Source organism: Mesorhizobium sp. B2-4-14, assembly GCF_006442155.1.
Lineage (GTDB): Bacteria > Pseudomonadota > Alphaproteobacteria > Rhizobiales > Rhizobiaceae > Mesorhizobium.
In genome coordinates this window covers 56,810-156,674 of the sequence record NZ_VFVA01000012.1, presented here as the reverse complement: position 1 = coordinate 156,674, position 99,865 = coordinate 56,810, and the positions used below count along the sequence as shown (strand labels likewise).

Annotated in this window: 112 protein-coding genes, 5 tRNA genes and 2 pseudogenes (1 of these 119 only partly in view); 46 read left to right on the top strand and 73 right to left on the bottom strand. The window is 61.8% G+C overall.

Going from position 1 to position 99,865, the window contains the following annotated elements:
- Positions 1 to 194: 194 nt before the first annotated feature.
- From FJ938_RS13625 to FJ938_RS13615, 3 genes are all read left to right on the top strand, one after another.
- A tRNA-Leu gene (locus tag FJ938_RS13625) sits at positions 195 to 280 on the top strand.
- A gap of 116 nt (positions 281 to 396) precedes the next feature.
- Entirely contained in the window at positions 397 to 744 is a 348-nt protein-coding gene (locus FJ938_RS13620; RefSeq protein WP_140607507.1) for a hypothetical protein, read from the top strand.
- 70 nt (positions 745 to 814) lie between these two features.
- Positions 815 to 1,012, top strand: coding sequence for a hypothetical protein (locus tag FJ938_RS13615; RefSeq protein WP_140694420.1), 198 nt, complete (start codon positions 815 to 817; stop codon positions 1,010 to 1,012).
- A gap of 273 nt (positions 1,013 to 1,285) precedes the next feature.
- Here FJ938_RS13615 and FJ938_RS13610 read toward each other — a convergent pair whose 3' ends face one another.
- Positions 1,286 to 1,525, bottom strand: a complete 240-nt coding sequence (locus tag FJ938_RS13610; RefSeq protein ID WP_140694418.1) for a hypothetical protein — start codon at positions 1,523 to 1,525, stop codon at positions 1,286 to 1,288.
- A gap of 75 nt (positions 1,526 to 1,600) precedes the next feature.
- Between FJ938_RS13610 and FJ938_RS30270 the strand changes: the two genes are divergently transcribed.
- Entirely contained in the window at positions 1,601 to 1,732 is a 132-nt protein-coding gene (locus tag FJ938_RS30270; protein ID WP_281406639.1) for a hypothetical protein, read from the top strand.
- Positions 1,733 to 1,794: 62 nt separating this feature from the next.
- Here the strand turns inward: FJ938_RS30270 and FJ938_RS13605 are convergent, their stop codons facing one another.
- Complete coding sequence (locus FJ938_RS13605) at positions 1,795 to 2,064, bottom strand: hypothetical protein (protein ID WP_140607510.1); 270 nt, start codon at positions 2,062 to 2,064, stop codon at positions 1,795 to 1,797.
- A gap of 243 nt (positions 2,065 to 2,307) precedes the next feature.
- Positions 2,308 to 2,874, bottom strand: a complete 567-nt coding sequence (locus tag FJ938_RS13600) for a hypothetical protein (RefSeq protein WP_140607513.1) — start codon at positions 2,872 to 2,874, stop codon at positions 2,308 to 2,310.
- Between FJ938_RS13600 and FJ938_RS29470 the strand changes: the two genes are divergently transcribed.
- Positions 2,875 to 3,012 (top strand): hypothetical protein, encoded by a 138-nt coding sequence (locus tag FJ938_RS29470; RefSeq protein ID WP_181165518.1) that lies wholly within the window; start codon positions 2,875 to 2,877, stop codon positions 3,010 to 3,012. It begins immediately after the preceding gene.
- Between the two features lie 44 nt (positions 3,013 to 3,056).
- Here FJ938_RS29470 and FJ938_RS13595 read toward each other — a convergent pair whose 3' ends face one another.
- The 4 genes and pseudogenes from FJ938_RS13595 to FJ938_RS13580 form a co-directional block, all read right to left on the bottom strand.
- Positions 3,057 to 3,293, bottom strand: coding sequence for a hypothetical protein (locus tag FJ938_RS13595; protein WP_140607514.1), 237 nt, complete (start codon positions 3,291 to 3,293; stop codon positions 3,057 to 3,059).
- Between the two features lie 97 nt (positions 3,294 to 3,390).
- Positions 3,391 to 3,771, bottom strand: a pseudogene (locus tag FJ938_RS13590) (IS1595 family transposase); the annotation flags it as partial.
- Positions 3,772 to 3,829: 58 nt separating this feature from the next.
- Complete coding sequence (locus FJ938_RS29465) at positions 3,830 to 4,141, bottom strand: hypothetical protein (protein ID WP_181169082.1); 312 nt, start codon at positions 4,139 to 4,141, stop codon at positions 3,830 to 3,832.
- Between the two features lie 510 nt (positions 4,142 to 4,651).
- Positions 4,652 to 5,230, bottom strand: coding sequence for an NUDIX domain-containing protein (locus FJ938_RS13580; protein ID WP_140694416.1), 579 nt, complete (start codon positions 5,228 to 5,230; stop codon positions 4,652 to 4,654).
- 158 nt (positions 5,231 to 5,388) lie between these two features.
- Here FJ938_RS13580 and FJ938_RS13575 point away from each other — a divergent pair, with 158 nt between their 5' ends.
- The 3 genes from FJ938_RS13575 to FJ938_RS13565 all read left to right on the top strand — a co-directional run bounded on the left by FJ938_RS13575 (position 5,389) and on the right by FJ938_RS13565 (position 7,185).
- Entirely contained in the window at positions 5,389 to 6,492 is a 1,104-nt protein-coding gene (locus FJ938_RS13575) for an NADH:flavin oxidoreductase/NADH oxidase (protein WP_140694414.1), read from the top strand.
- 144 nt (positions 6,493 to 6,636) lie between these two features.
- Positions 6,637 to 6,915 carry a DUF982 domain-containing protein gene (locus FJ938_RS13570; RefSeq protein ID WP_095770306.1) on the top strand — a complete coding sequence of 93 codons (279 nt, stop codon included), beginning with the start codon at positions 6,637 to 6,639 and terminating at the stop codon, positions 6,913 to 6,915.
- A gap of 30 nt (positions 6,916 to 6,945) precedes the next feature.
- On the top strand, positions 6,946 to 7,185 hold the full coding sequence (locus FJ938_RS13565) for a DUF2188 domain-containing protein (protein ID WP_140607517.1): 240 nt from the start codon (positions 6,946 to 6,948) through the stop codon (positions 7,183 to 7,185).
- A gap of 98 nt (positions 7,186 to 7,283) precedes the next feature.
- On the opposite strand, the gene FJ938_RS13560 is transcribed toward FJ938_RS13565, so the two are convergent.
- Complete coding sequence (locus tag FJ938_RS13560; RefSeq protein ID WP_140607518.1) at positions 7,284 to 7,568, bottom strand: hypothetical protein; 285 nt, start codon at positions 7,566 to 7,568, stop codon at positions 7,284 to 7,286.
- 322 nt (positions 7,569 to 7,890) lie between these two features.
- Between FJ938_RS13560 and FJ938_RS13550 the strand changes: the two genes are divergently transcribed.
- From FJ938_RS13550 to FJ938_RS13525, 6 genes are all read left to right on the top strand, one after another.
- Entirely contained in the window at positions 7,891 to 8,634 is a 744-nt protein-coding gene (locus tag FJ938_RS13550; RefSeq protein ID WP_140694411.1) for a competence/damage-inducible protein A, read from the top strand.
- 81 nt (positions 8,635 to 8,715) lie between these two features.
- Entirely contained in the window at positions 8,716 to 9,549 is an 834-nt protein-coding gene (locus FJ938_RS13545) for a universal stress protein (RefSeq protein WP_140607520.1), read from the top strand.
- Positions 9,550 to 9,665: 116 nt separating this feature from the next.
- Positions 9,666 to 10,166 (top strand): xanthine phosphoribosyltransferase, encoded by a 501-nt coding sequence (gpt, locus tag FJ938_RS13540; RefSeq protein WP_140607521.1) that lies wholly within the window; start codon positions 9,666 to 9,668, stop codon positions 10,164 to 10,166.
- Between the two features lie 210 nt (positions 10,167 to 10,376).
- Positions 10,377 to 10,865, top strand: a complete 489-nt coding sequence (locus FJ938_RS13535) for an NUDIX hydrolase (RefSeq protein WP_140607522.1) — start codon at positions 10,377 to 10,379, stop codon at positions 10,863 to 10,865.
- A 115-nt stretch (positions 10,866 to 10,980) separates the two neighbouring features.
- The gene (locus FJ938_RS13530; protein ID WP_140694409.1) at positions 10,981 to 11,289 is read left to right on the top strand and encodes a PilZ domain-containing protein; all 309 of its coding nucleotides are present in this window, start codon (positions 10,981 to 10,983) and stop codon (positions 11,287 to 11,289) included.
- Between the two features lie 629 nt (positions 11,290 to 11,918).
- The gene (locus FJ938_RS13525) at positions 11,919 to 15,704 is read left to right on the top strand and encodes a vitamin B12-dependent ribonucleotide reductase (protein WP_140694407.1); all 3,786 of its coding nucleotides are present in this window, start codon (positions 11,919 to 11,921) and stop codon (positions 15,702 to 15,704) included.
- Between the two features lie 411 nt (positions 15,705 to 16,115).
- On the opposite strand, the pseudogene FJ938_RS13515 reads toward FJ938_RS13525, so the two are convergent.
- Positions 16,116 to 16,258 (bottom strand): annotated as a pseudogene (locus tag FJ938_RS13515) (transposase); the annotation flags it as partial.
- A 360-nt stretch (positions 16,259 to 16,618) separates the two neighbouring features.
- On the opposite strand from FJ938_RS13515, the gene FJ938_RS13510 reads away from it, so the two are divergent.
- Positions 16,619 to 17,164, top strand: coding sequence for a J domain-containing protein (locus tag FJ938_RS13510; RefSeq protein WP_140607525.1), 546 nt, complete (start codon positions 16,619 to 16,621; stop codon positions 17,162 to 17,164).
- A gap of 459 nt (positions 17,165 to 17,623) precedes the next feature.
- On the opposite strand, the gene FJ938_RS13500 is transcribed toward FJ938_RS13510, so the two are convergent.
- The 8 genes from FJ938_RS13500 to FJ938_RS13465 all read right to left on the bottom strand — a co-directional run bounded on the left by FJ938_RS13500 (position 17,624) and on the right by FJ938_RS13465 (position 22,535).
- Positions 17,624 to 18,019 (bottom strand): TadE/TadG family type IV pilus assembly protein, encoded by a 396-nt coding sequence (locus FJ938_RS13500; RefSeq protein ID WP_140607527.1) that lies wholly within the window; start codon positions 18,017 to 18,019, stop codon positions 17,624 to 17,626.
- Between the two features lie 202 nt (positions 18,020 to 18,221).
- The gene (locus FJ938_RS13495) at positions 18,222 to 18,662 is read right to left on the bottom strand and encodes a TadE/TadG family type IV pilus assembly protein (RefSeq protein WP_181165519.1); all 441 of its coding nucleotides are present in this window, start codon (positions 18,660 to 18,662) and stop codon (positions 18,222 to 18,224) included.
- 6 nt (positions 18,663 to 18,668) lie between these two features.
- Positions 18,669 to 19,895, bottom strand: coding sequence for a pilus assembly protein TadG-related protein (locus tag FJ938_RS13490; RefSeq protein ID WP_181165520.1), 1,227 nt, complete (start codon positions 19,893 to 19,895; stop codon positions 18,669 to 18,671).
- 273 nt (positions 19,896 to 20,168) lie between these two features.
- A complete protein-coding gene (locus FJ938_RS13485; RefSeq protein WP_281409096.1) occupies positions 20,169 to 20,774 on the bottom strand; it encodes an autotransporter domain-containing protein in 606 nt (201 codons plus the stop codon).
- A gap of 201 nt (positions 20,775 to 20,975) precedes the next feature.
- Positions 20,976 to 21,290 carry a DUF6074 family protein gene (locus FJ938_RS13480; RefSeq protein WP_246673298.1) on the bottom strand — a complete coding sequence of 105 codons (315 nt, stop codon included), beginning with the start codon at positions 21,288 to 21,290 and terminating at the stop codon, positions 20,976 to 20,978.
- Positions 21,291 to 21,406: 116 nt separating this feature from the next.
- On the bottom strand, positions 21,407 to 21,703 hold the full coding sequence (locus tag FJ938_RS13475) for a DUF982 domain-containing protein (protein ID WP_140694400.1): 297 nt from the start codon (positions 21,701 to 21,703) through the stop codon (positions 21,407 to 21,409).
- Between the two features lie 184 nt (positions 21,704 to 21,887).
- Positions 21,888 to 22,094 carry a hypothetical protein gene (locus FJ938_RS13470; protein WP_246673296.1) on the bottom strand — a complete coding sequence of 69 codons (207 nt, stop codon included), beginning with the start codon at positions 22,092 to 22,094 and terminating at the stop codon, positions 21,888 to 21,890.
- A 147-nt stretch (positions 22,095 to 22,241) separates the two neighbouring features.
- Entirely contained in the window at positions 22,242 to 22,535 is a 294-nt protein-coding gene (locus FJ938_RS13465) for a hypothetical protein (protein WP_140694398.1), read from the bottom strand.
- 321 nt (positions 22,536 to 22,856) lie between these two features.
- On the opposite strand from FJ938_RS13465, the gene map reads away from it, so the two are divergent.
- From map to FJ938_RS13420, 10 genes are all read left to right on the top strand, one after another.
- Positions 22,857 to 23,684 (top strand): type I methionyl aminopeptidase, encoded by an 828-nt coding sequence (gene map / locus FJ938_RS13460; RefSeq protein ID WP_140694396.1) that lies wholly within the window; start codon positions 22,857 to 22,859, stop codon positions 23,682 to 23,684.
- A gap of 55 nt (positions 23,685 to 23,739) precedes the next feature.
- A complete protein-coding gene (gene radC / locus FJ938_RS13455) occupies positions 23,740 to 24,501 on the top strand; it encodes a DNA repair protein RadC (RefSeq protein WP_140694394.1) in 762 nt (253 codons plus the stop codon).
- A gap of 318 nt (positions 24,502 to 24,819) precedes the next feature.
- The gene (locus tag FJ938_RS13450; RefSeq protein WP_140694392.1) at positions 24,820 to 25,590 is read left to right on the top strand and encodes a hypothetical protein; all 771 of its coding nucleotides are present in this window, start codon (positions 24,820 to 24,822) and stop codon (positions 25,588 to 25,590) included.
- 287 nt (positions 25,591 to 25,877) lie between these two features.
- Entirely contained in the window at positions 25,878 to 26,039 is a 162-nt protein-coding gene (locus FJ938_RS29460; protein WP_181169081.1) for a hypothetical protein, read from the top strand.
- Positions 26,040 to 26,132: 93 nt separating this feature from the next.
- Positions 26,133 to 27,014 (top strand): cytochrome c oxidase subunit II, encoded by an 882-nt coding sequence (locus FJ938_RS13445; protein ID WP_140694391.1) that lies wholly within the window; start codon positions 26,133 to 26,135, stop codon positions 27,012 to 27,014.
- A 20-nt stretch (positions 27,015 to 27,034) separates the two neighbouring features.
- Positions 27,035 to 28,804: a cytochrome c oxidase subunit I gene (gene ctaD, locus FJ938_RS13440; protein ID WP_140694388.1), complete on the top strand. Its 1,770-nt coding sequence runs from the start codon at positions 27,035 to 27,037 to the stop codon at positions 28,802 to 28,804.
- Positions 28,801 to 29,505 (top strand): cytochrome c oxidase subunit 3, encoded by a 705-nt coding sequence (locus FJ938_RS13435; RefSeq protein WP_140694386.1) that lies wholly within the window; start codon positions 28,801 to 28,803, stop codon positions 29,503 to 29,505. Before ctaD ends, FJ938_RS13435 begins: the two co-directional genes overlap by 4 nt.
- 13 nt (positions 29,506 to 29,518) lie before the next feature.
- A complete protein-coding gene (locus FJ938_RS13430; RefSeq protein ID WP_140694384.1) occupies positions 29,519 to 30,238 on the top strand; it encodes a heme-copper oxidase subunit III family protein in 720 nt (239 codons plus the stop codon).
- A gap of 9 nt (positions 30,239 to 30,247) precedes the next feature.
- A complete protein-coding gene (locus FJ938_RS13425) occupies positions 30,248 to 30,646 on the top strand; it encodes a cytochrome C oxidase subunit IV family protein (protein WP_140694382.1) in 399 nt (132 codons plus the stop codon).
- A 105-nt stretch (positions 30,647 to 30,751) separates the two neighbouring features.
- Positions 30,752 to 31,225 (top strand): aminoacyl-tRNA deacylase, encoded by a 474-nt coding sequence (locus tag FJ938_RS13420; RefSeq protein WP_140694380.1) that lies wholly within the window; start codon positions 30,752 to 30,754, stop codon positions 31,223 to 31,225.
- Positions 31,226 to 31,278: 53 nt separating this feature from the next.
- On the opposite strand, the gene FJ938_RS13415 is transcribed toward FJ938_RS13420, so the two are convergent.
- The 5 genes from FJ938_RS13415 to tig all read right to left on the bottom strand — a co-directional run bounded on the left by FJ938_RS13415 (position 31,279) and on the right by tig (position 36,260).
- Positions 31,279 to 32,091, bottom strand: a complete 813-nt coding sequence (locus FJ938_RS13415) for a DUF2189 domain-containing protein (RefSeq protein WP_140607542.1) — start codon at positions 32,089 to 32,091, stop codon at positions 31,279 to 31,281.
- A gap of 377 nt (positions 32,092 to 32,468) precedes the next feature.
- A complete protein-coding gene (locus tag FJ938_RS13410; RefSeq protein ID WP_140694378.1) occupies positions 32,469 to 33,404 on the bottom strand; it encodes a heme o synthase in 936 nt (311 codons plus the stop codon).
- Positions 33,405 to 33,554: 150 nt separating this feature from the next.
- Positions 33,555 to 33,935 carry a cytochrome c family protein gene (locus tag FJ938_RS13405; RefSeq protein ID WP_140694429.1) on the bottom strand — a complete coding sequence of 127 codons (381 nt, stop codon included), beginning with the start codon at positions 33,933 to 33,935 and terminating at the stop codon, positions 33,555 to 33,557.
- A 153-nt stretch (positions 33,936 to 34,088) separates the two neighbouring features.
- Positions 34,089 to 34,613 carry a hypothetical protein gene (locus FJ938_RS13400; RefSeq protein WP_140694376.1) on the bottom strand — a complete coding sequence of 175 codons (525 nt, stop codon included), beginning with the start codon at positions 34,611 to 34,613 and terminating at the stop codon, positions 34,089 to 34,091.
- 165 nt (positions 34,614 to 34,778) lie between these two features.
- On the bottom strand, positions 34,779 to 36,260 hold the full coding sequence (gene tig / locus FJ938_RS13395; RefSeq protein WP_140694373.1) for a trigger factor: 1,482 nt from the start codon (positions 36,258 to 36,260) through the stop codon (positions 34,779 to 34,781).
- Positions 36,261 to 36,602: 342 nt separating this feature from the next.
- Between tig and FJ938_RS13390 the strand changes: the two genes are divergently transcribed.
- Positions 36,603 to 36,687, top strand: a tRNA-Leu gene (locus FJ938_RS13390).
- A gap of 18 nt (positions 36,688 to 36,705) precedes the next feature.
- On the opposite strand, the gene FJ938_RS13385 is transcribed toward FJ938_RS13390, so the two are convergent.
- Positions 36,706 to 37,290, bottom strand: coding sequence for a GDYXXLXY domain-containing protein (locus FJ938_RS13385; RefSeq protein ID WP_140694371.1), 585 nt, complete (start codon positions 37,288 to 37,290; stop codon positions 36,706 to 36,708).
- The gene (locus FJ938_RS13380; protein ID WP_140694369.1) at positions 37,287 to 38,405 is read right to left on the bottom strand and encodes a DUF2157 domain-containing protein; all 1,119 of its coding nucleotides are present in this window, start codon (positions 38,403 to 38,405) and stop codon (positions 37,287 to 37,289) included. The genes FJ938_RS13385 and FJ938_RS13380 overlap by 4 nt, the downstream gene beginning before the upstream one ends.
- A gap of 237 nt (positions 38,406 to 38,642) precedes the next feature.
- Between FJ938_RS13380 and FJ938_RS13375 the strand changes: the two genes are divergently transcribed.
- From FJ938_RS13375 to FJ938_RS13355, 5 genes are all read left to right on the top strand, one after another.
- The gene (locus FJ938_RS13375) at positions 38,643 to 38,783 is read left to right on the top strand and encodes a DUF1127 domain-containing protein (RefSeq protein WP_013531315.1); all 141 of its coding nucleotides are present in this window, start codon (positions 38,643 to 38,645) and stop codon (positions 38,781 to 38,783) included.
- Between the two features lie 49 nt (positions 38,784 to 38,832).
- Positions 38,833 to 38,973, top strand: a complete 141-nt coding sequence (locus FJ938_RS13370; protein WP_065005581.1) for a DUF1127 domain-containing protein — start codon at positions 38,833 to 38,835, stop codon at positions 38,971 to 38,973.
- Positions 38,974 to 39,365: 392 nt separating this feature from the next.
- Positions 39,366 to 40,775: a methylenetetrahydrofolate--tRNA-(uracil(54)-C(5))-methyltransferase (FADH(2)-oxidizing) TrmFO gene (gene trmFO, locus FJ938_RS13365; protein WP_140694367.1), complete on the top strand. Its 1,410-nt coding sequence runs from the start codon at positions 39,366 to 39,368 to the stop codon at positions 40,773 to 40,775.
- A 69-nt stretch (positions 40,776 to 40,844) separates the two neighbouring features.
- Positions 40,845 to 41,135 carry a type II toxin-antitoxin system ParD family antitoxin gene (locus tag FJ938_RS13360; RefSeq protein ID WP_140694365.1) on the top strand — a complete coding sequence of 97 codons (291 nt, stop codon included), beginning with the start codon at positions 40,845 to 40,847 and terminating at the stop codon, positions 41,133 to 41,135.
- A gap of 29 nt (positions 41,136 to 41,164) precedes the next feature.
- Positions 41,165 to 41,647, top strand: coding sequence for a hypothetical protein (locus FJ938_RS13355; protein ID WP_140694363.1), 483 nt, complete (start codon positions 41,165 to 41,167; stop codon positions 41,645 to 41,647).
- 7 nt (positions 41,648 to 41,654) lie between these two features.
- Here FJ938_RS13355 and FJ938_RS13350 read toward each other — a convergent pair whose 3' ends face one another.
- The 6 genes from FJ938_RS13350 to yajC form a co-directional block, all read right to left on the bottom strand.
- On the bottom strand, positions 41,655 to 42,605 hold the full coding sequence (locus FJ938_RS13350) for a sterol desaturase family protein (RefSeq protein ID WP_181169080.1): 951 nt from the start codon (positions 42,603 to 42,605) through the stop codon (positions 41,655 to 41,657).
- A complete protein-coding gene (locus tag FJ938_RS13345) occupies positions 42,605 to 43,039 on the bottom strand; it encodes a hypothetical protein (protein WP_140694358.1) in 435 nt (144 codons plus the stop codon). The genes FJ938_RS13350 and FJ938_RS13345 overlap by 1 nt, the downstream gene beginning before the upstream one ends.
- Positions 43,040 to 43,118: 79 nt before the next feature.
- Positions 43,119 to 43,967: a phytoene/squalene synthase family protein gene (locus FJ938_RS13340; RefSeq protein ID WP_181169079.1), complete on the bottom strand. Its 849-nt coding sequence runs from the start codon at positions 43,965 to 43,967 to the stop codon at positions 43,119 to 43,121.
- 1 nt (position 43,968) lies between these two features.
- Positions 43,969 to 44,364, bottom strand: a complete 396-nt coding sequence (locus FJ938_RS13335; protein ID WP_181165523.1) for an Mth938-like domain-containing protein — start codon at positions 44,362 to 44,364, stop codon at positions 43,969 to 43,971.
- Positions 44,365 to 44,389: 25 nt separating this feature from the next.
- Positions 44,390 to 46,939: a protein translocase subunit SecDF gene (gene secDF, locus FJ938_RS13330; protein ID WP_140694354.1), complete on the bottom strand. Its 2,550-nt coding sequence runs from the start codon at positions 46,937 to 46,939 to the stop codon at positions 44,390 to 44,392.
- 51 nt (positions 46,940 to 46,990) lie between these two features.
- Entirely contained in the window at positions 46,991 to 47,332 is a 342-nt protein-coding gene (gene yajC / locus FJ938_RS13325) for a preprotein translocase subunit YajC (protein WP_010909882.1), read from the bottom strand.
- Positions 47,333 to 47,628: 296 nt separating this feature from the next.
- On the opposite strand from yajC, the gene FJ938_RS13320 reads away from it, so the two are divergent.
- Entirely contained in the window at positions 47,629 to 48,504 is an 876-nt protein-coding gene (locus FJ938_RS13320; RefSeq protein WP_140607553.1) for an ATP-binding protein, read from the top strand.
- A 157-nt stretch (positions 48,505 to 48,661) separates the two neighbouring features.
- Here the strand turns inward: FJ938_RS13320 and FJ938_RS13315 are convergent, their stop codons facing one another.
- The 13 genes from FJ938_RS13315 to FJ938_RS13255 all read right to left on the bottom strand — a co-directional run bounded on the left by FJ938_RS13315 (position 48,662) and on the right by FJ938_RS13255 (position 64,774).
- The gene (locus FJ938_RS13315; protein WP_140694352.1) at positions 48,662 to 50,185 is read right to left on the bottom strand and encodes a peptidoglycan DD-metalloendopeptidase family protein; all 1,524 of its coding nucleotides are present in this window, start codon (positions 50,183 to 50,185) and stop codon (positions 48,662 to 48,664) included.
- A gap of 165 nt (positions 50,186 to 50,350) precedes the next feature.
- On the bottom strand, positions 50,351 to 51,004 hold the full coding sequence (locus FJ938_RS13310; RefSeq protein ID WP_140694350.1) for a protein-L-isoaspartate(D-aspartate) O-methyltransferase: 654 nt from the start codon (positions 51,002 to 51,004) through the stop codon (positions 50,351 to 50,353).
- Positions 51,001 to 51,759: a 5'/3'-nucleotidase SurE gene (surE, locus tag FJ938_RS13305; RefSeq protein WP_127281111.1), complete on the bottom strand. Its 759-nt coding sequence runs from the start codon at positions 51,757 to 51,759 to the stop codon at positions 51,001 to 51,003. The genes FJ938_RS13310 and surE overlap by 4 nt, the downstream gene beginning before the upstream one ends.
- A complete protein-coding gene (gene serS, locus FJ938_RS13300; RefSeq protein WP_140694347.1) occupies positions 51,759 to 53,063 on the bottom strand; it encodes a serine--tRNA ligase in 1,305 nt (434 codons plus the stop codon). Before serS ends, surE begins: the two co-directional genes overlap by 1 nt.
- A gap of 202 nt (positions 53,064 to 53,265) precedes the next feature.
- Complete coding sequence (gene tatC / locus FJ938_RS13295; RefSeq protein ID WP_140607557.1) at positions 53,266 to 54,141, bottom strand: twin-arginine translocase subunit TatC; 876 nt, start codon at positions 54,139 to 54,141, stop codon at positions 53,266 to 53,268.
- Positions 54,138 to 54,926 carry a Sec-independent protein translocase protein TatB gene (tatB, locus tag FJ938_RS13290; protein ID WP_140694345.1) on the bottom strand — a complete coding sequence of 263 codons (789 nt, stop codon included), beginning with the start codon at positions 54,924 to 54,926 and terminating at the stop codon, positions 54,138 to 54,140. The genes tatC and tatB overlap by 4 nt, the downstream gene beginning before the upstream one ends.
- 85 nt (positions 54,927 to 55,011) lie before the next feature.
- On the bottom strand, positions 55,012 to 55,233 hold the full coding sequence (locus FJ938_RS13285; protein ID WP_140607559.1) for a twin-arginine translocase TatA/TatE family subunit: 222 nt from the start codon (positions 55,231 to 55,233) through the stop codon (positions 55,012 to 55,014).
- A gap of 179 nt (positions 55,234 to 55,412) precedes the next feature.
- Positions 55,413 to 56,180 (bottom strand): SMC-Scp complex subunit ScpB, encoded by a 768-nt coding sequence (scpB, locus tag FJ938_RS13280; protein WP_140694343.1) that lies wholly within the window; start codon positions 56,178 to 56,180, stop codon positions 55,413 to 55,415.
- The gene (locus tag FJ938_RS13275; RefSeq protein WP_140607637.1) at positions 56,177 to 56,980 is read right to left on the bottom strand and encodes a ScpA family protein; all 804 of its coding nucleotides are present in this window, start codon (positions 56,978 to 56,980) and stop codon (positions 56,177 to 56,179) included. Before FJ938_RS13275 ends, scpB begins: the two co-directional genes overlap by 4 nt.
- A gap of 63 nt (positions 56,981 to 57,043) precedes the next feature.
- On the bottom strand, positions 57,044 to 58,063 hold the full coding sequence (gene nagZ / locus FJ938_RS13270; RefSeq protein WP_140694341.1) for a beta-N-acetylhexosaminidase: 1,020 nt from the start codon (positions 58,061 to 58,063) through the stop codon (positions 57,044 to 57,046).
- Between the two features lie 174 nt (positions 58,064 to 58,237).
- A complete protein-coding gene (locus FJ938_RS13265; RefSeq protein WP_140694339.1) occupies positions 58,238 to 61,636 on the bottom strand; it encodes an SPOR domain-containing protein in 3,399 nt (1,132 codons plus the stop codon).
- 103 nt (positions 61,637 to 61,739) lie between these two features.
- Entirely contained in the window at positions 61,740 to 63,497 is a 1,758-nt protein-coding gene (argS, locus tag FJ938_RS13260; protein ID WP_140694337.1) for an arginine--tRNA ligase, read from the bottom strand.
- A gap of 62 nt (positions 63,498 to 63,559) precedes the next feature.
- Positions 63,560 to 64,774, bottom strand: a complete 1,215-nt coding sequence (locus FJ938_RS13255) for a deoxyguanosinetriphosphate triphosphohydrolase (RefSeq protein ID WP_140694336.1) — start codon at positions 64,772 to 64,774, stop codon at positions 63,560 to 63,562.
- Between the two features lie 104 nt (positions 64,775 to 64,878).
- Here FJ938_RS13255 and erpA point away from each other — a divergent pair, with 104 nt between their 5' ends.
- From erpA to FJ938_RS13235, 4 genes are all read left to right on the top strand, one after another.
- Positions 64,879 to 65,226: an iron-sulfur cluster insertion protein ErpA gene (gene erpA / locus FJ938_RS13250; protein WP_140694333.1), complete on the top strand. Its 348-nt coding sequence runs from the start codon at positions 64,879 to 64,881 to the stop codon at positions 65,224 to 65,226.
- Positions 65,227 to 65,230: 4 nt separating this feature from the next.
- Positions 65,231 to 65,620, top strand: coding sequence for a VOC family protein (locus tag FJ938_RS13245; RefSeq protein WP_140694331.1), 390 nt, complete (start codon positions 65,231 to 65,233; stop codon positions 65,618 to 65,620).
- Positions 65,621 to 65,630: 10 nt separating this feature from the next.
- On the top strand, positions 65,631 to 66,425 hold the full coding sequence (gene xth / locus FJ938_RS13240) for an exodeoxyribonuclease III (RefSeq protein ID WP_140694329.1): 795 nt from the start codon (positions 65,631 to 65,633) through the stop codon (positions 66,423 to 66,425).
- 73 nt (positions 66,426 to 66,498) lie between these two features.
- Positions 66,499 to 66,816: a hypothetical protein gene (locus tag FJ938_RS13235; RefSeq protein ID WP_181169078.1), complete on the top strand. Its 318-nt coding sequence runs from the start codon at positions 66,499 to 66,501 to the stop codon at positions 66,814 to 66,816.
- Between the two features lie 61 nt (positions 66,817 to 66,877).
- On the opposite strand, the gene FJ938_RS13230 is transcribed toward FJ938_RS13235, so the two are convergent.
- The 9 genes from FJ938_RS13230 to FJ938_RS13190 all read right to left on the bottom strand — a co-directional run bounded on the left by FJ938_RS13230 (position 66,878) and on the right by FJ938_RS13190 (position 78,575).
- Entirely contained in the window at positions 66,878 to 67,705 is an 828-nt protein-coding gene (locus tag FJ938_RS13230) for a tetratricopeptide repeat protein (RefSeq protein ID WP_140694325.1), read from the bottom strand.
- Positions 67,692 to 69,416, bottom strand: coding sequence for a dihydroxy-acid dehydratase (gene ilvD, locus FJ938_RS13225; protein ID WP_140694323.1), 1,725 nt, complete (start codon positions 69,414 to 69,416; stop codon positions 67,692 to 67,694). The genes FJ938_RS13230 and ilvD overlap by 14 nt, the downstream gene beginning before the upstream one ends.
- A 376-nt stretch (positions 69,417 to 69,792) precedes the next feature.
- A complete protein-coding gene (locus FJ938_RS13220; protein WP_140694321.1) occupies positions 69,793 to 70,959 on the bottom strand; it encodes an outer membrane protein transport protein in 1,167 nt (388 codons plus the stop codon).
- A gap of 359 nt (positions 70,960 to 71,318) precedes the next feature.
- Positions 71,319 to 74,102: a valine--tRNA ligase gene (locus FJ938_RS13215; RefSeq protein WP_140694319.1), complete on the bottom strand. Its 2,784-nt coding sequence runs from the start codon at positions 74,100 to 74,102 to the stop codon at positions 71,319 to 71,321.
- 270 nt (positions 74,103 to 74,372) lie between these two features.
- Positions 74,373 to 75,206 carry a PopZ family protein gene (locus FJ938_RS13210; protein WP_140694316.1) on the bottom strand — a complete coding sequence of 278 codons (834 nt, stop codon included), beginning with the start codon at positions 75,204 to 75,206 and terminating at the stop codon, positions 74,373 to 74,375.
- A gap of 214 nt (positions 75,207 to 75,420) precedes the next feature.
- A complete protein-coding gene (locus tag FJ938_RS13205; RefSeq protein WP_140607573.1) occupies positions 75,421 to 76,797 on the bottom strand; it encodes a TolC family outer membrane protein in 1,377 nt (458 codons plus the stop codon).
- Between the two features lie 180 nt (positions 76,798 to 76,977).
- Positions 76,978 to 77,646 carry a protein-L-isoaspartate O-methyltransferase gene (locus FJ938_RS13200; protein WP_140607574.1) on the bottom strand — a complete coding sequence of 223 codons (669 nt, stop codon included), beginning with the start codon at positions 77,644 to 77,646 and terminating at the stop codon, positions 76,978 to 76,980.
- A 90-nt stretch (positions 77,647 to 77,736) separates the two neighbouring features.
- Positions 77,737 to 77,810: transfer RNA gene (locus FJ938_RS13195), tRNA-Cys, on the bottom strand.
- A gap of 504 nt (positions 77,811 to 78,314) precedes the next feature.
- Entirely contained in the window at positions 78,315 to 78,575 is a 261-nt protein-coding gene (locus tag FJ938_RS13190; protein ID WP_140607575.1) for a hypothetical protein, read from the bottom strand.
- Positions 78,576 to 78,794: 219 nt separating this feature from the next.
- Between FJ938_RS13190 and FJ938_RS13185 the strand changes: the two genes are divergently transcribed.
- A tRNA-Asn gene (locus FJ938_RS13185) sits at positions 78,795 to 78,869 on the top strand.
- 152 nt (positions 78,870 to 79,021) lie between these two features.
- Here the strand turns inward: FJ938_RS13185 and FJ938_RS29455 are convergent.
- The 17 genes from FJ938_RS29455 to FJ938_RS13115 form a co-directional block, all read right to left on the bottom strand.
- Positions 79,022 to 79,198 carry a hypothetical protein gene (locus FJ938_RS29455; protein ID WP_181169077.1) on the bottom strand — a complete coding sequence of 59 codons (177 nt, stop codon included), beginning with the start codon at positions 79,196 to 79,198 and terminating at the stop codon, positions 79,022 to 79,024.
- A gap of 32 nt (positions 79,199 to 79,230) precedes the next feature.
- Positions 79,231 to 79,536, bottom strand: coding sequence for a hypothetical protein (locus tag FJ938_RS13180; protein WP_140694315.1), 306 nt, complete (start codon positions 79,534 to 79,536; stop codon positions 79,231 to 79,233).
- Positions 79,529 to 79,699, bottom strand: coding sequence for a hypothetical protein (locus FJ938_RS29450; protein ID WP_181169076.1), 171 nt, complete (start codon positions 79,697 to 79,699; stop codon positions 79,529 to 79,531). The genes FJ938_RS13180 and FJ938_RS29450 overlap by 8 nt, the downstream gene beginning before the upstream one ends.
- A 169-nt stretch (positions 79,700 to 79,868) precedes the next feature.
- Entirely contained in the window at positions 79,869 to 80,408 is a 540-nt protein-coding gene (locus FJ938_RS13175) for a hypothetical protein (RefSeq protein ID WP_140694313.1), read from the bottom strand.
- Between the two features lie 5 nt (positions 80,409 to 80,413).
- Complete coding sequence (locus FJ938_RS13170) at positions 80,414 to 81,133, bottom strand: hypothetical protein (protein WP_140694311.1); 720 nt, start codon at positions 81,131 to 81,133, stop codon at positions 80,414 to 80,416.
- Entirely contained in the window at positions 81,130 to 81,375 is a 246-nt protein-coding gene (locus tag FJ938_RS13165) for a hypothetical protein (protein ID WP_140694309.1), read from the bottom strand. The genes FJ938_RS13170 and FJ938_RS13165 overlap by 4 nt, the downstream gene beginning before the upstream one ends.
- A gap of 1 nt (position 81,376) precedes the next feature.
- Complete coding sequence (locus tag FJ938_RS29690) at positions 81,377 to 82,096, bottom strand: hypothetical protein (RefSeq protein WP_140694307.1); 720 nt, start codon at positions 82,094 to 82,096, stop codon at positions 81,377 to 81,379.
- Positions 82,090 to 82,836 (bottom strand): terminase family protein, encoded by a 747-nt coding sequence (locus FJ938_RS13155; RefSeq protein WP_140694305.1) that lies wholly within the window; start codon positions 82,834 to 82,836, stop codon positions 82,090 to 82,092. Before FJ938_RS13155 ends, FJ938_RS29690 begins: the two co-directional genes overlap by 7 nt.
- On the bottom strand, positions 82,833 to 83,264 hold the full coding sequence (locus FJ938_RS13150; protein WP_140694303.1) for a hypothetical protein: 432 nt from the start codon (positions 83,262 to 83,264) through the stop codon (positions 82,833 to 82,835). The genes FJ938_RS13155 and FJ938_RS13150 overlap by 4 nt, the downstream gene beginning before the upstream one ends.
- A 333-nt stretch (positions 83,265 to 83,597) precedes the next feature.
- Entirely contained in the window at positions 83,598 to 84,740 is a 1,143-nt protein-coding gene (locus FJ938_RS13145; protein WP_140694301.1) for a DUF3631 domain-containing protein, read from the bottom strand.
- The gene (locus FJ938_RS13140) at positions 84,737 to 85,102 is read right to left on the bottom strand and encodes a VRR-NUC domain-containing protein (protein WP_140694298.1); all 366 of its coding nucleotides are present in this window, start codon (positions 85,100 to 85,102) and stop codon (positions 84,737 to 84,739) included. Before FJ938_RS13140 ends, FJ938_RS13145 begins: the two co-directional genes overlap by 4 nt.
- Complete coding sequence (locus tag FJ938_RS29440) at positions 85,099 to 85,239, bottom strand: hypothetical protein (RefSeq protein WP_181169073.1); 141 nt, start codon at positions 85,237 to 85,239, stop codon at positions 85,099 to 85,101. Before FJ938_RS29440 ends, FJ938_RS13140 begins: the two co-directional genes overlap by 4 nt.
- Positions 85,240 to 85,271: 32 nt before the next feature.
- Positions 85,272 to 85,562, bottom strand: a complete 291-nt coding sequence (locus FJ938_RS13135) for a hypothetical protein (RefSeq protein ID WP_140694296.1) — start codon at positions 85,560 to 85,562, stop codon at positions 85,272 to 85,274.
- An 11-nt stretch (positions 85,563 to 85,573) separates the two neighbouring features.
- The gene (locus tag FJ938_RS13130; RefSeq protein WP_140694294.1) at positions 85,574 to 85,759 is read right to left on the bottom strand and encodes a hypothetical protein; all 186 of its coding nucleotides are present in this window, start codon (positions 85,757 to 85,759) and stop codon (positions 85,574 to 85,576) included.
- A 36-nt stretch (positions 85,760 to 85,795) separates the two neighbouring features.
- Entirely contained in the window at positions 85,796 to 85,993 is a 198-nt protein-coding gene (locus tag FJ938_RS13125) for an AlpA family phage regulatory protein (RefSeq protein WP_210243415.1), read from the bottom strand.
- A gap of 80 nt (positions 85,994 to 86,073) precedes the next feature.
- Entirely contained in the window at positions 86,074 to 86,466 is a 393-nt protein-coding gene (locus FJ938_RS13120; protein WP_140694290.1) for a hypothetical protein, read from the bottom strand.
- Positions 86,467 to 86,469: 3 nt separating this feature from the next.
- A complete protein-coding gene (locus FJ938_RS13115; RefSeq protein WP_181169072.1) occupies positions 86,470 to 87,789 on the bottom strand; it encodes a site-specific integrase in 1,320 nt (439 codons plus the stop codon).
- Between the two features lie 142 nt (positions 87,790 to 87,931).
- Here FJ938_RS13115 and FJ938_RS29435 point away from each other — a divergent pair.
- The 7 genes from FJ938_RS29435 to FJ938_RS13085 all read left to right on the top strand — a co-directional run bounded on the left by FJ938_RS29435 (position 87,932) and on the right by FJ938_RS13085 (position 92,624).
- Positions 87,932 to 88,000: transfer RNA gene (locus FJ938_RS29435), tRNA-Ser, on the top strand.
- Between the two features lie 156 nt (positions 88,001 to 88,156).
- Entirely contained in the window at positions 88,157 to 88,450 is a 294-nt protein-coding gene (locus FJ938_RS13110) for a hypothetical protein (RefSeq protein ID WP_140607576.1), read from the top strand.
- A gap of 279 nt (positions 88,451 to 88,729) precedes the next feature.
- Positions 88,730 to 88,984: a hypothetical protein gene (locus tag FJ938_RS13105; RefSeq protein WP_181165525.1), complete on the top strand. Its 255-nt coding sequence runs from the start codon at positions 88,730 to 88,732 to the stop codon at positions 88,982 to 88,984.
- Between the two features lie 1,233 nt (positions 88,985 to 90,217).
- Positions 90,218 to 90,649 carry a cupin domain-containing protein gene (locus FJ938_RS13100; RefSeq protein ID WP_140694426.1) on the top strand — a complete coding sequence of 144 codons (432 nt, stop codon included), beginning with the start codon at positions 90,218 to 90,220 and terminating at the stop codon, positions 90,647 to 90,649.
- A gap of 178 nt (positions 90,650 to 90,827) precedes the next feature.
- Complete coding sequence (locus FJ938_RS13095; protein WP_140694286.1) at positions 90,828 to 91,586, top strand: copper homeostasis protein CutC; 759 nt, start codon at positions 90,828 to 90,830, stop codon at positions 91,584 to 91,586.
- Complete coding sequence (locus tag FJ938_RS13090) at positions 91,583 to 92,071, top strand: GNAT family N-acetyltransferase (protein ID WP_140694284.1); 489 nt, start codon at positions 91,583 to 91,585, stop codon at positions 92,069 to 92,071. The genes FJ938_RS13095 and FJ938_RS13090 overlap by 4 nt, the downstream gene beginning before the upstream one ends.
- A gap of 64 nt (positions 92,072 to 92,135) precedes the next feature.
- Positions 92,136 to 92,624: an SRPBCC family protein gene (locus tag FJ938_RS13085; protein ID WP_140694282.1), complete on the top strand. Its 489-nt coding sequence runs from the start codon at positions 92,136 to 92,138 to the stop codon at positions 92,622 to 92,624.
- Positions 92,625 to 92,699: 75 nt separating this feature from the next.
- Here the strand turns inward: FJ938_RS13085 and FJ938_RS13080 are convergent, their stop codons facing one another.
- The 4 genes from FJ938_RS13080 to FJ938_RS13065 form a co-directional block, all read right to left on the bottom strand.
- Positions 92,700 to 93,722: an acyltransferase gene (locus tag FJ938_RS13080; RefSeq protein ID WP_140607580.1), complete on the bottom strand. Its 1,023-nt coding sequence runs from the start codon at positions 93,720 to 93,722 to the stop codon at positions 92,700 to 92,702.
- A gap of 377 nt (positions 93,723 to 94,099) precedes the next feature.
- On the bottom strand, positions 94,100 to 94,897 hold the full coding sequence (locus FJ938_RS13075) for a xanthine dehydrogenase family protein subunit M (protein ID WP_140694280.1): 798 nt from the start codon (positions 94,895 to 94,897) through the stop codon (positions 94,100 to 94,102).
- 12 nt (positions 94,898 to 94,909) lie between these two features.
- Positions 94,910 to 97,261, bottom strand: a complete 2,352-nt coding sequence (locus FJ938_RS13070; RefSeq protein ID WP_140694278.1) for a xanthine dehydrogenase family protein molybdopterin-binding subunit — start codon at positions 97,259 to 97,261, stop codon at positions 94,910 to 94,912.
- A 116-nt stretch (positions 97,262 to 97,377) separates the two neighbouring features.
- A complete protein-coding gene (locus FJ938_RS13065) occupies positions 97,378 to 97,881 on the bottom strand; it encodes a (2Fe-2S)-binding protein (RefSeq protein ID WP_140694275.1) in 504 nt (167 codons plus the stop codon).
- Positions 97,882 to 98,155: 274 nt separating this feature from the next.
- Here FJ938_RS13065 and FJ938_RS13060 point away from each other — a divergent pair, with 274 nt between their 5' ends.
- Together FJ938_RS13060 and FJ938_RS13055 are read left to right on the top strand one after the other, a co-directional pair.
- Entirely contained in the window at positions 98,156 to 99,325 is a 1,170-nt protein-coding gene (locus FJ938_RS13060) for an FIST signal transduction protein (RefSeq protein WP_246673302.1), read from the top strand.
- A gap of 14 nt (positions 99,326 to 99,339) precedes the next feature.
- On the top strand, positions 99,340 to 99,865 hold the 5' portion of the coding sequence (locus tag FJ938_RS13055; RefSeq protein ID WP_140694270.1) for a hybrid sensor histidine kinase/response regulator. Its footprint extends 815 nt past the window's final position; the window shows 526 of its 1,341 coding nt (coding positions 1–526); the start codon lies at positions 99,340 to 99,342; the stop codon falls past the right edge of the window.

The window sequence follows — 99,865 nt, the reverse complement described above, 5'->3', positions numbered from 1 at the left end:
GGGAATGGGGTGGGCCTGAGAGGCGCCGGCCTTGGCGGATCAAATCCACCGCGAGGATGTTTAGCAATGCCTGCGCCGTTGATAATTCCGCGATCGCGCCAGTATCGCCGCGCGCCCCTCCTCTGGGTTGCGCGTTCGAGAACGCGAGAACACGACTTGACGGCCTGTGTCTGGCATCTGAAAAGGGCTGGCCTGCGGACGTGGCGGAATTGGTAGACGCAAGGGACTTAAAATCCCTCGATCTCTGATCGTACGGGTTCGATTCCCGTCGTCCGCACCACTTTGAAATTGCTTACTTATTTGAAATCTACCATTGCCGTAGGCTACCCTGAAAAAACGTGACGTGGGTAGCCGCCAAGGTAGCCGAGACAGTCAACTAGGAGGGAGAACACTTGCATGACGCCAGCAAAAGCTAAGGGCCATCGAGGATCGTGGTTCGCCAATGTCGACGGAGAGAGCCTCCCATGCGTCCACAAGTATTGGGTCAAAGGTCTCGTCCACCACGACCGCTTTCAGAGGCAAGGCTACGCTAACTCTTCGCAAATTTTGGAATTGGTCCAAGCAGTTCAACAAACCGAGCGGGTGATCCTCACCGACGACAAACCGATCGTTGATGCTGCTGGAAACCTAATTGGCTTCGAACGCAAGGGCTACATCGCGATCTACGCGGTGGATGATGTCACATACAGCCCGGAGGAAGGCCTAAAGTTCCGGTTGGTGCAGAGGATTCGAAGCCTGCAATAATTTTGCTTACGGGGTCGATTAAAAAGACACAGCCCGGCCATTAAGCGGTTGGGCCAAAAAGGGGATGGTAATGGCCGTCTATCAGGTTTGGGCCTCGAACAGCGAAGACGAGTGGACCTATTGCTTTTTGGAAACTGAGGACCGCGAGGAAGCAAAAAACAAAGCTCAAGAGATTTTTGAGTCGCGCCGCTTCCTGTTCTTGGCGATCGACAAGGATGGCAAGACCATCTGGTCGAACGATCCTGACACACCAGCGGAGTTCGACTGAGCAGTAAAAAGGCCCGGAAGCCGAAGCCGCCGGGCAATCAGCGGAGGTGCTGGGGAGCATCTTAATGAATCGTTGACCGCGCTGTCCTATTTTGGAACAGCGCGGTCAAACCCCAACCGGACTGCGCAGGCGGCTCCGGCAACCCAGCCCCCGCCGCACTGTCGGAGCCGCCACCATACATGGAATAATACCAGCAATGGTTGAATCAACTGTTACTAAGTGTCCTTTCCAGTTCGCTTTCCCGGTCGTTAGACTTTGATAAAACTGGGGATTTCAGATCCCCTGCCCGCCCTCGATAAAGCTGGGAAAATCGCACTCGGCATGGTCCATTTCGCGGTCGGTGCATACCTCCCGTTCATGGTCGCCACGCGCGCCGTCCGCCCAATGCGTTTGATTGTGGTGACGGTTCGGTGCGCCTAGCGTCGGCTCCTCGGTGCCGTCGTCCTCATCGTCGCTGTTGTCCAGTTCGCGATCGTCGTATGGGATGCCCCTGCCGTCGTCAAAGCCGCTCACAGTCTGCGGGCCGAGCGCACACCAGCCAAGCCACACCTTAACGTTTGTTCAATGCGCCCAATTTAGAATTGGAGCATGCGCTTCTCCATTGTGCTTTTTGGCTGGGCGGCAATTTTCGGCTGGGACTTCGCCGCCAATCAAGGCGAATTCACCATTCGCCTCGGTATGAGAGTTGCCCACCTGATCCAAACGTCGGGGCTTGTTTGAAACGACGTAGATAGATAGGGCTTCGACGCGTCCGCAAGGCTTCGCGATCGGCCTGGGCATCGCTATAGGCCACGCTGTAGCGGGTTGATCTCATAAGGGTCACTCGGCCGCACCGGCCCCGTGGTATTCCACTGGATGAACTCGACCTCCTTTCCCGTCACTTCCCGCACGGCCTTCAACAGCGCCTCATGAAGGTCTTGCATTGAGCGGTAATGATTGCACTGCGGCGATATAAATGGCTTCACGATGCTCAAGTGAAGCGCCTCGGCCGCCGCTAGGAAGCGCTCGATTTCCGCCTCGGAAAGCTGTTTGGATGGTTTGCTCCTGGCCATTTGGCGATCTCCGTTCTTGAAGGGGTCGCCGCTACGGAAGGATTACATTCCTAATTATATACATGACAAAAGCGACCAAATCACATAAGCCGGAAGGCGACAGGCCGGCACTAGGCGGAAACCCGCCAACAGATCAAGAAATCATAACCGCGTTTGCGAACGAAATACGCGAGGCGGTTGGGCTTGGCGTTGGTGCTAACGATTCTCAGTCGCGTTTCGAGCTGATTGCTGCGCAGCTGCTCGCTAACCCAATCTTGGCAGGAACGCGCTCACGATCCTGAACTGAAGTTCAAATATGGTTTTCGATAAATGCTCGAACATCTCGGCTGCCTTGTCGAGTTCGGCTTTGTCGAAAAGGAATTTTCCTAGCAAAGCCTTCCGCTCTTGTTCCGTTGTGTAGCTAGGACCGAAAATCTGCTCGACAGAGAAGGTGCGGAGCAGTTCAGTATGCTGGTATTCTTCGCCAATAAAGTGATGCGTTTCATTCCATCGCCCATGAATTATACGGTTCCTGACCGTCGCCTTCTTCCCGATTTTTTCGGTTGTGCGTTCTACGTCTTTCAGAAGATCGGGGTGTTTGCGAAGGTGAGACCGCGCAGCTGCTTCTATGACGCGCAACTGCGCTTGAATCCCGATGATTGACAGGAGGATCGAGCCAGACTTGTTAAGATCGGTGGGAGTGCTGACGGAATTGAACAGAAACATCATTTGCCATTCGACCTTCGACCAAGCGTCGACGGCAGCAGCAAATGCGATGTAGGTTTCGTCGCGCGTTGGGCGGAAAACTAGCTCTTTTGGGAATTCCGGCATATGGCTGAGACCGACAAAGACCTGGATGAAACGAGGCGCATCATGGAGCGCTTGGTGAAGACGCCGCCTGACCCCAACAAGGCCAGCGCAAAGCCCGGTAAGAAGCCGGTCAAAAAGGAAGAAAAGCCCGCTGATTGAGCGGGCTTTTTCCTAAGAAAGGAACGCCCCAATGGTAGAGTCGGTCATCCCTGACCTTGGTCGCCTTTTTTCGGAAATGCGGGAAGAAGATCGTCAATTAGCTTCTCAGCGTGACGCCGCCCATTGGGCGAAGATAAGAAATTATTTGCTTCTCTTTTCGCTCGTCCTCTGTCTAGCCGTTGCGTGTCTGGCAATTGCGATATGATGCCGGCAAGAGCCGCGATTTGCCCGGATATTTGATCTAAGGCTGTTTCGATCCGGCGTTCGCTGTCAGTAGGCATAATGTTTGGTCCCCCCTTTTAACTTTGACCAAACAACGCTTACGCTTTCTTTCTCATTCTGTGGAGTCGGCGCGCCTTCTGGCGCAAGGTCTTTGCTCTAGTGAGCGCTTCGATAGGTCAGTCGCTTGCCTTCGATGCCTTCCATGATGGCGTCAACGCGCATCTGGTCGGTGAAGCCAAGCTTGGCGTGGCGATTGTAGCGGAAATCGAACTCGGCAAGGTAGCGGTGCAAGTGCGCCTCGCCGCAATGCTGATAGACCCCAACCATGCCGCGCTTGAAGACTGAAAACACGTTCTCAATTGTGTTGGTGTGGACGATGCGGCCGGCTTCGTAGCGAACGTATTCGCCGCCAGTGTGCTTGACCGTGGCGTGGTCGGCAAACTCCTGTCCAGTGAAGGTGTAGAAGTTCGACTCGTCGGTCATGAGCGTCGATTTGCGGTCGGCGTTGCGGACCAGCACATCGCGCGCAGATGCTTCGTGGCGCGCTCGACATAGAAGGAACGCACGGAGCCGCCACGGCGTTCGTCCCCGTTTGTTAGATGCGCGTGGTGCCATTCTCTTGGCCACCAAAATGTCGTACCGGTGGCCGCTGATCGGTGCTTCGCCCGTGGTCTGGCCCACCGCCCATCTCAATGATTCCGACCAGCGCGCGAACAAACTCAACCATATCGTTTGCGGTGAGGGCTGCCTTGTCGGGACTCTGTCCAATGTGCTCGGCGGCCGCGCAACATGACAGGCGGATGAGATCGTAGTGCGAATCCCTTTCATCCTCCGGCAACGCCGCTAATCTCATGGCTCGGCGATGAATCAACCGCAGCAATTGTTCGAGAGCTGCTCCGACACTCATGCGTTTGCTCCGCATAGCGTTTCCGGCGCTCCAGGACGCGTTGGAACGTCGACGAGAACGTGTTCCCTCCCTGTGTCAAAGCTGCATCTCAGTCATTAATATATCGTTTATTGCTAATATTACAGGCTTGCAGGAGCCAGGTGCGCGCGCGTCGGACGACGCCCGCTGCTCCTCAGAAATCGTTCGTGTCAGCGTCATCTCGGTAGGGTTGGCATAAAAGGCCCGCCACGGTCGGGCGCGGACCGTCCGGGCAGCGATGAAATATCGCAATCGTTCTGAGCAATCCCAATGTTATCCCGCATTTGGCGGATCGAGCTTCGTCAGGCGCTGTTTGGCCTCGATCACGCCGCTGCGCGGACCTGATCCGGCTGCAAACCGCGATATAATCCCGACATCACAGTCCTCGTCCAACGTTTCTACCGCGCGTTGCAGAGCGAGTTCCGCTCGGTTGATGCACTGTCTGGCCCCAGATTTGCCAAGCCAGGAGCCTGGAGGGCACCAGAACACGATTCAAGCCGCGATCGGGTTCAGCTTCAGATGCTGGATCAGGATGATGGTCTTGGCATCGACGATGCGTCCGTCGGTTATGCCGGCGAGCGCTTCGTCGAGCGGCATTTCCAGAACTTCGATGTCCTCACCTTCTTCCGGGGCGCCGCCGCCGGCGGAGATGCGGTCGGCGGGCGAATAGCGGGCGACGAAGAACCAGAGCCGCTCGGTGACGCTGCCCGGGCTCATGTAAGGCGAAAACAGCCGCTCGACATCCTTCAGGCGGTAGCCGAGTTCTTCCTCGGCTTCCTTGCGGATGGCGGTCTCCGGATCGTTTTCATCCAGCAGTCCGGCACAGGCTTCGATCAGCGGTTCGCGATGGCCGGTCACGTAGGCGGGATAGCGGAACTGGCGCACCAGAAGCACGGTCGAACGCAAAGGGTCATATGGCAGGATCACCGCCCCATCGCCACGATCATAGGTCTGGCGGATTTGCGTTTCCCACTGGCCGTCACGCCGGCGATAGTCGAGCACGGTCTTCTTCAGGACCGCCCAATCGTCGGAAAGAACCTCTTCCGAGCGGATGCGAACGCGGTCTTCCATCGGACACCTCTGATCTGCTGGCGCAGGCAGCCCTAGCGGCGAACCGGCTGCGGCGCAATCGGGCCAGCGATTGGTCCAGCAGGCGTTTCACTCCCTCGTGTGTGGCACGGAGGAGATCCGTTGCCTAAATAGCAGGTTCCCTCCCCGGAGTTTCTTCCATGACGACATCGCTTTTCCAGCCCATCACGCTCGACGGGCTCAGCTTTCCCAACCGCATTGCCGTGGCGCCGATGTGCCAGTATTCCGCCGAGGACGGCTCGGCCAGCGACTGGCATCTTTACCACTGGATGAACCTGGCTATGTCCGGCGCCGGCATGGTCACTGTCGAGATGACCGATGTCGAACGGCGTGGGCGTATCACCCATGGCTGCCTCGGCCTCTATTCCGAAGACAATGAAGCCGCCACGCGGCGGGCGCTGGACGCGGCCAGACGCGTTGCCGCCCCGGGCACCAAGTTCGGCACGCAGCTTGCCCATGCCGGCCGCAAGGCCTCGAACCGCAAGCCTTGGGAAGGCGGCGGGCCGTTGCAGCCAAACGAAGATCCCTGGCAGACCGTTTCAGCCTCGGCCATAGCCTACGACACCGGCTGGAACGTGCCGCGTGCGCTGGAAGACGACGAGATCCTCCAGCTCATCGAGCGGTTCGCGGAGGCCGCAAGGCGGGCCGAACGCGCCGGCTTCGACTTCATCGAACTGCATGCCGCGCATGGCTACCTGATCTTCCAGTTCCTGTCGCCGCTCTCCAACCAGCGCACGGACCGCTGGGGCGGCTCGCTGGAAAACCGGATGCGTCTCGCGGTCGAGATCGCCAGGGCGGTGAAGAAAGCAGCACCAAGCCTGATGCTCGGCGCGCGGCTGTCGGTGAAGGACTGGGTCGATGGCGGCTTTGACGTCGATGACGCGATCGAGGTGGCCAAAGCGCTCAAGGCCGAGGGCGTCGCCTATCTCTGCTGCTCCAGCGGCGGCAACTCGCCGTTGCAGAAATTGCCTACCGGCCCCGGCTATCAGGTGCACCTGGCGGAAGCCGTGCGCAAGGGCGCCGGGATCCCGACCCGTGCGGTCGGCCTGATCGACGATCCGAAGCAGGCCGAGGCTGTCATCGCCGAGGGCCGCGCCGACATGGTGGCGCTGGCGCGCGCCTTCCTGGCCGACCCACGCTGGGGTTGGCGTGCGGCCGCCACGTTCAGCGAAAAGATCCATCCGGCGCCGCAGCTCGCCCGCTCGGTGACGACGATGGAACACTGGATGAAGGCGGCGGGCTGAGCGATCCCACCTCCCAATGCCGGCGCGGTCCTGCCCAGCGACATGCATCGAACAAACTTAAGTCGCGTTGCAAACTCGACGCGACTTTTGGGCGCAGTCTGAAGGCCATTTTTGAAACCAAATTGGCTGCTTTGCGTTGCGGCCATGATGGACAGCAAACCCTTTGAAACGCCCGTGGTGGTCGAGCTTGGCCATGTCGGCAAATATCGCCATATCCGCAGCACCCAGGAAGCGGCGGAGTGCCTGATGACGGTTTGGCCGCTCAATCGCGGCCCGCGTCACCGTGATGCTCTCGACACTTGCCTCAAAGTGCTGGAAGGTTATCGTTCGACAGCGGATGCACGACGGGCACTGATCGAGGCCGCCAGGGAATCGGAAGTGCTTGTGCCCGACGACAGGCTATCCGACGACCGGCTGCATTGAGCAGGCGGAGCTTTCAACCGGAGGTTTTTAATGGCGAAGCTGACTTACAAGATCGTCGAACATGACGGTGGCTGGGCCTACAAGGTCGGCTCGACCTTCTCGGAGACGTTTCCCACCCACCAGGACGCGTTGCGCGCCGCCGAAATCGCTTCGGCCGAGCAGCAAGTCGCGGGCGCCACGGACGGCATCCAGTATGAGGACGCCGAGGGCAAATGGCACGAGGAATTGGCCGATGGCCGCGACCGGCCACAGACCGAGGTTTCCGACTAAACTGCCAGCAGAAAAAAACTTGCCCGCACAAAGACAGGGTGCCGACCGCGGACGTCAGGAGAGACGACGTCCTGCGGTCAGCAGCCGCCCCGGCGGAATTATTTGCCGCAGTACTGATCGTTGACGTTCAGCCCGGCATTGGCATCGGGACCAGGGGTGCTGGACGCACAAGGCCCGACCGGACCAGGGTTGCCAAGGCTGTTCAGCCCACTGCCATCCGCATTGATGCTTCCGGTGGTGCTCTGGTCGACGCCTTGGGAATCCTCATTGCCGAACAGCCACCAGTTGTGATGGCTGGAATACGTGCCGTCCGACGGCTGGGCCATCGCCGATGTTGCGAGCCCGATTGTCAGAACCGACGCCGCGAGAAGTTTCGTATACATTGAATCACTCCGTATCTTGGCCGCCTTGGGTGCGACACGGGGTAAACCCGGCGATCAGCGGGATGGTTCATTGAAATTGTTGTGAGGCCGCGGTGATGGAATGCACGGGCTGCAATCCGCTCTATGAAATCAACGACCCGCTTCGGTTCGACGAACTGCGGCATGTGGCCGGCACCGTCGACACGTTCACATTGAATTGCGAATGCAGATGCCGCCGGCCGGTCGAAACACAGCGCCGGCCGCGTGGCATTGCAGCAGGCCGCGCGCCGCGCTATCTCAGGCGACATCGCCTTCCCAGACGACCCGTCTTGCCGGAGCCTTCATGCCCGAAATCGTTACCGCCGCCATGCTTGTCATCGGTGATGAGATTCTGTCCGGCCGCACCAAGGACAAGAACATCGGCCATCTCGCCGACATCATGACGGCGATCGGCATCGACCTGAAGGAGGTGCGCATCGTCCCCGACGAGGAAGACGAGATCGTCGCGGCTGTGAATGCCGTGCGCGCACGCTACACCTATGTATTCACCACCGGCGGCATCGGTCCCACCCATGACGACATCACCGCCGATTCGATCGCCAAGGCGTTCGGCGTGCCCTGCGAATACGATGCCAAGGCCTACGCGATGCTGGAGGCGAGCTATGCCGCGCGTGGCATCGAATATACAGAGGCGCGCAAACGCATGGCGCGGATGCCGCGCGGCGCCGACCATATCGACAACCCGGTGTCGGTGGCGCCCGGCTTCCGCATCGGCAATGTCCATGTAATGGCCGGTGTGCCCGCTATCTTCCAGGCCATGCTCGACAATGTCGTGCCGACGCTGAAGACCGGCACGAAGATGCTGTCGGCGGCGGTGCACTGCCCCTTCGGTGAAGGCCTTGTCGGCGGGCCGTTGGGCGAGATCCAGAAAGCGCATCCGGACACGATCATCGGCTCCTATCCGAAATATGGCGATGGCAAGTTCTGGACTGAACTGGTCGTTCGTGCCCGTAGCCAGGAGGCGCTCGACGCCGCGCGCGCCGATGTCGAGGCTATGGTGGCGGGATTCGCCGTCAAGGCGGGCTGATCGGCTCGAGGCCGGAACCAAGCACGGCGCGGCCACGTTTCTTTCCGACTGGTTCGGCGCTCGCAAGATTGAGGGATCATCATGCGCTTCAAGACGATGGTTGCCATTCTGCAGAACGAGCAGGATGCCGAGCGCGTGCTCGACTGTGCCATTCCGCTTGCCAGCCGCTTCGAGAGTCATCTGATCGGCATCCATGCCGAGGCGCTTCCTGTACCCTACACATCGGCAACCGGATTCCCGGACACCGAGTTCTTGCAGGTCTCGGCCGACATGAACCGCGAGCGGGCCAACAAACTCCAGGCCGTGTTTCTCAGGCGTATCGAGGATTCCGGCCTCTCCTTCGAGTGGCGCAGCCTGGAGAGCTTTTCCGGCGACAGCGCGCTGACGGGCATTTCAAGCGTGCGCGCCGCCGATCTCATCATAGCCGCCCAACGCGAGACCGGCGGCGACCCCAGTGCCGACGTCGATACGCTGGTCTATGACGCCGGCCGGCCGGTCCTGGTGGTGCCCCACGCCGGCCCGCTGGTCACCACCTTCAAACGCGTGCTGCTCGCCTGGAACGGCAGCAAGGAAGCCGCCCGCGCCGCCTTTGACGCGTTGCCCTTCATCATCGAGGCCGAGAAAACCGACATACTGGTCATCGATCCGCCCGATACGCTCGACGAAAGCCCGGAAGCCGCCGGTGCCGAAATCGCCTCCGCCCTTTCACGCCACGGCGCCACCGTCAGCGTCTCGGTGCTGAAATCGGGCGGCACGTCTGTCGATGACATGATCCAGAACAGGGTCGCCGAAAGCGGTGCCGATCTCCTGGTTCTTGGCGCCTACAGCCACTCCTGGCTGCGTCAGCTTCTGTTCGGCGGGGTGACGCGCACGGTCCTGCGCACCGCGCAGGTTGCGGCCTTCCTGTCGCGATAAGTCCACAACGATCACTGGTGGCCACCCTTGCCAAACCCAAGGGTTTCCAGTTAATTCCGCGCGCATTCCCCTGTTTTCTTGCACGCGGTCCTCGCGTGCTGCGGAGTGCGCGAGACATGTCCCTTCCCGAAAAAGCCTTCCCGGTCTCCTGGGACCAGTTCCATCGTGACGCCCGCGCGCTCGCCTGGCGGCTTGCCGGCACCAACAAGGGGCAATGGAAGGCGATCGTCTGCATCACGCGCGGCGGATTGGTTCCAGCGGCGATCATCTCGCGCGAGTTGGGCATCCGCATCATCGAGACGGTCTGTGTGGCCTCCTATCACGACTATACCAGCCAGGGGCAGTTGCAGGTGCTGAAGGAAGTCACGCCGGCGCTGCTTGCCGATGATGGCGCCGGGGTGCTGATCATCGACGACCTGACCGACACGGGCAAAACCGCCGGTATCGTACGGGCGATGATGCCCAAGGCCCATTTCGCCACCGTCTACGCCAAGCCCAAGGGCAGGCCCCTGGTCGATACTTTCGTCACTGAGGTCAGCCAGGACACCTGGATCTATTTTCCCTGGGATATGGGCTTCACCTATCAGAAGCCGATCGCTGACGATCACGCCGGCTGATTCGGAACGGGCGCTTTTTCCAGTTTAAGCCGTCACCAGCGACAATATTTGCCTGCGCGGCCAAGCCCGCGAAGGCAGAATGTCCTGTGAAATCAACCTTTGTTGAGGGAACCGGCCAGCCTGATCAAAGTTTTTACTTTTATTGGTCACGATTAGTCGTAGAATCCGTGAGGCGGCAAACGATTCTGGAGGCTGGGGCTAGCTTCTCCGATGTTGATAAGGCCAACGACGCACAACCATCTGGCTGAACGGGTCCAACGGCTCTTCGGTATGGCTCCATGCCGCCTGCAGGTTGCCGCCCTGCCCTGGCGCAATGTGGGGAACGGTGTCGAGATCATGCTGATCACCAGCCGTGACACCGGCCGCTGGGTGCTTCCCAAAGGCTGGCCTGAGGCCAGGGAGCCGCTCTGCGAGGCGGCCGCACGCGAGGCTGGCGAGGAAGCCGGATTGCGCGGTAGCGTCTCTCATCTCGAAGCCGGTCGCTACTTCTATGCCAAGGTGCTGGCCTCCGGCGAAGAAGTACCCTGCGAGGTGCTGGTGTTTCCGCTGCATGTCGACAAGATCGCCGACCGCTGGAAAGAAAAACACGCCCGCACCCGCAAATGGGTCAATTCCAGCGAAGCGGTGCGCATGGTCCATGAACCCGACCTGTGCCAGATCATCGCCTATTTCTGCGCCGACCCGCACAAATTTTCCTAGACCGCCGCCGGCCTGTGCCGCGTGCGCCACGGCGGATTCACACGCCTGTGATGTGCCGCATGAATGGTTTGCTAATTTTTCTTCGCTAGGAAGCGGCCAATCTGGCGTTTGATCGATGGCGAAACCTGTAGACCCACTTCAGCAAGACCCGGGCAAGCCCAAGCGCGAGCGCCGCCCTCGCGTGCTCAAGGGTGCAAGCATCATCACCGGGTCCCATTCGGAAGTCGCCGTTTTGCTGCGCAACCAGCATGCGGGCGGCGCCGAACTGAAAATACCGCTCGAGGCCCGGATTCCCGATCGCTTCCTTCTTTACGTGCCGCTCGACAGCGTCGGCTATCGCTGCGAGGTCCGCTGGCGCCGCAAAGACAGGATTGGCGTGCAGTTCACCGGCACCGAGCCGAAACCGAGGTTGCATTACGGCTGAACCACGATTTGCCCGGCGCCTCCCAACGTCGGCAATTCGCAAACCGGCGACCCAGACGACCATCGCGGCGGCGCATTTCTATCCCCGTTATCCACATGTGTGACACACAAGATGTTGGGGTCACAAAAGCTACGCAAACGAATCCTTGACGGCGCAAAACGAGTCGCCTTTTATAGGCCATGCGCTCCTGTTGAGAGCGCGACCGGAAAGTTCTGAGCCCGGTCTTTTTCCCGGATTATGTGTGTTTTTTTCCCGCATTTCCGCCTGTTACGAGGCCGGCGGAAGCGTTGGGATTGTGGGGCATGGGGCGACGAAAGGGAGAATTGTCGGACTGGAATAAATTGTCTGTTAATACTATATTTAGTGTTTGCAGGTAGGTTCGGCGCTAGATAGTGTGAATTTCCCTCGATCGAGGGAATCGAAAAATTCAGTTTCGAAGGACCCGCAAGGTCGGTTGGCAGCCTCGGCAAGCGCCTGGCAAGGCGTCTTGTTGCGCGCGCGGCAGCAGCTTGCGAAGAGGAGATGCCGGCATTGTTCGCGATGCCTGCAAACGGCGGACTGTGCTTTTCGCATTTGGGGCAGAAATCCCCTGACGAAAGCGCTATATATAGACAAAAGGGACAGGACCAATGCGCATCGAGCGTCGTTTCACCAAGCCGGGGCAATCTGCTTATGCGGAGATTGAATTCCGCAAGGCGCTTTCCGAGATCAAGAATCCGGATGGCTCGGTGGTGTTCCGCTTGGACAATATCGATGTGCCGGCGCAGTTCTCCCAGGTGGCGGCCGACATCCTGGCGCAGAAATATTTTCGCAAGGCTGGTGTCCCCGCGCGGCTGAAGAAGGTCGAGGAGAACGACGTCCCCTCCTTCCTGTGGCGCTCGGTCGCCGATGAGGCCGAACTTGCCAAGCTGCCGGAAGTCGAGCGCTATGGTTCCGAGATCGACGCCCGCCAGGTCTTCGACCGTCTGTCCGGCACCTGGACCTATTGGGGGTGGAAAGGCGGCTACTTCAAGTCGGAAGACGACGCGCGCGCTTTCCGCGACGAACTCGCCTACATGCTGGCCACCCAGCGCGTGGCGCCGAACTCGCCGCAATGGTTCAACACCGGCCTGCACTGGGCCTATGGCATCGACGGTCCGAGCCAGGGTCATTTCTATGTCGACCCCTTCACCGGCAAGCTGACCAAGTCGAAATCATCCTACGAGCATCCGCAGCCGCATGCCTGCTTCATCCAGGGCGTGCAGGACGATCTCGTCAACGAGGGCGGCATCATGGACCTTTGGGTGCGTGAGGCGCGCCTGTTCAAATATGGCTCCGGCACCGGCTCCAACTTCTCGCTGCTGCGCGGCGAAGGTGAAAAACTGTCGGGCGGCGGCCGTTCTTCCGGCCTGATGAGCTTCCTCAAGATCGGCGACCGCGCTGCGGGCGCCATCAAGTCGGGCGGCACGACGCGCCGCGCCGCAAAAATGGTCATCGTCGATGCCGATCACCCCGATATCGAGGAATTCATCGACTGGAAGGTCAATGAAGAGCAGAAGGTCGCCTCGCTGGTGACCGGCTCCAAAATTGTCAAGAAGCATCTCGAAGCCATCATGAAGGCCTGCGTCAACTGCGAAGGTCAGGATGACGATTGCTTCGACCCGTCGATCAACACCGCGCTGAAGCGCGAGATCAAAGCGGCCAAGAAGTCGGCCGTGCCGGAGAACTACATCTACCGCGTCATCCAGTTCGCCAAGCAGGGCTATACCTCGATGTCGTTCAAGACCTACGACACCGACTGGGATTCGGACGCCTACCTCACAGTTTCGGGCCAGAACTCCAATAATTCGGTGTCGCTGAAGGACAATTTCCTGCGCGCCGTCGAGCAGGATGGCGACTGGCAGCTGACCGCCCGCAAGGACGGCAAGGTGCTGAAGACGCTAAAGGCCAGGGATCTCTGGGAAAAGATCGGCTACGCCGCCTGGGCTTCGGCCGATCCCGGCCTGCATTTCAACACGACGATGAACGACTGGCACACCTGCGCTTCGGCTGGTGCGATCCGGGCCTCCAACCCGTGTTCTGAATACATGTTCCTTGACGATACGGCCTGCAATCTCGCTTCGATCAATCTGCTCCCTTACCGCAATGCCGACGGCACGATCGATATCGCCGCCTACGAGCATACGGTCAGGCTGTGGACCGTCGTTCTCGAAATCTCCGTCATGATGGCGCAGTTCCCGTCGAAGGAGATCGCCAAGCTCTCCTACGACTACCGCACGCTCGGCCTGGGCTATGCCAATATCGGCGGCCTCTTGATGACCTCGGGCATTCCTTACGATTCCGACGAGGGCCGCGCCATCTGCGCCGCGCTGACCGCGATCATGACCGGCGTCGCCTACGCCACCTCGGCGGAAATGGCCTCCGAGCTCGGCGCCTTCCCGGATTATGACCGCAACGCCCAGAACATGCTGCGCGTCATGCGCAACCATCGCCGCGCCGCCTATGGCGACAGGGACGGCTACGAGAAGCTGGCTGTCAATCCGGTGCCGCTGGTCGCCGCCGATCTCAAGCAGCAGGCGCTTGCCGAGCATGCGAAAGCCGCCTGGGACCGCGCCATCGAGCTTGGCGAGGAGCATGGCTACCGCAATGCGCAGGCGACCGTGATCGCGCCGACCGGCACGATCGGCCTGGTCATGGATTGCGACACCACTGGCATCGAGCCCGACTTCGCTCTTGTGAAGTTCAAGAAGCTCGCCGGCGGCGGCTATTTCAAGATCATCAACCGCGCCGTGCCGGAAGCGCTGCGCACGCTCGGCTATTCCGAGAGCCAGATCGCCGAGATCGAGGCCTATGCGGTCGGCCACGGCAACCTCAACCAGGCACCCGGTATCAATCCCGGCTCGCTCAAGGCCAAGGGCTTTACCGACGAGAAGATCAGCGCGCTCAACGCGGCGCTGAAGTCGGCGTTCGACATCAAGTTCGTCTTCAACCAGTGGACGCTCGGTGCCGACTGGGTGAAGGAGACCTTTGGCTTCACCGACGAGCAGCTCAACGACTTCTCGTTCGAGATGCTGCCGGCAATGGGCTTCTCCAGGAAAGACATCGAGGCAGCCAACATCCATGTCTGCGGTGCCATGACGCTGGAAGGCGCGCCCTTCCTCAAGGCCGAACACCTTGCCGTGTTCGACTGCGCCAGCCCCTGCGGCAAGATCGGCAAGCGCTCGCTGTCGATCAACAGCCACATCCAGATGATGGCCGCCGCACAGCCCTTCATCTCCGGCGCCATCTCCAAGACCATCAACATGCCCAACGATGCGACGGTGGAGGACGCCAAGAACGCCTACATGCTGTCGTGGAAGCTGGCGCTGAAGGCCAACGCGCTCTATCGCGACGGCTCGAAACTGTCGCAGCCGCTCAATGCCTCGCTGCTCGCCGATGGCGAGGATGACGAGGACGAAGCGGTCGAGCAGCTGATCGCGGCGCCGCAGGCGGCGCGGGCGGCGCAGATCACCGAGCGTATCGTCGAGCGCATCATCGAGCGCGTGTCGCGCGAGCAGGAGAAGCTGCCCGGTCGCCGCAAGGGTTATACCCAGAAGGCCAAGATCGGCGGCAACACCATCTTCCTGCGCACTGGCGAATATGATGACGGCCGCCTCGGCGAGATCTTCATCGACATGAACAAGGAAGGCGCGACGCTGCGTGGCCTTCTCAACAACTTCGCCATCGCGATTTCGCTCGGTCTGCAATACGGCGTGCCGCTCGACGAATATGTGCATGCCTTCACTTTCACCAAGTTCGAGCCGGCCGGCATGGTGATCGGCAACGACGCCATCAAGAGCGCGACGTCGATCCTCGACTACGTGTTCCGCGAACTTGCGATCTCCTATCTCGGCCGCAACGACCTCGCCCATGTCGACCAGTCGGACTTCTCCAACACCGCACTTGGCCGTGGCATCAGCGAAGGCAAGACCGACGCCGTTTCCAAGGGCCTGACGCGCGGTTCACCGGTGAAGCTGGTTTCCCGGGTAAGCGGCAGTGAGCCGAAGGGTTTTGCCGGCTCCGCCTCCGGCACCCCTGCCCGCTCGGCGCCGTCGGCCTTCTCCGGCTCCAACGTGCTGGCGTTGAAACCGGCCAGCGACGAGGCGATCGCCTACAAGCGCGACTATGAGGAGCGGGCCAAGGAATTGGCCGAGGACATGGCCTTCGAGGAAGCCGCCGACGCGGCCTCCGAGGCCTCCGGCGCCGCGGCCCTGTTCACCGACGCGGCCGCCAATGAAGCAGCCGAGGCGAAGAAACTCGCCGCCGACCGCCGCGCCAAGTCACTGCTTCAGGGCTACACCGGCAATTCCTGCTCCGAGTGCCAGAATTTCACCATGGTGCGGAACGGGACGTGTGAGAAGTGCGATACTTGTGGGGCGACCAGCGGGTGCAGCTGAAACCCTTTGCCTTATGGTCCTCCTCCTGACGCGTCACTGAATCTCGCTCAACGTCAAGGTAGATCGCTCATTCGACACACGATGTCTGCTCACCTCTGGCGGTAAGCCGAAAAACACAATCTCCGGGCGCTTTCCGCGCCCGGGAATGCCCTATACCTAACCACGTTTCTCCCAGCGACCTCGACCTCCGCTTTGGCGCCGGCAACGCCGACTGCTGGTATCTCGATGACGATAGCCTGGCGCGCGCAGGACATGTCATGCGGCAATTCCCGCATCTGGCCGCACGATTTCGGCAAACCCCTCTCGCCACGAGGCATGGCGCGGGCTCCAGCCGAGCTCTGACTTGGCCCTGACGTTGGATCCCGCGCGCGATTCCGTCATCATGACGACGAGATGGCCGCCGGCCGCGAGCTCCGGCGTGCGTTCGCTCTTTGAAGCCCGCAGCGCCTCGTCCATCTCGGCCTCGAGCACCTCCTGCATCACCGCGCGGATCACTTCGTGCGGCCATCCGGGTTCGATAGCAGAATGTTTTTGACGGCAGCGCTGGCAGTCAGTCTTGGTCATGGTGGCGTTCCTTCGCGGGAATCAGGTGACGTTGAACATCACCAGTCTGCCATGACCGCCTCTCTCGGCGAATTTGCTGAACTCTCAGCACATTATCCTGACTTACCGATCTGTGCAGGGGCGCGAATCTGGTGTCTACTTGGCAAGCGCTTACCCTGAAGCCTCTCGCCCAACAGGCGCCTGACATCTGTCCGTGGCAGTGATTGAGACCATCCATTGCCACCGGACCAAGGTCTTGGTTTTTGTAAAGCAAAGGTCTGACATTTCCATCCAGACTTTGTCCTTGGCCGTCAGATATTCCGTACTCTGGCAAATCGGCATATAAAGCGCGCCACGGGGGACACAACTCTATGTTCATTGACTATTATGAAATTCTCGAAATTAGCCCGAATGCCAACTCGGAAACGTTAGAGCGGGTATTTCGTTACTTTGCCATGCGCTACCATCCCGACAATCAAGACACCGGCGATGAAGCACGCTTTAGCGAAATCGTGGAAGCCCATAACATCCTGAAAGACCCGGTCAAACGCGCTCAGTACGACATCAAGTACAAAGACCACTTGAAGCTTCGCCGCGAGCTGATTGAGGAAACCGGCAATAATAAAGGTATAGAGCGTGACGTCGTAATTCAGGCAAAACTTCTCTCGCTTCTTTACGTCAAACGCCGACAAGACGTCAATGATCCTGGCATTGGCGATACAGAACTTGAACGCCTGTCAGGCTGCCCCCGTGAGCATCTCGAGTTTCATCTCTGGTATCTGAAAGCAAAAGGCTGGATAGGTAGGGTCGAAAACGGCACCTTCGCGATTACCGTGGAGGGCATCGATCGCGCCAATGCCGAACACCGTCGTGAGCCCGCCATCCGACTATTGGACCGCGACGTCCGTGGCGCATGAACCCTTTGCTGCTGCAAAGGATCCGCCGTTCCATTGACGGCAACGGCGGTCCGTCCTGGGATAGTGGGTAGTCGGCGCGCCCGCGCGAGAACAGCGCGACCTGGAGGGAACCAGTGGAAGTGCCGCGCGTTCTCGCCGCATGCTCAAAAAGATCGCCTTTGCTGCCGTTCTGATCCAGGTCGCCGCCTTTTCGGCTCTCATAACCCAGACGGTTCTTTTCGCGTCATCCACCACCACCCACGCGGCGAACGTAGCGCCTGGCGAAGCTGTTGCGGCCGTAGACAGAGAATGCACCCAGGCAATGTGGCCCAATATTCCGGATCATTGTCTAAGGCGGATTGAGGCAACGAGGCCGATTGCGACAACAATCCTGCGGACGGCCGCGCAATAGCGACCCGGCAGGGCAAGGCAGGCCGTGCGTCACTTGACCACCAAGGCCCATGCCCGGCAGACCGTGGCCTACGCGCCGACCAGCGGCACGGTAACGGTCGTCGCGTAGTTGATCGGGAAAGCGCTGAAATAGGGAAAGTCGATGACGAAGGCATAGCTGGCAGTCAGATGTGCCATGCGGAAGCCGCCACTCGCCGGATCCATGACGATCGTGACGACGACATCCTTCAAACCCAGGGCCTGAAGTTTCTGTGTAGCGATAGCCTGGATGTCGGCCTGGGTCAGCGTGTTCTGAAGCTGCAGCGAGCGTGCGGACATCTCCAGCGTATAGCGAACGCTGGATACGGAGTTCATCGACCAGCCGAAGGCGAAGATGCCAAACAAAAGCATGATGAGAAACGGGGCGATCAGTGCGAATTCCAACCCGGCACCGCCCGATCGATCCCGCCTGAACGCGGCTGCCATGACGCAATTCCAGGAAAAGTGCGAAGCGGTTTTCCGTCCGGAATTGCGCAGAAACAAAGAGTTAGAGCGGGTCAACGATTCCATCAAACGCTGAACCGCTCTGACGCAATTCCAGGAAAAGTGCGAAGCGGTTTTCCGTCCGGAATTGTGTCCAAGCAAGCACATAGTGCGGGCCTGCGTTTCCGCGAAACGAAGAACGGCTCTAGCGGACACGGATCACCTCCAGGTGGCCGATGACGCTGGACGTGGAAAAGACGCCGAAGGTGAAGGGCGGCACCCAGGTGGCCGACGCCTGGATCTGGACATAGACCGATGGCGCCTTGGGCCCACTGCACAGGGTGGCGGCGTCGACCACGGTCGCCCCGCACATGTAAATCCGGCTTAGCGTGACCTGGCCATCCGCCGGCCGCTTCTCCCAACTCGAAATGGCAACGGCCTGGGTCGCCGTATCGTTGGTCGATCCTGCCATGACCAGGTTCGCGGCAGTCTTGACGCCGGCGCGCATCGACAGTGAACTCGTCACGTAGGACCAGCCGTCGAGGATGCCGAGCAGCGCAACGCACAGAAAGGGCAGAACCATTGCGAACTCGACGGCCGCAGTGCCCGCCTCATCTTTAAGATACGAGATCGATCGACGCTCCACGGCAGGCTACTCGACCAGCGCCACGGACTGCGTGGCCGGAATATCGTGCAGGCCAAGGCTCGTGCAATCCTGATTGACGGTTGAGTTTCCGGACCATTGGATCGTGTTGGCAACGACCTGGGTGCAGCCGCTGTTGCCCGAGAAATTGCCGAGATAGCTGACCTGCTGTTTTGGAAAGTAGATGGCCCCAGTCAGTAGCGAGTCGGCCGTGCCGTTGAAGGTGCTGGATGCGCTGTTACCTGTCCTGTCGCCATAGAACAGAACGCCTGAATAGGTGCCCGAAGTCGGCGCACTGAGCTGCACAGAGGCATTGCCATTTATGCTGACCGTCGAACTGCCCGACATGAAGATGGTCACCCCGGTGCCAGTGATGGCCGCGTTGGCGTTTATTTTGAGATTGCCCTGAACGACATAGACGCCGGGCTGGAGTGCGACGCTGCCGCTGAGACTGAGCCCATTACAGTACGTACCCGGCGCCAGCGTCGCTTTGTTGCTGTTCTGGCAGGGGTTGGTGGCCGCAGGAGCCGGCAGGCCGGCGAATGGATCGGCGGCAGGCAACGCCTGGGTGATCGGGGCTGCGCAAACTGTCGTGACGGGATTATTGAGAGAGACGCCGCCCGCCGTTATCAGGCAATCGGCCTGGAGGCCTGCCGAACCCTGGAGCTTGATGGCATCCGAGGCGATCGAATTGGACATCACCGAGCAACCGGTGAACTTCACGCTGGTGTTGCCTGAAAACAGCGCAGCCTGCGATGCGGATGGATCGAGCGCTAGCACGCAGGCCTTCGAGGCATTGGTGATGAGCGCCACCGCCCTCGCCTGTTCGGGAACCTGGCCCCGCGTAAAGATCGAGGTGAACATCCGATCGAGGTTCTGGCTTACGATGACCTCGACCGCTTTCTTCGCCGTGTTCGGTCCGGACGCTGGCGGCGTGTTGACGACGATCGTGCCGGAACCCAGCCCATTGGAGGCGGCCGACTGGGTCGCGGCTGCGGTGATCGTCGGCTTGTCGGACCCTGAGATTTGTTCGAGCGCGCCCGCATAGGCCGCGGCGTCGGCCGTCGCCTGAAGTTTGAGGCTGTTGTAATACCAGTAGGACGTCTCGATACCGAAACCCGCGGCGCCGACGACGATCGGTAAGGTCAGGGCGAAGATGGTGGCAACATTCGCGCTCGTACCCCGGCGTATACCGTCCGCTATAAGCCGAATTCGGGTGAAGCGTTTGAAAGTCATGAGAAATTAGAAGACATGCACATATGAACGAACGGCTAAAAAGTTCGGTTCATTTTTTGATCGATGGCTTATTGGCCTCAAAAAGAAAGAATTTTCGTCGGCCGATCGGCGCACGATAGGACTTATGTCCAGCAAACTTGGGACCAAGGTCCGGCAGACGACATCATGGCATGGTCCATGCTTTTCGAGCGGGACAGCCGCCACGAAGGCAAGATGCGGGCAGTGAAGGCGAGTCTCAGAGCTGCCAGCCTGGTTCGTAGCGACGCCGTGCCCCTACCAGTTCACCCTGAACCCGACATTGCCGCCATAGGTCTGCACCCGGTCGGCGAACTTGCCATCGAAGGTGGCGAAAACGGAGGTGTTGGGTTCCACCGAGCGGTCCGGCTTGAACTCATGCTGCCATGCCGCGCGGCCCCAGGCCTGCAGCGTCGTCGTTCCGCCGACGGCGACCGTCGTGTCGAGCTGCAGGCCGAGCGAGACCGGCAGCGAGATAACCGTGCGACTGTCGAAGTCGAGGCCGAGCGCTCCGTCGCTGGCCGACTTTTCTGAAAAAGCCTGCATCGACAGCGCCTGGAATTGCAGCCCGGCGAACGGCGTGATGGCGCCGGCACCGATCGGCTGCCGCCAGCCGGCCTCGAGACTGGTGCCGAAGCCGGCGCTCATGAAATCACCGGTCGAGTGCTCCCTCGTGATCGCCGGCACGGGATTGAGCGGACCGGACGCGCCCGGAACCGAGGTGAAGCGGTCGGTCGTGTTGCTGTAGAGATCCATCGCCAGCGAGCCGTTGATGTAGAACTGGCCCCATTTGTGCGCACCATAGGCGCCGGCATGGCCGCCGATGATGTTGCCCGAAGTCTCGCGTCCGGCACCGAGAAGGATCCCGCGACGCCGCCAAGCGCGAAGCCCATCAGCGTGTCGGGATCGCCCTGCGAGTCGAGGCCGACGGCGAAATTGCCGGACCTGTAGCCAAGCGCGGCGCTGCCGACCACCGGATCGCCGGAAACCGCGCCGGAATTGCCGCCCGCGGTTTCGTGCGCTATCGTTGCAAATAGCGTGAAGTTATCGGCGATTGGATTTACTTCAGGCTGAAAGAACTGGTGTCGCTTCGGCGATCGTGCCAGCCGAAAGTTCTCTCTGTACGGCAAGGAAAAACCTGCGTACTTCGTCACTGGCTGCCGCCCTGTCCCTGCCGGATCCAACGACGAGATCAACCAACTCGACCGCTTTTGCCCTCCAGAAGGAGGTGGCGGTCTCGCCGTGCAGATTGCCGAGATTGGCTGCAACTTCTTTAACCAAGAATAGCTGACGGTCGATCGGGAATGCACGGACTTTTTCTGGGGACATCTTCCGAACCATGAGACTGACGCAACGAATCAACCATTGCTGAACAAGCAATGGCCTAGCCGCGAAGATGGAAACGGAAGCTTAACGCCGCCATCGAGGCGATCCGGTCGCGGATCGTCATGTGTAATCAAGTCAAGCTGGTTTGATCGGGATAGACGGAGCGGACCTCAGGCCTGCAGCACCCTGGCCTCACTGCCACGCTTGCGTGGCGCCATCATGTCGCTGGCCATCAGTCCGGTGACACGGCAGAACGCCATGAATGCCCGGCAGGCATCCTCGGTCTTGACTACATCCACCGTGGCGCCGAAGCAGGCATTGAAAGCCTTTTGATAAACCGGTCCCTGCCGGCGTGCCGGCCAGTCCTGGAGAAAATCGAGCGCCTGCTCGACGCTGTAGATCTCCTCGACGGGCAAGCCGGATCCTGGCGCGATCCGCACCGGCACCTCGAATTGCAATCTGTCCATCTGACATCTCCCGAACTGGCGTCGCCCCAAGCAACGCCGTCCGTCGCCAAAAGTTGCTTTGTCTGACGTGCCACGCAAATGTGTCGTCACTGCGGAAGCGGCCGTTTTTGCCGCAACGGGCCGACGAAAAACCTACCGGCGCCGAGCGGCCCGGCAGGTCTCCCCATACATCCCGGCAGCGTGATCATTGGTTGGCCGGGTCGGTCTCCGCGTCGAAGGCCATGCGCACCACGGTCAGCAGAACATACGCCGACAGCAATGCGAATAGCACGCCAAGGACAAGCGCTCCGGCTCCGGACAAATAGAGCGTCTCGGCGATCGCCCAATAAACGGTTCCGATGCAGATGAGCGCCTGGACGGAGAGGAACGAGGCGGCCGAAGCCGCCCGCAACAGGCTTTTGGCAACAGGCTTTTTAAAGTCTTGATCCGTTGCATTGAATTGATCCGGAAATGACGCGCCGCGCCACCAATGCGCGGCTGACGGCCGCCGCCACGAATGGCATGGGAAATGATGGTGAAACCTGCGGTCCTGGACCGCTCAGGCCCGCGTGGACGGCGGCGCGCGCGGCTGGTTGCTGCTTACGCTGGGCGCGCCGATCGCCCCATGGTCGGCAATAAATACGGCGGGTAATGTCGGATCGAACCGAAGGAAGGCAGCTTGCGGCGCCGGCAGGGCCGGATGGCCGCTGGCGAATTTGGCCAGCACCGGCCGGGCACCGCGAACCTCCAGCGCCTGTGCCTTGCTGGTGACACGCAGCAGCGCCGCCACCTCGCCCGACCGTTCCAGACCAACGCTGGCGCCGCCCTGTACAGGGTCCGCAAAGATGGGCACATCAGGCCGGCCTAGGCACAGCATCGCCAGCAGCACCAGGCCCCTCAGACATGAGCAGGCTGCCGTCAACGGTGCTTCAAGCGATCTGGCGCGCTTGCGTGAAGGAGGCGATCTCCAAAACGTAACCCGCCCTAACGCAGATGGGCGGAAAGGAAAGCAAACCGTGCAAAACCGAGCAGAGATCACCCCGACCAGACGAATATCCTGCCCACTCGGGCGGCATCAGGCAGTTCTTCCTTGAACCTTTTGCCCCCAAGTGCCAAATCTGGGAGGATTTTCACGCCAGCACTCCTGCAGCGCCCCACCTTCTACACGGACAAAATGGTCACCTATCTCGACGCCGCCACGGCACCGCTCAGAAATACCGGCCAGATCCGCCTTTATGGCGAGGAAGGGTTTGCCGGCATGCGCAAGGCATGCGACCTCACCGCGCGCTGCCTGGACGAATTGGTGCCTATGGTCGCTCCCGGCGTCACGACCGAGACCATCGACCGTTTCGTCTTCGAATTCGGCATGGACCATGGCGCGCTGCCGGCGACGCTCAACTATCGCGGCTACACGAAATCGTCCTGCACCTCGATCAACCATGTCGTCTGCCATGGCATTCCAGACAACAAGCCGTTGAAGGATGGCGACATCGTCAACATCGACGTCACCTACATCCTCGATGGCTGGCACGGCGACTCCTCGCGCATGTATCCCGTCGGCACCATCAAGCGCGCCGCGGAACGCCTGCTCGAGGTCACCCATGAATGCCTGATGCGCGGCATTGCCGCGGTCAGGCCGGGTGCCCGCACCGGCGCCATCGGCGCCGCTATTCAGACCTATGCCGAGGCGGAACGCTGCTCGGTGGTGCGCGACTTCTGCGGCCATGGCGTCGGCCAGCTGTTCCATGATGCGCCCAACATCCTGCACTATGGCAACGCCAGTGAAGGCGTGGAAATGCGGCCCGGCATGATCTTCACCATCGAGCCGATGATCAACCTCGGCCGGCCGCATGTGAAGGTCCTGTCGGACGGCTGGACGGCGGTGACGCGCGATCGCTCGCTGTCGGCGCAGTATGAGCACACGATCGGCGTGACCGACGCGGGCTGCGAGATTTTCACGCTCTCGCCCGCAAAACTCGACCGCCCCGGCCTGCCGGCCTGATATTTTGACATGTCGGGCGACTGTTTGCCCAATTGATTGCCGGATGCGGGGGCGCATGGGGAAAGTCAGCGACGACGACGAGCGGAGTTTCTTCTCCGAGGTGCCGGTACCACCCGCGGCGAAAGCCAGGCCGGTGCCCGAGGAGAAACCACACTATCTCGGCCATCGCGACCGCCTGCGCGAGCGCTTTGCCTCCGCGGGTCCGGATGCCCTGCCCGACTATGAACTCCTGGAACTCCTGCTCTTCCGCCTGATCCCGCGCGCCGACACCAAGCCGACCGCCAAGGCGCTGCTGGCGCGCTTCGGCACTTTGGCCGAGGTGCTTGGCGCGCCCGTCAACCTGTTGCAGGAGGTCAAGGGTGTCGGCCCGGCGGTGGCGTTCGACCTGAAGGTCGTCGCGGCGACAGCGCAGCGCATGGCGCGCGGCGAAGTCCATGGCCGCGAAGTCCTGTCCTCCTGGACGCAGCTTCTCGCCTACTGTCGCTCGGCCATGGCGTTCGAGGCACGCGAGCAGTTCCGCATCCTCTTCCTCGACAAGAAGAACGCGCTGATCGCCGACGAAGTGCAGCAGACCGGCACTGTCGACCACACACCCGTCTATCCCAGAGAAGTGGTCAAGCGGGCGCTCGAATTGTCGGCGACCGCGATCATCCTAGTCCACAACCATCCCTCCGGCGACCCGACGCCATCACGCGCCGATATCGAGATGACAAAGGAGATCGTCGACGCGGCCAAGCGGCTGGGCATCGCCGTGCACGACCACATCATCATCGGGCGCAAAGGCCATTCCAGCATGAAGGGTCTGCTTCTGATCTAGCGCATGTGGCTGGCATGGCGCATCGGGCTGTGGCCAGGCTTTCAACAATTCAGCGCGCTTCCATAGACCAGTCCACAACTTCTGCCTTACCGCTGGGGTTGATGGCTAGGACCATCGTCCGGCCAGCATGGGACTTCAGTACAGCAGCAGTTTTACTGCACCGATTTCGAAGCAATCTCAGGAGGTTACGGCGTCTTCTGGATCCGGCCAACGGATTGGAAACACATTTAGCCAAAGTTTATTCTGTACTTTTAGCAATTTCTCACACGAGGCTGTTTTAGCGGTTGGGCGGAGTGGCGATTCCCGAGGAGAGACACCATGACAAACCGAAAAACTCTGTTCGCGGTACTTGCCGCATTGGCGCTTCTTGCGTCCCCGGCGCTCGCCGGCAACGGGCACGGCAATGGCGGTGGCAATGCCGGCGGCAACGGCGGCGGCCAAGGCAACGGCGGCGGCAAGGGTAATGGCAATGGCAACAGTGGCGCTTCGCATGGCAAGTCTGCGTCGGCTCCAGGGCATGCGGCCAGGACGGAAACGGACACAACGACCGACACCACGGTCGATACGACTGAGGTCGCGTCCGTGCCCAACGACAAGAACATCCATGCCAAGCTCGGCCGGCTGAACTCGCTGCAGCGCAATATCAACGCTTACATGAATTCCAAGAGCAAGAAGTTCGCTGCCATTCAGGCGTATGTGACACAGTCCGCGAAAGCCAAGGTCGCTCAGGCCGCGGCTGACGCGGCGGCCGCGACAGCGGCCACCGCCCAGACCCAGCTGGATACTCTGAACGCGCAGCTGACCGCGCTGCAGGCGGACCCGTCAGCCACGACTGCCCAGATCCAGGCTATGAAAGACCAGATCACCGCACAGCAGGCCATCGTCGACGCCGACAATGCGGCGGCGGCCCAGGCCGAGGCGGCAGCCACCGCGGCGGCCGTCGGCACCGATCAGACATCGCTTGACGCAGCACTGGCGGGTATGGCCAACAAGCCCGTCGATGCCCAGGTCAGTGCCTGGGCCCAGGGCGCCCTTGCCGGCAAGATCGATCAGGCGGTCGCCACGATCCAAGCGGGGACGACGCCGTAGCGCATCACGCCCGAAGCGGCGATAGCCCGCCAAGAACACATGCCGCCGGGCCTCCCCCGGCGGCATTGCCGTTTCTGGCCCTTGGGAAGAAAACTGGCCAAAAAAACCCGGTCTGCCGCTGTCCCGCGCACCTGTCCCGCCGGATATCCTCCCACGAAATCGGAGATACTTTTCCGCCAGCGCAAGCGCGAAAACCGTCGCCAACCCTGATGGTTGAAGATCCTCCCGTCCTTCGACCCGGTTGATGCACAACCCGGCGCCCGACGCCGTCGTGTGCCGATACCGAGATGACCAAGGAGATTGTCGATCCGGCCAGGCGGCAAGGCATCACCGCATGGCCACATCATCGTTGGGCGGAGAAACGCCATTCCGTGATAAAGGGCCTGGTGCCGACCTGGGGAATGGCCCGCCTCGAAGCGCAAAAACTGCATTTTTTCCCGTCAAGATAGTCGGCTCTGGAATTGCGACCCAAAATCGAGCTATGATGCGGCTGGTATTTTTCGGGACGGCTTCGCGCCCCTGGAATGCCGGAGGGACGGGACATGGCCGTAGCGCTTGTACTCGTTTTGATTGTAGTGGGCTCAGTGTCGTTTCACCTCCTGAGCCCATGGTGGTGGACGCCGATTGCCTCGAACTGGGATTATATCGACAACACCATCATCATCACCTTCTGGATCACCGGCGTCGTCTTCGCCGCCGTGGTTCTATTTATGGCCTATTGCGTCTTCCGCTTCCGTCATCGGGAAGGCAACCGGGCTGCCTACGAACCGGAAAACAAGCGGCTCGAATCGTGGCTAACGATCGTCACCGCAGTTGGGGTCACGACGTTACTGGTTCCCGGCCTGTTCGTCTGGAGCCGGTTTGTTACCGTTCCAAGCGACGCGACCGAGGTCGAGGTCATTGGCCAGCAATGGCAATGGAGTTTCCGCCTGCCCGGCAAGGATGGCAAGCTCGGCACGTCGGAGACCCGCGACGTCAGTGCCGATAATCCGCTGGGGATCATCCCCGGCGATCCCAATGGTCAGGACGATGTCGTGGTCGAAGCCGCTGATCTGCATTTGCAGGTCGGCAAACCGGTCAAGATGCTGCTTCGCTCCATTGATGTGCTGCACGATTTCTTCGTGCCGGAATTCCGCGCCAAGATGGACATGGTCCCGGGCTCGGTCACCTATTTCTGGTTCACCCCGACCAAGACCGGAACCTTTCAGGTCCTTTGCGCCGAACTTTGCGGCCAAGGGCATCCTTTGATGCATGGTGTGGTCGTCGTCGACACGCAACAAGACTACCTGGCCTGGCTTGGTCAGCAGCAGACTTTCGCGCAGCTGTCGGCACCCCAGAAAACGGGCTCGGCGGACCAGGCATCGGGCACGATGGCGTCAGGTTTGAACGTTGCAGCAAAGCTCGAAACGGTCGGGTCTCGCTGAAAAGAACACGGAGTGTTCCCATGGTCGACATCACGCCAGCAGATGGAATCCCACCGGCCGAAGTCGCCGAAGTGGAACTTTACCATCCTCATAGCTGGTGGACCAAATACGTCTTCTCGCAAGACGCAAAGGTCATAGCCGTCCAGTATTCGGCGACAGCAACGGGAATCGGCCTGGTCGCCCTGGTGCTATCCTGGCTTATGCGGCTGCAACTCGGCTTCCCCGGTACGTTCAACTTCATCACCCCGGAAGCCTATTACCAGTTCATCACCATGCATGGCATGATCATGGTGATCTACCTGCTCACCGCCCTCTTCCTTGGCGGCTTCGGCAACTATCTGATCCCACTGATGGTCGGCGCGCGCGACATGGTCTTTCCCTATGTCAACATGCTGAGCTACTGGGTCTATCTGCTCGCCGTGCTGGTCCTGGTGTCGAGCTTCTTTGCGCCCGGCGGACCGACTGGGGCCGGCTGGACGCTCTACCCGCCGCAGGCCATTATGAGCGGCACGCCAGGCGGCCAGGACTGGGGCATCATCCTGATGCTCTCCTCGCTGATCCTGTTCATCATCGGCTTCACGATGGGCGGCCTGAACTATGTGGTGACCGTGCTGCAGGGCCGCACGCGCGGCATGACAATGATGCGCCTGCCGCTGACCGTCTGGGGCATCTTCACTGCGACCGTCATGGCGCTGCTAGCCTTTCCGGCGCTGTTCGTTGCCAGCGTGATGATGCTGCTTGATCGCGTCCTGGGCACCAGCTTCTTCATGCCGGCAATCTCCGAGCTGGGCCAGCAACTGCAGCACAATGGCGGCAGTCCGATCCTGTTCCAGCACCTATTCTGGTTCTTCGGCCATCCCGAGGTCTATATCGTGGCGCTGCCGGCCTTCGGCATCGTGTCCGACCTGATCAGCACCCATGCCCGCAAGAACATCTTCGGCTACCGGATGATGGTCTGGGCCATCGTCGGCATCGGTGCGCTGAGCTTCGTGGTCTGGGCGCACCACATGTATGTCAGCGGCATGCACCCCTATTTTGGCTTCTTCTTTGCCACCACGACGCTGATCATCGCCATTCCGACAGCCATCAAGGTCTACAATTGGGTGTTGACCCTGTGGCGCGGCGACATCCATCTCACCATACCTATGCTCTTTGCCCTGGCCTTCATCGTCACCTTTGTCAACGGCGGGCTGACCGGGTTGTTTCTCGGCAATGTCGTCGTCGATGTTCCACTGTCCGACACGATGTTCGTCGTCGCCCATTTCCACATGGTCATGGGTGTCGCCCCGATCCTCGTGGTTTTTGGCGCGATCTACCATTGGTACCCGAAGGTCACAGGCCGGATGCTCGACGAGACGTTGGGCCGGTTCCATTTCTGGGTCACGTTCCTCGGCGCCTACCTGATTTTCTTCCCCATGCACTATCTCGGCCTGATGGGCGTGCCGCGGCGCTACGCTGAACTGACCGACATGACGATCATGACCGAGTCGGCCCGCCACCTGAACTCGTTCATCAGCATCATGGCGTTCATCGTCGGCTTTGCTCAAATGGTATTCCTGTTCAACCTGATCTGGAGCATCCGGCACGGCCGCGAGGCCGGCGGCAATCCGTGGCGGGCTACGACCCTCGAATGGCAGACGCCGCAAACACCGCCGGCCCACGGCAATTTCGGCAAGAACCTGCCTATCGTCTATCGCTGGGCCTACGATTACAGCGTGCCGGGCGCCAAAGAGGATTTCATCCCGCAGAACATGCCGGGCTCCTTCGGCCCATCGAGGGAGCCGGCATGAGCGTCATCATAGTCTTCCTGTTCGTCGTCGCCGGCTTTGCCGGATGGTGGCTTTCACATCAGGGGCTGATGTCGAAGCCATGGCTCGAGCAAGGTCTGGCCGGGGATGTTGTCGCCCTCAACCGGTCAACGCTGCCAACCGCCAAGATCGGCCTCGGCGTCTTCCTCGCCGTCGTCGGCTGCCTTTTCGCGCTCTTTACCAGCGCCTATTTCATGCGGATGGCGGTGCCAGACTGGCAGCCGCTGCCGCTGCCGCGGCTGCTCTGGTTCAACACCGGCGTGCTGGTCCTGAGCAGCATAGCCCTGCAATGCACCTCGGTCGCGGCGCGCAGGGGCCAGATCGACACGGTCAGGCTCGGCCTTGCCACGGCCGGGCTGACTGCGCTCGCCTTCCTGATCGGACAGCTCATGGCATGGCGGCAGCTGACCGCCGACGGCTATTTTCTGGCCTCCAATCCGGCCAACAGTTTCTTCTACCTGATAACCGGCATGCATGGCCTGCACATATTGGGAGGGCTGGTGGGTCTGGGCAGAACCACCACCAGCGCCTGGACTGGAGCGCGGCCGGAGCGGCTTCGCCTCGGCGTCGAGCTATGTGCCATGTACTGGCATTTCCTGCTTTTCGTCTGGCTTGCCATCTTCGCCCTGCTGGCCGGCTGGGCCGCGACGTTCGTCGACATTTGCCGGCTGTTGCTGACCTAAGGGGATCAAGCGCATGGCACAGACACTGACACATATCGGCCAGACGGAGCCACCGCCAGCAGGCTGGCGAGGCATTGCCGCCGACTGGTCCTCGGATCAGCGCGCGTTCAAGAACGTGTCCTGGGGCAAGGCCATGATGTGGATCTTCCTGCTCAGCGACACCTTCGTATTCGGCTGCTTCCTGCTCTCCTACATGACCGCGCGCATTTCCACACGCGTGCCGTGGCCCAATCCGAGCGAGGTCTTTGCGCTCCGTATCGGCGGCTCGGATATCCCGCTGATCCTTATTGCCATCATGACCTTCGTGCTGATCTCGAGCAGCGGAACAATGGCGATGGCAGTCAATTTCGGCTATCGCCGCGACCGCCGCAAGACGGCAATTCTCATGCTTCTGACTGCCGCACTCGGTGCGACCTTTGTCGGCATGCAAGCCTTCGAATGGACCAAGTTGATCACCGAAGGGGTGCGGCCTTGGGGCAATCCCTGGGGTGCCGCGCAATTCGGCTCATGCTTCTTCATGATTACCGGCTTCCACGGCACGCATGTGACCATCGGTGTGATCTTCCTGATCGTCGTGGCGCGCAAGGTCTGGCGCGGAGACTACGACATCGGACGGCGCGGCTTCTTCACCAGCCGCACGGGTCGCTACGAGAACGTCGAGATCATGGGGCTGTACTGGCACTTCGTCGATCTGGTCTGGGTGTTCATCTTCGCATTCTTCTATCTTTGGTGAGAGGCAGACATGGCTGAAGTAACCGCAAACGGCCTCGGGCAAGACGCACTTCACGCCGCGCACGAAACGCCGGCGACTCGCATCGCCTATACGGAGGTTCACCAGGAGCACCCGATCAAACTCTATCTGGTGGTGTGGGCGTGGCTGTTCATCCTCAGCACCTGCTCCTACCTGGTCGACTATTTCGGCCTCCACGGCTATCTCAGATGGTCGCTGATCCTGATTTTCATGATCCTCAAGGCAGGATTGATCGTCGCCGTCTTCATGCACATGGCTTGGGAACGATTGGCTTTGGCGTATGCCATCATCTTGCCGCCAATATTGGTCCTGGTGTTTGTGACAATGATGGTCTTCGAAGCGGATTACACGCTTTTCACGCGGCTGGCGTTTTTCGGAGCCGGGCCCTGACGCGAACCATCAGCAGCTGGTCCATTTTTTGTATCCGAAACGAATTGGGAGAATAATTTCCCTCGTTTCCCACGCGTCATGAACTCCGGCAAAAGGGAGGCCAAGATGACGATCGCAGCCAGACTGAAGAACTTTATCGACCAGAAGGGAATCTCATACGACACTGTCGCCCACCATCGCACATCCACCAGCAGACAGGCCGCCATTGCCGCGCATATACCCGGCAGCATAATGGCCAAATCGGTGGTTGTTCACCACGAGCTCGGCTATGCGCTGGCCGTGGTTCCCAGCACGCACAGGATCGAACTCGGCACATTGCAAGACGTCATGGACAAGCGTCTCGGGCTCGCCTCCGAAGACGAGGTGATTTCGCTCTTCGGCGATTGCGACACCGGTGCCATCCCGCCGATCGGCGCAGCCTACGACGTGCCGGTGATTGTCGATGAGAGCCTTGGCGATGCCGCCGACATCTACTTCGAAGGCGGCGACCACAGAACGCTGGTGCATGTCAGCGGCAAGGATTTCCGCAACCTGACCATGGGCGCGCACCAAGCCCGCTTCAGTCACCGGGCTTACTGACGGCTCGATCAAAACTCGCCCCGGCACCCTGGCCGGAGCGATGCGAAACTTCCTCAACTCGCCGGTCTGGCGGGCGGCTCCACAACCTTGCGGTAGACATGCCAGGTGGCGTGACCGAGGATCGGCAGCACGACGGCGAGCCCGACGAATACTGGCAGCGAGCCGATGATCAGGCCGACGGCCACGATCAGCCCCCAGACGGCCATCACGATCGGGTTCGCCAGGACCACGCGCACCGAGGTGTGGATCGCTTCATAGGCGCCGACATCGCGATCAAGCAACAATGGGAAAGCGATGACCGTCGTGCACAACACCACCACAGCGAAGATGAAGCCGATGGCATGTCCCAGGATAATCAGCGTCCAGCCACGTCCGGTGGCGAATATTGCGTTGATGAAGCTGGATATCGATTCCGGCGGAGCCGGGCCGAAAAGGTATTGGTAGAACATCTGCGCCGTCAAAAGCCAGGTGATGAAAATCGCAAACAGCATGATCCCGACCGCCGCGATGGCCGGCAGCGCCGGAGAATTCCTGACCTCGAATGCATGCCGCCAGGAGGTGTCGAGTCCGGCCTCCCGTCTACGGCTGATTTCATAGAGGCCGATCGCCGCGAATGGGCCAATCAGCGCAAAACCAGAAACCAGCGGAAACAACAACGGCAAAGCATTGGCGCCTGAAGTCCAAGCGGCGAGCACGACGCCCACGAGCGGATAGATCAGGCAGAGAAAGACGATATGCGATGGTTTGACCATGAAATCATCGACGCCCCGTTTGAGCGCGTCGAAAAGGTCGGAAACACCGATTTTCCGAATTTTGGTATGTTCCAGCGTCTCGCTGGCGCCTGCTATCACATGAAAGCTTGCCATGACCGTTCCTCCAGACCGGGTCCGGAAGGTCGCGGTTTTGGCGGTGCTGTCGTCTGCGTGACTGGCCACACAAGACCGCGACCTACACCGCCATCAACATACTCTCTTGCGCGGGGCTTGTCGCCCGTTGTTGGCAAGGATAGGAGGACCGAGCGGCTCGGCTGCCTCTGGCGGCCCTTCTTCGATATGCTTATGCAGCGCCGCGCACCCTTTTTTACGCACGCAAAGACGCTGTACCACTTGGATTGGCGCATGATCCTTTCCCAACCGCAGGTCGGCGAAGCAAAATCGATCCGATCGCGACAGCTCTATAAGCGTCTTTAGCACGGCACGTGCCGACCGGCCGCCGGAGACGGTTCGCGAGCGGCGATCTGCGCTCAAACTCCGGCTGAGATCAAAGTGCGCGTGACAATGGTGTCGGCAAGCAGTGCGGCGAAGATCACGAAAAGATAGAAGATCGAATAGGCAAACAGCGTCTTGGCGGGTTTCAGTTCCTCTTCGGGAGCGGCCAAAAGCTTCCAGGCGTGCCAGATGAAAGCGGCGCCCAATGCGGCCGAGGCAATTCCGTAGTAGCCACTGGCGAATCCGAAGAGCCAGGGCAGCACGCCGACCGGCGCCAAAAGCAGCGCATAGGCAAGGATCTGCCTTCGTGTTGAAGCAGGGCCTGCCACATTCGGCATCATCGGAATGCCGGCAGCGGCGTAGTCGCCAACCTTGAACAGCGCCAGCGCCCAGAAATGCGGCGGCGTCCACAGAAAGATGATCAGAAACAGGATAAGGCTTTCAATGCCGATGGCGCCAGTTGCGGCGGCCCATCCAATCATCGGAGGAAGGGCGCCAGCCGCGCCGCCGATGACGATGTTCTGCGGCGTCGAGCGCTTCAGCCACATCGTGTAGATGACGACGTAGAAGAAGATGGTGAAGGCAAGCAGCGATGCGGCAAGCCAGCCCACCAGTACGCCGAGCGTCATGACCGAAAGCCCGGAAAGCACAAGGCCGAAGCCGAGAGCTTCGCCCGGCGTGACGCGGCCCGACGGAACCGGCCGCCTTGATGTGCGCGACATCAACGCGTCGATGTCCGCGTCGTACCACATGTTGAGGGCCCCCGCCGCTCCCGCTCCGATCGCAATCGCGCCGATTGCAATCACGGCAATGGCCGGATTCATCCCGCTAGGCGCCACCATCAGACCGACGAAAGCGGTGAATACGGCAAGCGCCATGACCCGCGGCTTCATAAGCGCGAAGAAATCACCCGCCGTCGCTTCCGAGGGGCGGATGACGGTATCGTCGAGGCGGCTTTCCCCAGTCGACATCTCAGACCACCGATCAAAGCGGGCAAGCTGGGCCATGATCCCGAACTGAACGCCCGCGCAAGCGAGAACTGGTACCCTGCTTTTGCTTACGCTGTCCTTCGGTTCGGATAAAATCGCGGTAGAACAAGGACGGATGGCGGAGAAGCCAGGTCACTTGGAAAACGTTTTCAGATAAGCAATGACATTGGCCACGTCCGCATCGTTCTTGAGGCCTGGAAACGCCATCTTGGTCCCCTTGACCATAGCCTTGGGGTCGTGAAGGTAGGTCGTCAGTGTTGGTTCGTCCCATTTGACGCCGGATTTGCCGGCCGCGATCATGGCATCAGAATATTTAAAATCCGGATGCGTCCCGGCGGTGCGGCCGATGACGCCGTGCAGCGATGGCCCGATCTTGTTCTTGTCTTCATTTGCGATGTGGCAGACTTGGCATTTAGTGAAGACCTTCTCACCAGCCGCGGCATCCTGTGCCTGCGACGGATGCGCGATGAAGATCGTAACGGACACCGCGGCGAAAAACGCTATAGTGCGCATGGCATTTCCTCTCTGATCGTCATTTGTGTCTTGGACGATCGCGTCTGGGCCGAATATCCGCCCCCCAGTGGAATTGCGGTACCAATGTACCATGGAATCCAGGCGGCGGGTAGAAAAAGCCAAGCATCGCTGAGGTTTAGAACCCGGGCGCGCTCAAGGCGGGTCGATGTTGCAACTCCCGGCAATCTGCGCGACCGCGTCGTTTAAGCCCGCAAGGTCGAAATCCGCCTGGCCGCGCCCCGACAGCAACCCGAACCGCCAGGAGAGCAGCAGCCGGCTTGCGGGAACAAGACGCTTGATGCCATCGGCGCCGTCGCGCATCAGCAATCGGCCGCGCGATCCGACCGACCAGCTCTCGTTGAACTTGCCGCCACCATCGACGGTAACCGACATTGTGATCTTGCCGCCGGCCGAAACCGCGTCGTTCAATTGCAGCCATTCGGTCCAGCGCGGTTCGCCGGCTGCCCGGCAGGCAATGGTCAGGACCGGGCTGTAGCTCAAGGCGCCACCCCCGGTGATCAGTTTGTTGGTGGCATGGAGCGAAGCCGTGGCAAGCCCATCCGCACCGGTGGCGAAGCGCCAGCTGCCGCCAATCGCGTCGGCGTAGGCGACATCACAGGCGAAGGCCAGAACGAGCACCAGGGCGACAGTACGTCCCGTTTCAAAGACTAAGCTCAACGCCCCCTCCACGACCAATGCGGTTTGCATCACAAGCGCAGATAATGATCAATGCTTGGTATCGCCAAGGGCCACCTCCCGCGAAGCGAATCGGCTGTTGCAGTTTCGCAACGAAAAAGGCCGCCTCGAGGGCGGCCTTCGTCGATTCCATCAAGCGCCGGAGCCTTATTCGGCGTCCTTGGCGGCCTTCTTCTTCGGCGCGGCCTTTTTCTTTGGCTCTGCCTCGTCGCCGGCCTCGCTCGCCTTGGCTTCAGTCTTCTTGGCCGCCGCCTTCTTCGCCGGCTTGGCCTTGGCCGCGGTTTCCGCTTCCTCGTCGTCGGCCATCAGCTCTTCCTTGCTGACCTTGACGTCGGTGACCGAGATCTGCCCGAGCAGGTGGTCGACCACCTTCTCCTCGAACATCGGTGCCCGCAGCGCGTTCAGCGCCTCGGGGTTGCTGCGGTAGAATTCGAAGGCTTCCTGCTGCTGGTTGGCCGGGAAGCGGCGAACCTGCTCGAACAGGCCGCGCTGCAACTCCTCATCCGAAACGGTGACACCGGCCTTTTCGCCGATCTCGGCCAGCACCAGGCCGAGACGCACGCGGCGCTCAGCAAGGCGCATATATTCGGCGCGGGCTTCTTCTTCGGTCGTCTCTTCGTCGGCGAAAGTGCGGCCGGCGGCTTCCAGGTCGCGGTTGACCTGCGCCCAGATGTTGTTGAACTCGGCCTCGACGAGCTTCGACGGTGCCTCGAACGAGTAGGCCGCGTCAAGCTGGTCGAGCAGCTGGCGCTTGACCTTCTGGCGCGTCATCGAGCCGAACTGGTTCTCGATCTGGCCGCGCACGATGTCACGCAGGCGCTCGAGTGACTCCAGGCCAAGGTTCTTGGCGGTCTCGTCGTTGATTTCCAGTTCGCCAGGCTTCGATACTTCCTTGACGGTGACATCGAAGGTGGCTTCCTTGCCGGCCAGATGCGCTGCCTGGTAGTTTTCAGGGAAGGTGACGGTGACCTGCTTCTCGTCACCGGCCTTGGTGCCGATGAGCTGATCCTCGAAGCCCGGAATGAACTCCTTGGAGCCGAGCACCAGCGGCTGGTCGTTGCCGGCGCCGCCTGCAAAGGCCTCGCCGTCGATCTTGCCGACATAGTCGATCGAGACGCGGTCGCCTTCGGCGGCCTTGCCGGTCTTCGGCTCGTAGCTGCGCGCCGATTCGGCAACGCGCTTGACCTGCTCGTCGATCTCGAAATCCGGCACGTCGAATACCTGACGCGTCACCTTGATGTCGGAGAAATCCTTGATCTCGATGGCCGGGATGACCTCGTAGTTGAGGCGGAACTCGAAATCGGCGCCGCCGGCCAGGATCTTCTCGGCTTCCTTCTCGTCCTCGGTCATGATGACCTCGGGCTGCATGGCGGCCTTTTCGCCGCGCCCGGTGATGATGGAACGGGTCGAGTCATTGAGGATTTCGTTGACCACTTCGGCCATGAACGACTTGCCGTAGACCTTGCGCAGGTGTTGCACCGGCACCTTGCCCGGGCGGAAGCCGTTGATGCGGACCTTGTTCCTGGCGTCGGTGAGTCGCGCCATCAGCTTGGCTTCCATGTCACCGGCCGGCACGGTGATCTTGATCTCGCGCTTGAGACCGGAGTTGAGTGTTTCGGTGACCTGCATCCTAAAACCTTTGTTTTCACCAATGAGGCTGCCAAACGGCTCTCTGCCGTTCACAGCCTGCCGGTATAGTCTTGCCGGAAATGGCTTTTGGTACGGAACCTGGCGATTTGACCGAAATTACGGCTCAAACTCTTCCAAACTGCGTTCCAAGATGTGAATAAGTTCTTGTTTTTCCTACTTCTTATCACATTCTGCAGAAGCGGATCGTCGCGTCCCGTCACATTCGACACGCCTTTTGTCACAGGCGAGGCTAATTTTCAACCATCTTCGCGTTTAGGCGAATTACCAACATTTCGGCTCCGACATTGACAGAATGATGGCTACATGGGATTGCCGGAACATGCGGATGTGGCGGAACTGGTAGACGCCCTGGATTTAGGTTCCAGTGCCGAAAGGCGTGGGGGTTCGAGTCCCTTCATCCGCACCAGTTCGACAACCTGACCACCTAATACAATGGCTCCTCGAACAGCGTCTTGTCGCCATCCACCAGCGCCTTGATCTGCGCCGTGCCATCGGCGGCCAGCGCCAGGCGTATCCCGAACGGGCGCACCCGCATGTCGTTCTGGATCGCCAGTCCCTCGCCTTCCGGCAGATAGAACCGTTCGATGCCGTAGTCGGGCGCGATCGTCGCTCCCTCGCTCCGCAGATCCCAGCCTTCGGTGACATGACCCGATATATCAGCCTCGTCGACAGCGGCCGGCGTCGGCGCCTTGCCCAACCAGGCGATGGTCGGCGTCCAGTAGCCGTCAACGCCCTTCTTCAGGCGCACCACGATCGCCGTGTCGTCGCTGGAGAATTTGTCGGGCGGAATGTTGGCGATCATTTTCACCGGTATGCGCGAAATATCGTAGCCGAGGATGATGTAGTCGCCGCGCAGCAGGTCGCGCGGGTCGACTGGCTCGATCTTCAAGAGCACTTCCTTGCCGTTGCGCAGGATCTCCGCCCGGCCAGCGATGATCCAGCTCAGGAAGCCGATCTGGACAAGCGCAAGCACCAGCGCCGAGATGACAAGTCTCCTTCCGGTCATCATGCCACGGCTCCCCTGGCCACCGGGGCCTTCATGCGTTTCTCGACGCGGATGATAATGAGTGCGACGATGCCGAGCAGCACTGCTGCCGAGAGGAAGAAACCGGCGGTGTCGAGCATCGATTGCAGGGTTACGACATAGATGATCGCGAGTTCGAAGGCGAAGCCGAGATAGGCAAGCCAGCGCAGGCCACGGCTCTCACGCCCCGCCAGCACGATTGCCGCCACGATGCCGGCGAGCGCCACGACCGAGGCAATGGCGAAACCGCTGTTGTAGGTGCTTTCATCGGCCAGTTCGAACTGGATGATCGCCAGGCCGGTGAGGAAGCCGAGCAGCGCGTGCAGGGGCAAACGCCCGCCGAGCTGCACGGTCCTGTCGACCGGTTCCGGCGCAAAGACGGCGGTAGCGAACAGCACCACGGACACAATGACCAATGGGATCGCCACCGGCAGCGTCGCGTGGTCCATGGCCAGCAGCACGAGATAGAAGAGCAATGATAGGAGGATCAGATGGCGCGCCGCCTGGCTGCGGGTCCAGAAGGAGACTGCGAACAGCACGGCCGCCATTGCAACGAAGGCATGCGGAAACGCGCTGCGATTGAAATAGTCGAACCCTTTCAGAAACAGCCAGGCGTCGGCGATAGCGACCGCAGCGACGGTCAGCGGGTTCGACCGCAAGGCGACCGCCGCCAGTGCCGTGCCGGCGCCCCAGGTGATCAGCGCGGAAGCCTCGTCGCCGGACAAATGATACATCTGCCCGATCAGCGCGATCGAGCCCCCGAACGCGGCGGCCGCCACGATCCACAAGGCTTCGCAGACCGCCGCATGGCCACGCGTCTTCAGCACCGCGCCGCCGACATAGCCGCCCAAGATAACGGCAAAGAGTGCAACCACCCGCGCCAGTCGCGGGATCGCGTCCCAGTTGGAGGCGACGAAGATCAGGATAGCCGCGCCGAACAGCAAGGCTGCCATCATCGCCAGGATCGAGCCGAAGCTGAGCGAATTGCGCGTGTTGGCCTCGACGTCGCGCGCCAAGATATCGGCCGTCGAGGCATCGATTAGCCCGGCCTGTTGCCATCGTGCGATGTCCGACCTGACCCGTGTCGAGTAGCCCGCCATATCCTCCCCCCACTGCTTGGCCGGTTTTTTCAGCCGAAGCTGCCAAACCGTTGACGTTACGGCACTTTCTGATTCTTGGCTTCTTTGTGTCAGGTCCGTGAAGGCGCGTTAATGTTGCATTGCACAATTTGCATTGCTGCCATGCAGCCATAGCGCTTTTAAATCGATATGAGCCCGCCTATTTATGGTTCGTACACAAACGGAATGATCCGCAAGAAAGACGAAACGAGAACTACCATGAACCTGATCCGCAACTACCGCAACTGGCGCCGCTACCGGGACACCGTTTCCGAGCTGAGCCGCCTGAGCAACCGCGAACTGACCGACCTCGGCATCAGCCGCAGCGACATCCCTTACGTCGCTCGCAAGGCGGTCTAATTCTTCGGACCGCAAATGGTCCGAACCAGATCTGTAGAAGAGAACGACAATGAACCTGATCCGCAACTATCGTAACTGGCGCGTTTATCGCGAGACGGTTACCGAGCTGGGTCGCCTTTCGAACCGCCAGCTGCATGATCTCGGCATCGTCCGCGACGAAATCAAGATCATCGCCCGCAAGGCGATCTAATCGAAGGAATTTCGTCCGGGTCGACCTCCTCCCCGACCCTGACGAATACGGTCAGCCCTTATCCTCCTCCCAAGGGTTGACCACCAAAACGGCGCCCGCCGCACCTCCTCCCGCGGCGGGCGTTGTTTCCCCGGAGTAAAACGAATTTGTTCCAAAGGTTTCGCTCCTTTTCAAACCGCGAAAGAGATTTCGTCAAAGCCGACCTCCTCCCCGGCGATGGCGAATACGGTCGGCCTTCACCTCCTCCCGAGGGTCGACCCCCAAAACGACACCCGCCGGACCTCCTCCCCCGGCGGGTGTTGTTGTTTTTACGGTTGGTTTTTCCCGTCGACCCTTGACCACCCCATTCGCGGCAATTGCAATCGCAGCCGCAAGCGAATATTCCGGCGCTCATGAGCAAAGACCCCATCCATATCATCGGCGGCGGCCTCGCAGGTTCCGAAGCCGCCTGGCAAGCAGCGCAGGCCGGCGTTCCCGTCATGCTGCACGAGATGCGCCCGGTTCGCGGCACCGACGCGCACAAGACCGATGGGCTGGCCGAGCTCGTCTGTTCCAATTCCTTCCGCTCCGATGACGCCGAGAACAACGCGGTCGGCCTGCTGCACGCTGAAATGCGACTGGCCGGATCCCTGATCATGAGCGCCGGCGACGCCAATCAAGTGCCGGCCGGCGGCGCATTGGCCGTCGACCGCGACGGGTTCTCCGATGCCGTGACGAAAAAGCTCGAGGCGCACCCGCTGATCACCATCCAGCGCGAGGAAGTGCCTGGCCTGCCGCCAGCGGACTGGGACCAGGCGATCATCGCCACCGGGCCGCTGACCGCGCCGTCGCTTGCCCAGTCGATCGCGGAAGCGACCGGGGCCGATGCACTCGCCTTCTTCGATGCCATCGCGCCGATCATCCACTTCGACACGATCGACATGGAGACCTGCTGGTTCCAGTCGCGCTACGACAAGGTCGGGCCAGGCGGCACCGGCAAGGACTACATCAATTGCCCAATGGACAAGGACCAATACCTCGCCTTCGTGCAGGCACTGGTCGACGGCCAGAAGACCGAATTCAAGCAGTGGGAAGGCACGCCCTATTTCGACGGCTGCCTGCCGATCGAGATCATGGCCGAACGTGGCGTCGAGACGCTGCGCTACGGGCCGATGAAGCCGATGGGCCTGACCAACGCGCACAATCCGACGGTGAAGGCCTATGCGGTCGTCCAGTTGCGGCAAGACAATGCGCTGGGCACGCTCTACAATATGGTCGGTTTCCAGACCAAGCTGAAGCACGCCGAACAGGTGCGCATCTTCCGCACCATTCCGGGCCTAGAAAACGCCGATTTCGCACGCCTGGGCGGCCTGCACCGCAACACCTACATCAATTCGCCGACCTTGCTCGACGGCTCGCTGCAGCTGAAGTCGCGGCCCGGCCTGCGCTTCGCCGGCCAGATCACCGGCTGCGAAGGCTATGTCGAAAGTGCCGCCATCGGCCTGCTCGCCGGCCGCTTCGCCGCCGCCGAGCGGCTCGGACAGACGCCCGCCCTGCCGCCGCCGACCACCGCCTTCGGCGCGCTGCTCAATCACATCACCGGCGGCCACATCGTCTCCGATGACGAGCCGGGCAAACGCTCCTTCCAGCCGATGAACGTCAATTTCGGCCTGTTCCCGCCGGTCGAAGCACCCACGACCGAAGGCAAGCGCCTGCGCGGCAAGGACAAGACGGTCGCCAAACGCCATGCGATAACCTCGCGCGCGCTGGCTGATTGCCGGGAATGGCTTCGGTTGCCGGACCAGGCGCAGGCCGCGGAATGAAGCCCTAGGGTTGGACACTCGGCATAGAGTAGGATATCATCCTACCCTATATTGACATGGAGCAATCCAGTGCAATCCGCCGAGAAACTGTCCATCACCGTCACGCCAGCCATGGCGCGCATGATCCGCGAGAAGGTCGAGGATGGCTCCTTCGGCTCCGCGAGTGAAGTCATCCGCGCAGCGTTGCGGGCCTTCCAACGTGAGGAAGAAGAGCATGCCGAACGCATGGCTTCGATCAGGGCGCGCGTGAAGGCATCGCTCGAGGACAAGAGGCCGACTCTCTCAGGAGAAGAGGTTCGTGCCCACCTTCAAGGGCTGTTTGCCGAGAATACGAGCCCCGACCATGATTCAGCGACATGAGATTGACTACCGCCAAAGCGCGAGGTCCCATGAGCGGCATCTGGCGAGACATAGCTTTCCAATTTGAACCCGACGTCGCGCTGGCGACGGCGAAAGCGTGGTCGTGGCTTTTGCCAGAGCCTTGGACCCCTCTCGTCTGCTCAATGGTGGGAGGCATGTTTGTCATGCGGCCGAACAACGAGGTTCATTGGCTGGACACCGGGACGGGCTTGGTCGAACGGGTGGCTCGGAGCGCGACGGATTTTGAGGAGATTATCAGGACTGCTCCTGATCTGGCTGACGAGTGGTTCCTTCCGCCGCTTGTCGAACGCCTTCACGCCGCGGGCAAGAAGCCCAAGGCGGGAGAATCCTACGGCTTCACCATCTTGCCTGTCTCCGCTGAGGGAAAATTCGACGTAGACAACATGTTCGTGACTCCGGTCAGCGAGCAATTCGTCGGCATGGCGAACGTTCACCGCCAGTTGAACGAATTGCCCGATAGTTCGAGGGTGCGGATCAAGGTCGTCGACTAGGTTTGTCCTACTCCGCCGGCTCGGCGGCCGCACTTGGCAACCCCGGCTTGCCCGCCTCTTTCGGATTCCTCCGCACATAGGCCGCCTTCAGCGTCTCCGAGGTGTCGCGCGAGCCGTCATGGCTCCAGCCCGGCGGCTTGATCAGATAGTTGAGGCGGTCGCTCAGTGTTAGCCCGGGCGAAAACGCATCCTTGAACATGCCGATCCACTCGTGAAAAGCCACCTTCAGCGGGTTGAAGGTGCCGATGTTCTTGACGATGCCGTAGCGCGGCCGGTCCTCTTCCAACTCCTCGACAAAGGTGCCGAACATGCGGTCCCAGATGATCAGCGTGCCGGCATAGTTGGCGTCGAGATAGCGCGGATTGGTGGCGTGGTGGACGCGGTGGTGTGACGGCGTGTTGAAGATGAATTCGAACCAGCCCCACATCTTGCCGATTGCCTCGGTGTGGATCCAGAACTGCCAGACAAGGTTGAAGCCGAAGGTGAAGGCAATCACCGCCGGATGGAAACCGAGCAGCACTAGCGGCGCCTGCAACACGAACATGAAGGTGAACAGGCCGGTCCAGCTTTGCCGCAGCGCCGTCGACAGATTGTAGTGCTGGCTCGAGTGATGGTTGACATGCTCAGCCCACACCCAGCGGACCCGGTGCGCAATGCGATGATAGACGTAGTAGCGCAGATCATCGAGCAGGAAGGCTGCCAGGAACACCCAGACAGCCAGGCCGAGATTGAAGACGCGGAACTGCCATAGCCACAGCAGCGCCCAGTAGGAGACAACGCCGAGCAGCAGGCCGGCGACGACATTGCCGGTGCCCATCATCAGGCTGGTCAGCGTGTCGCGCGTTTCGAACGAGCCTCTGGCGCGGCCGGTGCGCACGAGCCAGAGCTCGATCAGGATCGCGGCGACGAAGAACGGAATGGCCAGTTGGGTGACCTGCGGAAAATTGTAACTCTCCATCACGCGGCCTCGCTGGTGGAATTTGAATGGTGCGGGTCAAGGACATTAAGCAAGGCCAGGGCATCGGCGGCGCCGGCAAAACGGAAGCGCCCGCCCTTCCAGGTGAAGTCTGCCAGCCGGAGCAGAATTGTATTCGCCTCGTCGGCGCCCGACATTTTCACATCCAGAGGCGTGACGACGCGCGTCAAAAAGTGGTCACCGATGCCGTGAACAATGCCTATGCGTCCTCGCCCAAGGTCCAGAAATGCGGTCTTGGCGTCAGCCGTGAGCCGGACGGTAGTGGCCGCCTCGTCGGGAAAATCCTCGGCGAAGCGGCTCAGCGCCTGATCCGCGCCGGCCAGCGTTGCCGTCTTGCTGCCGCCGGTGAAATGCACGGCGGCAACCGACAGCGCAATGCCCAGGATGACGATCGCGGTCAGCACAGGCAAACTCATGGATTTCCTCCGGGCCGGCCTGCTATCTTCGGCGACAGTTCTCGGCTGGGCCGACTCCTTAACACGATTGACGTTTACGTCAAAGTGCCGGCCAGCCCCTGCTCGCGCGCCGCAACAGCAACCAATGCCGGCGCAACGCAGACAGCCGTACGACGCCATCAAGCGGTGAACGGCGCGAGCCCTCCATCTTGTCGAGATAGGCACGCGACAGGACCAGGGGCAGAAAGGCCGGGCGCAACGACACCGGCAGCGCCGCGGCGCCCTGTTCGAAGGCGGAAAGGTGTTCGCGCGCCAGCGCTCTCATCGCCGCTACGGCGCGCTGTGCACCCGGCCCGCCATCGCCGGCAACAAATTCCTCTGGCGACGACCCCGCCGCCGCCAGGATGTCGACCGGGATGAAACACTGCCCGCGCTTGCGGTGCAGCGGCAACAGAAGCAGCAGGCCGGTCACTGCCTGCGCACAGCCCGCCCGGCCCGCCAGTTCGGCAAACCGGGGCGCCTCGGCGGGATCGAGCACCATCGCCGCAAGCTGGATCAATGCCGCGGCCGTCTCGCCGCAATAGCCTTCGAGATCGGTGCGCGACGGCATCGGATCGTCGTAGAGGTCAAAGATACGGGCTTCGAGCATGTTCTCGAAGGCGAGTTTCGGTAGATGGAACACGGCAATGGTGGCGTTCAAGGCTTCGGCAACCGGGTGACCGGCGCCAGCCTCGCTGCCGGCGGCTATGACATCGCGCCACCATTGCAGCCGCACCTCACCGGGCAACGGCTCGTGGATGCGGTCGCGTATGCTGGCGATCTCGGCATTGAAAGCATAAAGCGAAAACAGCGCGTCGCGCTTGTCGGCCGGCGCATAGAGCGCGCTGAGATAGCGGTCGCGGTCGGTGGCGCGCACCGCGCTCATGACGATCTCAACGTTTTGCGGCATGTCAGTCGACGGCGATGAGCGCAGCGGCCACGGCGCGGTCCTCGGCCAGAAGCACGTTGTAGGTCCGCACCGCCGCCCCCGTCGACATCGGATCGGACGCGATACCTGCCTCTTTCAGCGTAGCACGCAGCGGCGCCGGCAATGGCCGGAGATCTCTGCCCATGCCGATCAGCAGGATCTCGATCTTGTCCGCTTCAGCCAGAAGCTTATCGAAATCCGCCACCGTCAGCGCCAGGGGATCCGCCGGCTCCCAGCCGTGGATGCCGGATGGCAGGCACAGCAGCGAGCCGCGATGCGACATGTCGGCAAAGCGAAACCCGCCATTGCCATAGGCCTCGATCGGGGCACGGCCGGGGAAATGCGCCTCGCGGATGACGATGCCTTTGCCGGTCACCATTCTGTCACCCCTTCGGGGCCGCGCGTCAGGTCGCGACCGCCTTGCCGCCGCTGACCGGCTTCTCCTCGTCGGCCGAAGCCTGCGGCCGCAGCTTGAACAGGATCAGCAGTGGCGCGGCGATGAAGATCGACGAATAGGTGCCGAAGACAACGCCGAACAGCATCGCCAAGGTGAACGAGCGGATCACCTCGCCGCCGAACAGCACCAGCGCGAGCAGCGCCAAGCTGGTCGTCACAGAGGTCAACGTCGTTCTCGACAGCGTCTCGTTGATGGCGTTGTTCAATAGCTGCGGCAACGGCATCTTCTTGTATTTTCGCAGATCTTCTCGAACGCGGTCGTAGACCACGATCGTGTCGTTCAACGAATAGCCGATGATGGTCAGGATCGCCGCCAGCGATGATTGATTGAACTCCAGCCCGGAGATGACGAAGAAGCCGATCGTCATGACCACGTCGTGCACGGTCGCGACGATAGCGCCGACCGCGAACTGCCATTCGAACCGGAACCAGACATAGACCAGGATGCCGACAAGCGCGACCAGCATGGCGATCGTGCCTTGCTTTGCGAGTTCGCCCGATACGGTCGGCCCGACGACCTCGACGCGACGGAAGTCGTAGTTGTCTTGCAGTTCGCCGCGAACCTTGTCGATCACCGTCTGCTCGGCGTTTTCGCCGCCACCCTGGGTGCCGACGCGGATCAGGACGTCGTTGGGAGCGCCGAACTGCTGCACCTGCACTTCGCCGATATTGAGCTCCGACAGTCTGCTGCGAATATCGCCGAGATTGGCGTCACCGCTCTTGGACTGCACCTCGATCAGCGAGCCGCCCTTGAAGTCGATGCCGTAATTGATGTCGACGGTAAAGAACAGCACGACCGACAGAATCGACAGCACACTCGACAATGCGAACGTCCACCGTCGGATGCCCATGAAAGGGATCTTCGTGCCGGGCGGAATGAAGGTCACCGGCGCCCGAGGCAGTTCCTTCGGCCGGGCGCGGCGCAGCCAGATCGACACCAGCATTCGGGTGAAGGTGAACGCGGTGAAAACCGTGGTCAGGATGCCGATGGCATAGGTGATGGCAAAGCCCTTGACGGGCCCGGTGCCGAGATAAAACAGCACCACCGTTGCGATCAGCGAGGTGACATTGGAATCGACGATCGTCGCCAGCGCCTTGGAGAACCCGGTATCGATCGCCTGGATCACCGAGCGGCCGTTGCGTCGCTCCTCTCGGATACGTTCGTAGATCAGCACGTTGGAATCGACCGCCATGCCGATGGTGAGCACGATACCGGCGATACCGGGCAAGGTCAGCGTCGCGCCGAGCAGCGACAGCAGTCCGACAATCATCGCCACGTGCACCGCCAGCGCGATGTTGGCGAGGAAGCCGAGGAACCCGTAGGCGACGAACATGAAGGCAACGACGAGGATCGAACCGATGACGCCCGCGACCTTGCCGGCATGAATCGAATCCTGGCCGAGGCCCGGACCCACCGTGCGTTCTTCGATGACCGTCAACGTCGCCGGCAGCGCACCGGCGCGCAGAAGCACGGCCAGGTCATTGGCGCTCTGGGCGGTGAAATTGCCGGAGATCTGGCCGGTGCCGCCAAGGATCGGTTCGCGGATCTGCGGCGCCGAAATCACCTGGTTGTCGAGGATGATAGCGAACAGCTTGCCCACATTCTGCGCGGTGGCCTGGCCGAAGCGGGCAGCACCCTTCGAATCGAAGCGGAACGACACCACCGGTTCGTTGTTTTGCGAATTGTATGTCGCTTGCGCGTCGACCAGGTTCTCGCCCGAAACGATGACGCGGTTTTCGATCAGATACGGAACCGGCGGATCATCCTGCGAATAAAGCACCGTCGAGCCGGCGGGCGGGCGGCCCTTGAGCGCGTCCTGCACCGGCATCGACTGGTCGACCATCTGGAAGGTCAGCTTTGCAGTCTGGCCGAGGATTTCCTTCAGCCGCTGCGGATCCTGCAGGCCCGGCACCTGCACAAGGATGCGATCCTCGCCTTGCCGCTGCACGATAGGCTCGGTCGTGCCGAGTTCGTTGACGCGGCGTCCGACCACCTCGATCGACTGCGCCAATGCGGTCGAGGTGCGATATTTGATGCCGGCGTCGGTGACGGTGAACTTCAGCAGGCCGGGCTCGGAATCGTCCAGCGACATTTCCTGGATGGAACCGCCGGAGAACAGGCCAGCGGCAACCGGGTCGGTCAGCGACTTCAATGCCTTCTTGGCGGCATCGAGTTGGGCCGGGTCCGTGATGCGGACCTGCAGGGTCCGCCCCGTTCCACCAAGGCCGGTATAGCCGATCTTGGCATCGCGCAGCAGCGTCCGGATTTCATCGCGTGCCGTCTCGAGCCGATCCTTGATCAGGTCGTTCTGGTTCATCTCGAGCAGGATGTGCGAGCCGCCCTGCAGGTCGAGGCCAAGTGTCATCTGCCGCTTCGGCACCCAGCTGGGGAGTTGGGCCAATGTGCTTGCGGGAATGAGATTGGGCGCGGCGAGGACCACTGTGGCGGCCACGGCCAGCCAGATCAGGATCATCTTGAAGCGCGAAAAATAGAGCATATGGCGTCGTCCGTCCGAGCGTACCCGCGGATCACTCCGCCTGGAATTGGATTATTTCTTGGCGTTCTGGTTGGCTACCGGCTCGCCCTTGACGCGCACGTCGGCGATCGTCGAGCGCAGCGCTGTCACCTTGGTGCCACCGCCAAGGTCGATCTCGAGTTCGTTGTCGTCGATCACCTTCGTCACCTTACCGACGAAACCGCCGCCGGTGACGACCGTGTCGCCGCGACGGACCGCCGCCAGCATCTCGCCGCGCTTCTTCAACTGCGTGCGCTGCGGGCGAATGATCAGAAAATACATGATTACGAAAATCAGGACAAACGGCAAAATGCTGATGAACATATCGGGAGAGGCGCCGCCGATGCCTTGGGCGTATGCCGGTGTCACGAACATCAAGGTACTCCTGAATTTTGAAAAACGGCCGCCAAACCGAATGCAGTGAAAATTTGGCGGCCCCCGCGAAATTTGGCCGGAATATAGTCGGTAAAGTTGTCAATGCAACTGCGCGGCCAGGCAAATCGGCTGCTTTTCCGGCCTGTTTAGCCGTGTTAGAGCAGGATCGCGAAAACCGACAGCCGGTTTTCGGAAAAGATCACGTTCGAACAAATGGTTGCAACCGGTTTCGAAACCGCCGGAATCGAACCGGTTCCGCCTGCCCGACCGAAAGAGACGAACCAAGAAGACCCGAAATGACCGACAGCACCATCGACGCCCTCAACGAGAAACTTGACCGCCTGATCGAGGCTGTCGGCCGCCTCGCCCCACCGCCAGTGCCTGAAACCAGCCTTGGCGAGGCCGACTGCTTCGTCTGGCAGGCCGATCCCGGCTATCTGGAGCCGGTGCGCAAGGTCAACCGCGTCGACATTCGCCTGATCCGGGGTGTCGATCGGGTCCGCGACATCCTTGTCGATAACACCGAACGCTTCGCCGCCGGCTTTGCCGCAAACAACGTGCTGTTGTGGGGCGCACGCGGGATGGGCAAATCGTCGCTGGTCAAGGCCGTGCACGCCGAGATCAACGCCAAGGCCAAGTCCGACCTGCCACTGAAGCTGATCGAAATCCACCGCGAGGACATCGACACGCTGCCGAAGCTGATGGGATTGCTGAAGTCCGCTCCCTTCCGCATCATCCTGTTTTGCGACGACCTCTCCTTCGACCACGACGACACGTCCTACAAGTCATTGAAGGCGGCGCTCGAAGGTGGCGTCGAGGGCCGCCCGGCCAACGTCATCTTCTACGCCACCTCGAACCGCCGCCACCTGTTGCCGCGCGACATGATCGACAATGAGCGCTCGACCGCCATCAACCCGTCCGAAGCGGTCGAGGAAAAGGTTTCGCTGTCCGATCGTTTCGGACTTTGGCTCGGCTTCCACAAATGCTCGCAGGACGAATATCTCGACATGATCAACGGCTATGCCAGCCATCATGGCCTCGACATCGACCCCGGGCAGCTTCGCGCCGAGGCGCTGGAATGGGCTACGACGCGCGGCAGCCGCTCGGGCCGCGTTGCCTGGCAGTTCACCCAGGACCTGGCGGGCCGGCTCGGCAAGCCATTGAAGGATTGATCCATGTCGCCCGGGCGGGCTCGGTCTCGCGATTACGACATGGGGGGAACAAAGACTTAAACCAGGAAACCAACTGAAAAAGCCCGCTCCTTGCGGAACGGGCTGAGCCGGCGGGCCGGACTGGAGGTCAGACGGCCCGCAAATCGCTTTTTTTATTCTATTCGAGATAGGTCGAGGGATCGACCGGGGCCGAGTTCTTGCGCACTTCGAAGTGCAGCTTCGGCGAGTCCGTCGTGCCGCTCATGCCCGAGAGTGCGATCTCCTGACCGCGCTTGACCTTCTGGCCGCGTTGCACCTCGATCGAACTGGCATGGCCGTAGACGGTGACTAGACCGTTCTCGTGGCGCACCAGCACCGTATTGCCGAATTCCTTGAGCCCGTCGCCGGCATAGATGACGACGCCGTTCTCGGCTGCCTTGATCGGCGTTCCCGTGGGCACGGCGATGTCGACACCGTCCCTGCCGGATCCGAAGCCGGAGATCACCCGGCCGCGCACCGGCCAGCGCATCTTGCCGATGCCCGTGGCATCCGGCGCCACCGCCTCGTCGTCCTCGGCCTGCTGGATGACCTTCGCATCCTTCTTCGGCGGCGTGTAGGATGCCAGCGTTTCCGACGGCGTGGCCTTTGCGGCGGGCTGCGTGGTGGCCGTGGTCACCGGGTCGACCTTGGCCGGCTTTGCGCTGGCGACTGTCGCGGTTCCACCGGCCGGCACCTTCAGGGTCTGGCCGATCTTGAGCAAGCCATCTTTCATGCCGTTGGCCTGCTTCAGGGCAACGACGCCAACGCCGGTCTTCCTGGCGATCGAGGACATCGTGTCGCCGGACTGGACCGTATAGGTGCCGGCGGGGCCAGCCTTGGCCACCTGCGCTGGGTTGGGCTCCTTGGGCTGGCTTGTGGCAGCCGACGCATCGACCTGAGCCGCGGACTTGCCCTCCTTGACCTTCGGCTGCTGCGGCAGAACGGCGACCTTGTCCGGCGCGGAGGCCGGCAGGTCGTGCTTGCCATCCTTGGCCGGCTTTGCATCAGCGACCTTCGATTCAGCCTTGCTCGAATAGACATAGGCCGGGATGACGATCTTCTGACCGGTCTTTAGCCCCTTGGTCGGGCTCAGGCCATTCGCCTTCATGATGACATCGGCCCGCACCTTGTAGTGCGCCGCCAGGCCGGAAATGGTTTCGCCGTCCCGGACGACGATCTCGGTCGCGTGCGGCCGGCCGGCCTCAGCCATCTTCGGCTCGTCGGGCTGGGCATTTTTGAATGGCTTCGCGGCCGGCGCGACGGTGCCGGTTGTCGTCCTGTCGACATGGGGAGCGGGCCGAGCCAGGGCCGGCGCCGATGCGACACGCACCGGATTGGCGGCGGGCGCGAGCGCTGGAGCGGCCTGGGCTGAAACCGGCGGCGGCAACGGCCGGCTCGAAACCGGTTCAAGGCTGGAGCGGGCGACCGATTGCGTGTGGCTGCCGTCGAGCGGGGCTGCCGAGATGTCGCCCGGATAGGGCTGTACGGCATCCTGTTTGTTGATGATCGCGCGCTGATTGTTGGTCGAGGAAGTAAAGACGTCGTCGACACTGTTGAACCGCGAAGCCTGGGAACTGCACCCGGCGGCCGCGCCTGCAATCATGAGAACAGCGCAGCCCCGCGCCAGATTGCGACTATTTGCCTTCAAAACATTGAGTTGCATCGCACTAACCCGCACAAACTCTGCACCAACTGGTCAGGATTAAAGCGCGTTAATGTTACTGGTCGGTTAACCCTATGGAATCCGACATAAATTTTCTTAAAATATTTGGGGCGGCCGATCATGCACTTCGGCAGGCTGAAATGGCGGGCGACGCCTGACGAAAGGCTACATCACCGCTGCCAGGCTGCGCAGGATCGGCTGCAGGCGCACAAGACCGATATCCTCGCGCTCGAAACGGCTGCCGACCTTGGTGAGCTTGGCCAGCACCTGCTCGCCCTCCTCCGGGCCGATCGGTGCGATGACGATGCCACCACTCGACAATTGGTCGAGCAGAAAGCGCGGCAGGCTGTCGAAAGCCGCCCAGGCGACGATGCGATCGAACGGTCCTTCAGCGGGCAAACCGGCGGAACCGTCGGCCTGGCGCGCGATGGCGTTGCTGATACCGAGCGCGTCGAAGCGCTGTTTTGCCTGTTCTGTCAGGGTCTTGTAGCGATCTATGGTAACGATGCGCGCGGCAAGCCGCGACATCACCGCAGCGGTGTAGCCCGAGCCGGTGCCGATCTCGAGCACACGATTGCTGGGCTCGATGGCAAGTGCCGCGATCACCGCCGCCTGCATGTCGGCGCCTTCGATCGCCTCGCCGCATTCGATCGGCAACATTCGGTCGGACCAGGCGATCTGGTGGAAGTGGGGCGCCAGGAAACCGCGCCGTGGTGTCGCCTCGAAAGCCGCGATCAGCGCCTTCGGCACGGTCCCCCTGCCGCGCAGGCGCAGCAGGAAAGCGGCGAAGCCTTCGCGATCGTCGATGCCATGGTTCATGCAAGCGCCTTGCTCAGCTGGTCACGGATCTCATGCGCGGTGAGGTCGAGCTGCAACGGCGTCACCGACACCAGACGGTTGCGCAGGGCAAAAAGGTCGGTGCCCTGCTTGCCTTCGACCGGCTCGCGGCCGAAGCGCAGCCAATAGTAAGGCAGGCCACGGCCGTCGCGACGTTCGTCGACCCAGAGGCTGTGCACCAGCTTGCCCTGTGTGGTGACCACGGTACCGGCGACTTCCTCGGGAAGGCAGTTCGGAAAATTGACATTGAGCAGCACGCCGTCGGGCAGCGGCGTCGCGACGAGCTTCTTCAGCAGCGCCGGCGCCAGCGCCTCGGTGGTCTCGTAAGGAACGACGCGGTCCTCGCCGACATAGCTGTAGCCCTGGCTGAGAGCGATCGACCTGATGCCGAGCAGCGCGCCTTCCATGGCGCCGGCGACGGTTCCCGAATAAGTGACGTCGTCGGCGATGTTGGCGCCCGAATTGATGCCGGACAGGATCAGGTCGGGTGCGCCGGGCAGGATCTTCTTGACGCCCATGATGACGCAATCGGTCGGCGTGCCCCGCACGGCAAAGTGCTTTTCGCCGATCTTGCGCAGCCGCAGCGGCTCCGAGATCGACAGCGAATGCGCGTAGCCGGACTGGTCCTGCTCCGGCGCCACCACCCAGACATCGTCGGACAGCGTACGGGCGACGCGCTCGAGCGATGCCAGCCCCTCGGCATGAATGCCGTCGTCGTTGGTCAGAAGGATGCGCATTATTTCGATTCGATCTTTTCCAGGCCGCCCATGTAAGGCCGCAGCACTTCAGGAATGGTTACGCTGCCATCCTCATTCTGGTAGTTTTCGATGACAGCTATGAGAGCGCGGCCGACAGCGGTGCCCGAACCGTTGAGCGTGTGGACGAGACGGTTGCCCTTGCCGTCCTTGTCCTTGTAGCGGGCGTCCATGCGGCGCGCCTGGAAATCGCCGCAGACCGAGCACGATGAAATTTCGCGGTACGCATTCTGGCCGGGCAGCCAGACCTCGATGTCGTAGGTCTTGCGGGCGCCAAAACCCATGTCGCCGGTGCACAGAACCATGGTGCGGAACGGCAGCTCCAACCGCTTCAGCACTTCCTCGGCGCATTGCGTCATCCGCTCATGCTCGGCCAGCGACGAGTCCTGGTCGGTGATCGACACAAGCTCGACCTTGTAGAACTGGTGCTGGCGCAGCATGCCGCGCGTGTCGCGCCCGGCCGAGCCCGCTTCAGACCGGAAGCACGGCGTCAGCGCCGTGTAGCGCAACGGCAGTTTCTCATGCGCGGTGATTTCTTCACGCACAAGGTTGGTGAGCGGCACCTCGGCGGTGGGGATGAGGCCAAGCCTGCCCTCCCCGTGCGGCGTGAAGAACAGATCCTCCTCGAATTTCGGCAACTGGTTGGTGCCGAAAAGCACCTCGTCCCGCACCATCAGCGGCGGGATTACTTCCTCATAGCCATGTTCGGTCGTGTGCATGTCGAGCATGAATTGGCCGATCGCCCGTTCCATCCGCGCCAGTCCGCTCTTCAGCACGGTGAAGCGCGAGCCCGACAGCTTCGCCGCCCGTTCGAAATCCATCATGCCGAGCGATTCGCCGATCTCGAAATGCTCCTTCACCCAGTTCGGCCGCGTCGGCAGCTCGCCGACGACATGCCTGACGACATTGTCGTGCTCGTCCTTGCCGACAGGCACATCATCGAGCGGCACGTTGGGCAGCACCGCCAGCGCGTCGTTCAGCGCCTTGTCGAGCTCGCGTTCGCGCGCCTCGCCATTCTGGATGAAGGTTTTTATCTCGCCGACTTCGGCTTTCAGTTTTTCGGCAAGGGCGGCATCGCCCGAACGCATGGCGTTGCCGATCTCCTTCGAGGCGGCGTTGCGGCGCTCCTGTTTGGTCTGCAGCTCGGTGACATGTTCGCGCCGCGCCTCGTCACTGGCGATCAACCCGTCGACAGTGGATTGCGCCTCGCTCGCCGGCCACGAGCGCTTGGTGAGCGCCTCGACAAGGGCTTTCGGGTTGTCGCGAATCCATTTGATGTCGAGCATGGTTTATCCGTCCTCAGGTAGCATGTCGCCCAAGTGCGCAGCGGTTTTGGGACAACGGCATGCAAAGCAAAAACTGAAACGCATCGCCTTAATGGCGATGCGTTTCAGTTTGAGGGGCGTAAACCGCAATTTTGATCGATGCAAGATGAGGCTGGGCGGCGGCTGCCGTTTTCCGCCGCTGTCTCGGGCCTGGCTGCGTGTGTTACGAAGCTGCCGGCGCTGGAGGTTCGTCCGGGGTCTTGTCCGCGACGGTCTCGCCTGCCTCCTGCTTCTCGCGCGCCATGCGCTCGCGCGCCTGGCTGCGTTCGATCAGCCGGGACGACCAGATGGCGACCTCATAGAGCAGGATGGTCGGGATGGCGAGACCGATCTGGCTCATCGGATCGGGCGGTGTCAGCACGGCGGCGACGACAAAGGCGATGACGATCGCCCATTTGCGCTTCTCGGCCAGCGCCTTGGACGACAGCATGCCGACGCGCGTCATCAGGCTGGTCACCACCGGCAGCTGGAACACCAGGCCGAAGGAAAATATCAGCGTCATGATCAGGCTGAGATATTCCGAGACTTTCGGCAACAGCGAAATCTGCACCTGCTCGTCGGTACCGGCCTGCTGCATGGCAAGGAAGAACCACATCACCATCGGCGTGAAGAAGAAATAGACCAGCGAAGCGCCCATCAGGAACAGGACGGGCGACGCGATCAGGAACGGCAGGAAGGCGTTGCGCTCGTTCTTGTAGAGACCGGGGGCAATGAATTTGTAGATCTGCGTGGCGATCAGCGGAAAAGCGATGACCATACCGCCGAACATGGCGAGCTTGACCTGGGTGAAGAAGAATTCCTGCGGCGCGGTGTAGATCAGCTCGACCTTGTGCGGATCGAGCCCGGCCCATTTCGTCGCCCATTTGAAGGGGACGACCAGCAGGTTGAACAACCGCTTGGCGAAGAAGAAGCACACCAGGAAGGCAACGAAGAAACCCCCGAGCGACCAGATCAGGCGGCGGCGCAATTCGATGAGATGCTCGATCAGCGGCGCAGACGATTTTTCGATCTCGTCTTTTTCCTTGTCCGAAACGCTCATTTGGCGGCTCCCGACGTCTTCCTGGTCACCGGCTTCGCCGGAGCAGGCTTCGGTTCGGCTTTCGCCCCAGCCTTTGCAGCTGTCGTCTTGGCAGCAGTCGCCTTTGCAGCTGTCGTGTTGGCAGCTGCGGGCTTCGTCGCGGCGGCCTCAGGCTTTGCCGCCGTCACGGGCTTTGCCGACGCCTTGGGCGCTGGTGCGGCTTTTGCCGTCACCGCCTTCGCGGGTGTCGAGGCCTTCGACGGCCCTTTTTTTGCCTCCGGCGCCGTCCTGGCGGCCTTCTTTGCCGCAGGTGCCTTCGGCGCCACGGCAGGTTCCGTGGATGCCGGCACCGCCGAAGCATCGGTCATTGCCGGAAAAATCGGCGTTGTCGGCGCGGCATCTGGCCCGTTGACACCAGGCATTTCCGTCGCACCGTTCTTCAACGGCTCGGCCGCCTGCGGCGTCGAGGCGGCAGGTGCCGCCGGATCAGCGGCCGGCTTCGGCTTCATCGCCGCGTCGACGCCGGCGCGCACATCGGCCGCCGCCTGCTCGAACGGATTGAGCTGCTTGCGGATCTCTGCAACCGGGCTGAGGCCCCTGAGCTCGTCGACCGATTTCTTGACATCGTCGAGCTCGGCTTCCTTCAGCGCCTCGTTGAACTGTTTCTGGAAGTCGGCCGCCATGGTGCGCAGCTTCGCCGTCGTGCGGCCGAAGGTGCGCAGCATGTTGGGCAAATCCTTCGGCCCGACGACCACGATCATGACGATCGCGATCACCAGCATTTCGGTCCAGCCGACTTCAAACATGGCTATCAGTTCCGACTAGTGCTTGTCGCCCAAAAGTGCGAAGCGGTTTTGGGACAACGACATGCACAAAGCAACACCGTTGGGCTCAGCTCTTGCTGACTTTTTCCTTGGCTGCCGAAACGGTTTCGTCGGCGCGGTGCTCGACGGTACGCTTGTCGTCGGCAACGTCGTCGTCGGCCATGCCCTTCTTGAAGCTCTTGATGCCCTTGGCCATGTCGCCCATCAGCTCCGGAATCTTGCCGCGGCCGAACACCAGAAGCACGATGACCAGCACGATCATCCAGTGCCAAATTGAAAATGAACCCATAGCAAATCTCTCTCGAATGTTTTCCCTGGCGATGATCTATGCGTTTTCGCGTTGGGATTCAAACACAACCGCGACAGAGTTTATGAAAGGCTGGCGGATGTCACGCATTTTCAGCGAAGCGGCCCGCTACCAAACGGCGCATGTAAAGCCGGAAAGCAGCTTTTGATAGGCGCCCGTGGTCAATCTTCCGTGACGCGCGGCGTCAGCAGGCCGAGTTCCTCGAGATCGATGTCGGTCAACGGATCCTCGTCCTCGCTCAGCACGTCGGGGTCGGCCGGCGGCAGCGGGATCGAGAAATTCGACGGCATGCGGCCCGAAAGCAGGCCGGCGCCCTTCAATTCCTCCATGCCGGGAAGATCACGGATTTCCTCGAGCGCAAAATGGTCAAGGAAGGTTTCGGTGGTGCCATAAGTGACGGGACGGCCAGGCGTTTTGCGACGGCCGCGCATACGCACCCATTCCGTCTCCAGCAGCGTGTCGAGTGTGCCTTTCGAGGTTTCGACACCACGGATGTCCTCGATCTCGGCGCGCGTCACCGGCTGGTGATAGGCAATGATCGCCAGCACTTCGAGCGCGGCCCGCGACAGCTTGCGCTGCTGCACCGTGTCGCGGCTCATCAGGAAGGCAAGATCGCCGGCGGTGCGGAACGCCCAGGCATCGCCGACCCGGACCAGATTGACGCCGCGCCGGGCGTAGATCTGCTGCAATTCCACCATCGCAAGCGCGATGTTGATGCCATCTGGAAGGCGTGCGGCAAGCTGCTTTTCACTGACCGGTTCGGCACTGGCGAAGACGATCGCCTCGGCCATGCGCATGGCCTCGGCCATGTGCAGGCGCTCGGCCGGATTCTGTTCCGGATTCTGGACTGAAGCCTGGTCGAGTTCGCCCTCTTCCTGCTCCTCGTCCAACTTGAACGGGATAACCGAAGCGTTGGCGCGTTCGCTCATGATGCCACCTCGACTGGCTTGATTGTCTGTGCGCGGTGGTCGCGCAGATAGATCGGCGCGAACACCTGGTCCTGCCGCATATCCATTTTGCGCTCGCGCACCAGCTCCAGTGTCGCTGCGAATGAGCTGGCGATGGCCGTGCGCCGCTCTTCCGGGCTGGTCAGATACTGGATGAGGAAGCTGTCGAGCGCCGTCCAGTCCCGCAGCGAGCCGATCAGCCGCGTCAGGATATCTCGGGCATCCTTGAGCGACCAGACACCGCGCCTGGCGATCGTCACATTGGTGATCGCCTGCTTCTGCCGCTGCTGCGCATAAGCGGTCAAAAGGTCGTAGAGCGAGGCCGAGTAAGAGTTGCGCTTCTCGATGATGACCATCTCCGGCATGCCGCGCGCGAACACGTCGCGGCCGAGTCGGTTGCGATTGACGAGACGCGCCGCCGCGTCGCGCATGGCCTCGAGCCGCTTCAGCCGGAATTGCAGCACCGCCGCTAGTTCCTCGCCGCTTTCACCCTCCTCGCCCGGCTGCTTGGGGATCAAAAGCTTCGATTTCAGGAACGCCAGCCACGCCGCCATCACCAGGTAGTCGGCGGCAAGCTCGAGGCGCAGCGCCCTCGCAGTCTCGACAAAGGCCAGATATTGCTCCGCCAGCGCAAGGATGGAAATGCGCGCCAGGTCGACCTTCTGATTGCGGGCAAGATGCAGCAGGAGATCGAGCGGACCTTCGAATCCGGCGACGTCGACCACCAGCGACGGATCGCCAGTCAGCCGTGAATCGTCATTCTCGGCCCACAGGCGGTCCATCGGTGCGGCCTTCGGGGCCTTGCTCTCCAATGTTTCCGCCACAGTCCTTCCACTTCCTCTTGGTCAGGCCACCGCATCGAAATAGGTGGCGAATTCAGCGCGTATCTCGGTTTCCTCGGCCGTGTCGCTTTTGCTGATATAGGTCATCGCCCGCTTTGCGCGCTCCAGCGACTTGCCCTCAAGCCCCCTGGTGCGCGATGCGATGCCCGCCATCTCCTCGAAAACGCCGTTGCAGTGAAGGACCAGATCGCAGCCCGCCGCAAGGATCGAGGCCGCCTTTGTCGGGAAATCCCCAGAAAGTGCCTTCATCGAAGTGTCGTCGCTCATCAGGAGCCCGTCAAAGCCGATGTCGCGGCGAATGATCTCGTCGATGACCTTGCCGGACGTCGTTGCCGGATTCTTGGGATCGATGGCGCTGTAGACGACATGCGCGGTCATCGCCATCGGCAGATGGTTAAGCTCCCTGAACGGAGCGAAATCATGCCGCTGCAGGTCGCTGAGCGAAGCGTCGACTGTAGGCAACTCGAAGTGCGTGTCGGCAAAGGCCCTGCCATGGCCCGGAATGTGTTTCATGACAGGCAGCACGCCGCCCGACATCAGGCCTTCGGCCGTGGCGCGGCCAAGTTCGATGACCGCGCGCGGCTCCTTGCCATAGGCGCGCGCGCCGATGACATCGCTGGCACCTTCGATCGGCACGTCGAGCACCGGCAGGCAATCTGCTGTGATGCCGTAGCGCAGCAGGTCAAAAGCGTGCAGGCGCGCCATCAGCCAGGCCGCACGGGCGCCGGCGTCGTGATCGTCGCGCCACAGCGCGCCAAGCGCGCCGCCCGCCGGATAGTTTGGCGCCAGCGGTGGCCGAAGGCGTTGCACCCTGCCGCCTTCCTGGTCGATGAACACCAGCGCATCCGGACGCCCGATGCAGTCGCGCATCTCGGCGACCAGATCACGGATCTGCTCGGTCTCGCTAATGTTGCGGGCAAACAGGATGAAGGCCCAGGGGCATTCATTGCGATAGAAGTTGATTTCTTCGCGGGTGAGCGATTTCCCGGCACAGCCGAGGATCATGGATTTTGATTCGGTCATGGCTGGAGTCTAAGGCCTCGCGCGATCAAAGGGAATCGTCTCTGCTCGCAGGCCGCGACCACAAGATATCCCACATGAAAAACGGGCACATGAAAAAGCCGGGCGCATAGGGGCAGCCTATACGAAAACCGGCGCGGCCTTGGGCCGCGCCGGTTTTTGAATGGTTATCGGCGTCTAACGCGACACGAAGCAGTTGCCGCCGGCTGCCTTGTAGCTGGTGCACAAATTGATGGCATCGTTGCGCGACTGAGCCGGAACGCGGACGCGGTAGAATGTGCCTTTGCCTGCGATCTCGGCCTTGACGATGTTGGCGGTGCGGCCGGAAAGCACGCTGCCGTAGCGGCGCTGCAGATCCTGGTAAGTCGATTGGGCGCTTTCCACGGTCGGCTGCGAAGCGATCTGCATCGACCATGAACCGCCGGTCGCCGCCGTTGCCGGATCGATGGAAGCGACCTGATCGGGCTTGACCTCGCCGACGACGTCGACCGGCTGGTCGGACGGACGCTGCGGCGCCACCGGAACTTTGGCCGGCGTGTTGGCCGACTGCGCCTTCGCCGGCGGCTTGGCTGCCGGCTTGAGCGCAGGCTCGTCCGCCTGGGCGGCGGCGGTCGCCACGGTACCGGTCTGGTCGGCATCGGACTGGCCCGAAGGGGCGACATGCTGGGGCGCCGGATCGGCTGGTTCAGTGGCGGCCACCTGCGGTGCGGCCGGTGCCGGATCCTCGCGCGGCACCAGCGAGCCGTCTGACTTGACCACCATGGTCCTCACCTTGCGCGGCGCAACGGCGACGACGTCGGTGCTGGTGCCCTTGTCGGCATCCTGCAGCACCTGCGCGATGCGATCCTCGGACTTGGGCGCCGGTGCCGCATTGTCGGCCGGCGCACTGGCGGCCGGTGCTGCATTGGCGGTCGCGACGGCATTGGCGATCGGGGCGGTGTTGCCCTCGTCCGTCACGCCAGCGGCAGCGCTCTGGCCAGAAGAAAGATCGACGGCACGGGCCGGGTCCTTCGCCTGCACATCCACAGGTTCCTCGGTGTTGGTGACAAGTTTCTGCTGCACCGGCTCGGCGGGCTTCGCACCCTTGACCACGGCGTCATAGACCTTGTTGTCCTGGTTCGGCACCACAGTGCCGCCCGGATTTTCGGGCTTGATCTTGATTGGCGAATTGTCGGCCTTCACGATCACCGGGGCCTCGCTGCCACCCTTGCCGCCAAGAGACAGGGCAAAGGCACCAAGACCGCCTGCAACCGCCACCGCGCCGACGATCGCAGCGATGAACAGGCCGCGCCGGCCCGACGGCCTGGCCGCTTCCCGCTCGCCGAGCCCGGGAACAGACATGGCCTCGTCAAGTTCAGGATCGTAGTCGAGTTCATCGACGGTAAAATCGTCCGCCTGCGAGACCGGCTGGCTGCCGGGCAGGTTGTCGAGGTCGAAGCCGTCGGCGGCATTGGCGTAGCCTGTGGTCGCCGCCCCGCGGGCAGGCATTTCGGCCGGCCGCGCCGCATAGGTCCGCGCTTCCGGCTGATAGGCCGACTTGGGTTGTTCGTATCCCTGATTGAGCGCATATCCCGGATTGAGCTTCTCATATCCCGGATTGGGGCCCTCATATCCCGGATTGAGCGCCTCATATCCCGAATTGAAACCGGCATTATAGGATTCATCCGCATGGGACGCGCTGCTTGCGGCAGCAGCGGGAGCCGGCGCGACATCCACCGAATTCATTTCCGTCAGAAGGCTGGCGAACTCGGCGTCAAGATCGTCATAGCCGGATGCCGCCGGTTCATCTTCCTCGAAATGCAGCTCCGGAATGTCGAGATCGTCAGCCAGCGCCACAACGCGCTCCGGCACGTCGACCGTCTCGACATCAGGCATCTCTTCGTAGCGGGAGGACTGGCGGGGCTGCGGCGCGGATACCGGCGTCGCATAAGGGGCGGCCGCAACGGGCTCGGTCGGATGGTAGGGCGGCATCGCGGCCACTTCCGGTGCCACGGCCCCGGCAGCCATCGAAGCGGCTGGCTGCGCGGCAAATGCCGGCTGCTGGGGAACCGGTGTTACGCGGCTCCACGAACGGGCCGGTTCCGCCGGTGCGGAGCGTTCCGCCTGCCAATCGGGAGAATCAGCTTGATCCTGCCGGAAGACTGCTCCGTCACTCGGATCCAGGCTCTTGGCCAAGGCGGCATCGAACGCATCATTGTCGATATCGACATCGACTTGATCAGCATCAGTGGCATGCGAGCCAAGATCCTGAAGCTCATCGAGCAGCAGATTATCGACATCGGTATCGGCGGCCTGCGCGGCATCGGAGTGATGCATTTGCTCTTCGGATGCCGGTTCGTCGAGATCCCAGTCGAGTTCGCCAACAAGATCGGCGGGCTCCTCGGTGGTCTTTGCGGCTGCGACAGGAATAGCAGCAGGTTGAGCCACGACGGGTCCGGCCATGGCCGGCTCCTTGGCAGACGGCACCGCGCGTGCGGTCATGGCGCCGAGAAGCGCATTCAACTCGTCCTCGAGGCTCCGTTCATCGGCCATGGGGGCTTGCGCCGGCTCGGCCATATTGGCAGCGGGGGCTGCCGTCGCCGCCGGTTGAACCGCAGCAGCCGCGAGCTCGGCGGCGGGCTCTTCGGCAGGCTCGGCAAACGCGTCATCGAGGTTTACATCGAAAGCATCATCCGACACGGGTTCGGCGCTTGGGATCTCGCTCTTCGTTTCCTCGGCATGGGCGAGCACTTCGTCCGCCTCATCAAAGGCCACCGGCTCGTCCGCCTGAATGTCAAAATCCGCGCCGACATCGGCCATGGCTTCGTCGAAGTGGCCCGCGAAAGCCTCATCGGAGACCGCCTGGGCCTCATTCGCGGCGGCCTGCGCCGGTTCTGGGTATTCGACGGCAGCCGCGTGGTGCTGATCCGCCGAATGGTCGTCAAGCATCAGCTCGTCTTCGAGCGACATGGCGACCGCATCGTCGAACTGATGATCCGAGACCGGCTCCTCAATCACCGGCTCTTCGGCAACAGCGTGCTGGGTCTCGGCGGCCTCATCCTCGACATGGAAGTCCCGGTCGAGCGACGCGGCAAGCTCGTCCTCCATCGGCAGATCGTCCTCATAGGGCGAAACGCCTTCAAGCGAACTGGCGACGGCATTGTCGAAATCGGCGTCGAAGGCAGGCTCGATGGATGGCGCGGCATCGGCCGCAGCGGCACTCGCATGGCTGGCGACGACCGCCTGGTCATCGACATTGGCCATGTCCAGGTGGAAATCGTCGTCGAGCGAAAGGGCAAGATCGTCGTCCGCCGCATGGATGGCCGCCGTTTCGAATGCCGGCTCATGAACCTCGACAGCGGGAGCGACGACGCTGTCGCCAGCGTCGAACTCGCCCATCAGTTCCTTTTCGAGATCGATATCGAAATCGTCCTCTTGCACTGACGGACCGGCGACAGTGACCTGTGACGGGACCGGCGCCTGCGGCTTGACCGGCTGGCGCGGGTCGAATCCCATGATCCTGGTCAGCTCCGCGAACGGATCATCGTCGGCGATGTCGTTGTTGTCGGCTATTCTCAGCTGGGTTCTGTCTGCCATTATTGTTCCCGAACTCGCACTCAGTCGGACGCCATGGACGTCGCGCAGGGTTGGCCCTTACCAGCGCAATGTGGGCAAAAGGTGACAGGTTTTTTAGTTAAACCTAACGCATTTCGGTGGGCGCGGCGGCTCCGATCAACGTCAGGCCGGACGTCAAAACGTCCGAAACAGCCTGCACCAGCCCTAGTCTGGCATGCGTCAATTCTCGGTCGTTAACTTTAACAAAACGTAAGTCCGGATTATCCGTGCCCCGGTTCCAATGTCCATGGAAGCTGGACGCCAGATCATAGAGATAAAATGCCAGCCGATGTGGCTCGAGCGCAAGTGCTGCGGACTCGATTAGGCGTGGATATTCGGCGAGCTTGCGGATCAGGCCGATCTCGCCCTCGTCGGTCAACGACGTCACCGCGGCAGCCAGGCTCTTGCGGTCGAAATTCGCCGCGCCCAATTGCTCGCTCGCCTGCCGGAACACCGAATGGCAGCGCGCCGAGGCGTACTGCACATAAAACACCGGATTGTCCTTCGACTGCTCCGTCACCTTGGCGAAGTCGAAATCAAGCGGCGCATCGTTCTTGCGGTAGAGCATCATGAAGCGGATCGGGTCGCGCCCGACTTCTTCAACGACCTCGCGCAACGTCACGAAGTCGCCGGACCGCTTCGACATGCGGACCGGCTCGCCATCGCGGAACAGCTTGACCAGGTTGCACAAAAGCACGGTGAGCTTGACGTCGTCGCCGGCAATTGCCCGCGCCAGCGCTTCCAGCCGCTTGACGTAGCCGCCATGGTCGGCGCCAAGCACATAGATCAGGTCGACAAAGCCGCGATCGACCTTGTCCTTCAGATACGCCACGTCGGCGGCGAAGTAGGTAAAGGCGCCATCGGACTTGACCAGCGCCCGGTCCATGTCGTCGCCCACGGCGGTCGACCGGAACAGCGTCTGTTCGCGGTCTTCCCAGTCGTCCGGTTTCTCGCCCTTGGGCGGCGGCAGCTTGCCCTTGTAGATGTGGCCCTTCATCGTCAGGTCGCTGATCGCCGAGCGGATCTTCCTGGCATTGTCGGCATGCAGCGTGCGCTCGGAGAAGAACACGTCGTGGTGCACGTTGAGCAGCGCGAGGTCCTCGCGGATCATCGCCATCATCGCATCGATGGTGCGGTCCTTGACGATGGCCAGCGCCTCGTCTTCCGGCATCTGCAGCAGGGAGCGGCCAAACTCCCGGACCAAAGCCTCGCCGACCGGGACGAGATAGTCCCCCGGGTAAAGTCCGGCCGGAATCTCGCCGATGTCCTCGCCGAGCGCCTCGCGGTAGCGCAGCATCGCCGAACGGCCCAATACATCGATCTGCGAGCCGGCATCGTTGATGACATATTCCTTGGTCACGTCGTAGCCGGCGAACGCCATCAGGTTGGCGAGCGCGTCACCGACAACCGCGCCACGGCAATGGCCGACATGCATCGGCCCCGTCGGATTGGCCGAGACATATTCGACATTGGTTTTCCGGCCGGCCCCGATCGTCGAGCGGCCATAGTTGCGGCCCTCGCCGAGAAGCACCGACAGATGAGCCTGCCAGAAGCCGTCCTTGAGCCGGAGATTGACGAAGCCCGGGCCTGCGACCTCGGCGGCGGCGACATCCTTGTCGGCCCGCAGCGCCTCCGCCAGTTTCTCGGCCAACGGGCGCGGGTTCTGGCCGGTTGGCTTGGCCAGCACCATCGCGGCATTGGTCGCGAGATCGCCATGGCTGGCGTCGCGCGGCGGTTCGACGGCAATGCGCGACAGGTCGGGCGAACCGCCGTCCTTGTCTTTCAGATCGAGCGCTTCGACAGCCTTTGTGACTCGCGCGGTGAAATCGGCGAAGATGTTCATGGGTATTGCTCTGGCGGCTTTATGGCGAATCCGGCTCGTTGGCCGGCAAAATCGCGCCCGCCCTAGCTCAAATCCGGTGTCCGGTCAAACAAACGCCGATGTTCCTTCAGCGCGTAGGTATCGGTCATGCCCGCGAGGAAATCGGCAACGCTGCGCGCCTTGATGCGATCTTCGGCCCGGTCCAGCCCCTCGCGCCAGCCGTCCGGCATGGCACGAGGGTCGGCGAAATAGGCGTCGAACAGATCCCTGACGATCTGCTCGGCACCGGCGCGCACCCGCATCACCTCCGCGTGCCGGTAGAGGTGCTTGTAGAGGAACGCCTTCAGTTCCTTCTCGGCCGCGGCCATCTCGGCGGAAAAAGTAACCATCGTCTCGCCCGCCGCCCGCACAGCATCGGCGCTGCGCGGCCCTGCACGCTCCAGATTGGCGGTCGCGCAGACAATGACGTCCTCGACCATGGCGGTGATCTGCCGCCGCATCAATTCGTGGCCGGTGCGTACGTCATCGAGCGCCGGATAGCGTTGGCGCACGCCCTTCAGGATCGCTCCCGGCAGCGAGACGGCCTCCAGCATGTCGAGCGTCAGCAGCCCTGCCCGCAGGCCGTCGTCTATGTCATGGGTGTTGTAGGCGATGTCATCGGCGATCGCCGCGCATTGCGCCTCGATGCCGGCGAACCGGTCGAGTTCGAGGTCCTGCAGCTGCGAATAATCGCGGATCGCCTGCGGCACCGGTCCTTTCAGGCCTTTGCCGCTGGTGTCCGTCAGGGGACCGTTGTGCTTGACCAGGCCCTCAAGCGTTTCCCAGGTCAGGTTCAACCCGTCGAATTCGGCATATCGCGCTTCCAGCCTCGTCACGATACGCAGCGATTGCGCGTTGTGATCGAAGCCGCCCCAGGCGGCCATCTTGTCGTTCAGCGCGTCTTCGCCAGTGTGGCCGAAGGGCGTGTGGCCGAAATCATGCACCAGCGCGACCGCCTCGGCGAGATCCTCGTCGCCGCGCAGCGCCCGCGCCAGCGCACGGGCGATCTGCGCCACTTCGATCGAATGGGTCAGCCTTGTGCGATAATGGTCGCTTTCATGGGCGATGAAGACCTGGGTCTTGTGCTTGAGCCGCCGGAACGCGGTCGAATGGATGATGCGGTCCCGGTCGCGCTGGAACGGCGTCCGGGTCGGGCTTTCGACCTCGTCGAACAGCCGGCCGCGCGAACGCGCTGGATCGGTGGCATAGGCCGCGCGTGGCCGATAGCCAAATCCGATGTCGCCCAACTCGTTGGTCATGATCGATGCCGCAGGTTGACTTGGTGCAGTTGACTTGGGATGTGGTTGACTTGGCCGCTTGCGCTTCATACCTATCATGTGAAACGGAAAGCAAGGTGACGCCAATGGGCGCGGATGCCAAGACTGCCATGAAAGTCGACATGACCGAGGCCGCGGCCAAGCGGATCGCCAAGATCGTCTCTGGCGAAGCCGGCAAGACGGCGCTGCGCGTTTCCGTTGAAGGCGGTGGCTGTTCCGGCTTTTCCTACAAGCTCGACCTGGTCGATACGCGCAACGACGACGACGTCGCCATCGAGAAGGACGGCGCCACGGTGCTGATCGACGACCTCTCCTTGGTCTATATGGGCGGCTCGGTGATCGACTTCGTCGACGATTTGATGGGCCAGTCGTTCCAGATCAGGAACCCGAATGCGGTCGCCTCCTGCGGCTGCGGCACGAGCTTCTCCATCTAACAGCATGCCTGCCATCGGCGCGGTCCGTCAGATCGCGCTGTCGGCCGGACGCGACCTTGATTCGACGCTGGCCTTCTGGCGCGATGTGCTCGGCTTGGCCGTACATGCCCGCTACGATCCGCCAGGCATCGCCTTCATCATGGCCGGCGACATCAGGCTGCTGTTCACGGATGGCATACCGGCCGGTACCGTCTATCTCGACATATCAAACCTTGACGATTTCCACGCCGAGGCAAAGGCCGCGGGCGTTCCCTTCACCGCGCCGCCAGCTCTCGTCCATCGCGACGCCAAGGGTCTTTTCGGTCCAGCGGGGGAAAGCGACTGGATGGCCTTCCTAAAGGATCCTGCTGGCAATACGATCGGTCTGGTCGAACGCCATCCGCCGCAAGAGTAATGAGACCGTCATGAAAATCGTCACCTGGAACATCAACGGCGTGCGGGCCCGCCTCGGCAACCTCACCCATTGGCTGACCGAGAGCGCGCCCGACATCGTCTGCCTGCAGGAGATCAAGACGGTCGACGATCAGTTCCCGCGCGCCGAGATCGAGGCGCTTGGCTACAATGTCGAGACCCATGGCCAGAAGGGTTTCAACGGCGTTGCCCTGCTGTCGAAGCTGCGCTTCGACGAAGTTGTCAGAGGCCTGCCCGGTGACGATGCCGACGAGCAGGCGCGTTTCATCGAAGGCGTCTTCTCGACCGACAAGGGCGCCTTGCGTGTCGCTTCCCTCTATCTACCGAACGGCAATCCGATCGATGACGAGAAGAAGTTCCCCTACAAGCTGTCCTGGATGACGCGGCTGGAGCGCTGGGCCGAGGAGCGCCTGAGGCTGGAAGAGGCCCTGGTGCTGGCCGGCGACTACAACGTCATTCCCGAGCCGATCGACGCGCGGTTTCCGGAAAACTGGTTGGGCGACGCGCTGTTCCAGCCGCAGACCCGGCAGGCCTTCCGCCGGCTGCTCAATCTCGGTTTCACCGAAGCGGTGCGAGCCGTCACCGACGCCCCCGACACCTACACCTTCTGGGATTATCAGGCCGGTGCCTGGCAGAAGAACAACGGCATCCGCATCGACCATTTGCTGCTGTCGCCGGAAGCCGCCAACCGGTTTTCGTCCGCCTCGATCGAAAAACACGTGCGCGCCTGGGAAAAACCATCCGACCATGTGCCGGTGGCGATCGACCTCGCCCTGCAGCCGGCCTGACCGGGAAGCCCTGCTCTTCGGCCGACGGCGGACCTTCTATCGCCACAAATCGGGCGCATGATGAGATCTCATCATGGCGGCTGGGGTTCCCATGACCACTCGGTTTGCTCTTTGTCCGATCGGCTTGGCCTTCACCATGGCTGCGATCGTGCCGGCCTTCGCCGCCCCGGAATGTCTGGCCAATGGAAGATCCTATCCGGTCGGTCAGGTCGCCTGCCTGACGGTTGCCGACCAAAGTCATCTGGCCCGCTGCGACATGGTGCTCAACAACACATCATGGACGAAGGTCGGCGATAGCTGTCCTGGAAACACCACGGCGCCGCGCCTGCCCGCCACGCCGATCTCGACGCCGGCGCCAAGCAGGGTGCCGACAGAACCGACCGAGAACTGATTTTCCCCATAGCTTATCTCCACGCTCGTCGAAGAGATTGGCGGGCTCAGCCGTCGCGCCTTTACTGATCGGTGTTATTGCCCTTGGTCAGGATGTCGTCGGCGAGCGAGATCGCGGTGCGGCGGTCGGCTTCACCGGCGGCGGCGAAGGCCTCTTCCTGCATGCCACGAATCCAGGGCTGGTCGGCGGGCGGCGCACGTTCAAGGGCGGCCGTCATCATCGCCAGGCCGCGAACGATCTTGCCGCTCTGGAAGAGCAAATGGCCAAGCGTCGCCTGCGCGCCGGCATGGCCTTTCTCGGCGGCAAGCTGGAACCAGCGCCCGGCCTGCTTGACGCTGGCCTTCACGCCTCCCTCGCCCTTCAGGAACATCTGCCCCATCTCGAACTGGGCGTTCGGGTTGCGGTAGTTGGCGGCCGCACGCATGTAATATTCCTGGGCCGCCACCTCGTTCTCGGTGACCGGACTGCCGGGAATACCCTTGCGCAGATAATCGCCGAGCGCCACCAGCGCATCGGAGACGTAGCTTTCTTCCGGCGAACCGGGCTCGACATCCTGATCGACAATTTCCGAGAAGAACTTGAATGCCTCATAGTCGTCGCGCGCCACGCCGTCGCCCTCGGCATACATGCGGGCAAGCTTCCAGGTGGCGCCGATCTGGCCGTTCTCGGCGGCGTATTTATAAGCCTCGGCGGCCTGTTCCTTGTGGCCGTTCTTGTAGGCGGAGAAGCCGAACTGGAACACCGCCCAGGGGCTCGACTGCGGCTTCACGCCGGTCTTGTCATCGAACACCTTGTCGTCGAAGGCCATGGCCTGGCCCACGGCGCCAAAGATCGCAACGGCGACCAGTGCCGGAAGGACAGAGGACCTCAGCAACTCAGATGTCCGCATAGCAGTGTGTTTCTTTCGCACCGCCCGGATGAGTGACCGCGCCATCGCGGGCAGACCCGACCGTCTGTGCGTATTTCCATATCGCGCCCGACTGATAGTCGGTCGTGCGCGCCTTCCATGTCTTGGCCCGCGCCGCCAGCTCGGCCTCGGTCAGCGCCACCTCGATCGTGCCGTTCACCGCGTCGATCGAGATCACGTCGCCATCCCGGATGAGACCGATCGGGCCGCCAACTGCCGCTTCGGGTCCGACATGGCCGATGCAGAAGCCGCGCGTCGCGCCCGAAAAGCGCCCGTCGGTGATCAGCGCCACCTTGCCGCCCATGCCTTGGCCGTAGAGCGCCGCTGTCGTCGACAGCATCTCGCGCATGCCCGGTCCGCCGCGCGGCCCTTCGTAACGGATGACCAGAACCTCGCCTTCCCGGTAGTTGCGGTGCGTCACCGCTTCGAAGCACTCCTCTTCCGAATCGAAGCAGCGCGCGGGGCCGGAGAATTTCAACTCCGTCATGCCCGCGACCTTCACGATCGCGCCTTCGGGGGCAAGGTTTCCTTTCAAGCCCACGACACCGCCGGTTTGGGTAATAGGTCTGTTGGCCGGGCGGACCACATCCTGGTGTTCATTCCAGGCAACGTGCTCCATATTTTCGGCCAAAGTACGGCCAGTGACCGTCAGGCAATCGCCATGCAGATAGCCGTGGTCGAGCAGCGTCTTCATCAACAGCGGAATGCCGCCGGCCTCGAACATGTCCTTGGCGACATATTTGCCGCCGGGCTTGAGGTCCGCGATATAGGGCGTCTTCTCGAAGATGCGGGCGACATCGAACAAATCGAACTTTATCCCCGCCTCATGCGCGATCGCCGGCAGATGCAGCGCTGCATTGGTTGAGCCGCCAGTGGCGGAGACCACGGTCGCTGCGTTCTCCAGCGCCTTCAGCGTGACGATGTCGCGCGGCCGGATGTTTTTCGCGATGAGCTCCATGACCTTTTCGCCGGAAGCGAAATTGAAACGATCGCGCATCTCGTAAGGCGCCGGCGCACCGCAGGAATAAGGCAGTGCCAGGCCGATCGCCTCGGCGACGGTGGCCATGGTGTTGGCGGTGAACTGCGCGCCGCAGGAGCCGGCCGACGGACAGGCCGCCTGCTCGATTTCAAGCAGTTCGGAATCGCTGATCGTACCGACCGAGTGCTGGCCGACCGCCTCGAACACATCCTGCACGGTGATCTGCCGGCCGCGATAGCTGCCCGGCAGGATCGAACCGCCATAGATGAAGATGGATGGCACGTTGAGACGCACCATGGCCATCATCATGCCCGGCAGCGACTTGTCACAGCCGGCGAGCCCCACCATCGCGTCATAGCAATGGCCGCGCATGGTGAGTTCGACAGAATCGGCGATGACCTCGCGCGACACCAGCGACGACTTCATGCCCTGGTGGCCCATGGCGATGCCGTCGGTGACCGTAATGGTGCAGAATTCGCGCGGCGTGCCATTGGCGGCGACCACGCCCTTCTTGACCACTTGCGCCTGGCGCATCAGCGAGATGTTGCAGGGGGCCGCTTCGTTCCAGCAGGAGGCGACGCCGACCAGCGGCTGCGCGATTTCAGCGGCCGACAAGCCCATCGCATAGAGATAGGAGCGGTGCGGCGCACGCGCCGGCCCGACGGTCACATGGCGGCTGGGGAGCTTAGCCTTGGAAATGCCTCTGGCGTCCATACTCTTCCTTGCCGCGGGCGGCGCGGCCTGCCCCATCGCCGAGCCTTTTGGCGCGCGTCCCGAGACAAGATCGAGGTGCGCCGGGTTTATGGCGGGAAATGGGCAATTTCCTCAGGCGGATTTGTAGCGCAGGGGTTGTTCAGAAACTGTTGCCAAAACGTCACAATCGCAGGAAGCGGCCCCACTGCGGCCAATATGCAACGCAGCTTGGATTTCGGGACCCCCGACGACGTCCGGTCCAACATAAAAGGCGGACAATGCCCAGCCTTTGATATTCAGTTTCAGATGGTTACCACTTGACCTTCAATGAAGTCAAAAGGCTCAGCTAACGAAAAAGGCCGGACATTGCCGGCCTTTTTCTCGACGATCGAAGACGTTACCACTTGATGCTGTAGCCGGTGGATAGGGCGTATCCCCAGTCGCCCTGAACGGAGCGGTTGAAACCGTTGCGTGGGTCAGGACTGCCCGGAACGTAACTGTTGTTGTATTTGGTTTCGGAAACCGAGGCCAGATATACTGCCGCTACACCCAAGCGGAGTTCGCCGCCTAATTTGTCCTTCATCGAAACACCGGTTCCGATTGTATAGCTGTCGCCCGTCAGATCCCAACCGGTGCTGACGCCACGGTCATAGGTTGCAAACACGGTTCCTGAGATTTGATCGTTGAACTTGTGACCGATGCCACCGGTGACCGTCCAACCGTCGCGCCAGAAATACAGATTCCCACTGTTCAGCGATAGCGCCGGCACGTTCAGCATCAGCGCTTCCGTAACCGACCAATTCGTCCACTTCACGCTGCCATAGGCGAGCCAGCCTGGAGCGATACCAGTCTGCGCCTTGAACTCGACCGACTGCGGAAAGTTGGCTTGCCCGGTTGCTCCACCAGGAAGATTCCCTCCCAGCAAGCTTGCCGTGCCGGTGGCATTGATGTCGACACCTGACCGATACATCAATTGCGTGCGGAGCGCGATTTCCGGGATTTCGTAGGCAATGCCGGCGCGCCAGCCGAAATTGCTGTCGTGCAGGCTGACGCCAAGGACCGGTATGTTTGTACCCAAGGGAGCACCGGCTACGAGATTGTAATCGGTAACTTCATTGTAGACGCCGCCAATAAGCCAGATACGCCCCTTGCTGAGGTCGAATTTCAACCCGCAAGTCGCGCCATATTCATACATGGTGAAGTCTTCATTCAACTTGCCGAGCGTTCCACTCGAACGCGACCACGTCGCACCGCCACCGAATGATTCCGTAAGAGTACCGGCACAGGAGAGACTGTCCGTCAGCTTGAATTTAACCGCAGCCGATGGGACCGCGTAGCTGTCGGAATAGTTCTCCCCGACCAGATAGGGATTCATCGGGTTCACCGAATATTTTCTGGTGGGCGCGACATAGGTCACGCTGGTGCGCATGTTGAAATTGCCGTCCTCAAAAAGGATGTCGGTATCGGCCGTGCCGCGCGAAAAGCCGCCAGCGTGCACCGAGCCTGCAAAAACCAGCGAAAAGCACCCTGCCCCCAGCAGTGCTTTCAGACGCAAATTGTTCATGGATGTCCTCCCCGAATAATTAGTGCGTCAAGCTAGAACCAATTCAGGTTAACGCTGCAACAACGAATTCCTGGAGCGTACATGTACATGTTCGCCGAACGCATTTTTGCCAAAGTGCCAACCCGCACCAGCACACGGAAAACCGGCATCTGGAGTGTCCAACAGCTGCCGAAAGGACGGAAAATCTGCGGAAAAGGCGCAAAAACAACGGTTTTTGGCGGCTGGGAACCCCATTGTTACATTATGGCAACAATGGGGCTAAAAGTTTCCGTTTACGTCAATATTAACGCAACGGAATGCCTGTTTTCGAGGCAAAAACACCCGCTCCAGGCCCGGACGAAGCGTCACGAATCTGCGCTTCAACCGGCGTCCCGGACCCTGGTCAGCGCCACTGAAAGCTTGTCCTGGGCGTCGCGATATTCGGCGAGCTTCTCGCGCTCCGCTTCGACGATCTCGGCCGGCGCGCTGGCGACGAACCGTTCGTTGGACAGTTTCTTGTGCAGGCGCGCGATCTCTTCGGTCACCTTGGCCAGTTCCTTCTGCAGCCGGCCGGCCTCTGCGGCGAGATCGATCAGACTGCCGAGCGGCAGGCAGATCGTCGCTTCGTTCAGCACGATCTGCGCCGAGCCCTTGGGTGCCGCGTCAGCCAGCGAGATGTCGCCGACGCGCGCCAGCCGCTTGATCGCCGACTCCTCACGAACCAGCCGTTCACGCGTCACGCCGTTGGCGCCGACCACGACCAGCGGCGCTATCGCCCCAGGCGGCACGTTCATTTCCGAACGCACCGAGCGGATGCCCGACACGAGATCGACCAGCCAGTTGATGTCGGCGGCCGCTTCAGCATCCTCGAAATCCGGCGACGGCCAGGCGGCATGGCAGAGCAGCGAGTCACGCTCCTTGCCCTCACCCGCCGTCTGCGCCCACAATTCTTCCGTCATGAACGGCATCATCGGATGCAGCAGTTTGTAGATCTCATCCAGCACGAAGGCGACGCAGGCGCGGCTTTCGGCCTTGGCCGCCTCGTCCGTGCCCATGAACACCGGCTTCAGCAGTTCCAGATACCAGTCGCAGAACAGGTTCCAGACGAAGCGGTAGGCAGCACTGGCCGCCTCGTTGAAGCGGTATGAGGTGATGCCGTCGGTGATCTCGCGGGCAGCGCGTGTCAGTTCGGTGAGGATCCAGCGGTTGACCGCCAGCTTGGCATCGTTCAGCCAGAAGTCATCATTGCGCGCGACTTCGTTCATCTCGGCGAAGCGCGTGGCGTTCCACAGCTTGGTGCCGAAATTGCGATAGCCGGCGATGCGCGCCGGATCGAGCTTCACATCGCGGCCCTGCGCCGCCATCACTGCCAGCGTGAAGCGCAGCGCGTCCGCCCCATATTCGTCGATCAGATCGAGTGGGTCGATGACGTTGCCTTTCGACTTCGACATCTTCTGCCCGTTCTTGTCGCGCACCAGCGCATGGACATAGACCGTGTGGAATGGCTCCTCGTCCATGAAATGCAGGCCCATCATCATCATGCGGGCAACCCAGAAGAAGATGATGTCGAAGCCGGTGACCAGCACGTCGGTCTGGTAATAGGTCTTCAACTCCGGGGTCTCATCCGGCCAGCCCAGCGTCGAGAACGGCCACAGCGCCGACGAGAACCAGGTGTCGAGCACGTCCTCGTCGCGGGTCAGGATCTCGCCCGGCTTGAAGTTCTCGAGCTTGTCCTCGACCCAGGCCTTCCACGGCCCTTCAAGCGCCAGATAATATTCGATCGCGTCACTCAGCGCCTCTTCCTCGGACTTCTCGACGAAGACGCGTCCATCCGGCCCGTACCAGGCCGGGATCTGATGCCCCCACCACAACTGGCGCGAAATGCACCAGGGCTGGATGTTTTCCATCCAGTCGAAATAGGTCTTCTCCCAGTTCTTCGGCACGAAATTGGTGCGGCCTTCGCGCACTGAGGCGATCGCCGGCTTGGCGAGTTCGGCCGCGTTGGCATACCACTGCTCGGTCAGGAACGGCTCGATCGGCACACCGCCGCGGTCGCCATGCGGCACGGCGTGGCGATGCGGCTCAACCTTGTCGAGGAAGCCGCCGGCTTCCATCAGTTCGACGAGCTTCTTGCGCGCCACGAAACGATCGAGGCCGTCGAGCTCGTCCCAGACAGCCTGGCGCTCCGGCGTCACATCGAGCCCGGCGAGGAAGTCCTCATTGTCTTTCAGCTTTATGGCAGCCTCGACGGACAGGATGTTAATCGCCGGCAATTTGTGACGCTTGCCGACCTCAAAGTCATTGAAATCGTGCGCCGGCGTGATCTTGACCGCGCCAGAGCCCTTTTCAGGATCGGAATATTCATCCGCGATCACCGGAATCTTACGACCGACGATCGGCAGGACGAGATTCTTGCCGACCAGATGCCGGAACCGATCGTCCTCGGGATTGACCGCGACCGCCGTGTCGCCGAGCATCGTCTCTGGGCGCGTCGTCGCAACGGTGATGAAGGTCTTCGGGTTCTCCGGATCGAAGGTGACGCCCTCGATCGGATAGCGAAAGTGCCAGAGGTTGCCGTTGACCTCCTGCTGCTCGACCTCGAGATCGGAGATCGCCGTCAACAGTTTCGGGTCCCAGTTCACAAGGCGCTTGTCCTTGTAGATCAGCCCTTCCTTGTAGAGCGTGACGAAGACTTCGAGCACGGCCTTGGACAGGCCTTCGTCCATGGTGAAGCGTTCCCTGCTCCAGTCGGCGGAGGCGCCGAGCCGCTTCAACTGGTTGAAGATCGCGCCCCCGGATTCGGCCTTCCAATCCCACACTTTCTCGATGAACTGCTCACGCGTCAGGTCGCGGCGGTGGATCTGCTTTTCCATCAGCCGGCGCTCGACCACCATCTGCGTGGCGATGCCGGCATGATCCATGCCCGGCTGCCACAGCACATTCTTGCCGCGCATGCGCTCGAAGCGCACGAGGATGTCTTGCAGCGTGTTGTTGAGCGCGTGGCCCATGTGCAGCGATCCGGTGACGTTGGGCGGCGGGATGACGATGGTGAACGCCTCGGCGCCCTCCTCCGCCCCGGCGCCGGCGCGAAACGCGTCGGCCTCTTCCCACAATTTGGCGATCTTCGGCTCGACGGTTTTTGCGTCATAGGTCTTTTCAAGCATGGGGGAACGGTCCGCGCTGTCGGGATTTTTGCTGGTTCGGTCTAAATCGGAAGGTCCTGGCCAAGTCAACCGCAAGGGCGGCCTTGGTTCATCACAAGCAGATAGGCGCGGCCGTGTTCATTTCAACGGAAGGCGCCCGCACATTCATTGTCATGGCTCCCGACGCAAATCTCGTCTGTTTGGCGGCAGGCGCGAGCTGATGGCGCGGCAACGAAAAACGCCGCCTCGGGCGGCGGCGTTTACATCGGCGATTGCCCTGGAGCTTACGGCCTACTGCGCCCCGCGCGCGACGCGCTCGATCTCCTCGCGCACCAGCCTCTCGACCAGCGTCGGCAGATTGTTGTCGAGCCAATCCTGCAGCATCGGCCGCAGCATTTCTTCGGCCATCTCGTCGAATGTCTTCTTGCTGCGGCTGGCAAAGGCGTCGGACAGCTCGCCAAAGGCCGCGGCAACCTGCCTGCCCGCATGCTCGGAAAGGATTGCCGGACGGGCCGCGGGTGCTTCATTTGCCACCGCACGCACCTCGGTAGCGCCCGTAGGAGCACCGCTTGAAGCAGGTTGCTCGAAGGCAGGCTCCGCCACCGGTTCGCTCACCGGCACATCGGGCTGGGCAACCGGCTTGCGGATGCCCCTGTCCGGCATCGCTTTGGCCTGCTCGCCAACCGCCGCGATCTCGTGCCGCCAATCGGCAACGATGGCATCGCTTGTCGCGCCGGCCTCCGGGGCCGCGTCGGACCTTACGGCAGCCACCGGTTCCGCGGCGATCCTGGCGCTGACCTCTGCAAGCGTCATCGACGTCTTCACGGGCACGGGATCGACGCGCGACTGCGCTTCCCCCCGTGCGATCACCGGCTCTGGCGACGACGCCTTGATCTCGGCAAGCATGACCGGCTTCCTGACGTCAGGGGCAGCATGCAGTTCGGCGCGAAACGCATCCACGTCGACGGCTGGAGCCTCGCCTTGCGCCGGCGCCAGGTCCTGCCGCAGCTCATCGGCCTCGCCCGGCTGCTTGCGGCCGTTGTCGCTGTCCTCGATGATCCTCCGGATGGAAGCCAATATCTCTTCCATGGAAGGTTCGCGCTGTGCGCTGCTTGCCGTTGCCATCGTCACATCCGCCGCCCTTGTGACCTCTGTGGATTTCCGCTCCGGCAAGAGCCGGATTCGAATCATGGCAACAGCGTACCCGACGGATGGCCGCACGAGAATCCCCAATCTGGGGACATGTGGGATTTCAACAGATTAGAGCACGAAACCGAAGTGGAGCCGGTCCCAGGAAGGGTCCTGTCAGACATTCCAGGGAAATTAAGGTGGCCGCCCGTTAGCGGCCGTCCGGCGTGCGCAGGCCGATCCACTTGTCCTTGACGGCGTTGTAGTGCTCCTCAGGCTTGTACTTGGTCACCTGCAGGGCAAGGCGCTCGGCCGACAAACGGCCGATTGCCGACAGGATGGCATAGCTTGCCACGACCACGTCATGTTCGGAATTGGCCTGGTTGATCTTGGCGGTGATGACGGTGGCCTGCGCGTTGAGCACGTCGAGTGTCGTGCGCTGGCCGACATTGCGCTCTTCGATGACGCCATTCAGCGCCAGCTGCGCGGCATCGATCACCTGCCTGTTGGCGGCGACGCTTTGCTGCGCGGCGGTGTACTGCGACCATGCCGACGCAACGGCCTGGCGCACCTGGTCGCGGCTGACGTCAACCTGGATACGCGCTTCGCCGAGCGATTCCTTGTTCTGCCGCACGATCGCCGAGGTCCGCCCGCCCGAATAGATCGGAATAGTCAGCGTCGCGCCAATATTGGCCGATGTCGAATTGCCGTTCGTCCCGATGCTCGGATTGCGGTTCAGATAGTCGTCCGAAATGCCTGCGGAGGCGGAAAGTTGCGGCAACAGTGCTCCCTCTGCCGATTTCACCGAAAACGCAGCCGCGTCGACAAGATGCTGAGTGGCGAGGATGGCCGGATGTTCATTCGACGCGATCCCGATCGCTGCCTCGAGGCTCGACGGCAACAGCCTGGACACTGGCGAAGCCGGCTTGAGCTTGCCGGGTTCGTCGCCGACGATCTGATGGTAGGTCGCGGCGCTTGCCAGGGCTTGTGCGCGGGCAGAGCTGAGCGAGGCCACCGCCGAGGCGCGCGAGGCATCCGCCTGCGCGACGTCGGTACGCGTGCCTTCACCAACTTCGAAACGGGAGCGCGCGGCGCGCGCCTGCTCGGTCAGGAACTGCAGGTTCTGTTGGGTCAGCACCGCAATCTGCCGGTCGCGAATCACGTCCATATAGGCCGTGGCCGCATTGAACAGGGTGTTTTCCTCGGTGTTGCGCAGGCTCTCCACCGACGCTTTCACCTGCGATTCGGCGGCCGCCACATTGTTTCTTGTCTGAAAGCCGTCGAACAGGCTCTGGTTGATCACAATTCCTGCGCTGGCGGACGATGTCTTGCTGGTGAAACCCCTGGCGTGGGTGTTCACATAATTGGCGTCGGCGGATCCGGTGATGGTCGGGCGCCAGCCGGACTTGGCGATCGCAACGCCCTCGTCGGTGACGCGCACGCCGGCCCGTGAGGCATTCAGCGAGGAATTGTATTGATAGGCCTTGGCGAGCGCGCCGGAGATGGTTTCGGCCGAGGCGGCCAGCGGAGACAAAGCGGTCGCGGAAACCAGGACAGCTGCAAGAAGGGTCTTGGATACAGACGGCACGATATATCCCTCATTCGTTTTCCATGGGAACCACGCCGCGCCAGCTTCTCCTTTGAGTAGCCGGAGCAGCGTGTTTGATGCTCCCTGTCGCTCGGCCCGAAGTGCCCCCAGTTCGGGACCGGCAACGATTGTTCAAATGCAAGCGACCATGACAAAGCCTTTGCTGCAAGGCCAAATCATTCAGAATTCGAAAGCACGCTCACGTTCGAACCCCGGTAGTGGCTTAATTGCCGCATTAAATGCCCTTCTTCCGGTTACAATCCCCCCAGATTTGAAAAATAGTCGCGCCACGCCGGAATTGCCCTGTCCCTCCACCGCGACGAGTCGACCACCTTCGGCGAGCTGGTCGAGCAGCGTTGCCGGCACTTTCGCGACGCTGCCGCCGATGAAAATGACGTCATAGGGTGCGGCGGCGGCATGGCCTTGCGCCAGCGGACCCTGAACCACGGTCACATTGCCGCAGCCAAGGGATGACAGTAACGATTTGGCGGTTTCGGCCAGCGTCGATTCGCTTTCGAGCGCCACGACAGACCTTGCCAGCCGTGACAGGATGGCCGAGGCGTAGCCCGTGCCGCAGCCGATATCGAGCGCCGAATCGGTGGGACTGATCTCGGCCAGTTGCATCAGTTTGGCCAGCGGCGACGGTTCCATGAGGTAGCGAGCGCCACCGGCGCCGTCCGCGATGCGGATATCCTCGTCGATATAGGCGAGATCGCGCTGGGGGGCGCCGACGAAAATCTCGCGCGGCACGACAAGCATGGCTTCCAGCAGCGGTGCGCTGGTGACGTCGGTGGTGCGAACCTGACCGTCGACCATCTTGACCCGACGTTCGGAGAAATCAGCGTTCATGTTCCAACCAATCCGCTTGCCGCGTCAAAACCGCGGTTCATTTCGACCGGAACATCAAGCTCCCGCGCTGGCGCGCGGGAGCCCGGGCATTGGAGGCCTCGCCCGGAATCGAACCGGGGTGCAAGGATTTGCAGTCCTCTGCGTAACCACTCCGCCACGAGGCCTCGTTGCTCCCGGCGTTCCACCCGGTTCCAATAGGTTGCGGCGAAAATGCCGTCAAGCGGCCACCGCGCATTCGGCGCGGTTTCCCTCTGCATCAATCCAACCTCCGCATGCGGCGTCGCGGACCACTGCGCCCACGACACACATTAGCATCTCGTTATGTATAGCAGGCGATGACGAGAAACTCCAAGCCCCAGCCGCGGTAGAGGAATGAGGAGGACGCCTATGCTATGCGACCGGCAAGCCTGGACACGGCGACGGATGCCTGGGGCGGCTTGCCGCGACCGGGATGCGAGGAATTGCTGCGTCACGCCATCGACTGTACCGCGATAGAAGTGACCAGCCGGCGTTCGCCACGCGACCGCGCGCCTCGCTTCCGCCGCCGCCGTTCTCAAGGAGATTCGCTGGGATCTGGAAAGAAGCGCGGGCCGTAGAACCGAATCGCGAAAATCTGCAGCCCGGCATAACGCGGACAAGCGCGGCGCGGTCAAAGGCGCGCCTGCCGTTCAATCCGGCCGGCGCCGCCGCTCCCACCAGACGACGAAACGGCGACGATGGCGGCGCACCATGGCGAATTCATAGGAGAGCACCAGCAATCCGAGCGGCACCATCCAGAAGCCCAGGATAGGCAAAAAACCGAGAATGCCGCCGATGGTCAAAAGGAAACCGATCGTGATTCTGAGGCCGCGCGAACGCGGCATGGTGAACTCGCGCCCGAAAACCGAGATCTTTCGCGCCGGTAACCGGTTTTCGTCTGCTGCCGTCATCGCCAATGGCTGCCCTCTGGTGATTCGAGAATGCCTGTTTACGAAAGCCGCGACCGCCATTTCGGTTCCGCGCCGGTCGCCAGACGGCTAATATGAGAGCGAACACCGCCGATTGCGAGAAAGCGCCGCGTGAAAAAGTGTCGTAAAAATACGAAATGCTTCTTTGCAAAGCCGAAAAGGGTTTGCTATAGGCTGCGCCACTTGCTGAAGAGCCTCTGTTCCCCGGTAGCTCAGTGGTAGAGCAACCGGCTGTTAACCGGTTGGTCGCTGGTTCGAATCCGGCCCGGGGAGCCAAATCTTTCCAAGCACTTACGGGAAGTTTCTGAGTTTGCCAAAAAGGGCAGCCCGGAGCCGTGGCAACGATATGGCAACAGTCGTCAGGATTCGTTGCCAAGCTCGGGTTGCCGAGAAACCCAAGCTAAATGAGGGGGCCGGCGTACACGCAGCTAGTTTGAAGGCAGCGCGGCCAGCACGTCCCGCAGGATTTGCTCCGCCTCGAAATGCCCAGCCTCGCCCATGATGAACGCGACACTGCCGAGGATCATCGCGCGAGCCATGTCCATCGCGGATTCGGCGCCGCGATCGTCGCTTGTCTGCCTGAGCACGGCGACGGTTTCGTCCACCTGTGATACTGTGACAAGTCTGGGTTCTCTGGTCATGTTGCTGGGATCCTGCCGAAATAGGCCAGCGCCGCCGTCACGAGGCTGATGACGATCGGCTCGCCGTCATTTTCTTCGAGGATCTGTAAGGCAAGCCGAAGCGCCGCCACCGCGCTCTCTCGCGACCTCGCCGGCGTCGACCATGCGACGAGGGCGGCGTCGGGTTGGCCGCAAAGTCGATCGAAAGCCTCTTCCTCCTGCTCCTCGCTCAGATTGTCGGGCAACCGGTCAAATTCGGCGCCGTCGAAGATGTAGCGGTAGATCGCCGCGAGCAGCGGGTCGTTCGCGTGGTCGTTACGCATCGGCCATCTCCTTCATCTGTTCGGCGGCGCCATCGGTGAGCAGGCGCGGCCTGGGCGGGCGGGCAACGACCGGCTCGGGTCCGGCGTCGCGCTCGCCGCGGCGGAAGAAAGCCGCAAGCTCCGGGTCGCGGGCGATTTTGGAAAGGCTTAGCTTGTTCGGCATTTGCTTTTACTCCATCTGTTTGAACAGATTGAATATAGATCGAAACCATCACCAATGTAATTGGTCCAAATTGGTTATTTAGTCACCAAAATGGTTGCAAAATACTTTGGCGTAACCGAAATGGTGTCAGGGTGGCGGGCGTGTCACCGAAATGGTTACAATGCAGATTTCAGTGCACGTTGGCACGCAGCCGGCGCAGCGCCAGCGTCAGCGCGCCTTCGGTGGCCTTCGGCGGTGGCAGGAACGGCTTCGCCTCCTCGTCGCTCAACCACACGTCAACGGCATCGGCCACAGGCACCCGGCCGTAGCTATCTGCGATCAGAGTGTCGAACCCGCCGTCAGCGCGTTTCTCAATCTCGAGCTGATATTGCGCTCGAAACGATGCGACCGCCGCCTTCAGTAGGCCAGGCTTCACGCCGCGGCTGTAGAGCGCATCGGCAATGGCGCGATTGCTGACTCGGTCGTGTAGCTCTTTGCGGAGCGCCTCGGTCTGCCGTTCCGAGGCCGCGAGCTTCGCATCCTGCTCGGCCTGCACGGCCTTTAGCTTTTGCGCATATTCGGCCTCGAGCTCGCGCATCTGCCGGACCGCATCCGGGTGCAGGTCGAAACCGTCGTTGCTCGCGTTGTACAGGTCGCGCCAACAAGGCGGCACGGCCTGGAGGTCGGTGACGCGCTCAGGGAATTCAAACTGGTCATCCATATCGGTCATGTCCGTCACTCCGCCGCCTGGTTGAGCGCGGCCAGTGCCGCGTCGGCGCGATCCTTGCCGGCCTGGGCGAGCTGCACCGCGGCCGATTCCGTGATTTGGCGCGTCCAAGCCAACATGGCGCTGCCGCCGCGGTCGACTGCGGCGATCGCCTTTTGCAGCCGCTCCTGTCTGTCGGTCTTTTCCGGGTGGCGCTGTTTTCGCCATGCGCCTCGCCGCATTTCGCGCTCAGCCTCGCCGACGCCGGTGAGCATCGCCGGGCCGCGCAAGAAGGCACCGACGACTAAGTCGTCCCCGTCGCTGATGGCTTTGGCGATTGCTGCGCCGCGCGCCTTGGCGTCCATGTTCCTCAACATCGATCGAATCTCTGCCTCCATCTGCACGGCGTGGGCATCGCGTGGCGCCGGCGGCGCCGAGGTTTCGGCCTCGATCCGGGCAATATCGGCCATCGCTGCAGCCCGCGCCGCGTCCAGCCGGCCGGCGGCCCGCTCAACTGCCTTCAGCGCGATGTCGCGCACGCGGAGCGCGTGCGCTTGCGGCGTGACGGTCGGATCCAGCTGCGAGCCCACGGCGCCGACTCGGTTGATTTCCTCGAACGCTGCCCGCATTGCCGCCTCGATGCCCGACAACGCGGCGTCAGGGATCGTCCCGCCGTTTGCAGGATCGCGCTTGTAGAATTTAGCGATTAGCTCGGGTGTCAGGGACAGGGGTGTCTGTTGCAGTTTCATTGCGGATTTTCCTTTCTTTGCGCGGCCCGCAGGGCTTTTTTGCACGCGGCCTGAAGGGTGAATTCATTGATTTGTTCCGCCGAGATTCCCAGTCTATCTGCGGTTTCGTCGACACCGAGCCGTTCGACGAGCCAGGCGACCGCCTCATTTCGTGCCGTCGGGCGAAGCGCCAGGATTTGCTCCGCGGCGGCGCGCTCGACCCTGCCCACCGCGCGATAGACTTCGTGCCGGATTTTGCCCATCTCACCACATTCCTTGTACAAATCCGGTTCTGGTGGATGATCCATGTCGGGCGGACACGGCCCGCCAAAGCGCGATGGCGACTGCCAGGACAAGATCGTCATGGCGGCCTGTCCTTGCCGCATAGGTCGCCCTGCCCGCGGCGGTCACATGGCGTTGGAAGTCTTTGAGCTCCTCCGCCATGGCCGCACCCTCCGCCAGGGCCGCAGCGAAGCGCAATTCGCCGCCATGAAGGCGCGCGTCCAATGTGGAGACCAAGAGCGCCTTCGGGACGCCCCAGCGCCGCGCGCCGAGACTCGTGACTTCATTGCCGGCGGTGATTTGCACCTTGATCGGCGCCAGACCGGCCGCGTCGAACATGTCGCCGACGGCGCGCCCGACGCCAGTTTCGTCAATAACGAAATCGCAGCCATCGCGCAGCGGCGGCCGCGCGAGCAGCGTCATGGTGTGCTGCACTATTTCGGGATAGCTGACGCCCAGGGCGACGCGCTCCAGGTGGCGGACGTCAAAGGTCTCGGAAGCGCGCTGGCGCGTCACCCGGTCCTTGTGGATTATTTCCCAATCATCGCGCGGCTCGATGCGATGGTGCAGCACCGCGATCGCGGTTGGATCGACGGATTGCCCGAGATCAACGCCCATGACGTAGCGATCGACGGGCACGACAAGTTGGCGACGCCAAGTCTCGCCGCGATGATCGAAGCGCTCTTCGCGAGTTTCTACCATAGCGGGGAGACCTCCGCACTGAATGCGGCGTCGATGATCGCGGTCGGGAAAGCGGCTTCCTGGTCATCATAGAATTCCAGGTTGTATTCTTCCCCGAATCGGGTCGGACCCAGCTCGCGCAACTCCTCGGCCAGAAACTCGGCGCTGATCCTCGGGCAATCGGTCGCTGGCACACGGACGCGCGCCCATGTGTCGCCACCGTGCCACGCCTCGAAGAACCAGCCGCGCTTGCCCGCCGGCGTTGTCAAGGCCATCATTCGCGCGTCCGGCCTCGTCGCCATCATCGGCCGGCCAGCTGTCATAAGCTCGTCGGGGATGCGGGCAGCCTCGTCGGCGATCAGCAGGTCGACGCCAGCAATGCCGCGCACCGTTCGTTCCGAGCCAGGAAGGGCAAGGATGCGGGAACCATTCGATAGCTCGGCCCGGAGCGCGCTTTCCGCAATGAGCTCGGGCGCGCCCTCGAGACGTTGGTGGCACAACATCAACCGACGGAATAACTCGCCCGATTGTCGTTGCGACGGCGACAAGATCACCACGAGGGCGGGCGGCTGATAAATCGCAGTGTGAAGCGCCTTGCATATGGCGACTTCCGTCTTGCCCGACTGGCGCGAGCATAGCAGCAGCGTCCGACGCGGATCCTGCCGAAGCACGTCGGCTTGCCATCGATCGGCGGTGACGCCGTAATCCGCCATCATCAACACCGGGTCGAACGCCCGTGCCATGTCGCGCGCCAGGCTCATGCAGGCACCGCGAAGGGTTGCCGCACCATCGTCTCGGCCACCGCGGCGACGGCCTGCCGTGCTTCCGGGAACGGAGCCAGCGCGCGCACCAGTTCCACGCGGAGATGGACGTATGCCGGCAACACCGTGACGTTCGTGATGGTCGTCCCGGTCGCCAGGTCGCCCAGCAGCCGGCCGGTGAGCTCCAGGTTCTTGTGCAACTGGGCGGCGACGCGCGCTGCCATGCCGCTGTCGCCGGCTTCCTCGGCCACGTCCAAGCTGGCGAAAAGGCGATTGCGAAGGGCAACAAGATTGGCAAGGAGGCTTTGCGATTCCGTCTCTTTGAGCCGGTCTATGTCGATCGCCGTGTCAGGGCCAGCCAGAAGCTTCGCCCGCAATTGCGGCGGCAGATGCGAGCGCTGGTGCCGATAGATGGCGTCCGTGCTCACTTTGTAGCGCCTTGCCAACGCCGACACGCTCACGCCGCGCGCCAGCGCCAGGTCGATCGCCGCGCGCTCGCGGTGAGCGCATATCGAGCATTGCGGTCCTCTGGTTCCCATCGATCGAACTATCTCGCCAAATCGCGGTGCACGTTGCCATGGCGTTGCCACAAACGCAAACCTGGAAATCTCTCGTCCACGAAATTCAATGAAAACAATGCTTTTGCCATATCGACCAACCGGTTGATGACCGGTTGATCGATGTGAAACGCGCATCGACGGCCAGGAAGTGCCGCGGCCGGAAGGAAAGGACGGGCGGCGGAGCCGGCCCCAGCCTCCCCCCTATTCTGCCGCCTCTCTTGTTTCGGATGTTTCGGGTGTTTCGCCATCATGGGCAGGCGTAGACAGATATCGTTTCCATGCGTCGTGAAGATCGGCGCGCTCGTATCCCTTGCCTCCCCATTCACCTATCCGAATCTGCTTAGACTTTACCCCGTAAGGTTTAAGACGCTCAGCCAGGCCAGTATCGCTCAAAGGCTTGCCGCGAAGGTCACTCCATGGTGCTTCAGGCAATGCACACAGGTTCTCAATGATGGTCTTGGTGGATATCTTGTCGTTGGAGCCGAACACGGTCTTGAGGTCGGCAAGCAGCCGGATGCCTAGGCTGGGTGTGCCTACCTTGGAAGCCGAAACAAGCGAAACACACGAAACACGCGCAAGCTCTGGCCACTTTCCGCCTGCCGCGTCTGCGATGGCCAGAAGCGGTTCCCAGACATCAGCGTCACGATCTTTGATACCGGGCGGCATCTCAGGCCAAACCGCTCCGATGTCCTCCGCGATGAAACTTGCCCAGGCGGCCAGTCGTTTATGAACCTCATCACCATCGGGCTTGTGAGCGCGACGGCGGTACGGCTCAACGGTCTCGTCTGGCGATCGGCGGCGCATGCGGATGATAACGGAGCGCGTCAGGATGGTGTCGGGCAGATCGCCGAGGCCGGCCAGGGCGACCGCGCAATAGGCCGGGATTTCTTCCGTCTCGATGATTTTGCCGCGGACGACACACCGGCCGGCCGAGGCGCCCCGGCGATGCCCTGCATTGAGCAGACCCCGGATTTCCTCGTTGTCCTTGGCCTTCGGGCCGAAGATCGTGTCGATCTCGTCGAACAAGATTGTCGGCGCGCCGGCTTCGTCCGCCACCTTGCGGAAGAGATATGCCGGCGTCACGTTCACCGCCTCGACGGGGCGAGGAACAAGCAGCTCGGAAATCTCCAGAGCACGCGTTTTCCCAGATCCAGGTTCCGGCGACAGGAAGGCAATGCGAGGCGTCGATTCCCAAGCCTGCATCATGTGGGTGTGAGCGATCCACAAGACGTGCGCCACGTGCGCGGCCTCGGAAGGATAGGCCACGAACCGGCCGACGAAGTTGTAAACCTCGTCGAGCAGATCGGCGGCGTCGTCTACGGGGTCTGGTCGGATCGCGCTCATCTCCCGACCTCGCGCGTTGCAACGCCGTGCTCGGCTAAGAAGTCGCGCGCGTCCTCGATCCGTCGCACCACGGCGAAGGGGATCCGATAGCGATCGGCATGTTCGGCAAACGCGATTTGATCGGCGCTGAGGCGCCCGCCGGGCGGTTTGATTTCGAGCCAGACGGTGCGGCCGTAGGGCAGCAATACGCAAATGTCAGGGATTCCGGCCATCGTACCCATGCGCCGCAAGCGGCCTGCCTCGGCCGGCGTCCGGTAGCCGCCGTTCGGAGTATGAAAGACCAGCGCGTCGGGACCAAGAACGGCACGCAGAAAGTCGAGAATTGCAAGATGAACCTGGAGTTCTGGGTCGCGGCGCTTCATGTCGGCCTCGCCATAATTGCGGCGAAAGCGGCGCGGTATGCCGCCAAGGCCTGGTCGTCAGTGAGCGCGAATTTGCGGGCGAGGAACTGGACCAGCGGCCGCGGCGCCGTCCACCAATGCGCCGACGCCCAGAGCATGGCGTCGTCCACAGGATCAGGTCGGAGGTTGCTCACAGCCTGATCCCCCGTCTGGCCCTGTCGGCGCGCCATTCGGCGGCGGCCTGGGCGATCCAGTCGGGCACGTCCGGCGCCGCGACGACCGGCCGCCACAGTCTGCCCTGAAACTCGGCAACGATGCCGGCGATGTAGCTGGACGACCGCGCAGTCGGGTCGTGTTCATAGCCCGCGTCGTCGAAGCGGAGCACCGCGCATTGAAGGTGATTCCGCGCTACCATCAGATGACGCACGGCCGCGTCGATATACATGTCCTCGATGCTTGGGATGTTGGGCTGAATGGTCATGCCGCGCCTCCCTAGGCGAGACGGGCTGCGGCGAGCGCCACCGGCAAGGACACAGGGAAGCGGCGAAGAATGCGCGCCGCTTGCAGATGGGTGAGACGTTCTGTAATGTCGCTGGTATCGATTGCCGCCAAGCACGTCGAGATTTCCAGCGAGCCGACCTTTGCCGAGGTCGGCTTTCGCTTTTCAGGATGTCCCATCGGCGCATCCTGCATCGGGCTGGAGGGCGACCTGCATCAGGCGGCCTCCGCGCTATCGCGCTCAGCAACGCGCTGGGCGAGCCAGGCGTCGATCTCATCTTCAACGAATGCGATTCTGTTCTCGCCGAGTTTGACCGGACGCGGAAACTTGCCGGCCTTGCATAGCCGCCACAAGTGCGGCTTGGAATATGGGATTCCTTTGGCCTTGAGGCCATCATAACCCAGAACACGCATGTGATTTCCTCGCATTGCTTCGATGCGAGGAAATCACATGGTATGCGGCATCGTGTCTCCCACATGGAAAACACGCCAAATTAAATGCGGGATTTGGTGCGATCGCGTGATTTGCCGATCACGTCGGCCAGCGTATTCAGGTCAACACCATAGCGCACGGCAAGTGCGGCGATGAGGTCTGCCGACTTCATTCCGTTGCGGCGATGTGTTGGGAAGGTGCCCCTGTATTCGGCAGCAGCCTGCCGCAAGGGTGCTTGCTGGGCGCGATCTTCGCGACGTGCTCGCGCGACCTCGCGCGCAGCCGCACCCCGCACCTCATCGCCTCTTGGCCGCCCAGGGCGGCGATCGAGCTCTCTCGCCAGAGAGGCCCTCATCTCGACTGTAATAGCACGGTCGCTGCGCAGCCATGCGGCAAGCGGCCCGAAATTGGCGTGCCTACAGGCGCCCAAGACGCGCAGCCATTCAATGTCCATTTTTTACTGGCCCCTCGTCGCCGCCAGCGAGATTACATTGTCTGCTCCGCCCTTGCCGACGATGGCATTGAGCTCGCCCTGCCACCTCGTCAGCGCGTCGCGCTTCACCTTCATACGGTCGGACTGATTGTACGTGCGGACGAGCGCCGTCGGAACATGGCCGATGACAGCCTCGGCAACCTCGTCCATCACGTCCAGCTCTGACAGGCGGGTGCGCACCGTGCGCCGCAGGTCATGATTGACCCAGGCCGGCAGGGTGAGGTCGGGATCTTCCTCTTTCAGAACCGCCAGCATGGCGGCATCGATCCGCCGTTTCACCTTGTCGCCGATCGTTACAGCCGCCTTCCCGTCAAGCGAGCAGAGCCATGGGCATTTTGCGAAGCGTGGCAGCTTCTCGATGATCGCAATGGCGTCGTCGGTGAGTGGCACGGTATGGTCGCGCTCGGACTTGAAGCGCACGGCCGGGATCGTCAGCACCTTGCGGTCAAAGTTGATCTCTGACCATGACGCCTGGGCGATGTCATTGAGGCGCTGGCCTGTCAGCAACAGCAGCCGATAGACGGAACTGTAAACGTCGCCCACGCCCTCCGTGGTGCCTTCCGTGGCCTTCCAGAGCGCCCGCAACTCGGCATCGGTAAACACCCTATCCCGCGATGTCTTCTCGCCGATCGTCGTGCGCACCTTCTTCGCGCGGTAGGGCGAGGCGTCGATCACCTCGTCATCGACGCACCAAGAAAGAAAGGTGCCAATTTTTTGGCCCATATTGAGGGCTTGGCGGGTCGCTCCCCGGTTGCTGATCTTTTCCAGCACCTCGATGATGTCCGCGCTGGTAATGTCACCGACAGCCTTCCCTCGCCACACCGGCAAGCATTCGCGGTTGAAGTCCTTTTCGTCCTCGTCGGCTTTGCGGATGCCGTCACGGCGCCGCGCCTTGATGAACCGGTCGAGCACCGTTTCAAAAGCTTTGTCCCGTTTCCCGGCGGAGGCCCGCTCGGCCTCGCGCCTGGCATCTTCGATCTGCTTGCGAGGGTCGGTGCCCTTCCTGATCAGCGCCCGCCACTCGTCGGCCAGCCCGCGGGCCTCCTCGAGCGTGAGGTCCCCGCGCCCGTCTGTCTTGTACTCACCAAAAGCATGGCGAACCGGATTGCTGGAGCCCGGGAAGCGGATAACCAGGCAGAAGGTGCGCCGGAACTCTCCCTTGGTGGTCTCCGGCCCGACGCGCACGATCAGGTTGCGGGTGACCTCGTCCTTGACGTCATACCAATTATTGGAAGGCTTCAGTGCTTTCAGTTCGCGGTCAGTTTTATAGGTGCGCTTTTCCATCGAATCTCGCTCCCGTGGCAACGTTATGGCAACAATTGAGGCGCAATGCCATGTTGCCATATTGAAATCCCATGTAATGCTACGCAGGCTCAAATGCAAGAGATACAAGGGATTTATGTAATTCGATGAACCGGTATGTAGCCCCACGAAATCGGGGAAAACTCGGCTGTTAACCGGTTGGTCGCTGGTTCGAATCCGGCCCGGGGAGCCAACATTTCTAAGCATTTGAGAGTTTCGGCGCAACAGGCGCGGCTGCCGGCCGCTGTTTTCCGGCGGCTTGGCTCGCTGCATCGTGACAGCGCGACCATTGCGGAACTGCATCGCATGATGCGACTTTGCTGACCGGATGTGCCGCGAGGATGCCGCCATGTCGATATGCAAGATCGTGCTCTGCGCGGCAGCGATGACGATTGCCGCTACAAGTTTCGCCAGCGCTCGGCCGGACACGCGCAAAATGACTTGCGCACAAACCCAGGCGCTCATCCAGAGCCAGCATGCAACGGTGCTGACCACCGGGCCAAACACCTACGATCGCTATGTCCGCCAATTCGGCAATGAGTGCGACGCTCCTTACGTGCCGATGGTTGCCTATGTTCCGACGGGTGACGGTCAATGCATGGTCTATCGATGCGATGAGCCCTCGCCCATGGTTCCGAACTGATCGGCGGATTGCCCGCGGGTGGCCCGTACAGAATGTCCGCCGGTCGTTTAGGGGCCTCTCTGGATACAGGGCAATATCGAACGACCTTGAGGCTGGCCACAGCGCTGGCAGGGGTGCGGGAGACGTAAATCTCAGCCGGCATCGCGTTCATTCCGGAGAATGGCGGTGCAGGGATGAGGCTGCGCGAGGATCGACCGTCAAGCGCTTCCCATAGGGGCCTGCTTGCGCGCGCGCTCAAGTTGCGCGAATATGCAACCGGGGATTGGGGAGGCTCCGAAGATGGCGATCTATCTTGTCGAAGAAATGGACATGAACAAAGTCCTGGCCGTGCATCAGGCGCGTGCCATCAGTCCATTGAAGGCCGCGTCCAAGGCCGTCGGCCGTGACGTGACCTTGCGAACCTGGAAGAGAAAATGGGTTCGTGTCACAGACGAAAATCGTGGAAGAGTTTTTGCTTTCAGCTTCGCCGACAAGATGGGGCTGGGCATGGAGAATGACCCTAAACAGCCGGGCGGCCCTTCCATCGATAAGTAGCGCGCAGTCCATGGAGATATCGCGGGAGCAATGTGCCGCCGCAAGCAGCGTAGAATATCGCACTCAAGAGCCGATCCTACATCATCTGAATGGACGTTGAACGCGCGTGCCGCACGGTCGACCGAGCATGCGCAGGTGGTCGCCGCTGCAATGGCCGGCTGTCCCTTCATGTAAACGGCTGTGAAAACCTCTGTGATGGAGAGTTTCTAAGGTGGAGGCCTTACCGATGTCCAGGAATTCCGCCCCTTGCCTGCGTCCCGGAGAAGGCCAGATGCAGCTACATTACCCAAGACGTCTACCGTGCACGAGGCAGAAGCCCGACTTTGACCAGTTGCCATGGGAAACTGAGAGGAAGCCCGCCGGGCGAAGACCCAACACCTCAAGCCCGGCGAGCCTACAACCTGATCGGAAGTGCGCGATCAGGACCGGGGTCAACCGGCAGCGACTTCGGTGCAAGACGGATGCCTGTGTCTTTGTATCGAAATGAAACAGATATTGATTGGAAAACGCCTCCACGGTGTTCTTATGCGGGATTGCTAATATTACGCTTCGACTCAGCCGGCAGGCCCTGGCCGGTCAGGCCCGGCGGCCCGTGCTAATTTACCCCAACAGGCTGTCGGGCCGCTATCGGCATACGACTATTCGAAATGGCCCGCCGCGCGGTGTGCGCAACGGGCCAATGCGCCAGACTGACAACGTGTAGAGGGGGGACACTCCTCAACGGGCGCTCCGTAGCGCAATTTCGCACTACACGTATCACTCTAAGCGGGCGGCGCATGCCCACATCCGTCGATTGGATGACGCGCGCCAATATAGATTAGATAACACTAATGTTGCCGGTGACTCACACCACCGGTGCAGCTCGGCAGCCTCCGCCACACACCCAACCTGACGTCGGTTGCCGAGCTGGCCTTTCAACGTCAGCGCCAGCCCGCGATCGCGCCGCCGCCACCTGCGGTCAAATTCGGCGACGGGCTGGAAGCCGAGACTAAACCGTCAGCGATTGGTGCTCCCAACGGTTGGCGCCTCGGCAATTGCGACGCCATCGGGTCTGGGTTGAGCGGCCTTCGCGTTCGCCCTCAAACGACGAAATTGGGAAAGGGCGAGCAACAGGAGATTGATCGGCAGTCCGTCGTAGATGCTTGTCTGTCCGGTTCCAAGCCTCTGTCGAAGGGCGACGCGCTTGCGCGCAAGTGCCCACCGCGCGATGGTGGCGCGGCTTCGGGAGGAATCATGCGGAAAATCTTGATACCGGCACTACTGGCCGCGGCCGCGCTTTATGCAACCGGCCCCGATGCGCTGGACAGCGGCGGAACCCCGGTGGTTGTCACTCCGCTTGCATCACGCACGGCAACCGCTTCCGGCCAGCCGATCACGCTGCCGCAGAAGAATGTCCAGGTGCTGGTGTCGACCTACGACATCGCGCCGGGGGCGACCCTGCCGGTGCACCGGCACCCCTTCCCCCGCTACGCCTATGTCGAGGCCGGCACTTTGAAGGTCACCAATGTCGAGACCGGCAACAGCAACACCTACAAGACAGGCGATTTCATCATCGAAATGATCGGTCAGTGGCATCAGGCCACCAATATCGGCGACGGCCCGGTCAAGCTCTTGGTGATCGATCAGGTCGAGGAAGGGGCCAAGAATACGGAATTGCGTCAGTAGCTACCAAGCCATGCCCGGAAAGCGGGAAGGCAAGCGCCACACGCTTCCCGTGTCCTCATGGGCAAGACTGTCAAGAAGGGAAATGTCATCTGGTCCAAATGGCGGCGCACTGCTCACGCTTTCGCGCCGCGCGCCCGAGTGCTAGGGCTTTCCACACCATCATGGACCGGATCGCCCCTTGACCGCAGAAACTCGCCCGCCGCTGATCGAAATCTGTGTCGAAGGCATTGATGGCCTGCTCGCCGCGCAAGCTGCCGGCGCCGACCGGGTCGAGTTGTGCGCCAGCCTTATCGAAGGCGGCATCACGCCGAGCCTCGGCACGGTGCGCGCCGCGCTGGACCAGGCAACCCTCCCGTTCCACGTCATGGTGCGGCCGCGCGGTGGCGATTTTCTCTACAGCGAGACCGAGTACCGCTCGATGCTCGCCGATGTCGCGGCATTGCGTGATCTCGGTGTGCCCGGCGTGGTGTTCGGCTGCTTGAACGCCGACGGCACCATCGACGAGAGGCGCATGGGCGAACTGACAGAGGCCGCAGGCTCCCTGAACGTCACCTGCCATCGTGCCTTCGACATGACGCGCGATCCCATCGAGGCGCTGGAAGCGCTGATCCGCTGCAAGATCGGTCGCGTGCTGACCAGTGGCCAGCGCGACACCGCGATCGAAGGCTTGCCGTTACTGGCCGATCTGGTGCGGCAGGCCGGCGACCGTATCATCATCCTGGGCTGCGGCGGGCTCGATCTCGGCAATATCGCCGAGGTGCGCGCGAAGACCGGGCTGGCCGAAATGCATTTCGCGGCCCTCAAGGACGTGCCGAGCGCCATGCGCTACCGCAATCCGAAGGTCGGCATGGGCGGCTCCGACCTCGACCGCGAATATCGCAACACACTGACCGATACACCGCTGGTTGCGGCAACGATCGCGGCGGCCAAGGCATGACCTCTCCGATAGACCGCATAGCGCAGGACGACGAAGCGGCCATACTGGCGCTCAACAACGAGCATGCCGCCGAATTGTCATGGCTCGAAGCCGAGCGGCTGTCGTTCCTGCTCGGTGAGGCTTTCTACGCGCGCCGCATCGGCGATCTCGAAGCCTTCATCATGACCTTCGACCAGGAAGCGAACTACGACAGCCCGAACTTCGTCTGGTTCCGCGAACGCTACGAACGCTTCATCTATGTCGATCGCGTCGTCGTGGCGGTGCATGCAAGGGGCCGCGGCCATGCACGTCGGCTTTATCAGGACCTGTTCGATCATGCACGGCGCGCCGGCCACACGCTGGTCACCTGCGAGGTCAACACCGACCCGCCCAACCCCACCTCGGATGCGTTTCACGCCGCCCTTGGCTTTGCCGAGGTGGGCGACGCGGTGATCCATGGCGGCAAGAAAGCGGTACGCTACTACATGAAGCCGATCGTCGCCTGACCTGATGGCGCTGGCCACATAAAGAAGCCACACCTAATATAAGGTTCCCAACGGAGGAACCGCGATGCCAAGCAACGTCTTCCGCTTCGACGAAAACTGGCACATTCCCGAAGGCAGGCCGCAGGAGGTCTGGGAGGTGCTATCGGACGCTGAATTGCTGCCGCTCTGGTGGGGAGATGTCTACAAGGAGGTGGTGCCGCTCGACAAGAAGGGCAAGGCGACCATCGGTTCGCGTGCAAGGGCAAGGGCGCGCGGCGCCCTGCCCTATGAGTTGAACTTCATCATCGAGGCCGCGGAGCTTGAACCCGCCCGGCTGGTCGTGGTGAAAACCCTTGGCGATTTCGACGGGCTGTGGCGGGCGGAACTGTCGCCATCAGACACCGGCACACATGTCCGGTTGACCTGGCAAGTCACGGTCGAGAGGCCGATCCTCAAATTCCTCGCCCCGTTGCTGCGACCGGCGTTCGCCTGGAATCATCGCTGGACCACGCCGCGCGGCGAAGCGGGTCTGCGGCGCTATCTGCTCGAGAAGAAGAGAGGTCGATCCGTTTAGTTTTACCATGAAAGTCGGCCGGCCGTCTGGACAACCCTGCAGGTCGGCCAACCCAATCTGCTGCAGCTGCTCCATTCACCAGTTGCGGTTGAGCCATTCGCGCGCCGGGCGCTCGATGACGTAATAGCTGCAGAGTGCGCAGGCAAAAACGCCGGCCAGCATCGGCCACGGGTTGCTGCCTTGCTCATAAACGAATTTATAAAATGGCTGCTGCCACAGATAGAGCGAATAAGACCACAGGCCGAGCATCGTCATTGGCAGGGCCGACAGCAATCCGCAGAGGTAGCCAGTGCTGAAATCGAGCGCATTGACGGCCAGAGCCAGAAGCGGCACCGCCAGGAGATAGTGGATCGGCGTCGGCACTGCGTCCATGAACAGCAAGACCGCGGTCGCAGCCGCCAACGGAGCGACATAAGGCCCCTTCAACACCGCCGGCAGCCTGCCGTCGGCCTTGAGCAGGCAGATCGAGGCTGACAGCAGGATCGATGCGATGTGCACATCGGTTCGCCAGTAAGTGGCCTCGTAGTCCAGCTTGAACGCCCAGTACGAGACCGCGCCATTCGCCATCGCGAGCAGGGCCAGCCCCAGCAGCAATGGGATGACGCGATCGCGGCTGACAACAGTCGCGCTGATTAGGGCCAGGATCACATAGGCGTGCTCCTCCACGCAGAGCGACCAGATATGGTCCAGCGCCCCCGCGCGGGTGACGAGAATTCCGGCGTAGTTGTAGGTGAAGGTCAGCGCCGTCAGCGCCGCCTTCCATTTGAAGGCGACGAATGTGCCGGAGAGCGCGACCATGGCAGCGACGACGAAGACCAGAAGCGCCGGATAGATGCGCGAGAAACGGCGTTTGAAGAATTTCTTCAGCGGGTAGCGTTCGATGAACAGGATCTCGGCCATCAGCCTGCCGCTGAGGACGAAAAAGAATTCGACGCCCAGCACACCGAGATTGATCCCGGGAACCGGGAAAAAATGCCCGATCAGCACCAGGGCGATCGACAGGCCGCGCCAGCCATCGAGATAGGCCAGTCTTGCTCTGGCCGATCTGTCGACGACGGATCGGGACGGAACCATATGGGTTGCGGAAATTTCGGACATGCCGATCCCTTCGCATTGGCATGCGAAAGGGCACGGCGATACGCATTCCGAACCCGGCTCGCATTCCCACCCAACCCATACTGCAGTGCAATATAAGTTTGTGCAAGTGCGAGATTGCCGCCGACGCAGGTCCAAGGCAGGCACGGGTCGAAATTCCTTCAGGCAAAAGGATGGTGCGCTGCAGCCATTCCATCAGGAACTGGGGCAGCTACAGGCCGCCGCATACGCGAAAAAGGGGCCTGCGACGGCCCTTATCCCTATCTGCAACCGCCAAGCAATACCAGGAAAGGTGAAGCGGTTTTTCGTCAGGAATTTGCGTCAAAACCAAGGGATAGAGCGGTTCGGCGTTTCCATGAAAACGATGAGCCGCTCTAATGTCAGGCATTGGCCGCCGCCACCGCGCGCTTGGCCATGACCGTGATCAGATTGGCGCGGTAGTCGGCGGAAGCGTGCATGTCGCTCATCAGGTTCTTGGCAGGCACCTTGACGCCGTTGAGCGCAGCGGCGTCGAAATTCTTCGCCAGTGCTGCTTCGATCTCCTTCGAGCGGAAGACGCCGTCATCGCCGGCGCCGGTGACGGCGACGCTGACGCCGTCCTTGCCCTTGGCCACGAACACGCCGACGATCGCGTAGCGCGAGGCGGGGTTGCGAAACTTTTCATAGGCAGCCTTCGCAGGCGCAGTGAAGGAGACCGCCGTGATGATCTCGCCATCCTTCAAGGCCGTCTCGAACAGCCCCTTGAAGAACTTGTCGGCTGATATCTCGCGCTTGTTGGTGATGATGGTGGCACCCAGCGCCAGCAGCGCCGCCGGATAGTCGGCTGCCGGATCGTTGTTGGCGATCGAGCCACCGATCGTGCCCTTGTAGCGTACCGCCGGGTCGCCGATCAGCGACGCCAGATGGGCAAGCGCCGGACAGGCCTTCCGCAGCTTCTCGTCGTTAGAGACGTCATAGTGCGTCGCGGCGGCGCCAATGGTGATCGTCTTGCCCGATACCTTGACGCCTTGCAGTTCCTTGATGCGCGACAGATCGACGAGATCGGAAGGCGCCGCGAGCCGCGTCTTCATGGCAGCGATCAAAGTCATGCCGCCCGATAGCAGCTTGGCATCGCCGCTCTTGACCAGCTTCGCGGCATCGGCGACCGAGGCGGCACGGTGATAGTTGACCGAGTACATGGTTGTTCCTCCTCAGTGCTTCGTCGCGGCGCGGATCGCGGCCCACACAGTGGACGGCGAAGCCGGCATGGCGATATCGGCGATGCCGATGGCATCGGTGATGGCATTGATGACCGCCGGCGGCGAGCCGATGGCGCCCGCCTCGCCGCAGCCCTTGATGCCGAGCGGATTGCCGGGACATGGGGTATTCGACGTCGAGACCTTGAACGACGGCAGGTCGCCGGCACGCGGCATGGTATAATCCATATAGCTCGCCGTCAGCAGCTGTCCGCTGGCGTCGTAATGGGCGCCTTCCAGCAGCGCCTGGCCGATGCCCTGGGCGATGCCGCCATGCACCTGGCCTTCGACGATCATCGGATTGATGATGTTGCCGAAATCATCGGCGGCCACGAACTGGACGATCTCGGTCGTTCCGGTCTCCGGATCGATCTCGACCTCGCAGATGTAGCAGCCCGCCGGAAAGGTGAAGTTCGACGGATCGTAGAACGCCGTCTCCTTCAGCCCCGGTTCCATGCCGGCCGGCAGATTATGGGCGGTATAGGCGGCAAGCGCCATCTGGAACCAAGGCACGTTCTTGTCGGTGCCGGCGACCTTCAGTGCGCCGTTCTCGATGACGATGTCGCCCTCGTCGGCCTCGAGCAGGTGGGCGGCGATCTTCTTGGCCTTGGCCTCGACCTTGTCGAGCGCCTTGACGATCGCCGACATGCCGACCGCGCCCGAGCGCGAACCGTAGGTGCCCATGCCCATCTGCACCTTGTCGGTGTCGCCATGGACGATCGAAACCGAATCGATCGGCACGCCAAAACGCTGGTTGACCAGTTGCGCGAAGGTCGTCTCGTGACCCTGGCCATGACTGTGCGAGCCGGTCAGCACCTCGATCGTGCCGACGGCGTTCACACGCACTTCGGCCGATTCCCACAGGCCGACGCCGGCGCCGAGCGAACCGACCGCAGCCGACGGCGCGAGGCCACAGGCCTCGATGTAGCAGCTCATGCCGATGCCGCGCAGCTTGCCTTCCCTCGCCGCGTCCTCCTTGCGCCTGGCAAAGCCGGCATAGTCGGCGGTCTTCATCGCCGCGTCGAGCGAGGCGCCATAGTCGCCGGCATCATAGTTCATGATCACCGGTGTCTGGTGCGGGAAGGAGGTGACGAAGTTCAGCCGCCGCAGTTCGGCGGGGGAGATGCCGAGCTCGCGCGCGGCGGCTTCCATCGTGCGTTCCAGCACATAGGTCGCCTCCGGCCGCCCCGCCCCGCGATAGGCGTCGACAGGAGCCGTGTTGGTGTAGACGGCGCGCACATTGGCGTGGATCGCTGGAATGTCGTACTGGCCCGACAGCAGCGTGGCGTAGAGATAGGTCGGCACGCAGGACGAGAACAGCGACATGTAGGCGCCGAGATTGGCGATCGTGTCGACCTTCAGCCCGGTGATCCTGTTGTTCTTGTCGAAGGCCATCTCCACGGTCGAGACGTGGTCGCGCCCATGCGCGTCGGACAGGAAGCTCTCGGTGCGGTCGGCGACCCATTTGACCGGCACGCCGGTTTTCTTGGAAGCCCACAGGCAGACGATCTCTTCCGGGTAGATGTAGATCTTGGAGCCGAACCCACCGCCAACGTCCGGTGCGATCACGCGCAGCTTGTTTTCCGGCGCGATGTTGTAGAACGCGCTCATCACCAGCCGCGCGACATGCGGGTTCTGCGAGGTCGTCCAGCAGGTATAGTGGTCCTCGGCCTTGTCGTAGTGGCCGAGCGCCGCGCGCGGTTCCATGGCGTTCGGCACCAGCCGGTTGTTGACGATCTTCATGCGGGTGACATGGGCCGCCGCCTTGATCGCCGCGTCGGTCGCATTGCCGTCGCCAAGCTCCCAGTCGAAGATAAGATTGTTCTCGGCCTCGGCATGGATCTGCGGCGCGCCGTTTTCGAGTGCCTTGGTCGCATCGACGACAGCCTTCAATTCCTTGTAGGTGATTTCGACGGCCTCGGCCGCGTCGCGCGCCTGGTCTCTGGTTTCCGCCACCACCACCACGACCGCGTCGCCGACGTAACGGACCTTGTCGACGGCCAGCGGCGACCATGCGCCCATCTTCATCGGCGTGCCGTCCTTGGAATGGATCATCCAGCCGCAGATCAGATTGCCGATGCCGTCGGCCTTGAGCTCCTTGCCGGTCAGGACGCCGATGACGCCGGGCATCTCCTGAGCTTTCTTGACGTCGATCTTCTTGATCTGCGCATGCGCGTGCGGGCTGCGCACGAAGGCCGCATGCTTCATGCCGGGAACCACCATGTCGTCGACATAGCGGCCGGCGCCGGTGATGAACCTTTTGTCTTCCTTGCGCGCCACGCGAGCGCCAACACCTTCGATGCCCATTGCAGAAATCCTCCCGAAAAAGTAGGGGAATAGGGCAGTACGGAAGTAAGGCAGTAGGAAAAATCGGCTCCCAATTCCTACTGCCTTACCGCCCTACTCCCTTAATGCCCTAAGTCTCACGCAGCTTGTTTCGCTTTGCCCTTGGCGGCGCCCTTCGACATCGTCTTCGATGCGGCCAGGATCGCCTTGACGATGTTGTGGTAGCCGGTGCAGCGGCAGATATTGCCCTCCAGTTCGGCCCGCACCGTCGCCTCATCGAGGCCTTCGGGATGGCGGTTGATCATGTCGGTTGCAGCCATGATCATGCCTGGCGTGCAGAAACCGCATTGCAGCCCGTGATATTCCTTGAACGCGGCCTGCATGGGATGCAGGTCGGCGCCATTGGCGAGACCTTCGATCGTGACAACGGTCGACCCTGAAGCCTGGACGGCGAGCATGGTGCAGGACTTCACCGCCTTGCCGTCGACATGGACGACGCAAGCGCCGCATTGCGAGGTATCACAACCCACATGCGTGCCGGTCAGGCCAAGATTCTCCCGCAGGAAGTGAACCAGCAGCGTTCGGTCCTCGGCAACGCCACTGACCCGCCTGCCGTTGACCATCAACGAAACGTCCGACATGAATCCTCCCTGGATATCAACCTTGGTCATCACGCTGCCGACGCGCCGCTGGCACTCGGCCATGCGCATTCGTACACCGCATAACCGGCAAAAAACAGCGCGACGGAAAAGTCGGATCATTGTACTTTCGGTCATGGCCAAGGCCAAAGGTGCGCGCCCCTCGCCCCCATTGCCAAACCGCCGATTGGAAGCAACAATGCCTTCGACGCTGCGCGCCAGAAGCTTGTAACAGCCGCGCATAAAACAGCGTTGGAGGAAATGCGGGAGAACGCCGCTGGCCAGTTCACGGACGCGCTACGCATGCGGCTTGTCGGCGCTGACCACGGACGAGCCGGATCCGGATGCCTTCGCACGCGCGGTGGCCGCTGAAGCCGCCGCAATCGACGCCGGCTTTGCCCTCCTGTTCTTTTCCCAGAGCCTTGTCGAAGCCGGCGCCCTATCGCGGGCGCTTTCGGTCCATGCACCGGGGCTCCATCACGCCGGCTGTTCCACTGCCGGCGAGATCACGCCGCAGGGGCTCGAGGAAGGCCACATGCTGGCGATGCTGCTTCCTTCGGCCTCGTTCACCGCGGTCAGCGCCATGGTCGACAACCTGTCCTCTTCGGGCATGGACACGATCACCGGCGAGGTCGAGGCGCTTCGGCGCACGCTGCGCGGCCGGGTCGGCGGCGAGAGCACCAGGAACACCTTCGCCCTCTGCTTCATCGACGGGCTGTCCTATGCCGAGGAAGCGGTCAGCTCCGCCATCCACTGGGGCCTTGACGACATCCCGCTGCTCGGCGGCTCGGCCGGCGACGATCTGAAATTCGAAACGACGCGCCTGATCTCCGATGGCAAGGTCACCTCCGACAGCGCGATCATTGTGCTGATCGCCACGGAAATTCCGTTTCATGTCTTCAAGACCGACAATTTCGTTCCAACCGACGAGAAGCTGGTGGTGACGGCGTCCGATGCCGATCACCGTATCGTGCGGCAGTTCAACGCCACCAACGCGGCCGAGGAATATGCCGCTTCCGTCGGCATCATCCCGCAGACCCTGACGCCGCTGAGCTTCGCTTCGCATCCAGTGGTGGTGAAGGTGGGCGGCGAATATTACTGCCGTTCGATCCAGAGGATGCACGCCGATGGCTCGCTGTCGTTCTTCTGCGCCATCGACGACGGTATCGTGCTGTCGATCGCGCAGCCCAAGGACATGGTGGAATCGACGCGCGCGGCGTTGCGCGAGGTCGAGGAGAGGCTGGGCGGCATCGACTTGATCCTCGGCTTCGACTGCGTGCTGCGCCGCCTCGACGCGCGCAACCGGCAGGTCTTTCGCGACATTTCGGAGCTCTACCGGGTCAACAATGTCATCGGCTTCGGCACCTATGGCGAGCAGTACCGGTCAATGCACCTCAACCAGACTTTCACCGGCATAGCGTTCGGTGACCGCCAAGCGGCTGAATAGGGCGGCGGAAGAAGATGCCGCTCAGGGACATAACCGATCTCGAAAAATTGAAGAAGATCAACGCCGCCCTGGTCAGCCGCGTCGAGCGGTCGATGGACCAGCAGGGCAATGCATTCTCGCTGTTCCAGACGGCGATCTCGCTGGAAAACCGGGTGCGTACGCGCACCGAGGAGTTGCACTCGACGCTGCGGCGGCTTGAGCAGTCGAACATCGACCTCAGCGCCGCCAAGGAGAACGCCGAGCTGGCGAACCTGTCCAAAACACGCTTCCTTGCCGCCGCGAGCCATGACGTGCTGCAGCCGTTGAACGCGGCTCACCTCTCCGTCTCGGCGCTCGCCGAGGTCCAGACCAGCGACGAGGGCAGAAAGCTGGTGCGGCAGGTCGAGCGCTCGCTGGAAACGATGGAGGACCTGCTGCGCACCTTGCTCGACATTTCAAAGCTCGATGCCGGCGTGGTGCGGCCCGACATCGGCGACGTCAGCCTCGAGGCGTTGTTCTCGTCGCTGCGCTCGGATTTCCAGCCGGTCTCGGAAATGAAAC

Excerpts from the sequence above, each read along its gene's own strand:
- FJ938_RS13620 (WP_140607507.1), top strand. The coding sequence starts at position 397 with ATGACGCCAGCAAAAGCTAAGGGCCATCGAGGATCGTGGTTCGCCAAT.
- FJ938_RS13615 (WP_140694420.1), top strand. The coding sequence starts at position 815 with ATGGCCGTCTATCAGGTTTGGGCCTCGAACAGCGAAGACGAGTGGACC.
- FJ938_RS30270 (WP_281406639.1), top strand. The coding sequence starts at position 1,601 with ATGCGCTTCTCCATTGTGCTTTTTGGCTGGGCGGCAATTTTCGGCTGG.
- FJ938_RS13605 (WP_140607510.1), bottom strand. The coding sequence starts at position 2,064 with ATGGCCAGGAGCAAACCATCCAAACAGCTTTCCGAGGCGGAAATCGAG.
- FJ938_RS13600 (WP_140607513.1), bottom strand. The coding sequence starts at position 2,874 with ATGCCGGAATTCCCAAAAGAGCTAGTTTTCCGCCCAACGCGCGACGAA.
- FJ938_RS29470 (WP_181165518.1), top strand. The coding sequence starts at position 2,875 with ATGGCTGAGACCGACAAAGACCTGGATGAAACGAGGCGCATCATGGAG.
- FJ938_RS13595 (WP_140607514.1), bottom strand. The coding sequence starts at position 3,293 with ATGCCTACTGACAGCGAACGCCGGATCGAAACAGCCTTAGATCAAATA.
- FJ938_RS29465 (WP_181169082.1), bottom strand. The coding sequence starts at position 4,141 with ATGAGTGTCGGAGCAGCTCTCGAACAATTGCTGCGGTTGATTCATCGC.
- FJ938_RS13580 (WP_140694416.1), bottom strand. The coding sequence starts at position 5,230 with ATGGAAGACCGCGTTCGCATCCGCTCGGAAGAGGTTCTTTCCGACGAT.
- FJ938_RS13575 (WP_140694414.1), top strand. The coding sequence starts at position 5,389 with ATGACGACATCGCTTTTCCAGCCCATCACGCTCGACGGGCTCAGCTTT.
- FJ938_RS13570 (WP_095770306.1), top strand. The coding sequence starts at position 6,637 with ATGATGGACAGCAAACCCTTTGAAACGCCCGTGGTGGTCGAGCTTGGC.
- FJ938_RS13565 (WP_140607517.1), top strand. The coding sequence starts at position 6,946 with ATGGCGAAGCTGACTTACAAGATCGTCGAACATGACGGTGGCTGGGCC.
- FJ938_RS13560 (WP_140607518.1), bottom strand. The coding sequence starts at position 7,568 with ATGTATACGAAACTTCTCGCGGCGTCGGTTCTGACAATCGGGCTCGCA.
- FJ938_RS13550 (WP_140694411.1), top strand. The coding sequence starts at position 7,891 with ATGCCCGAAATCGTTACCGCCGCCATGCTTGTCATCGGTGATGAGATT.
- FJ938_RS13545 (WP_140607520.1), top strand. The coding sequence starts at position 8,716 with ATGCGCTTCAAGACGATGGTTGCCATTCTGCAGAACGAGCAGGATGCC.
- gpt (WP_140607521.1), top strand. The coding sequence starts at position 9,666 with ATGTCCCTTCCCGAAAAAGCCTTCCCGGTCTCCTGGGACCAGTTCCAT.
- FJ938_RS13535 (WP_140607522.1), top strand. The coding sequence starts at position 10,377 with ATGTTGATAAGGCCAACGACGCACAACCATCTGGCTGAACGGGTCCAA.
- FJ938_RS13530 (WP_140694409.1), top strand. The coding sequence starts at position 10,981 with ATGGCGAAACCTGTAGACCCACTTCAGCAAGACCCGGGCAAGCCCAAG.
- FJ938_RS13525 (WP_140694407.1), top strand. The coding sequence starts at position 11,919 with ATGCGCATCGAGCGTCGTTTCACCAAGCCGGGGCAATCTGCTTATGCG.
- FJ938_RS13510 (WP_140607525.1), top strand. The coding sequence starts at position 16,619 with ATGTTCATTGACTATTATGAAATTCTCGAAATTAGCCCGAATGCCAAC.
- FJ938_RS13500 (WP_140607527.1), bottom strand. The coding sequence starts at position 18,019 with ATGGCAGCCGCGTTCAGGCGGGATCGATCGGGCGGTGCCGGGTTGGAA.
- FJ938_RS13490 (WP_181165520.1), bottom strand. The coding sequence starts at position 19,895 with ATGACTTTCAAACGCTTCACCCGAATTCGGCTTATAGCGGACGGTATA.
- FJ938_RS13475 (WP_140694400.1), bottom strand. The coding sequence starts at position 21,703 with ATGGACAGATTGCAATTCGAGGTGCCGGTGCGGATCGCGCCAGGATCC.
- map (WP_140694396.1), top strand. The coding sequence starts at position 22,857 with ATGGTCACCTATCTCGACGCCGCCACGGCACCGCTCAGAAATACCGGC.
- radC (WP_140694394.1), top strand. The coding sequence starts at position 23,740 with ATGGGGAAAGTCAGCGACGACGACGAGCGGAGTTTCTTCTCCGAGGTG.
- FJ938_RS13450 (WP_140694392.1), top strand. The coding sequence starts at position 24,820 with ATGACAAACCGAAAAACTCTGTTCGCGGTACTTGCCGCATTGGCGCTT.
- FJ938_RS29460 (WP_181169081.1), top strand. The coding sequence starts at position 25,878 with ATGACCAAGGAGATTGTCGATCCGGCCAGGCGGCAAGGCATCACCGCA.
- FJ938_RS13445 (WP_140694391.1), top strand. The coding sequence starts at position 26,133 with ATGGCCGTAGCGCTTGTACTCGTTTTGATTGTAGTGGGCTCAGTGTCG.
- ctaD (WP_140694388.1), top strand. The coding sequence starts at position 27,035 with ATGGTCGACATCACGCCAGCAGATGGAATCCCACCGGCCGAAGTCGCC.
- FJ938_RS13435 (WP_140694386.1), top strand. The coding sequence starts at position 28,801 with ATGAGCGTCATCATAGTCTTCCTGTTCGTCGTCGCCGGCTTTGCCGGA.
- FJ938_RS13430 (WP_140694384.1), top strand. The coding sequence starts at position 29,519 with ATGGCACAGACACTGACACATATCGGCCAGACGGAGCCACCGCCAGCA.
- FJ938_RS13425 (WP_140694382.1), top strand. The coding sequence starts at position 30,248 with ATGGCTGAAGTAACCGCAAACGGCCTCGGGCAAGACGCACTTCACGCC.
- FJ938_RS13420 (WP_140694380.1), top strand. The coding sequence starts at position 30,752 with ATGACGATCGCAGCCAGACTGAAGAACTTTATCGACCAGAAGGGAATC.
- FJ938_RS13415 (WP_140607542.1), bottom strand. The coding sequence starts at position 32,091 with ATGGCAAGCTTTCATGTGATAGCAGGCGCCAGCGAGACGCTGGAACAT.
- FJ938_RS13410 (WP_140694378.1), bottom strand. The coding sequence starts at position 33,404 with ATGTCGACTGGGGAAAGCCGCCTCGACGATACCGTCATCCGCCCCTCG.
- FJ938_RS13405 (WP_140694429.1), bottom strand. The coding sequence starts at position 33,935 with ATGCGCACTATAGCGTTTTTCGCCGCGGTGTCCGTTACGATCTTCATC.
- tig (WP_140694373.1), bottom strand. The coding sequence starts at position 36,260 with ATGCAGGTCACCGAAACACTCAACTCCGGTCTCAAGCGCGAGATCAAG.
- FJ938_RS13385 (WP_140694371.1), bottom strand. The coding sequence starts at position 37,290 with ATGATGACCGGAAGGAGACTTGTCATCTCGGCGCTGGTGCTTGCGCTT.
- FJ938_RS13380 (WP_140694369.1), bottom strand. The coding sequence starts at position 38,405 with ATGGCGGGCTACTCGACACGGGTCAGGTCGGACATCGCACGATGGCAA.
- FJ938_RS13375 (WP_013531315.1), top strand. The coding sequence starts at position 38,643 with ATGAACCTGATCCGCAACTACCGCAACTGGCGCCGCTACCGGGACACC.
- FJ938_RS13370 (WP_065005581.1), top strand. The coding sequence starts at position 38,833 with ATGAACCTGATCCGCAACTATCGTAACTGGCGCGTTTATCGCGAGACG.
- trmFO (WP_140694367.1), top strand. The coding sequence starts at position 39,366 with ATGAGCAAAGACCCCATCCATATCATCGGCGGCGGCCTCGCAGGTTCC.
- FJ938_RS13355 (WP_140694363.1), top strand. The coding sequence starts at position 41,165 with ATGAGCGGCATCTGGCGAGACATAGCTTTCCAATTTGAACCCGACGTC.
- FJ938_RS13350 (WP_181169080.1), bottom strand. The coding sequence starts at position 42,605 with ATGGAGAGTTACAATTTTCCGCAGGTCACCCAACTGGCCATTCCGTTC.
- FJ938_RS13345 (WP_140694358.1), bottom strand. The coding sequence starts at position 43,039 with ATGAGTTTGCCTGTGCTGACCGCGATCGTCATCCTGGGCATTGCGCTG.
- FJ938_RS13340 (WP_181169079.1), bottom strand. The coding sequence starts at position 43,967 with ATGCCGCAAAACGTTGAGATCGTCATGAGCGCGGTGCGCGCCACCGAC.
- FJ938_RS13335 (WP_181165523.1), bottom strand. The coding sequence starts at position 44,364 with ATGGTGACCGGCAAAGGCATCGTCATCCGCGAGGCGCATTTCCCCGGC.
- secDF (WP_140694354.1), bottom strand. The coding sequence starts at position 46,939 with ATGCTCTATTTTTCGCGCTTCAAGATGATCCTGATCTGGCTGGCCGTG.
- yajC (WP_010909882.1), bottom strand. The coding sequence starts at position 47,332 with ATGTTCGTGACACCGGCATACGCCCAAGGCATCGGCGGCGCCTCTCCC.
- FJ938_RS13320 (WP_140607553.1), top strand. The coding sequence starts at position 47,629 with ATGACCGACAGCACCATCGACGCCCTCAACGAGAAACTTGACCGCCTG.
- FJ938_RS13315 (WP_140694352.1), bottom strand. The coding sequence starts at position 50,185 with ATGCAACTCAATGTTTTGAAGGCAAATAGTCGCAATCTGGCGCGGGGC.
- FJ938_RS13310 (WP_140694350.1), bottom strand. The coding sequence starts at position 51,004 with ATGAACCATGGCATCGACGATCGCGAAGGCTTCGCCGCTTTCCTGCTG.
- surE (WP_127281111.1), bottom strand. The coding sequence starts at position 51,759 with ATGCGCATCCTTCTGACCAACGACGACGGCATTCATGCCGAGGGGCTG.
- serS (WP_140694347.1), bottom strand. The coding sequence starts at position 53,063 with ATGCTCGACATCAAATGGATTCGCGACAACCCGAAAGCCCTTGTCGAG.
- tatC (WP_140607557.1), bottom strand. The coding sequence starts at position 54,141 with ATGAGCGTTTCGGACAAGGAAAAAGACGAGATCGAAAAATCGTCTGCG.
- tatB (WP_140694345.1), bottom strand. The coding sequence starts at position 54,926 with ATGTTTGAAGTCGGCTGGACCGAAATGCTGGTGATCGCGATCGTCATG.
- FJ938_RS13285 (WP_140607559.1), bottom strand. The coding sequence starts at position 55,233 with ATGGGTTCATTTTCAATTTGGCACTGGATGATCGTGCTGGTCATCGTG.
- scpB (WP_140694343.1), bottom strand. The coding sequence starts at position 56,180 with ATGAGCGAACGCGCCAACGCTTCGGTTATCCCGTTCAAGTTGGACGAG.
- FJ938_RS13275 (WP_140607637.1), bottom strand. The coding sequence starts at position 56,980 with ATGGACCGCCTGTGGGCCGAGAATGACGATTCACGGCTGACTGGCGAT.
- nagZ (WP_140694341.1), bottom strand. The coding sequence starts at position 58,063 with ATGACCGAATCAAAATCCATGATCCTCGGCTGTGCCGGGAAATCGCTC.
- FJ938_RS13265 (WP_140694339.1), bottom strand. The coding sequence starts at position 61,636 with ATGGCAGACAGAACCCAGCTGAGAATAGCCGACAACAACGACATCGCC.
- argS (WP_140694337.1), bottom strand. The coding sequence starts at position 63,497 with ATGAACATCTTCGCCGATTTCACCGCGCGAGTCACAAAGGCTGTCGAA.
- FJ938_RS13255 (WP_140694336.1), bottom strand. The coding sequence starts at position 64,774 with ATGACCAACGAGTTGGGCGACATCGGATTTGGCTATCGGCCACGCGCG.
- erpA (WP_140694333.1), top strand. The coding sequence starts at position 64,879 with ATGGGCGCGGATGCCAAGACTGCCATGAAAGTCGACATGACCGAGGCC.
- FJ938_RS13245 (WP_140694331.1), top strand. The coding sequence starts at position 65,231 with ATGCCTGCCATCGGCGCGGTCCGTCAGATCGCGCTGTCGGCCGGACGC.
- xth (WP_140694329.1), top strand. The coding sequence starts at position 65,631 with ATGAAAATCGTCACCTGGAACATCAACGGCGTGCGGGCCCGCCTCGGC.
- FJ938_RS13235 (WP_181169078.1), top strand. The coding sequence starts at position 66,499 with ATGGCGGCTGGGGTTCCCATGACCACTCGGTTTGCTCTTTGTCCGATC.
- FJ938_RS13230 (WP_140694325.1), bottom strand. The coding sequence starts at position 67,705 with ATGCGGACATCTGAGTTGCTGAGGTCCTCTGTCCTTCCGGCACTGGTC.
- ilvD (WP_140694323.1), bottom strand. The coding sequence starts at position 69,416 with ATGGACGCCAGAGGCATTTCCAAGGCTAAGCTCCCCAGCCGCCATGTG.
- FJ938_RS13220 (WP_140694321.1), bottom strand. The coding sequence starts at position 70,959 with ATGAACAATTTGCGTCTGAAAGCACTGCTGGGGGCAGGGTGCTTTTCG.
- FJ938_RS13215 (WP_140694319.1), bottom strand. The coding sequence starts at position 74,102 with ATGCTTGAAAAGACCTATGACGCAAAAACCGTCGAGCCGAAGATCGCC.
- FJ938_RS13210 (WP_140694316.1), bottom strand. The coding sequence starts at position 75,206 with ATGGCAACGGCAAGCAGCGCACAGCGCGAACCTTCCATGGAAGAGATA.
- FJ938_RS13200 (WP_140607574.1), bottom strand. The coding sequence starts at position 77,646 with ATGAACGCTGATTTCTCCGAACGTCGGGTCAAGATGGTCGACGGTCAG.
- FJ938_RS13190 (WP_140607575.1), bottom strand. The coding sequence starts at position 78,575 with ATGACGGCAGCAGACGAAAACCGGTTACCGGCGCGAAAGATCTCGGTT.
- FJ938_RS13180 (WP_140694315.1), bottom strand. The coding sequence starts at position 79,536 with ATGCGTAACGACCACGCGAACGACCCGCTGCTCGCGGCGATCTACCGC.
- FJ938_RS29450 (WP_181169076.1), bottom strand. The coding sequence starts at position 79,699 with ATGCCGAACAAGCTAAGCCTTTCCAAAATCGCCCGCGACCCGGAGCTT.
- FJ938_RS13175 (WP_140694313.1), bottom strand. The coding sequence starts at position 80,408 with ATGACCGATATGGATGACCAGTTTGAATTCCCTGAGCGCGTCACCGAC.
- FJ938_RS13170 (WP_140694311.1), bottom strand. The coding sequence starts at position 81,133 with ATGAAACTGCAACAGACACCCCTGTCCCTGACACCCGAGCTAATCGCT.
- FJ938_RS13165 (WP_140694309.1), bottom strand. The coding sequence starts at position 81,375 with ATGGGCAAAATCCGGCACGAAGTCTATCGCGCGGTGGGCAGGGTCGAG.
- FJ938_RS29690 (WP_140694307.1), bottom strand. The coding sequence starts at position 82,096 with ATGGTAGAAACTCGCGAAGAGCGCTTCGATCATCGCGGCGAGACTTGG.
- FJ938_RS13155 (WP_140694305.1), bottom strand. The coding sequence starts at position 82,836 with ATGAGCCTGGCGCGCGACATGGCACGGGCGTTCGACCCGGTGTTGATG.
- FJ938_RS13145 (WP_140694301.1), bottom strand. The coding sequence starts at position 84,740 with ATGAGCGCGATCCGACCAGACCCCGTAGACGACGCCGCCGATCTGCTC.
- FJ938_RS13140 (WP_140694298.1), bottom strand. The coding sequence starts at position 85,102 with ATGAAGCGCCGCGACCCAGAACTCCAGGTTCATCTTGCAATTCTCGAC.
- FJ938_RS29440 (WP_181169073.1), bottom strand. The coding sequence starts at position 85,239 with ATGCTCTGGGCGTCGGCGCATTGGTGGACGGCGCCGCGGCCGCTGGTC.
- FJ938_RS13135 (WP_140694296.1), bottom strand. The coding sequence starts at position 85,562 with ATGACCATTCAGCCCAACATCCCAAGCATCGAGGACATGTATATCGAC.
- FJ938_RS13130 (WP_140694294.1), bottom strand. The coding sequence starts at position 85,759 with ATGGGACATCCTGAAAAGCGAAAGCCGACCTCGGCAAAGGTCGGCTCG.
- FJ938_RS13125 (WP_210243415.1), bottom strand. The coding sequence starts at position 85,993 with ATGCGTGTTCTGGGTTATGATGGCCTCAAGGCCAAAGGAATCCCATAT.
- FJ938_RS13120 (WP_140694290.1), bottom strand. The coding sequence starts at position 86,466 with ATGGACATTGAATGGCTGCGCGTCTTGGGCGCCTGTAGGCACGCCAAT.
- FJ938_RS13115 (WP_181169072.1), bottom strand. The coding sequence starts at position 87,789 with ATGGAAAAGCGCACCTATAAAACTGACCGCGAACTGAAAGCACTGAAG.
- FJ938_RS13110 (WP_140607576.1), top strand. The coding sequence starts at position 88,157 with ATGTCGATATGCAAGATCGTGCTCTGCGCGGCAGCGATGACGATTGCC.
- FJ938_RS13105 (WP_181165525.1), top strand. The coding sequence starts at position 88,730 with ATGGCGATCTATCTTGTCGAAGAAATGGACATGAACAAAGTCCTGGCC.
- FJ938_RS13100 (WP_140694426.1), top strand. The coding sequence starts at position 90,218 with ATGCGGAAAATCTTGATACCGGCACTACTGGCCGCGGCCGCGCTTTAT.
- FJ938_RS13090 (WP_140694284.1), top strand. The coding sequence starts at position 91,583 with ATGACCTCTCCGATAGACCGCATAGCGCAGGACGACGAAGCGGCCATA.
- FJ938_RS13085 (WP_140694282.1), top strand. The coding sequence starts at position 92,136 with ATGCCAAGCAACGTCTTCCGCTTCGACGAAAACTGGCACATTCCCGAA.
- FJ938_RS13080 (WP_140607580.1), bottom strand. The coding sequence starts at position 93,722 with ATGTCCGAAATTTCCGCAACCCATATGGTTCCGTCCCGATCCGTCGTC.
- FJ938_RS13075 (WP_140694280.1), bottom strand. The coding sequence starts at position 94,897 with ATGTACTCGGTCAACTATCACCGTGCCGCCTCGGTCGCCGATGCCGCG.
- FJ938_RS13070 (WP_140694278.1), bottom strand. The coding sequence starts at position 97,261 with ATGGGCATCGAAGGTGTTGGCGCTCGCGTGGCGCGCAAGGAAGACAAA.
- FJ938_RS13065 (WP_140694275.1), bottom strand. The coding sequence starts at position 97,881 with ATGTCGGACGTTTCGTTGATGGTCAACGGCAGGCGGGTCAGTGGCGTT.